We start from the raw sequence: 115,066 nt of genomic DNA on the forward strand, positions 1-115,066 counted from the left end.
CGCGATTTCCGGCATGGACCAGATGCGTGTGACAGTCGATCAGTCCCGGCGTGATCAGGCGGTTTTCGCAGTCAATCTTCTCAAAAGATTCATAGTCAGCAGGGAGAGAATCTTCTGCACCGACATAGGCAATTTTGCCATGCTGGACGGCAATTGCTGCGGCTTCGATCAAGCCAAGGCCTTGCGCCTGCTCGTTGAGCGTTGCAATGCGTGCGTTGGTTAAAACGAAATTCGAATTCTGTGTCATGAGCGTTTTCTCGCTTCCCCTGTTTTTCGATAATGTATATACATATTGGCGAAGCCGCCAAGATAAAAAATGCATCCAATTGCGATCTGTTGAAAAACGGGTGTGCAAAATGGGTGGAAAGAGGAGCGAAAAAGAATGCCAGCCATGGTCGAAAAAACGCACTTTATTCATGCTAAACAAGCACTTTTGCAGACGGGCTGGGCAGAGGATGTGCGGCTTGGTTTAGCGCACGGAAAAATCGCTTCTGTGGAGACTGGGGTTGATGCGCAGCCGGGTGACGAACGCCATAAGGTGATCGTCGCGGGCATGCCGAACCTGCATAGCCATGCGTTTCAATACGGCATGGCAGGACTGGCTGAGCGGCGTGGACCTTCCGCTGACAGCTTCTGGAGCTGGCGCGAGATCATGTATAAGTTCGCGCTGACCATGACGCCGGAACAGGCGGAAGCAGTCGCGTTGCGGCTTTATGTCGATATGCTGGAAGCCGGTTTCACGCGCGTCGGTGAGTTTCATTATCTGCATCATGATCGCGATGGCACGCCTTACAGCAATATCTCGGAAATGGCGGATCGTATTGTCTCGGCAGCGCGAACTGCTGGTATCGGGCTGACATTGTTGCCGGTGCTTTACGCACATTCGACATTCGGCGGTGCCGATCCGAATGAAGGCCAGCGCCGCTTTATCAATGATCAGCAGAGTTTCGCACGTTTGATTGAAGGTTGTCAGAAAGCCCTTTCTGGCTTTGATTGTGCAGTGCTTGGCGTGGCGCCGCACAGTCTTCGTGCCGTCACCCCTGATGAGCTGACATTCGCAGCATCGCTTTTGCCCGAGGCGCCGGTGCATATTCACATTGCCGAGCAGGTCAAAGAGGTTGAGGACTGTATTGCGTGGTCGGGCCAAAGGCCTGTCGAGTGGCTGCTTGACCATCAGGAATTGTCGTCACGCTGGTGTCTCATTCACGCAACGCATATGAGTGATGCGGAAACCACTCGCATGGCTCAGGCTGGCGCGATTGCGGGTCTTTGCCCAGTCACGGAAGCCAATCTCGGTGATGGCACGTTCAATGCCACCGTGTTCGACGCCAATGGTGGCCGGTTCGGTGTTGGGTCTGATTCCAATGTGCTGATCGGTATTGGCGATGAGTTGCGGCAATATGAATATTCGCAGCGTTTGTTGCATCGTGCGCGTAATGTGCTCGCGAAAAACGAAGGCTCGACCGGCCGTGCGGTGTTTGATGGCGCGCTGACAGGCGGCAATATCGCTATAGGTCGCGAAGGCGATGGTTTGAGACAGGGTGTTTCGGCAGATTTTGTGTCGCTTGATGTTGAGCGTCTGCCCCATGCAAAAGGCGATGCAGTGCTTGATGGCTGGATTTTTGCCGGTCGTGCGCGTGCCTCTGATGTGTGGGTGCGCGGCGTGAAACAGGTGGAGGGCGGACATCACCGCTTGCGCGATGCGGCAGAGCGTGCTTTCCAGAAAGTGATTGGCGAATTGCTGGATTAATCAAAGGGAACAAAGTGCAGGACAATTTATCCAGACCAAGTGAAGCGACCATATCGCTGCATCAGCGTATTCTGGATGATATTGAAACGCGCATTATTTCCGGCGAATGGCAGCCCGGTCATCGCATCCCGTTTGAGCACGAACTGACCGCGTATTATAATTGCTCACGCATGACCGTGAACAAGGCGCTGACGCAGCTGGCAAAGGCCGGTCTGATTGAGCGGAAGCGCCGTTCGGGCAGCTTTGTTTCCTTCCCGCAATCGCAAGCCGCGATTCTTGAAATTCATGATATTCGCGATGAGGTTGCAGCCCTTGGGCAACCTTATCGTTTTGAACTGCTGAAACGAAGTGAGCGGCTGAGCGGCCCTGCCGATGCCCGCCATATCGACATACCGCGCCATACGCCATTGATAGAACTCGTCTGCCGTCATTATGCAGGGAAGCGGGTCTTTGCGCTGGAAGAACGCATCATCAGTCTTGATGCCGTGCCGAGTGCAGCCGATACCAATTTTGCAGAGCAATCACCCGGTCCGTGGCTTGTGGCTTGTGTGCCCTGGAGCAGCGCTCAGCACTCTATTCGGGCGGTTGTCGCGACGGATGACAATGCTGTGACGCTTGGCGTGCCTATTGGTTCGCCTTGTCTTGTCGTTGAACGTCAGACATGGAATGCCGATCAGCCAGTGACGCATGTGCGCTTCACTTATCCGGGCGATAGTCATGCACTGGTGGCAAAATTTACCCCTTCGCAAAGTTGAATTTAACGACATTATGTAATTCTATTTGCATAAGGTCTATTTTTCGGCGAATTCTATTTAAAAGTGTAGCTTGCAATAGGCTTACGCCATAAATCAGTCTAAGTTTTCGCTCGCCCCCTCGAAGGGGCATTTGTGGTGGCGATCAACGGGCGATTTGACGCTGCATATTCTTGACACTGTTTCAGAAAATCAAGCCTCGCAATTAGAGCGCATTCCGAAAAGTGTGAAGTGGTTTTCGGACAAAGAGGCGTGTTAAAATAAAGGCTTAGAGTGCTGATCTGATCCAATCAGGTCAAAACGCGCACTAAGCGAGCTCTACAAATACGTGCACGGACGTAAAATGGCCTTCAGGCAACGCCGCCCTCCAAGTGAGGGCTGAATAAGGTCATCGCAAACCGCGGCTTTTTTGGGAATCTGCTTGCTTATTGTTATCAATCAACAGATGTTAAATCTATGCCAATCACAGCCGTTAGTGCTCTATTGCATACTGGAGGAGAACGTAAAGTGTCAAAGCTACTGAATGAGGTAGGGGGAATTCTGAATAAACTTGCTGAATCTTCACCGCGAGATATTCAGTTTGTTGCGGAGCGGCTTCACGACCATGCTGTTGAAGAACGGATGTCTGCGAGCGATTTGAGAGCTCTGCTGAGTGAGCTTGGATATAGCACTATATCCGGGTTTTGTGATGCTGCCGGAATACCAGCGCATGTAGTCAGACGCTGGGAGCGTTTCGGTGTTTCTTCAGAAATGCGCGCAGTGTTGCTGATGATGCAGACGCAGCGGCAGCGGTTTGAACAGGCCACCCACGAATTTGAGGCAATTACCCATGTCGGTCTGGTTGATTTCTTGCGTAGCCGTAAGGTTTAGCATTCCCGCATCAATCAAATGAGCGGGGTCATCATGCGCATGGCCGTTAGTCTTCGAGGAGGGCGGTGGCCGTTTGGCTGTCTGTGATAAGCACACTGGCCGAAACGATTTTAAGCGCAGCCTTCATGGCTGCGACCTTTGAGCTCCCCCCCGCAGCGAGAACGACCCGTTCGATTGCGGCAACCGTACCCAAATCAATCGACATCACCCGTTGATTGATCTCGTGATCGACGAGATGACCATTTTTGTCGACGAAGTAACACAGGATATTAGCGACAGCACCACAGGCGCGCAGCGGCTTTATCAGTTCGGATGCGACGATGCCATGTCGAAAGATTGTCGCGTCTTCCGAGACTTCACCGACGGTTAGAAGCGCGATATCCGCTTTCGCCGCCCGGCGCTGAAGACTTTGAAGTTCTGTCTGTCGCCACAAGAGGTCGCGAAGACCGTGTTCGTCCAAGATTACAGGGGCGGTGATCTGGTAACTGTCGACCTCATACACTTCCGCAACCCTCGCCGCGACGACAGATGGGTTGATCCAGCGCGAATGCGGTAGACTGCCTACCAGGGCCACGACTGAAGCCTCCTTGAGTTTGCGATGTTCAAGGAACTGAACGCTGGCATAGAGCGTTGCGCCGCCGCCGATGGCAAGCGTCATCCCGCTCTGCATTTCCTGGTCGAGATAAGAAGCAACAGCGTTGCCAAGTGCCTTTTCCAGGTTCTCGCCATTCTCCGGCGAGGGGACGACAATGGCCGATGCCAGCCCCCATTTTTCTTCAAGGCGGCGCTCAAGCTCAATTTGCTGTGCTGTCGCTGCATTGATGCGGGTGATAACAATCCCTTCTGCGGAAGCTACGGCAAGCGTGCGCATTACCTTGACGCGACTGATGCCCAGCAACTCGGCAATCTGCTCCTGCGTCATGCTCTCAACATAGTATAGCCAGACTATTTTTACCTTGAGATCGGATGATCTCAGCGGCCAGTTTTTTCCTGCCATCTCTTCTTTCGCTCCCCGGGCTTTTTTAACGCAGATTGATCTATAGCAAAAAGTCGCCACTCGTCGTCAACTGTTCAAAAGTATTTGACAAAGAACAAATGAACAATAATATGCTTGGCAAGGACACGAATAATGTTCCGCTAAAGGGAGGAAATAATGAAGAATTTAAGCAGGAGGATAAGCATCCTCACGGTTGGCTTTGCTGGTCTTATGTTTACCGGAACTGCACTCGCCGGATCGCTGACGCTTTATACGTCACAGCCTGATGCTGACGCGGCGCGGACGGTTGAGGAATTCCGAAAGCTCAACCCTGATGTCGATGTTCAGGTCTATCGTTCGGGAACAAGCGATATCATGAGCAAGCTCGCCGCTGAATTTTCGGCCGGTGCACCACAAGCAGACGTGCTTCTGATTGCCGATGCTGTCAGTATGGAAAGCTTGAAGGCCGACAACCGGCTGATGCAGTTTTCTGAGGCAAGCGTCGATGGCTTCGAGCCGGGCTCTGTTGATCCTGAAAAATACTATTTTGGTAGCAAGCTTATTACCACTGGGATTGCTTATAATTCTGCGGCCGAACAAAAGCCGCAACATTGGGCGGATCTGGAAAAGCCGGAATATAAGGGCATGGTTGTCATGCCGAGCCCTCTTTATTCCGGCGCTGCTGCTTTCCTCTTAAGTGGTTTTGTTGCCAGTGATAGTCTCGGCTGGAAGTTTTTTGACAGTCTTAAGGCAAACGAGGTCGTGAGCGTCCGAGGCAATGGTGCTGTGCTCAAGTCCATCGCGAGTGGTGAGAAACCCTATGGGGTTCTCGTTGATTTCATGGCGCTCAACGCAAAGGCCAAAGGTTCTCCAATAGAATTTGTATTTCCCCAAGAGGGGGTTCCGGCAGTAACCGAACCAGTTGCCATCATGTCAACGACCGCAAATGCTCAGGACGCCAAAAAATTCATTCGGTTTATCTTGTCTGATGCGGGGCAGGAGCTGGCGCTGAAACAGGGGTATCTGCCTGCGAAAACATCTGTTGGGAAGCCCGCATGGTTGCCGGATGGTTTAAATGTAAAAATCATGCCGATCGATACGCAGAAGGTTCTCAAGAACACTGACGCGGACAAGTCGCGTTTCTCAGAAATGTTTGGCGGCTAGGACCGAGAGACACATGCAGAAAAACGCTGAAACCAGCGGTCAGGGCCGGGACACGGTTCTGATCGCAGGGACGATCATTGTCGTTTCGTTGCTTTCGCTTCTCCCGATGGGACGCCTCCTTCTTGAGGTTTTCTTCCCCGCACAGGGCACAGCAATCGAAGCGATGGAGCGAGTCTTTTCCTCCTCAGCCACATGGACCGCAACCTGGCACTCGCTTTATGTTGGTGTTTTCGGAACGCTTTTCGCGGTTATTCTGGGAACAGCTGTCGCTTTGCTGGTCAGCCTGACCGATATTCGCGGACGCCCCGTTTTCATCTTCTTATATGTCACTCCGCTTCTCATCGCGCCGCAGGTGACTGCTCTCGCCTGGCTTCAACTGTTCGGCCCGGCCAGCCCCTTCCTCAAAATGATCGGAATTGCGCCACCACTGGGATCTCGCAATCCGCTTTATTCGTCTACCGGCATTATTATGCTCCTTGGCGTCCAATATGGACCACTGGTTTTTCTCATTGTACGGGCAGGACTGCGTAAGCTGCCGCGTGAACTCATCGAGGCAGCACTGAGCAGCGGCGCAAAAAAGCTGACCGTTCTGCGGACCATCATCATTCCTCTGATGGTGCCGTCAATTATCGGCGCCACTGCGCTTACATTTGTGTCTTGTGTCGGCAATTTTGGCATCCCTGCCTTTCTTGGTATTCCGGCAAACTATCTTGTGCTGCCGACATTGATTTATCAGCGGCTGAGCGGTGGCGGCCCGGCTGTGCTTAGCGATGTTGCAACCTTGTCAACATTGATCGGCCTCATCGCCATCGCTGGGATTGTTGCACAAGAATATGTTTCCCGCTGGCGTGATTACCGCATCGCCTCAACCTCGCTGCCAGCCAGCCCATTTGAACTTGGAAGCTGGCGGATCTGGATTGAAGCTGTAATGCTGCTGATTGTGGTGGCTGTGCTTGGTCTGCCGATCCTCGGTCTCGCTCTGACATCGCTTGTCAGTGCTTATGGCACACCGTTGAGATGGGAAACGGTAACGCTGTCAAACTACAGCTTTATATTGTTTGAACATGCGGCCACCAAACGCGCTTTTATGAACAGCCTAGGGCTTTCTCTTGCGGCGTCTTTCTTTGCGGTGCTGATTGCGGTCCCGCTTGCCTATATTACCACTTGGCGTAAACGGTGGTGGACAAGACTGTTTAATCTGACCGCTGAACTGCCTTATGCTCTGCCAGGTGTTGTAATGGCAATAGCCTCGCTGCTGCTGTTTTTGAAGCCGCTACCGCTGTTTGGCTTTCAGATCTACAATACAATCTGGATCATTCTTTACGCTTATCTGGCGCGCTTTTTCGTCCTTGCTTTACGGCCGACTGTAAGCGGGCTCCACCAGATCGACCGGTCGCTCGAAGAAGCAGCCCAGGTGGCTGGTGCAAGCCTGTTCATGCGCTTACGAACGATCATCTTTCCCCTTGTCGCACCCGCAACACTTGCAGGCGGCGTTCTTATCTTTCTGACGGCGTTCAGTGAACTGACGGTTTCCGCTCTTTTGTGGGCATCAGGCTCTGAAACGATTGGGGTCGTCATCTTTTCCTTCGAACAAGGAGGAGATTCAACATATGCCGCTGCCACATCGATTGTAACGATACTGGTAACAATCTTTCTTATGCTGTCGACGAATTTGTTCGCACGGCGTCTGCCTGATGGAGTGCTACCATGGCGGGATTGAATATTAAAAATCTCACAAAAAACTTTGGAAACTTCGATGCGCTTTCCAATGTGACGCTCGATATCAAAAATGGTGAATTTGTAGCCGTCCTCGGACCGTCTGGCTGCGGAAAAACCACTTTGCTGCGCGCGATTGCTGGTTTTGAGAAGATCACCAGCGGGTCAATTCATGTGGGCGAAAAGGTGATGTCTGCAAGCGACAGGCATGTCGCTCCAGAAAACCGTCGTGTGGGCATCGTCTTTCAGAACTATGCGCTGTGGCCGCATATGACGGTCGCCGAAAATGTCGGTTACAGTCTGCGCGTTGCACGGGTTGCAAAGCCTGAACTTGATCGCCGCGTAAAAGAAGCGCTGGAATTGGTCGATCTCACTGGTCTTGGTGATCGGCGGCCTGCTAATCTTTCGGGTGGTCAGCGGCAGCGTGTGGCGCTTGCGCGATGCTTGGTTGCTGCGCCGTCGCTGGTGCTGTTTGATGAACCCCTGGCAAATCTGGATGTGCACCTTCGTGCCTCGATGGAAGACGAATTTGCATCGTTCCACAAGCGTACAGGAACGACAATTGTCTACATCACCCATGATCAGGCAGAAGCCATGGCACTTGCCGATCGGATAGCTGTTATGGACAAGGGAAAGCTCATACAGTTTGCCAGTCCGCGTGAGCTTTATGAGCGCCCTCAAAGCGAAATGGTCGCCTCATTCATTGCTAATGGAATGGTGCTTCCTGCCAGAGTCGTCAGTGCCGAAAAAGACGGGCAGTGCGAGGTTGAAGTATTCGGACAAAGGGTTGTTCTGCGCTGTGCCTCGGGGCAGATGGTACAAGCTGATGCGAAAATCTGCATACGGTCTGAGAATATAGAGTTATGCAGTGATAACGGTATAGAACTTAAGGTGCGGCGGCGCATCTACCGCGGTGGCGGCGCTCGTATCGAAGCGCATCCGGCGGATCATCCTTTAATAGAATTGACATTTGATCTTCCTGATGGGGCAGGGGGGCAGGAAGGCGAGACCATTTATATTGCCATTAATTCGGGCTGGGTCATTCCTCAAGGAGCGTCGAGATAATGCTGATAGATCTCTACGGTGGTTTTGGAGAAAAGGGGCGAACCAGTGTCGGTATCAGCAGTGACACCCGCCTTCTTTTTGATGCGGGTATTAAGGTGGGGGCGAAGGGGCGCGGCTATTACCCTACCATCGCTGAACAAGATGTTGCGGCGCTGGACGCTGTCTTCATCTCTCACGCCCATGAAGACCATATCGGAGCCTTGTACTGGCTGTGCGCCTGCGGTTTTAAGGGTACGTTTTACATGACCGGTGAAACACTGCTGGATGCAGAAGGCATGCTTAGCCAGTATGCTGATCCATCTCATCAGCAGATGCATCCGCTGGCCACAGCTTCCATCAAAGTGTTCAATCCGGGGGAGAGCATCCGAATTGGAGGGAGCGAGATTTCCTCCGGGCGGTCTGGACATGTGGCGGGTGGTGTCTGGTTTTCTGTTACCACGGCGTCAAAGCGCGTTGTCTATTGTGCAGATGTTGTTCCGAACAGCGAAGTTTTTGTGATGGACCCGCTGCCTCAATGCGATCTGGTTATTCTGGATGCGTCTTATGGTGGCGATCCTGTTTCCGCTAAAGATCGCATTCGACAGATTGGAGACTTTATCAGCGAGCACAGCGGTAAACTGGTGCTGCCGGTGCCGTTATCGGGGAAACCTCTGGAACTGATGGCGATTTTGCCCGGGCCTTTCGCCATTCACCGTGAGATGCGTTCGTCGCTGATCGCGCAAATTGAGGTGCCTGACGCGCTTTCGACTCAAACAGTGCAAATATTACGGTCAAAGCTTGATAAGGCATCGGACTGGCATGAAGGGGTGGCTTTGCCGGATTGTCCGTTAATGACATTTGACGGCATGGGCAGTGCAGGGCCATCTATAGAGGCGTTAAGACAGGCCGCTGTAGAACAGGTACCGGTTCTGCTGACGGGTCATGTCCCGGATTATACGCCCGCACAGATTTTGCTCGAAAAGAGGCTCGCAACGTGGGTCAGGCTTCCCACCCACCCGACCCGGCCTGAGAATCAGGAACTCTGGCAGAAGGCTGGAAAACCCATGGCGCTCGGTCATTCCTGTACATCCGAGAAGCTTGAAGAATTAAAGCCCTATCTACCGACGCTCGATACGACAGCAATGTCCGGCTCGCAGCTTTCGATCTGAATGGAGATGAAATGAGAATTCTTGTCGCAAACGATGACGGTATCGATGCACCCGGGCTTAATCACCTCATCAAGGTCGCAGAGCACCTCAGCGATGATGTGTGGGTTGTGGCGCCCGATGGCAAGCGAACGGCAGCGAGTGCATCCATTACCATCGGGCGGCCGCTCACAATGGTTGAGCGCGCGGAACGTCGATACGCCTGTTCAGGCACGCCAGCGGACTGTGTGGTCACTGCAATGACCTGGCTTTTTGACGGGCAGAAGAAACCGGATCTCGTACTTTCCGGTATCAATGACGGTCGCAATGTCGCTGAAGATCTTGCTTATTCCGGCACACTGGGAATCGCGCGGGAGGCGACGTTTTGGGGCATTCCCGCGATCGGATTTTCGCGCGTTAAACAGGCTTTGGAGGCACCGCATGATATTGATTGGCTTGCGGGTTTCGTTCGCCGGATATTGGAGCAGCGTGAAGCGATTTTTCTGGAAGGGCATTGGCTAAGTGTCAATATCCCCGGAGTTCTGCCCGCTCCTGTGGTGCAGCCACGCATTGGTCGCGACAAAATCGGGACGCGTGCAGAAATCTTATCACAAGACGGGCAGAGGACTGAAATTATCATCCCGCGCGGCCGCGCGCATACGGCGCATGATGGCGATGACAATGATCTGATTGACCGTGGAAATGTTTGCGTCAGCCGTTTGAACTGGTTTGGCGAGACGGTGCTAACGGCTGATTGTTTTGCTGGCATTCAACAAGTGTGAGAGGCGCGAATCTGAGCGAGTTTTGAGCGAGCAGTCTGCGTGTAAAATGACAAAGACTGTCGGAGCGGGTCGATGGAATCCACAATAATCATTGTTAATCTGTGCGGTGCAGTTGCACTTTTGCTGTTCGGTCTTGCGCAGGTTAAGGATGGTGTGCAGCGTGCTTTCGGAGCCAGTCTGCGAACAGGACTGGCGAGCGGGACCAGTACTGGGTTGCGCTCTTTTGTGGCAGGTTTTGTTGCAACGATTGGGCTTCAAAGTTCCACGGCGACTGCGCTGATGGTTGCGTCGTTTGTTGAACGAAAATTTATTCAGCAACGCATGGCACAGATTGTTTTGCTGGGCGCAAATGTCGGCACGGCTGTCACGGCGTGGATCGTCGCCACTGGCATAGAATGGTTGTCGCCTCTGCTCATCCTGGTTGGCATGATCTTGCTCAAGAAGGGAGCAGGCAGTTTGCGTGGCGTTGGATCTGTACTCACGGGTGTAGGACTGATGCTGCTTTCACTGCATCTTCTCAGTATGGCGACGGAGCCGGTTCGTCAATCACTGGCCGTGGCGGGATTCGTTGCTATGTTAGATAACGCCTGGCCGGTCGCACTTCTTTTTTCCGCCGCGATTGCGTTTATTTCATCGTCTAGTCTAGCAGCCGTCGTGCTGATCCTTTCGCTTGCAACAACCGGCGTTTTGCCTTCCGCTCTGATCATTGTACTTGTTCTGGGAGCTAACTTAGGTGGTGCCATTCCTCCCGTCATTGCCTCACTGGGAGGGGAAGCTTCCGCAAAACGGGTAACACTCGGAAATCTGTTCGTTCGGGCGACCGGTTGTTTGCTGGTTCTTCCCTTTGCCCAGTATGGGGCGGATCTTGCCGCAGCCTTATCTCTTTCAGCAGCTAAACTGCCCGTGGATGCGCATTTGGCGTTCAATGTCGCCCTTGCTGTCTTCGCATGGCCGTTATCGCGCGTGCTGTCTGTGCTGATGGTCAGACTTGTTCCTGAGCTGCCACAAGGTGAAACCGGCGCGTGTTTTCTTGATGTTCAGGAACTGTCCACTCCGGTGATGGCGCTGGCGAGTGCCACTCGGGAAGTCCTTAGCATTGGTGATCTGATTGAACGCATGCTGATGCGTCTGTCATCCGCATTTCAGAACAGCGATCCTGTGGCTGCGGAGGCGATTTCAGAGCTCGAACAGCGTGTTGATTTTCTGTATCAGGAAGTAAAGGTCTATCTTTCGCAACTTGGGCGTCAGAAACTGAGTGAAGAAAACGGGCGCAGGTCTATTGAGATCATCGACTACGCGGTCAATCTTGAACATATCGGTGACATTATCGAAAAAAGTCTGGTGCCAACTTTGGCGAAGAAGGCTGCACTGGGCTTGAGCTTCTCAGAGGATGGATTTGGTGAACTTTTATGTTTATTCGATCTGACGGTTGATAATCTGCGCACGGCTCAAACCATTTTTGCAACCAGAGATTTTGATCTCGCGAAGCGTTTGATGGAGATTAAGATTGAGGTGCGTCGAATGGAAAAATTTTCTTCCGAACAGCATTTGGCAAGACTTCGTGACGGAAAGGTCGAAAGTCTTCGGACAAGTTCTATCCATCTGGACTTGTTGCGCGATTTAAAACGCATCAACGCCCATGTTGTTTCTGTCGCGCATCCGATACTGGAGGAAGCCGGGCTATTGAGTGATAGCCGGGTGGCTTCTGCATAGGCTCAGCCCTGTGCATTTTGGCGTCTGAAGGATGTGGACCATCCGCTGGGCTACTTTGTAAGAAAAGTTCCAGAATCCCCGCATTTCCTTCGCCTTTTTTCCTCGTATCCAAACGGATGGTCTCATACCATTTTCATCAAATTAATGGGCCTTGAGCCTAAAGCGCCTGATGCATCATTCGGATCGCAGAAGCTAGTATCGCTTGTTGGATTACCAGAAAATGTTGCGCACGAACGGCTGCCTAAATGGAAAAATGCGTCTTCAATTTTTCTGAAAACAATCGATGAGAGCGCGTTGCGATCAGATTGGATCAGATCAGCGCTCGAATATCATTCAGTATGTTTGTAGACGGACGCTTATAGAAAAGCCGCCGGGTTTCATCCGGCGGCTTTTAATTTTTCAGTCTGGCAAAGGCTTAGAATTTATAAGCTACGCCAATGCGAATATCATTGGTTTTGACCGAATTACGCATGGCAGTATCGCCAAAATCGAAATTATCTTTCCCAAAGTCGGTATAACGATATTCGAGACGTAAAATGACATTGTTGGTAGCCGCGTAATCAACACCTGCACCGATTGTCCAACCGGTTTTTGTCTTGCTGTTGCTGAAGTCGCGTGCTGAATCAGCATAGCTGGTCTTAATATTACCAAATGCAAGACCACCCGCGATATATGGCATGAAGCGATCAATAGCATAACCGGCGCGAGCACGTAGCGCACCCGACCATTCAAGCTGTGACTTGGTTGTATAAGACAGCGTATTCTTGAACGCATAATCGTTCGACTTCTTCAAGTCATTGTAGTCGAAATTGCCTTCTAGGCCCAAAATGACATTGTTTCCCATATCAAAATTGTAGCCAGCATAAACACCGCCGAGAAACCCATTAGAATTGAGATTTTCCGACGAGTCGGCAAAATCCCATGCAGATACTTTTGATTTGGCCCAGCCCCAGCCGATTTCACCGCCCACATAAGCGCCACCCCATGAAAAGACCGAAGCCATTGGCACAGGTTCCTGGGAAGTGATCGCGTCAGCGGCATGTGCAGCAGATGCTGTCATGATTGCAAAAAGAGATGCGCCGGCGAATTTTTTAAAAGACATAATAACTCCATCAATAAATAAGAATCAATAAAAGTATTTATATGTTTCACGAGTGGTTTTGTATGTACCATTATTACAACAGTGAAAGAAATTAACAAATTATAAAGTTTATATAATTTAAGTTTATTATAATATTGTTTTTCACGGATATGCGCTTTTGATATAAGCTTCGTTTAATTGAGAAGATAGGATTCTAAGCTCATCATAGCATGATCAAAGGAAGCGATGATGAGACGGAAGTTGGTGCTGCAGACATTGGCGGCTGAAAAGACGATCAGGGAAATATGCCGCGCGCGCAAACACCCTCGGCTGAACCCGAGAAGCTTGGCTTGTCATGTGACCGGCAGCTTGCGCGCGTGGTCGGTCATTTCTTTCTGCCCAGCAATTCCGTCTTGCTGAGCGCTCCGGCTAAAAAACGTTTTCTAGCGTCAGTGCACCGACCTTGGCATAACGCGTTTTAACGTCGGCGGTTGGAGCCGGAGAATCAGCCTTGGTCTCATCGGCGAAAACGCCAGTCGTCCCCTCAGGGCGATGGTCCTTCCATTGTTTGATATGGCTCGCGTGCAGGTCAAACGGCTTGGATAATTCCAACAAGTGTCTGCTCGCCTCTGATCGCAGCGAACGTAACTTTTGCCTTAAAAGCTGCCTATGGTTAGGGTGGGGGCGCCTTGTCATGCTATCGCATGTTGCCGGCATCCAAGCCGAACTCCGGCGGAAATCCTACTTATCCCAGCTGTGCAGATTTGCCGAGCCAGCTTTCTTTGCCGCCCTCCCACTTAACTTGCATATCCATATGAAGCCGGTAAGGGAGAGCAGCTGTTTTGACCGCAATTTAGTTGGTTAGTCTTTTATTGCGGGAGATCACCAGCTTTAGGCAACTGAGCCCATTCGGCTAGGAATGTGTCGCGGTTTTTTGCAGCATCAGCCTCATCAAGTTCAAATACTTTGACGTCAGCGAGTTCTGGCAGTTCAACGAACTCGGATACTTTGATATCGTTGCGGCTTGGGCGACGGAATGCAACCTTCAAGAGCTCAGTTTGTGCCTCCTTGGAAAGAAGGGCGTCGAGCGCTTTCTTCGCGTCATCTCCACTTGGTGCATTCTTGAACAATCCGGCAAATTCCGGCGTCATGAACGTGCCTTCGGATGGATATACAAGGGACAATTCTTCCTGTCCGCCGTCGATGTAAGGATAGGCTGTTGCCTCAAACGTCAAGCCGATCGTGTATTCACCCATTGCCGTACCTTTTGGTACATTGGAAGCAGCCCCCGATGTTACGATATTGGCTACAACAGCCTTAAACGTGTCTTCATCAAGCAGTTTTGAAAGTCCCCAGGCAATCGTATAGCCGGTTGAACTGTTGACTGGATCAGGCATGATAATCTTGCCTTTCCATTCAGGCTTGGCCAGATCAGCCCATTTTTTAGGCGCTTCATTGTCTTGCAGTTGATCGGAGTTGACCAGCATTGTCACCAGATGAACATTGGCTGGAATAAACAGATCGCCACTGTAATGCAGATTTTGCGGAATGGCCTCCAGTGCAGATGCCTTATAGGGTTCAAATAGCTTTTCAAAAGCGCCGAGGGTATTGGCGGATGAAGACCAGAAAATATCGCTCTGAGGTGCAGATGCTTCTGCTTCCGCGCGTCGCAAAAGAACACCAGAACCTCCAGTGATCACACCGAGATTTTGTCCGGTCTTTTCTTTGACAACAGACTGTACAGCCTCATAGGCTTGAACCGGGTTGGACGTGTAAAGCACCGGATCCTTGGCCAATGCCGGTAGCGTGAGGCCGAGCGACAAAGAGCCAGCTAATAGATAAGACGATAGTTTCATGTTTTCCTCGCATTTGATGAAGTGATTGAGCAGTTGACCTGCTTCGTTGATTTATTTGGAAGCAAAGACATCGATCCGGAACAGTTTCGTGGCAACGATGATGGGCACAAGAATGACAGTCACCAACACCAGGCCATAAGCTGACGCGTAAGCCATGAGACCAGAATCCAGCAGCCGGAAGACTTGAATTGGCAGTGTTTCTCGCCCGCCGGAATAGACCAGAATGGATGCTGATAATTCGGCCACTGTTGTTGTCCACGTCAGGATTGCAGCGGATGCTATGGCTGGAAGCATCATAGGAAGCACGACCTTGAAGAAAGACCGCACGGGTGGAACACCCAGACTGATTGAAGCTTCTTCAATCGAATTCGGTATGTTCTGTAAAATGGCTTGAGAGTTCCGCATGCCAAACGGCATTCGGCGCACCACATAGGCCAGAACAATGATCATCGCTGTACCCGACAGCGGTAACCAGCCACCGTGGAAGGTTGCCAAGAGGCTGACGCCCAAAACCGTACCCGATAAGGCGAGTGGTATAGCTGATATGTAATCGATGACCGGGGTGACCAAATTTGGCTTTTTAACCACCAGATAGCTGACGATGGCACTGAAGATGATCGATATGAATGTAGCTGTTGCTGCATAGGTGAGAGAGTTGACCAGCGGCTGCGGCGCAGTGACAAAAACGCGCGCGATGTTGGAAAATGTCCAGTTACCCCATTGCATCACCGGCCCACGCGATGCTGTAAATGCGCCAACGACGATCACACAAAGCGGCAACAGTGATACGATAACGATAAATCCTGCGCTGATAGCGACGAGAAGTCCTTTTAATCCCTGCAACGGCACTGGCTTTGCGCCGCGTCCCTGAACGATTTCAAAACGCCCGCGCGACACAATGAAACGGTTGCAGAAAAGCACGAGCATAACGATTAACACTGAGACGCTGGCAAGCGTCGACTGCATGGTAATGTCACTTGCACCTTCTGCCACTGCTGCCTGATAAGTGACGACTGAAAGCAAGGGTAGTCGGTGGCTCAAAATCATAGAGATAGCAAAGTTACCCACCACCATCGTGAAAACAAGCAGGGCCGAAGCAAGCACTGTCGGAAGAATTACCGGCAGCATGACGCGCAAACGGGACTTTGCAGGGCTTGTCCCCAAGGATTGAGCGGCCTCCTCAAGTTGCACATCAAACTTACCAATCGCTGCCACAACGCCGATGTAGATGTAGGTGTAATAGATGAAGCTCATGGAGACGATGAGGCCGAACCAGCCATAGAAGCTTGGTAAGATGATGCCGTAGCCCTTAAGAAACCGCGTCACTAAACCATTGTTACCCAACATCATGAGCCAGGTTTGGGCTGCAATGACTTCTGGCAGCACCAAGGTGATCAATGGCAAAAGCGCGATGAGCCACTTTCCGGGAAAAGTATAGCGAGCCGTCACATATGCCAATGGAACGCCAATAAGGGTGCAGAATACAGTGACGACCGAGGCCAGTATAAGGGTATTTTGTATCGCGGCTATATAGCGTGGATTGTCCAGAAGACGCATCCAGCCATTCTGGCCTTCGCCCACGAAACTGGCGCTCAGAATGGTGAGCAGCGGATAAAGTATAAAGATACATAACAGCGCGAGAGCCAGCAGGCTCAACCAGAACCAAGGTGTGTGGAGCGTCTTCTTCATGATGCAATCACCAATGCCTGATCGGGATTGATTGTCACATGAACCTGATCGCCTGGTCCGAACGCATCATGGTTTTGGCCATGTAATTCGGCCAAGAGTTGCAGGCCGTCATGCATATCGAGGCGATAGCTTGTCTTGGTGCCCAAGTATTGACGACTATACACCTTTCCCGGAAGCGTTTGTTTGCCTTCGGAGCTGATAGCGGAGATATGAAGATTTTCAGGGCGAATAATCAAAATTCCTCCCTGTTCCGATTTTTCAATGCGATTATCGGTCGCGCTGATTATCTGTGTGCCTATGCAAACACTGGCGTAATTAGTCTGGGTTGACTGCACTTTGACTGGAATACAGTTGGCGGAGCCGACAAAGTCAGCCACATAACTGGTACGCGGCGTTGTGTAGATTTGTTTGGGTGTACCAATTTGCTCAAGCGCTCCACGATTCATGACACCAATTTGGTCTGACATAGCCAGAGCTTCTTCCTGGTCATGGGTAACAAATACCGTGGTGATTTTGTCCTCGCGCTGCAATTCGCAGATTGTCTCGCGGATCTGGATGCGCAGCTTTGCATCCAGATTAGACAGCGGTTCATCCATCAACAGAACGGCTGGCTTGATCACCAGCGCGCGGGCGAGGGCCACACGCTGGCGCTGGCCACCGGATAGTGCCGCCGGGTGACGTTGGGCAAGGTGGCTCAGGCCAACACGTTCAAGGGCCTGACCAATTTTGGCTTTGGCGCTTTCACCTTTTTCGCCACGAGCGGTTAAGCCATAAGCAACATTCTGCTGCACTGTTTTGTCAGGGAAAAGCGCATAATCCTGAAAAACCATCCCGATATTGCGCTTATACGGTGGCAGGTGCGTGACGTCCTTGTCACCGAAACGAATTGAGCCGTTGGATGCGCCCACAAATCCGGCGATGGTGCGCAACAATGTTGTTTTGCCGCAGCCGGATGGTCCCAAAAGCGTAAAAAAGCACCCCTCAGGAATGTTGAGTGACAATTGAGAGATGACGTTTTCTTCTCCGTAAGTCACATCTAGGCTTTCGATTTTAATGCCCATTTATGCGTTCCCATTTTTATTTTCATTTCGTTATAGCAGGCGGCAATGCGAATGTTTTACGCGGCAGGGATAGCCTCTTTCAGGCTGGAGTTAACCACTTCCAGCGCCTGCGCATGGCAACGCTCATCACCAGCCGCAAGAATGGTGCCGTTGCTGGCTAAAGTCAGCGGTTGACCCTGCCAGTCTGTAATTTTTCCACCCGCGCCTTCGATAATCGGACGATAAGGCGCAAAATCGTAAATCTGTTGCCCTGCATCGATGGCAAGATCCGTACGCCCTTCAGCAAGTCTGCCATAATTGAGGCAAGCGCCACCGTAAACACGATTGGCGGTTTTGCGGCGCAGGGCATTCAGGGCAGGCAACTGGCCCGCTGACATATAATCCTGATTTGAATTGGTCATAAGCGCAGTTGCGAGGCTCTCACAGGGGCGGCATCTTACTGCCTGATCATTGAGGCGTGTGTTTTGCCCAGTCGCACCGATCCAGCGTGTGCCGAGCACAGGATTATCGATCACGCCGACCTGTGGCACGCCATCAATCGCAAGCGCGATCAGTGTTCCCCACACCGGAATACCGACGATGAAGGGGGCGGTGCCGTCGATTGGATCAAGAATCCATACATGCGATGCTTGTGTATCGACGCTGCCTTCTTCTTCACCGATGATGCCATGATGCGGATATTGTTTGCGAATTTCTACGCGCAGACGATGTTCTATGGCGCGATCGTACTTCGTCACTAAACTGCGATCCGGCTTCACCTCGATATCTGAAGCTGAATTTTCGCTGCCGGACAGTTCATTGGCTAGTGTTTCACGCGCTATGTCCGCCAAAGCGGCAGCGAAGCCAACAAAATTGCCCAATTCTGACGACGACATAATAAATTTCCCCAACGCCTCTTATATAAAGCTAGCAACAAATAAAAAATGTGGCAATAGTTGGCATATGTGTTTTTTTGTGTTTTTTGATGTGTCAAGCAAAACGAACGGATTGGATCATGTGGCAGGACGAGCGGCATAAGAAAATTCTGGATTATCTCACGGCTTTCGGTCGCGTCTCAATTGACCAGATCACAGAGGAAATGAGCGTTTCGCGCGAAACCATCCGTCGCGACCTTATGGAGCTTGAACTGGCAGGTAAACTAAAGCGTGTCCGCGGTGGTGCCGTTTCACTGGCCAAGGAAGATACTGATTATTATGTGCGCATCAAACAAAGACTGTTCGAAAAACAAGCCATTGCGCTGGAGGCGCTTAATCTGCTTTCCAATGACATGACTGTATTCATTGATGCGGGTACCACAACAACTGTGATGGCAGAGGTATTGGCCAATCATCATAATCTGACTGGTCTCAATATTCTTACCAATTCGATTGATGTGGCGCGTTTACTATCGGGTAAAGAAAGCGACACCTATCACCGTTATAAGGTGCATCTGCTTTCTGGTGATGTGCGCCAAGATCCTCTCGAAACCTGGGGCGCATCAACCATCAATGATATTTATCGCTATCGTGCGGATGTGGCGTTGTTAGCCCCTTGGGGCATTGATCCAGAGCTTGGCGCGATGAACCATTTTATCCATGGTGCGGAAATAGCAAGAGCCATGGTACGCAACTCAGCAAAGACTATTATCCTTGCTGATCATTCCAAAATCAGCGCGCCAGCCCGTTCCGTCTTTTGTACAATTGACGAAATTTCACATTTGATCGTCGACAGAAAGGCGCGGGAAATGCCTGAATTTTCTGCTTTGGAAAAAGCGATGACGAGTGTCATTGTAAGCAAATAATCGTTATGAGTTGCCTATTAACGATGAAATGGCGCTATCATAATGCCATTTCCAGAATACTGGTTGCAGATAAATGTTCACGCTTAGGCAGTTACGTTATTTTATCGCATGTGCTGAGCAGGGCTCTGTTACGCGTGCTGCGCAATCGCTATTAATTTCCCAATCGTCAATTACAGAGGCAATCAAAGAGCTTGAAGCAGATCTCAACGTCACACTTTTCGAGCGGCATCCACGCGGCTTGATCGTTACCCATAGTGGCCATCAGTTTATGCGTCATGCGACCAAGATATTGGCTGATGTCTCCGATGCGCGGCGTTCGTTTTCAAGTAAACAAGTCGCAGAAAAGAGAACATTGCATCTCGGCGTCACGTCACTGGTTGCGGGCTACGTTCTGTCTGATCTGTTGGCACGCTATCGCAGGGCAAGTCCAATCCGCAGTCATGGGCTTTACGCGCGTACTCGCACAAGAAGTTGGAATCTACGGGATTGCGGCAAACTGCATCTGTTCAGGCATTATTCTCACCGATATGGGCCGTGTTAATCTCGGCGATATTCCGTTCATTGTTTATGCACTCCATGACAAGCGCGGGAAATCGACGGGGATGAAGATGGTGCATATCAAGTTGCATAATGCGCCGGATGGGCATTTCTTCATGCATCCACGTGCGCGGCCAACGCACCATATCGTTCCAGATATGGATGTAGCAAAAAGCCAGAAATAGTATCGTAAAGCTTTTGGGCTCATTCCAATACTATGACGGTCCGTGAAAAAGCATCCCGAAAACTGGAAACTGTTTTCGGGATGCGAATTAATCAAGTTTTTCATTGCCGGATTTTTTTTCCGATAATTCATTGATAGTTATAGCTCTGGCGGTTATTCCTTTCATGAAGGTTTCTGCGAAGCAGAACATTAAAAATCAGCGTCTAAGGGGAGTAAAAAGTGTCTTTTATCTCAACAGTCGTTCCATTTCTTTCGGACGTGTCAACCTATCAGATCCCCCACGATGTATGGTTTGCATGTACGGCTCTTTTGTTCCGCGATGCTGGTGGTGGTGCCTATGCAGGACGTACGATGGAACTGTCGATGGAGCTGCCATACGTGGTCGCCAGTATCCCGAAAGGCCACCAGTTCTCATCAGTGGTTGATGGTCACGATCCTTTGGAGTTTCAGAGCAAATACGGGATTTTTGCGATTGCTGTTCCAAATGGAAGCATCGCTGATCTCAAAATTGTCGAGGGTCTGAATGAAGCCGGTCTGACTTTCAGCGTGCTTGCTTTCGCAGGTGCATCAGGGCCTGCCGATAATGCGGCCAAGACAAAAGCAATGCTTGCGGCAATTGATCTTGGCGCATGGACACTGGCGCAGTTCGCGACAGCCGCTGAAGTAAAAGCAGCATTGACTGAAAACACAGTGATTTTGACGTCACTCGTACCGTTACACGGTGCAAAAACGCCTTTCCATTTTGTGGTGCATGATCGCACTGGCAAATCGATCGTCATTGAGTTTTCGAGTGATCGGCAGAATGTGTATGACAACCCTGTCGGGGTGATGACCAACGGGCCCGAGTTCACATGGCATTTGACCAATCTTAACAATTATACGTTCCTGAATAATCTTGATCAGTCGACAGGCAAGTTTGGGGACTTGCAGGTTTCGCAGCCGGATTCAGGGATTGCAACGGCTGGATTGCCGGCTTCCAATACATCCGTGGGACGTTTTGTGCGCGCTGCTTATTATTCAACCTTTGCAGAAAAAACTGCGCCAGAAAAAGCAATCCGTGCGCTTGGCCATATCATGAATAACTTTGATCGTCCGCGCGGCATCACTATTGATCCTCCGCAGTCGGGTGGACTGGATATTGAAGGTTTCTCAGCGACAGGTGGTCAGGAATACAAAACCGAATATACGTCATGGACGGTGCTTGGCGATCTGACCAACAATGACTTCTATGTGCGCACATATGATGCAATCAATTTTATCAAGTTTGATCTGAATCGCCTTTTTGCGCAGGGGGACCTTAAGGTTGCGCCACTGGATAAAATCTCATCAATAGACACGCTTGATGCAACGGATATGCTGCTCAAGTAGCAGTATCAATCAGATTACCGATTAATCATCGGCATTAATCGGTAGCGCAAACAATAGAGCGCCGTTCCGGCTCAATCCGCTTGGCGCTCTTGGAGCATTTTCTGCTTTGATTGAATCATTGGAAATGCTCTATCTTTTTGTTTTCACGCATTATCCCGCGCAAACCGCTTCGCGCTTTTGCTGGAAATGCTCTCAATCCGCTCTACGACGATAAAAACGAAGTGTTGTAATTCATGGCATATCAACCGGCGCAATGGTTACGCAATCTGGCTCAGATTTCGCCCGCGCCTTATTGGCCGTGGCGACATTCGCTGCGATTGACTTTGCTAACCACTGTGCCGATGAGCATCGGCTTTTTGACTGGGCATGTTGTGCCGGCAATGCTCGTTTGTCTGGGTGGCCTGCTTACGGGCATAAGTGAAAAGAACGATCCTTATCTTGCCCGGTTTCGCCGCATGCTTATCACGACCCCTATGGGGATGAGCGGTTATCTCATGGGTTCGCTGATTGGCGGTCACGGTATTGCGACAATTGCAGGTGTTGTGGTGGTTGCGTTGCTGTCGGGCTTGATCAGTGGCTATGGCGCAGCGGTTTCGGCTGGTGCTCTTCAAATGCTCGTTATGACCATTGTGGCGGCACATGTTCATTCGACAGCGTCAGTCTGGCTGATGCCATCGCTTTTTGCCAGCGGCGCAGCCTTTGCCGCCACTTTGCTTGCAGTCGAAGCACTTGTGAGTCCCAAGAGACCGGAGCGTGAGATCGTATCAGGCCTGCTTGACGCACTGGCTAATCTTGCACGGACCCTCATCCAGGCAAGGCCAGGTGACACCAGTGTTGAAACGGCTATTCGCGATGTCCATAATGCGCAGTCAAAAGCATATGCAGCCCTGATGCATAATCAGCTTCAGGCGGATGGGCGTTCGGTTGCCAGAGACTGGAGCGCGAATATTCTTTCCATAACGGATCGGATAGCCGCTCTTTTAAGTGCATCCTCCGACAACACCACTCTATTGAAATACGTTGCGGATCGATTGGAATTTCTGGCGAAAGCGATCATGTATAAGGCCGCGCCGAACCCGATGCAGATTGATAGTCAGAACAATAATCCGCTGATGTATAATGTCTCGCAGTTATCCGACATTATATGGTCACCTAAGCAATCTGCCCAATCACTTTCTCTGCTGCATTTATTTTCGCTTGATCGCTCTAAGCCGGGTTTCAGTTTTTCCCGATTGAAGGCTCGATTGCTGCTGGGGCCTGAAGTTGTGGGTGCTGCGATCCGGCTTGCAATCTGCATGTTGATCGCGATGGTGGCTGAGTTTACAGCGCCCGGTTATCGTTCTTATTGGATACCGCTTTCCGTGGCCGTTATTCTAAAGCCGGATTTTGGATCGGTTTTTGTGCGGGCGGTGCAGCGAAGTGCAGGGACATTTATTGGCGTATTGATTGCGACGGCGATCTTTATGATCTTGCCGAAGGATTTTTATCTGGTTTTTGTGATCGCAATTCTGAGCGCTGTTATGCCGTGGGCGGCGCTTAAAGGGTATGCTTTGCAATGCACTTTCCTGACACCGCTGATACTTATCCTGATGGATTTGATCGTGGCGGGCCCGACTGTCAATTATGGGGTCCAGCGTCTTACCGATACAGTACTTGGCGCGGGCATAGTTCTGGTTTTTGGTTATCTCATTTGGCCAAAATCGATAGATAAATCAATTAAGTCCAACTTCTCCAAAGCTCTTGTGATGATTGCAGATTATCTGCGCAGTACCGCTTTGAATTCAACGGATACAGCTGATGCCGCGCCTCAAATTTTTGATCAAAGCGCGATAAAACGGCATGCCGCTTACAGCGCATTGTCCAATTTGCGCGTTCAACTTCAGCGTTCAACCTCAGAGCCTCCGCCTGCGAGTACGGAAGCGCTGGCATGGTTGCCGGCAATTGCCACTGCCGACAGAATATGCGAGTGCGTTACCAATTACGCTCTTGTCAGTGACAGTGGCGATAGAACATCAGATTCTGAAATCGCCAGTGAGTTAGCAGATATGCTGGAGGGGATTGCCAATCCAAAGGATGGCGAGGTCAGTCAATGGGATGAGCTTGATAAGCTTCATCAACGTATACATGACGGCGGTGTAGATAAATCTTTGGTAGACCTGTATGAAAATTTACTAAAAATAAAAGGCATATAGGGACGCCAGAAGAGTTTGATCAATCTGTAAGGCTAAAATGCTGGTCTTTATTTTTTGAATTGTTGCTTCCTTCAACGATTTTGACTAAAGACCAGAATTTTAATCACAATTTTATTTGATCAAGAGATGATCAACCTGTTTTTACGCACTACCCAACGCAAAACCCATCCCCGTACCAACAGCCTGTTCCGGCTTACATTCCCTTTCATAATTGGCGTTCACGTTCGGTTGCTTACAGTGCAATCCAGAAGTGCCCTTATGATGAGAGGATTACCGGGATGTTGGCTTGCTCAAGTATACTGGATAAATTCGGGGACGGTCTCTCATTTGTGATGACCGTTGTAATGTCGTAAACTGAACCGAGTTTCACCATGGCGCGTTTGCCAAATTTCGAGCTGTCTACTGCGAGCAGTTTGTGCGCAGCCTGTCGGAGAGCTGCCGAAACGACAGCTACTTCTGTGTGATCGTCGTCGCAAAGGTCGCCGTCATCATCGACGCCACTGACGGAAATGATTGCATAGTCAAACTTGAAGCGCCGGATGAAATCCGGCGTATCTTCCTGAAACATTCCACCATCGATAGGCCTTACGAAACCGCCGGGAACAGCGAGCGTGAAATCCGTTTTCTCACTAATAATGGCGGCTGATCGCAGGCTGTAAGTGACGATGTGTAGCTGTGTTTTGCCGATAAGCGCATTGGCAATGGCTTCGCATGTGGTGCCGGTGTCAAGAAAAATAGTGGCGTTGTCAGGAATGAGCGCCACAACAGCTTCGGCAATGCGCGCCTTCTCATCTGTTCTGTCATGTCTGCGCTGACGATAGGTTATCGGATCAAGCGGAGCGAGTTGCGATACGCCACCATGCAGCCTTCTGACTTTGCCCTGACGCTCCAGATCAGCAATGTCACGCCGCGCCGTCTGTGTGGTGACGCGGAATCGCCCGGCGATCTCTTCAAGAGAAACATAATGGCTGTTCTCAATCCATTGCAGCAGCATCTGCTGCCGTATTTCCTTCTTCGTGCCACCGGATCCAGAAAGTTCGCTCATGCTCGCCGTCGCATCCTTTTGCGGTTGGTTGCTCAGATCCATCTGTCATTCTCGGGTTGAAATAGGCAAGGAAATTGTAGGGTTAGACAGCAAGCATCTAACTGAATTGGTAGCAAATAAAAATGTAATATTAATGACATTTATTGTTCGAAAATATCAAAATCCCAATATCGAAATCCAGATGGCGAGAGAAATGTAATAAAAGTGACATTGAACTCTGTCATTTCAGCATCAGGTGACGTTGAATGATCAATTCAGCTGTCACAGTGATGGATGGGAAGAATTTTCCTAGAAAAGGACTGAGGGATGGCACAGGGAACAACAAAGAGTAGCCGAAAATTTCTGGGTTTGACTGGACGGCTCTTATGTGGTGTCGCAATTGCAGGCATTGCCGCTGCTCCAGCACATGCCGCGGAAAACTATGACATTCGCGTCATGACGCTCAACATCTGGAATAAATTCAAGCAAAATCCGGAGTTGATAGCGGATTTCATGGCTGCCGCTAATTTCGATGTTCTTGGAATGCAGGAAGTCAATAACAGCACCTACGTCACCCGCATACCAGATTTTCTCGAAACTGCCGGTCGCGGTAAGTATGGGAATGTGCAGGTCAGTGATGTAGGTATTATATCCCGTTTGCCGGGGTCCTTCGGTACAATTAATCTGGGAGGGACAACGCAAGGCCGCTACGTTAGCTATACCCAGCTTGATGCTCAAGGTTCCCGCCCGCAGACGATGATCGGTACGGTTCATCTCGATTACGCTGACAGCTCGAACAGTCGCGTTAGCGAAGCGAAAGCGCTCAATGACTGGGCGAAAGGTTCCACGCAGCCAATTATCGTGCTGGGTGATTTTAACGCGGGTGACGTTTCTGAGCGTGGCCTTCATCACGTTGATGCGCAGATCCGGCTGATGCAGCAGTCAGACGGCAATACTTTTTATCGTGACCTGTCGCGGCAGTACGTTCTCAATGCCAACCAGTCGACGATGCGTGCAGTGATTCAGGACGCGTATCCCGGACAAAACATCGACAATCTGTCATGGAAGGAGTGGGGCGATGCTCTTTCTAGCGCCTATAAAGCAGGCAAGGATGTTGGTCTCTTAGAGGAAACCTACCCGGTTGATAACAACACGCCTGTTACGATGAATGTGCTCAAAAAGCAGTATATGCTGCTTCAGACCGATGCGATCCGCGAAGGTTTCAAGCCTCACGAACTTAATGATGGCAGCACCACATGGCCGTCGGCAGGCGAAGACGCGACCAATGTTTGGGCAAGCTGGGACCGCGCCAAAATCGATCATTTCCTTGCTTCGCGACCGTTCGGCAAGTGGTACGCAATCGTCGATGATCCCAATGATCCTTATACAGGTGTGGTCAAGGATATCTTTGTTACCAGGCCGGATGGCACCAAGACACCAATTTCCGATCACGAGCCGGTCGCACATGATTTTCGCTGGGTTGGCCCACAGCTTCAAACCTATACAGAAAACGGCGCCAGCAAAACGCGTCTTGTCTGGGGGGCGGGAGCTTATGGTTTCGAAGACAAGAACAAAGAATTCATTCTTACCCGAAACAATCAGCGCACAGATCTTTATCTCGGTCAGATTTCGGATGACGACGGCAAACCAATCATCGATGGTTTGACACTTGAAGAAAAGAAGACGCTGCTTAACTGCAACAGTACGGATGCACGTTTCCAGGAGGCAATCAAGGACTATTGCATTGATGATCACTCGTTCATCGGGGAAACAGCCGTAACCGACGGAGGGACGATCCTTGTCAATGAAGATGCAGCCTTGGGAAATGCTGATGCTCGTCTGCGCCTGATCAACGGTGGCTTGCGTATCACTGGTAGCGACATGAAAACACTTGATCGCACAGTGTCCCTTGAAGGGCTTGGCTGGATTGATATTGCTGACGCGAATAATCGCGTTACGCTGTTGCAGCAAGCCACGGGCGAAGGCGCTTTGCTCAAGCGCGGAGCCGGTACGCTGGTTCTCGGTGAGGCCAACAGCTATACGGGCGGTACTTTGGTTGAAGCTGGCATGCTTCAGGCTGGCGCTGCAGGCTCGTTTGTCAACAATACTGCCTTTGTTGTGAATGGCGGAAAGCTTGATCTCAACAATTTTGATGTGACCATGTCATCACTCACGGGCGAGGGCGGTGCTTTGAGCCTTGGCTCAGCAGCAGTGGCCATAAACCAGTCAGTCAATACGCGCTTCGACGGCGATATCGATGGTACAGGCAGTCTTAGCAAATCAGGCGCAGGTGTTTTGGTTCTGAACGGCGTCAATACTTATTCGGGTGGAACCACTGTGAAAGAGGGTGGGCTCATCATTGGCGATGCATCCCATTCCAATGCGTTCCTTGGCGGCATGGTCAGCGTGGAAAAAGGGGCTTATCTTGGCGGTGAAGGCATTGTCGGCGGACTTTATGCCGGAGCTGGCAGCGTCATTGCCCCTGGCAATTCCATTGGTACACTGAAGGTTGCTGGCGATCTGACATTTGATGCAGCAGCCACTTATGTCGCTGAAATCGACGCTTCCGGTAAAAGCGATCGTATCGATGTCAGTGGAACTGCAACGCTTGGCGGCGCAAAGGTCTATGTCGAAAAAGCAGCAGGCACCTATATGCCGGGTAAACGCTATATCATTTTGAGTGCTGAAGGCGGCATCATGGGCTCGTTTAGCGATTTCACTCAGAACATGCCATTTGTGGACCTTGGTTTGGCTTACGATGCTAACAAAGTTTACCTCGACATTGCTCGTAACGCTGTCGATTTCACTGCCCCAGCAAAGACAAGCAATCAGAAGTCTGTAGCGGTAACGGTCGAGGCTCTTGGCGCAGGTAATGCTGTTTACGATACGGTGGTCATGCAACAGAGCGCAGACGATGCACGGCGCGCATTCAATGCGCTTTCAGGAGAAATCCACGCATCAACCAGAACTGCACTTATTAACGACAGCTCCATCATTCGCAATGCTGCTATGGATCGTATCGGCGCGGCCTTTGGCAGAGATGAAAATACGTCTGCTATTGCAACGGATGCGGATTCTGCGCAGCGCGCCGCAATTTGGGGGCAAGCGCTCGGTCAATGGAGTGAAACCGGAGCCGATGGAAATGCTGGCAAGTTGAAGCAATCGACCGGCGGCTTTGTCGCTGGTTATGATGCAGAAGTCTTTGAAAACTGGAGACTAGGCGCACTTGCGAGCTATAGTCGTACCAGTTTTGATGTGAATGATCGCAGCTCGTCGGGCCACAGCGACAATTATCATCTTGGTATTTATGGTGGTACGCAATGGGACCAAACCATGCTCAAGGCAGGTCTCGCCCATAGCTGGTACAAGATCGAAACCGACCGCTTCGTTGCATTCCCTGGGTTCTCTGAAAGCCTTGATGCTGATTACAATGCAAATGCATTCCAAGCATTTGGTGAATTATCTCACCGTTTCGATCTGGACGGAACAGCGATAGAGCCATTTGCGAATGTTGCGGTGGTTCGTCTGCAGACCGACCGGTTCAATGAGCATGGCGGCAATGCAGCCCTCCATATTGGAAAAGAAACGACGACGGCCGCGTTCACCACGCTTGGTCTTCGCGCTTCTGCTCCAGTCGTGTTCCACAGCATGAATGCCAAGCTAAACGCTACGGTTGGTTGGCAGCATGCCTATGGCGATACCGTCCCAACGGTGGCAGCCGCCTTTGATGCCGGAACAGTATTTGAAGTGGGAGGTGATCCAATTGCCAAGGATGCTGCAATCATCAAGACAGGGTTTGATATCGATCTCGGCAAACAGACGACGCTGGGGCTCGAATATTCCGGGCAATATGGTTCGAACTTTACTCAGAACTCTGGCAAAGCCAGGCTCAGCGTAAAGTTCTAATCCCCACCCAGAAGAATCTATCGCCAGCAAAAACCTGATTTCGCTGGCGATAGAAACACAAACTGCTTCGCATTTTCGCTGGAAATACGTTAGCCGTTTATTTCCGCCAGTGCCTGCGTTTCGTCGGTGTCGATAGGACATGGCCGGCGATACGACGGTCCATGCCGAAAGCGATTGCGTCTATTCTCAGCTCATCAGATTCTGAAGGAGTGGTGGAATGCGTGGCGCGGATATTTTGGTGCAAATGCTGGTTGGCTACGGAGTTGAGACAATCTTCGGGGTGCCCGGTGATACCAACGTTCCATTCTATGAAGCATTGCAACAACGCGAAGGCGAAATCCGTCATATCATGGCACGCGATGAACGTTCTGCCGGCTACATGGCTGATGCCTATGGACGCTTCTCCAATAAGCCGGGGGTCTTCGAATGTCCGTCGGGCGCAGGTGCCATGTACTCGCTGCCGCCCGTTGCTGAGTCAAACGGCTCGTCTATCCCGGTTATCCTGCTGACGATCGACATCCCGCTGCCGGGCGAAGGGCGTGGTGTTCTGACCGAACTTGACTGCGCCAAACTCTTTGAACCGGTGACAAAGCTCTCGGTGCAAGTAAAATCAGCCGAGAAACTGCCAGAAATCATCCGTCGTGCGTTCCGTGTCGCCTGTTCCGGAAAACCGGGCGCGGTGCATCTCCAAATACCTGAGGATATGCTGCTTGCGGATGTCGATCCGACCCGAATATCCTTGCATGTGGAAGAAGAGTGCAAAACCTTCCCGGCTTTCCCGACGCTGCCGCCAAAAAAGAAGCTCTACGAACTAGTGGAACTGATTGCCAGGGCTGAGCGTCCTTTGATTGTTGCAGGCGGCGGTGTCAACCGTGCCCATGCGGGCGGGTTGATTACCAAGTTTGCCGAACGTTATGGTATTCCCATGTGCACGACGATGACCGGTCAGGGGGCTATTGATGACGATCACCGTCTCGCCATCGGCGTGATTGGGGATAACGGTTATCATCCGCATGCCAACTGGGCTCTGGAACATTCCGACTTCACGCTTTTTGTCGGTTCGCGCATCGGTTCTGTGGTGACAATCGGTTGGACTTTCCCGAAGATCACACTCAATAGACGCCTCGCGCAGATTGATATTTCGCCAGAAATTATGGCTAACAACTATGAAAACCTGCTCTCCATTCAAGGTGATGCGTTGCTGGTTATGGATGAGTTACTGCAAATTGAGCTGACTATTGAGCCTGAAAAACACGATCGCTGGATTGAGGAGCTGAATGCGCATCGCCGCGAGTTCTGGGAACATGCCGAAGAAGCTCTTAGCGATGAACGTGTTCCCTTGCGCCCTGAGCGCGCCGTGCGTTCCTTCAACGAAGCGCTGCGCCAGTCTGGAAAACCGGCACTGATCTATTCGGATGCAGGCACGCCCACACCCTATATGACCCGTTTTCTCAAGATCAACGACAGCGAAACACGTTTTGCCATTCCCCGCGCTTTCGGCGGACTGGGCTCAGCTCTCCCTGCAACGGTGGGTGCATGGCGCGCCGATCCCAACAAACGCCCCATCGGGCTGTTTGGCGATGGTTCTTTTGGGATGACGGTAGGCGAGCTTGAAACGCTGGTGCGTTTACAGGTACCAGCGATCCTTATCCTATTTAACAATGGCACTTTTGGCTGGATCAAAGGTCTGCATCGTCTCAAAGGGCACAATCAATGTTTCGGCGTGGATTTTCTGGCACCGAAGGGGCAGGCAATTGCAGAGGCCTATAGCCTGAAGGCCTGGACTGCCAAGACGGCAGATCAACTCGATAATGCGATGGCGGAAGCGTTTGCTTGGAATGACGGCCCCTGTTTTATAGATGTCCATGTTGAATCGATCGCCGAGCGTGTGCCGCCGGTCTATTCATGGATTCTAAAACGCGGCGAAGACCCGCTCAATTTTAAGCCTGTTGAGCGTTCTTACGCCTGAATTTGCGACGCCGCAGCCAGAGAGTGTCTGTGGCGTTTCGCTTCTGCTATGAAACCGTCGCGAAACAGGTGAACATTTTTGGAACCCTGACGGGCCTGTGCCACACAGAGGAAATAGCTTTCTCCCGATGTTTGCACACGATCAAGCGCAAGCTTGAGTTTTCCTGATCGCAACTCATCCTGCACGAAAATTCTGGGCGCTATGGCAAGGCCCATACCGGCGACAGCACATTCGATAATGATGTCATGCGTTGGCAGACGCGGTCCAAAAATACGCTTATTGTAATGGATGCCGGCACCGCGCAGCCAGTGTAGCCAAAGGCTTGGCCGGTTTGAGTTTTGAATGAGCGGAAAGTCGAGCAGTTCGACATCTCCTGCCAGTCCGTTTTCAGGAACAATATCCGGAGAACCGACGACCACAAGTTCTTCAGGGAAGAGCAGGTGGCTGCGGACATTCACCCAGTTTCCGATACCACGCAGGAGAGCGAGATCAAGGTCGGATTTGCTCCAATCTAGGTCATGGGTGCAGGGAAACACTTCAAACCATATTTGCGGATGCGTTTTGGCGATGGCGCTGATAATGCCCGGCGCCCATTTCCGCATCAGTGTTGGCGGTAGCCCGATCTTGAGCAAGCTTTGCGTTTTGTATCCACGCACCGCGTCCATTGAGACTTCTTCAAGCTTTGCCAGGATGCGTGACACTTCTTCGTAATAGCTCTGCCCTTCTTCCGTCAGAACCAGACGTGGGCCCGCGCGCTCAAAAAGCTTAAGCCCTAGAAACAATTCAAGATTTTGAATCTGGCGGCTAACGCCGCTTTGCGTCATGCCGAGATTTTCGGATGCACGTGTGAAACTTAGATAACGCACGGAAGCATCAAAAGCGTGTAGCGCAGAAAGAGATGGAAGAAAGCGGCGCATCGGATTTCCTCGGAATTTCGTCATGAGTTTAAGTCATGCTTAATCCAATTTTCAATGCTTTTATTTGATGAAAAAGAGCCGCATTCTCTCTAAAAAATAAACATAAGGGAACACGATGGACTACGGTGATAGTATCGACCGAAATCTGGTCAGTATCCTGGAAGAAAACGCGCGTTTGCCTGCAAGCGAGCTAGCCCGGCGCGTGGGTCTTGCTCGGTCGAGCGTTCAGGAGCGGATTGGCCGTCTTGAGCGACGCGGCGTTATCCTTGGCTATCGGGCGATTGTTCGTCGCGCGCGAGATGACAATAGCATTTCGGCTTATATGTTTATCAATGCATCGCAGCGAGTTTTGCAAAGGCTCTTTAAAACCCTGCGAGCTTATCCAGAAATTTTGACGGCTGACGCGGTCAGTGGACCTGCAAATATTTTCTGCCATGTACATGTTGGCTTTCTTGAAGATCTTGAAGCGCTCATAGAAGAACTTGCGCAAATCGAGGGCGTTGAGAACATCAGTTATTCAGTCGTGCTTTCAAATAAAATTAATAGGGAAGGCAGCTTTGCAGTCATACGTGCATAATCAAGCCGATTCCATAATGAGGGAAACAACAATGAACAGACGTGAGTTTATGCGGGCGACGCTTCTGGGTGGTATAGCAATGATGGTTGCACCGGGCCTTTCATGGGCTTCTGATGAGGGTGCGACGCTGAAATCCATCAAGGACCGCGGCGCCCTGCGCATTGGTGTTTTTAACGGCACCGCGCCATACTATCAGAAAGACCTCATCACGGGTGAATGGAACGGCTTCTGCGTTTCCATGGGCAAGGACTTTGCGGAGTATATCGGTGTTCCGCTTGAAATGGTCGAAACCACTTGGGGCAACTCCGTTATGGATCTTCAAGGCGGCAAGATCGACATTATGTTTGCATTGAGCAACAATCCTGAGCGCGCCAAGGCCGTTGATTTCACGGCGGCTATGATGGACAACACGTTCACGGTGATCGCAAATAAAGACCGTGATATTAAAACATGGGAACAGCTGAACAAGCCTGAAATCCGTGTCGCTGTCGATCTTGGTTCAACGCAGGATCTATTTGCCCGCAAGACGCTTCCAAACTGTACACTTGTTGCTCTCAAAGGTGCGGAAGAAACAGTGATTGCGCTCCAGTCGGGCCGAGCGGATGCAATCTTGCAAGTCGCTTTGATGTCAGTGGTGACAGCGCGCAAGCTTGGTCCGAACTACAAAGTTTTTGTACCAGAACCGCAAGATAGCCAGCCAACCACTATCGGCGTGCGCAAGGATCCAAAGGGCGAGTTCCGTGATTACGTTGATGTCTGGCTCAAAAAGCGTCGGGAAGAGGGCAAGGTAAACGAGTGGATTGTCAATAGTTTATCACTTGTTGGTGTACAACCATCTGACCTGCCGCCAACCCTTAAATTCTAAAGCGGCAGCCATCATGCATCATCAGAAAAATTCACTCGGTGTCATCATGCTTGACACCGGTTTCCCGCGGCCGCCTGGAGATGTTGGCAATCCGGCATCTTGGGAAATGCGAGTACGCTTCAAGAAAGTCAGCGGTGCATCGCCCGACAAAATCATCCGCCAAGGTGGGGTGGGGTTGATTGATGACTTCGTTGTTGCAGGCGAAGCATTGATCGCTGAAGGGTGCAGCGCACTGGTAACGTCGTGTGGTTTTATGGCCAGACATCAAAGCACACTGAGTGCTAAATTATCAGTGCCGATTGCCACTTCCAGCTTGCTGCAATTGCCGATGGTTGGTGCATTGATTGGGCAGAAACGCAAAGTTGGCGTCATTACCTATGATGAAACGAGCCTGGATGCGGCGATTTTTGCGGCCTGTGGGGCCGATATCCATACACCCCGGATTGGTATGCCAAATGGGGGGGCGTTTCGCGACTTGATTGAAGGCAGCGGGAATTACGACCGTATGGCATTAGAGGCGGAGATACTGGGCGCCGCACGAGAACTGAAGTCACGCGAGCCAAATCTGGGTGCCGTTGTTCTTGAATGCACGAACATGCCGCCATTTGCACAAGCCGTGGCTAAGGAATGCGGCGTGCCGGTTTTTGATGTGCTGTCACTTGGGCATTGGCTATTCGGCTCAACTTCTCTCCGTGCCTTTGCCGGGGTGTCAGAAAGAGTGAATTAATGGACTATCAATGGGACTTTTCCGGCCTTTGGCAATATCGGGGATTATTCGTTCAGGGGCTAGCTTATACTGTTGGCTTCACGATTATCAGCGTCATTTCCGGTGTTATAGTCGGCACGGTCTTTGCCCTCGGCAGGCTTTCCGGCAATAAGATCATCACCGCACCTATCATGGCAGTGGTTGAGATTTTCCGCTGTACACCTGTACTGGTGCAGCTCATCTGGTGTTATTATGCCCTGCCCATGCTGGTTGGATTTGAAATTTCGCCAGCTATGGCGGCTTTCATCACACTCACCTTTTATGGTGCCGCATTTTACGCGGAAATCATTCGTGGTGGTATTGTTTCGATTGATGCGGGGCAATGGGATGCCGGGCGCGCCATCGGTATGCGCCGCGGCCAGCTTATGGGAAAGATTATTCTGCCACAGGCGCTGCGCCGTATGGTTCCGCCGCTGGTCAATCAGTCAGTCTTGCAGCTTAAGAACACATCGCTTTTGTCGGTTCTTGCTGTTCCCGATCTTCTTTATCAGGGTCAGCTTGTCACCTCTGCAACTTATCGACCGCTCGAAACCTATACCCTGATTGCCGTACTTTATTTTGCAGTTCTGTTTCCTCTGACACGTCTCGCCCATGGATTGGAGGGGAAGCTGAAATGACGAACTGTATCAAGCAGGCAATCCTCGTGGAGATAAACCATGAATGCTGAACCGATGATCGAAGTGCGTGGGCTGAAAAAATCCTTTGGCGACATTGAAGTGCTGCGCAATATAAGCCTTACCGTTGAGCGTGGGCAGGTTGTGGCGCTGATTGGGCCGAGCGGCTCCGGTAAATCGACATTGCTGCGCAGTCTCAATCTGCTCTCGTTGCCCGATGCCGGGTACATCGCAATCGGTGAGCAGAAGATAGATTTTTCGTCAGGGAACGTATTACTCAAGGACAAATATCTCGCGGCATTCCGCGCCAATACCGGAATGGTGTTCCAGAACTTCAATTTATTTCCGCATATGAGCGTTCTCGATAACGTCATGATCGGACCGGTTACGGTTCTTAAACAGGACAAAAAAACAGCACGTCAGCTGGCCATGGAATTATTGGACAAGGTCGGGCTTGCAGCCCGTGCTGACGCCAGACCAGAGCAGCTCTCAGGCGGTCAGAAGCAGCGTGTTGCGATTGCAAGGGCGCTCGCGATGCAGCCCGATGTGATGCTGTTTGACGAGGCAACATCGGCTCTCGATCCGGCGTTGGTTGGTGAAGTTCTGGCGGTTATCAGGCAGCTGGCGGAGCAGGGCATGACGATGATCCTGGTGACCCACGAAATGGCTTTCGCCCGTGATGTCGCTGACAAGGTCATCTTCATGCAGGACGGTTACGTTGTTGAAACCGGCGATGCTCGTCAGGTGATTAATCAGCCCCAGAAAGCAGAAACCCGAGAGTTTCTAAGCCATTTCCACGGTGGTCTCGCATAAATGCACGCGCAGAATGGATAAATGTCATGACAGCCAATGTTATTGTCGTCGGAGCTGGCATTATTGGCTCCACAACCGCATTGCGGCTCGCCGAAGCCGGTCTGAAAGTAACACTCTGCGACGGTTCAGAACCAGGGGGCGAGCAAAGCGCAAGCTATGGCAATGGGGGCTGGATCAGCCCAGCTTCTATTATTCCCATGAGCATTCCGGGACTATGGCGGAAGGTTCCCGGATTTCTGCTCGATCGCAACGGGCCACTGACCCTTGATTGGAAATCGGTTCCAAGGTTGACGCCATGGCTTTTGCGTTTCCTGCTCGCAGGCGCCACAAAATCGCGGGTGACAAAAACTGCGGCCAAGCTCAATTGGCTGCTTCATGATGGGCCGAAACGCCACCTTGAGCTGGCCAGCAAGACGGGGCAGGAACATCTTATCGTGCAGAAGGGTTTGCTTTACGCCTATCCTGATCGTGCTGCCTTTGAAGCTGAAGCGCTTAGCTGGCAGCTGCGGCGCGATAACGGCGTTGTTTTTGACGAATGGCAAGAAGTACAGCTTCGCGAACATGTTCCCGCGCTTGGGGGCAATTTTCGCTTTGCCATTCATGTGAAGGAAGGTGCCCATTGTCTCGATACCGGGACCTATGTCGCAGGTATTGCTACACAGGCGGAAAAAGCGGGCGTCCATCGCGTGCGCATGAATGTTGTCAGGATACTTACCGGTGTTTCGCCACGTGTCGTCTTCGACAACAATGAAAGTATTACCGCCGATTATATTGTGCTTGCCGCCGGTATTCATTCGAGACGCCTTATGAGCGATCTTGGCATGCATGTGCCCATGCAAAGTGAACGGGGCTATCACGTCACACTCCCGATGAAGAAAGTTCCTTTTGATATTCCTATTATGCCGAGTACAGGGCGAATGGGAAATACGCCGACCAATATGGGCTTGCGGCTTTCCGGTCAGGTTGAACTTGCAACGATTGACAAGGCTCCTGACTGGCGACGTTCAGAGGTGCTGTTAAAACATGCTTTGTCAAGCTATCCCAATCTAGCAAAGCAGGATTTAAAACATCTCAAACTGTGGATGGGGCATCGCCCGTCGCCCGCAGACGGGGTTCCGGTGATCGGTAAACTCACACGTCATCCAGGACTTATTGCAGCCTTTGGTCACGGCCATATTGGGATCGCCACCGCCCCTAAAACTGCCGAAATGGTTCTTGATGCGATCAATAATACGTCTTCCGAAAGAGCGCACGCTTTCTCACCAGCACGCTTTGGCCATTAGAGCATCTCTAATGATTCAATTAGAGCAGGAAATGTCGGGGCCAACTATATAGTTATGGCGGCATCCCCCGGCGCGCGCTGGTTTGTGATGTCAGAAGATTTAGGCCTAATAGCTCACAGTGAAGCGCTGCCAGACGTGAGCAGGCGTCTCGATGTCGCCGGCCACAGCGGTGACACCAGAAAGCGCAGCGATCTTGGAGGGGGCGCGGGGAATTGCGGAGACGTCGTGACTGCGGTTGGAGAGCTCGGCCAATATGCGCGAGCCTGCTTGGCCCGAAGCACCGATTAGAGCGATTTTCATGGTTCTACCCATTGCTGGTCGGTTGCACGGAAGCAGTCAAATCTTCGATCGCTGCCAACAAACGGTCGGAGCCTTGATAGAGAACGTCGCCATTGAGCTGGATTGGCCGACCGTCCACGACAACGATTAGTTGCGGGACGCCTTGAATGCCCAAGTCGTGCATTCGGGCCTGCGTCGCCTCCATGCGTTCGAGGGTGCGTTCGCGCAGATCGACATCGTTTTTCAAGCGTTCAGAAACCCCTTCGATAGCCAGCTCAAAGCCGTGTTTGCGGGCGACCGCGACGGCCACTTTGGCAACTTCTTTTTCTTTGGCCGTGTCGTGCCCTTCGACATAGCGGGCGAGCTGGACCGCATGCAGGAAAGCAGGCTCGAGCGGTGCCTCAAGCTCGCCCAGAGCCTGAAGTGCCAGCGTCGCGGGCGCTGAAGTAAAAATACCGGTGGAAGAGAGCAGAACGTTCTGATGGTAGGCCTCTGAGAATGGCTGGCCGGTCAGTGACTGGATACGTTGATCATTGCGCCAGGCATGATCTGATATCGCGGAGATGGGGCGGCTGCCATAGAACAGGCCCGAGGGCATCATGCGCAATGCGCCGGGAAACTTGCCGGCAAGACCTTCCAAGGCCGGTGCGCTGGCGTAGCACCAGCCACAGAATGGATCGAAGAAATACTGGAGTTCAATAGTGTGGGTCATTGCGGTGTCCTTTTGTTTAGGACATATATACTGTTGCATAGAGCGGAGATAAACGGCGCTAAGGTCGACACAGTGTTGCATAAAATGAGCGAATGGCATGGACAGGATCACGGCAGCACGCGTGTTCATCGAGACGGTTGAGCGCGGCAGTGCTACGGCAGCCGCCGAAGCTCTTAGCATGTCGCGAGCCATGGCATCGCGCTATATCGCCTCTATTGAGGGCTGGTCGGGCACGAGGCTGCTGCACCGCACGACCCGGCAGCTCAGCCTGACATCGGCTGGAGAGCGGGTCCTTGAATTATGCAAGGAAATGGTCCGGATCGCCGACACTATCACCGATGTGGCAATGGATGCGGGAACACCAAGGGGCCGACTTCGAGTTACGGCACCGAGCATTCTGGCCGATGCGTTGCTGATCCCGCTGCTGGCAAATTTTTCTGGCGATTATCCGCACATCAAGGTTGACCTTCTAATCTCCGACCGACCGGTTGATCTTGTTCAGGACCGGATTGATGTCGCCATCCGGATTGCAAACACTCTCGACCCCTCACTTATCGCGAGGCGACTGGGCTCATGCCCGTCACAGCTCTATGCAGCGCCTGCCTACCTAAAGGCTCATGGGCAACCCGGCGGTGTGGAAGACTTGAAAGAACATTACTGCTTGACCTATACCAACCTGGGTGGCGCCGAGTGGACGCTGGGGAACGGGCGCGTTCAGATCGCGGTGCCTGTTGCCGGAAGCTTCCAAACCAATGATGCCTTGGCGCTGCGGCGAGCCGCGATCGCCGGAATGGGCATAGCCATGTTGCCGACATTCGCAGCCGATCAGGACGTTCGGGATGGCAAGCTGGAGGTGGTGTTGGCAGAATGGCAGCCGGAAGCATTAGGTATTCATGCGCTTTACGCGTCGCGGCAACATCTTCCCATGGCTGCCCGGGTTCTGATCGACTTTCTCGCCGATACCATGGCCAACTAGGTGTTTGATCCCGAACTTTGATGGTGCACTATTTTTCATTGAATGGCAGGAGGCATGATGGGCCAAGTTCTTCATGGGAAACGAAGTGCAAGATACTGTTGACTGGTTTGGATAGCCGATGCAGATCTTATAAGAAAGTAACAGCCGCCAAGATTGGGTAGGCCGCTGGCGGCTATTGGGAACAGTGATTTCACCATGGGAATCAATCGGTGAAACAGGGAGCAGGTCGTCGGTGTCCTGGATCTCCTGGCGCGGCTGTTACGTCATTTTTCATTATTGCACAGGCTATTTGTCATGGCAGACGTGTCTTCAGGACCCAAATCGTCTGCTCCCGTATTTGGGTGCATGCCAGACCTTTGCTCTGAAGCAACGGTTATGACTTGTAAATTTCGCATTACTAATATTCACGAAAAATCAAAATCATAAAATGATTGCTTTAGTAGAAGAGTGATCCTTTTTATTTTAAATCATTAATGTATAATATTAGTAATATAAAATTATATTACAAGTTATTGTAGGTTATTTACGTTTTATATTTACAAAATATTCTTACTATAACATATTTGTTACCAATATTCTGTTGAATGGCCGGTGGGCGAGATTAAAAGGCACAATCGACCAGCATCTCGTTTTGATGGCGCAGGGCGATGTTTTATGCGGGGTGCGTGTCCTCACGCATGTTGAATGGGGTGATCCAATTTGGGCGTTGAAGCTGTCTGTAGGGGGAATGGTCATTTGCGCAGAAAAGCTGGGGAAGCGTCGCTGCGGCGTGTTCGCCTTGCCGTTTGCAGCCCGGGTCTTCTTCATGCCTGCTGCGGCTTCCGCGATGCGCCGCGTGTGTTGTTCTTGCCATCGCCACCGTGTTTTTCTTTAGGGCGGTTCGCATGTCGGGCGGGTCGCCGAACCCCGATTTTCCAGTTTTAGGTTCAACGCTGCCGGGCACGGCGGCGCTTTCAATGCATGTTGAAGAGGTATTGCGCAATGAGCGTCCCATATATTGCTTATAACCGTCGTTCTGTGGCCGCACCGTTGTTGGCGCAGGCCCCCGCTTCGGGTCAGATCGCCATTATGCCCACCCGATGTCTTTCACAGGCCCGCAGCATCCTCAGCGCATTGTCTCTGACACTGGCGCTCTCTGTCTCAAGCCTTGCGATCACAACATATGAGGCAAAGGCGACTGATTATACGACGCAAGTATCAAATCAGGATCTGAATCCGGGAGATACGGTTAATACAGTTACTACGTCCAGTACGGCTGGTTTTCCTTCTTATTCTGTTACTGCGGGAACATATACTGTAAATAGTGCAACAATAGAGATTACTCTTGGCTTAGTGAATGACGTTGCTTCTGCCGTTCTGGCGCGAGGTACTGGCGCTCATGCGATTATAACCGGTTCCATTATTCGTGCTCATACCGGTACTGGGATACAGGCTCAAGGTCTCCGTGCGGATCAAGGCGGCACAATTACTGTCAGTGGCACAACCGTAGCAGTAGATGGTGAGAGCGCAGTCGGCCTAGCGGTGGATGGTGCTGGCAGTACGATTAATGTGAATAGCAGTACGGTCATAAACGTGGCCTCACCGGGCACCGACAACTGGAGTTATGGCGTTGCTGCGTACGGTGGAGCTAGGATGTTGTTTGATGGCGGAGGCAAGGTTGCCGGCACGGTTCTGCCCACCATCACTTTAGGAGTGGGCTCAACAACAAGCAAGGCAGCGTTCGGTGCGAGTGGAGCTTCTACGCTGGAGTTCCGTGATATTGATTTCACGCGGGAGACCCTTACGCTGAATGGGGGGTGGACCGCAGATTCAGCGGATACTAATTCCATAATATCATTCACGCATGGCACAAATGCTGACAACCAGAGAGTTCGTGCTGAGCGCGGCGGGAAACTGGTGTTCACAGACACATCCAGCGCCACGGGCTCCACGTTTCTTATAAGTGATAGCGGTACGGCACTTGATTTTTCCGAGAGTACGTTGGGTACGTTTTCGGTCGGCTCTCTTTCTGGCAACAATGGGTTTGTGACACTTGGCACCAACACGTTTGAAGTAACGGGCAGCAGTGACGATACCTATAGCGGCGTGATACAGGGCACTGGCGGCTTCACCTATAGCGGCACGGGGACTTTTACGCTTGGTGGCGCGAACACCTATACGGGTGGGACCGTTGTCAATTCGGGTAAATTGATTGTCAGCGCCAATGCCAATCTTGGTGCTGCCACGGGAGCGCTCGGCTTCAATGGCGGCACGCTTCTGCTGACGGACAGTTTTGACAACAGCCGTGCGGTGACGCTTGGGATGAATGGCGGCACCATCCAGACGACGGCAGAGAAGACCAATAGTTTCTCGGGCAAGGTGACGGGCGCTGGTAGTCTGACGAAGACAGGTGACGGCACGCTTGTTCTCTCGAGCACGGCCAGTGACTATACGGGCGGCACGCAGATTGATGGCGGTGTTGTGTCGGTTTCGGCCAATGCCAATCTTGGTGCTGCCACAGGAGCGCTCGGGTTTGATGGCGGCACGCTTCTGCTGACAGACAGTTTTGACAACAGCCGTGCGGTGACGCTTGGCACGAATGGCGGCACCATCCAGACGACGGCAGAGAAGACCAATAGTTTCTCGGGCAAGGTGACAGGCGCTGGTAGTCTGACGAAGACAGGTGACGGCACGCTTGTTCTCTCGAGCACGGCCAGTGACTATACGGGCGGCACGCAGATTGATGGCGGTATTGTGTCGGTGAGTGCAGACCGCAATCTTGGTGCGACGACAGGTGCGCTCGGCTTCAATGGCGGCACGCTTCTGCTCACAGACAGCTTTGACAACAGCCGTGCGGTGACGCTTGGCGCGAATGGCGGCACTATCCAGACGACGGCTGCGAAGACCAATAGTTTCTCGGGCAAGGTGACGGGCGCTGGTAGTCTGACGAAGACCGGTGACGGCACGCTTGTTCTCTCGAGCACGGCCAGTGACTATACGGGCGGCACGCAGATTGATGGCGGTGTTGTGTCGGTGAGTGCAGACCGCAATCTTGGTGCGACGACAGGTGCGCTCGGCTTCAATGGCGGCACGCTTCTGCTCACAGACAGCTTTGACAACAGTCGTGCGGTGACGCTTGGCACGAATGGCGGCACCATCCAGACGACGGCTGCGAAGACCAACAGTTTCTCGGGCAAGGTGACGGGCACGGGCAAACTAACGAAGACCGGCGACGGCACGCTTGTTCTTGCGGGCACGGCCAGCGACTATACGGGCGGGACGCAGATCAATGGCGGTGTTGTGTCGGTGAGTGCAGACCGCAATCTTGGCGCTGCTACAGGAGCGCTCGGCTTCAACGGCGGCACGCTTCTGCTCACAGACAGCTTTGACAACAGTCGTGCGGTGACGCTTGGCACGAATGGCGGCACGATCCAGACGACGGCTGCGAAGACCAACACCTTCTCCGGCACGGTGACGGGCACGGGCAAGCTAACGAAGACCGGCGACGGCACGCTTGTTCTTGCGGGCACGGCCAGTGACTATACGGGCGGCACGCAGATTGATGGCGGCGTTGTGTCAGTGAGTGCAGACCGCAATCTTGGTGCGACGACAGGTGCGCTCGGCTTCAACGGCGGCACGCTTCTGCTGACGGACAGTTTTGACAACAGTCGTGCGGTGACGCTTGGGACGAATGGCGGCACCATCCAGACGACGGCTGCGAAGACCAACACCTTCTCCGGCACGGTGACGGGCACGGGCAAGTTAACGAAGACAGGCGACGGCACGCTTGTTCTTGCGGGCACGGCCAGCGACTATACGGGCGGGACGCAGATCAATGGCGGTGTTGTGTCGGTGAGTGCAGACCGCAATCTTGGTGCTGCCACAGGAGCGCTCGGCTTCAACGGCGGCACGCTTCTGCTCACAGACAGCTTTGACAACAGTCGTGCGGTGACGCTTGGCACGAATGGCGGCACCATCCAGACGACGGCTGCGAAGACCAACACCTTCTCCGGCACGGTGACGGGCACGGGCAAGCTGACGAAGACCGGCGACGGCACGCTTGTTCTCTCGAGCACGGCCAGTGACTATACGGGCGGCACGCAGATTGATGGCGGTGTGCTTTCGGTTTCGGCCAATGCCAATCTTGGTGCTGCCACGGGAGCGCTCGGCTTCAATGGCGGCACGCTTCTGCTCACAGACAGCTTTGACAACAGTCGTGCGGTGACGCTTGGCACGAATGGCGGCACCATCCAGACGACGGCTGCGAAGACCAACAGTTTCTCGGGCACGGTGAACTCACCAAGGCGGGTTCCGGCACATTGGTTCTGACCGGAGCCAACACCTACAATGGCGGCACCGAAGTCTCAGGAGGTATCCTGCAGATTGGCGATGGCCACACAACGGGATCGATCCTCGGCAATGTCACGGTCGACGCGGGCGCGGCGCTTGCCCTCAACCGCTCGGACAATGTGACCTATGCCAGTCTCATCAGTGGTGCAGGCAGTCTCCACCAGGATGGCGCGGGTATGCTCATCCTGACCGGAACCAACACCTATGCCGGCGGTACGGTGATCTCTGCCGGAACACTGCAAGTCGGCGATGGCGGTACGGCCGGTTCTATTCAAGGGGATGTGACCAACAACGCCACGCTTGCCTTCAATCGCAGCAACGGTCTTGATTTTAGCGGCAAAATCTCTGGCTCGGGTGCGCTGAACCAGATTGGCGCGGGCAGTCTCACGCTTTCAGGCGACAGCAGCGCGTTCACCGGCACGACCGATGTCACAGCCGGCAGTCTCATTGTGACCGGAACGCTCGGTGACGCAACCTCTACGCTCCAGGTAGCCTCCGGCGCATTCCTTGCCGGCTCCGGCACGATTGGCGGCGACACCACAATCGCCAACGGCGCAACGCTTACAGGCCTCGCTGACAACACATTGACCTTCAACGGTAACTTGAGCCTGGGCGCGACCTCGGTTGTTTCCGTCACCTACGGCGCCGAGTTCGGACAGCCTTTCTTCGATGTGAAGGGCAATCTTGCGCTTGGCGGCAAGATCAATGTCGCGGATTTCGGCGATAACGGGCCAGGAATCTACCACGTGTTCAACTATGGCGGCACACTCAGTGGCACGATTGCCGTTGGTGACATGCCACAGGGGGTGGATCCAGCCAAGATCACTGTCCAGACCGCCATGACGGGGGAAGTCAATCTTGTGAACGCGGAAGGGGCTGTCCTGAACTTCTGGGATGGAGGCGATGCGGCAAAGCACAACAACGGGACCGTCGAGGGGGGAGACGGGACATGGAATCTGCTGAATAGCAACTGGACTGGGTTGCCTGACTATACTCTCAACGGCCCCTGGGCGAGTGGTGAGTTTGCGGTGTTCCAGGGCACCAAGGGCACGGTAACGATCGACAATACAGGCGGGCAGGTCTCGGCAACAGGTCTCCAGTTCGCCATCGACGGTTATACAATTAAAGGCGGAGATCTGGAACTTGCGCCATCGGCGGACGAACCCGACGAGGTTCCTTCGATCAGGGTTGGGGATGGTGAAGACACCGATGTCGGCAAAACGGCAACGATCGAGGCAAAGCTGACCGGCTCATCCGGTATGGAGAAGCACGGCGTAGGTACCCTTATTCTGACCGCCGACAACAGCTATACCGGCGGGACGGTGGTCGCGGGCGGCACGCTGCAGCTTGGCAATGGCGGTACAACCGGCAGTGTCGCAGGGGACATCAACCTTGGTTCGACGGCCGCTAGCGCCGGCACGCTTGCAATCAGCCGCTCCGGTATGGTGACGGTTGCAAACAACATTTCCGGAACCGGCCATATCGTGATTGACGGTCCGGGCACGATCGAATTGACAGGCACCAATGACGAACTGGCCGGAGCCTTTATTCGCCACGGAACCCTCGTCGTGTCCGGGGATGCGAACATGGGCGCATCGGGCAGCAGCGTCGAGATCGAGAATGGCTCGGTGCTGCGCTTCGGTTCCTCTTTTGACAGCGACCATAACTATGTGCTCGCCAAGGGCGACGACAGCAATGGCGGCATGATCGAGACGACAGGAACCAACATCAACAGGATCACCACGGCGATCACTGGTCCCGGTTCGCTCATCAAGGAAGGTACGGGCACGCTCGTGCTTGCTGCCGACAGCAACTATGCGGGTGGTACGACGGTCTCTGGTGGCACTCTTCAGATCGGTGACGGAGGCACGACGGGCCGCGTCGACAATGCCATCATCAACAACGGTGTTGTGGCCTTCAACCGTTCTGATGCTGTCGCTATGGGGAATGTCATTTCGGGTGCGGGCTCTGTCCAGCAGATCGGTTCTGGCGCGCTGACACTGACAGGGGACAACACCTATTCGGGCGGCACGACAGTATCGGCTGGCACGCTGATAGTGGCGAAAGACGAAAATCTCGGCGACAAGGCAGGTGGCTTGACCATTGACGGTGGCCTCTTTGAGAATAGTGGCGCCATCACGACAAGCCGTAATGTCACGATCGCAGCCAATGGCGGTACGCTCCAGACTGATGCCAGCCTGACGCTTCAAGGGGCCTTTGATGCTTCCGCTTCGACTGCGGGCTGGCACAAGACCGGGACTGGTGAACTGGTCTTCGATACGGGTGCGACCGGCGATGTCGGTAGCGGCGCGGCAATCGATGCAGGCAAGGTTACTGTCAAGGGCAGCATGAGTGGCGACTACATGGTCAATTCTGGCGCGACGCTGGATGTACTGGGCAGCCAAAACGGTAATATCTCTGTCAATGACGGCGGTATGCTGATGGGCGGCGGAACCGTCGAAAAGAACGTGACCGTGGCAGACAATGCCATCTTGCAGGGCAAGGGCGGTCAAACCCTGACAATCGGCGGCGATCTCGTGCTTAATACGGGTAGTCAGATAAATGTTACGCTCGGTATGCCAAGCAACACTGCACTTTATGATGTGAAGGGCGATGTGACGCTTGCCGGCACACTCAATATCTCCGATGGCGGCGGCTTCGGCGCCGGTATCTATCGTCTCATGGACTATAACGGCAATCTGACCGACAATACGCTTGCGATCGGATCGACGCCGGGGGGAACGGACGCAGCCCGCATGTGGATCGATAATGATGCTGCCAACAAGCACGTCAATCTGATGAACTCTTCTGGGGTGCATCTTGATGTATGGGAAGGCGGCAACGGCACCTGGAACCTGGTTTCAGATCACACCAATGACGTGTGGACCGACAATGGTGATCATATCATGGGTGCCTATGATCAGGGCTCGTTTGCAGTGTTCCGCGGCACGACCCAAGGGGCGACGACCACGGTTACGCTGGACAACAGCGCCGGACAGGTCACAGCCTCCGGTATGAACTTCGCCAGCGATGGCTATATCCTCAAGGGTAGCCCGCTCAACCTCGACAATACAGCCCAACCGATTATCCGTGTTGGTGACGGGACCGATGCTGGCAAGGCCATGACGGCCACCATTGAAGCAGAGTTGCAAGGTACCAAGGGCATAAACAAGACCGACTACGGTACGCTGATCCTGACCGGAGCAAACCACTATAGTGGTGGCACCACGGTGACTGGCGGCACTCTGCAGATCGGCAATGGTGGCACAAGCGGCAGCATCGACGGCGACGTCAATCTCGCCAGCGACCTCTACGGCCACGGAACGCTTGCTTTTGATCATTCGGGACCGACACTTTTTGCCGGTAATATTTCTGGCGCGGGCGATGTCATCCAGAAAGGCAGTGGCACCACCACTTTCACCGGCGACAACAGCTATTCGGGTGGTCTGACCGTCGAAAATGGCAAGGCGCAGGCCGGCGTGGCCGGTCATGCTTTCGGCACTGGCGTGTTGAAGGTGAAGGATGGGGCAATTGCTGATCTCGACAGTTTCGACACGACGGTTGGCGGTCTGGCAGCCTTTGACGACACCAATGCGGTCGGTGATGGCAAGATCACGCTCGGCACGGGCAAGCTCACGGTTGTCCAAAACTTCGACAGCCGATTCTCCGGTGTTATCTCTGGCTCGGGCGGCTTCACCAAGGCCGGGTCTGGCGAACTGACGCTGAACGGTATCAACACCTATGGTGATGTTACCAATGTCGATGGCGGTTCGCTGAAGCAGGGGGCAGCAGGTGTCTTCAATACCGCATCGTCGGGTTACATTGTGGGAGCCAACGGCACACTTGATCTGGGTGGCTTCGACACAACGCTTGCTTCGCTCTCCAATGCTGGCCGCATCACCTCCGGCATTGAGACCGCAGGCACGTCGCTCACGGTCAATGGAAACTATGTCGGCAATGGCGGCACAGTTGTTATCAACACAGTACTCGGTGACGACAGCTCGAAGACTGACATGCTGAAAGTCGGCGGCGATACGTCGGGTACAACCAGCCTGAAAGTGATAAACCGGGGTGGGCTTGGTGCACAGACAACCAATGGCATCGAAGTTGTGGACGTTGCGGGTGACTCCAAGGGTATTTTCTCACTCGTCAGCGACTATACCACGAAGGACGGACAGAAAGCGGTTGTTGGGGGCGCCTATGCCTATACGCTGCAGCAGGGCTCCGGCAATAAGGATGGCAACTGGTATCTGACCAGCCAATATACGCCAGGTCCCGGTCCGAACCCTAATCCCGATTGCGTCGGCGACAACTGTCCGAACCCGACCCCCAACCCGCGCTATAATCCCGGCGTGCCTGTCTACCAGGGCTATGCGGAGAACATGCAGGCCTTGAACAAGCTGCCAACGCTTCAGGAACGTGTTGGTGAGCGTTACTGGACAGGCCGGAACGGCGATGGCCAGGCCAATGGCGCCGTGGTTGACAGTCGCGGTATCTGGGCGCGTATTGAGGGAGCACATAGCCGTCTGGAACCGCAGAGCGCTACCGGTGCAAAACAGGACATCAACACCTTTATCATGCAGGCGGGTGTCGATGGCCAGTTCTATGAGGATGAGAATGGTCGGTTGGTTGCCGGGATCACAGGCCAGTATGGTACTGCCCATGCAAGTTCCAGTGCGCTGGCAGGCGATGGAACAGCCCGCACCAATGCCTGGAGCCTTGGTGCGACCGCGACATGGTATGGCAACAACGGCTTCTATGTCGATGCCCAGGGGCAAGTGACATGGTTCGACAATGATCTGAACTCCGATACGGCCAATACCGGCCTTGTGGACGGTGCGAAGGCCTATGGCTATGCAATGAGTGTTGAAGCAGGCCAGCGTGTTGCAATCAACGATCACTGGTCGCTGACGCCGCAGGCGCAGTTGATGTGGTCGTCGCTTGATGCCGATGCCTTCCATGATGTGTGGGGCAGTCGTGTCCATATGCAGGATGGCGACAGCCTGACCGGGCGGTTTGGCGTTGCCGCCAGCTATGACAACAGCTGGAAGGGCAATGGTGGTCTGATGGTCAACACCTCCGTCTATGGCGTCGCCAATCTCTATCAGTCCTTCCTCGGTGGCACGCGCATTAACGTCGCCGGTGTGAATATCGACACCGACAACGACAAGACCTGGGCCGGAATCGGCGCCGGCGGTACCTATGCCTGGGCTGACAGCAAATACGCCGTTTATGGTGAGGGCTCGATCAACACTTCCCTCAACCACTTTGCCGACAGCTATGAGCTGAAGGCAACCGTCGGCTTCAAGGTGAAGTGGTAGAGCGCAAGGGCTAGCCTCCCAGAGACTGAACTCCCGAAGATGGGCCCCTGGATTTAAATCCGGGGGCCAACACCATTCTTCAAAGATCCCGTCTGAGGGCTTCTCCCGATGAAGCATGGTCCGGAATATCACTTCGACCTCGTGGTATAGAACATCCCGGATATGGTTGATCTGGACTGCCGCGCCAGTCGCGCAAAACCTGTCCCCGCAATGCGACTGCAGGCAGAGAAAGCCGTCTGCATCCCCTCACAAACCTTCCCTCAAGCAACCGTTCCAAAGGATTGACAATGAACGACATCGAACACCTCCATCAACTGATCCTCAATCTGGCAGCGCGACTGCAGGCAACCGAAGCTATTGCCAATACCGCGATCAGTATGATCTGCGCCATGGATGACAAGAAGACCGGAGCAAAAGACAGGTTCCTGAAAGAAATTTTCCCGATGCTCCTGAATAATGCCGCAATTGCTCCCGCACAGGCCACGAAGCCGGAGCTCGATCAATGGATGCGCCAGCGGGAGCAGGACTTTCTCAATGCCGACCTCCAAAAGATTACAACCCACATCGAGCAATTGCGCGCTCGGGTAAAATCAACCGTCAACTGAGGTACTTGAAACAAAAAGAATATTACTCCATGAGCGCTCATGCCGCACCGCTTTTCGGCTGCGCTCGCCTATTCGGCCTTCTTGTCACAGGGGGGGGCATCGCTCCCCTGTCGTCTGAGGCAAAAGAAGAGGCGAAGCTGAAAACGGTAGGCAATCTCAACATCACTGCCACCGCGCTTGAGCCTAGCTAGCGGGTCAACTTCAAGGTGTCATTGAAAGGCTTCGGCAGTGCGTTCGACCCAGCGCGACACGATCTGGTGGGCAACTGCATAGACGCAGCCAACTTGTGCTTTTTTGAGCGTGCCGTCGATAACGGCGACGGCCATCACCTCTCGACGCAAAGGTGTCAGTCAGGCATTCTTGTGAATGTTCATTTGGTACGATTCTGGAAAACTGAGGTCTGTTAACTCCAGTCTCCTAAATCTACTCCGAATGGATAACCGCCTGAAAGCTCACATCTAACAGGCAGGGCGAAGCTCTCCGCGTCATCCTGCCCGCCTACATTATTCATGTGGGATCGCAGGCCCTAGGGGCTGGGTTGATTTTTCTCCCTCATGTTCCCCAACATTAAGGAGGCAAAATATTTTCTTGCGCGACCTTATCGAGAATGTCGATCAGTCCGCATCATTTATGTCCGCCTTGGCCAATTCCAGACGTCTGTTGGTCCTGTGCAAGCTTCTGAACTAGGAGATATCCGTTGGCGTTCTGGCGAAGGCCATCGGGCTCAGCCAGACAGCCTTCTCCCAACGCCTTATCATCCTGAGAAGCCTTGATCTCCTCGCGTCATACCGCAATGCCCAGACGATTTTCTACCCGTATCCACCTCGGCTTTCTTGATCCATTCATGGAGCGTGTGCGCCGAACAACTAATGCTGGCTGCTATTGAGGAGACTGCAGCCCAACGAGAAGGGTGTTCAGCCTCATGATCGAAAACAAGTCGTAGAGCTCGGGCGCGGACTTCAGGAGAAAATTTGTTCGTCATTTTGCTTGTCATAGGCCCACTTCTCACGAGTTGGGGGCTCCGGCAAACCCGGGGCGGTTCAATACCGACTGGCCGCTTCATCCTCCGTGGGGCTGAAAACGGTCAGGCCGCTTCCCACCCATTGCAGCCGTTGACCGAGTTCGACAGTTTCCTTGGCCGCCGTTCCGCATATGAACCACACATCGCCGCCGTTAAATTTCCGAAAAGTGGGTCACGTCTCCAACGGAGATGACAGCTCGGTTGCGGAAAAAATCGTCCTGTCTGAGCCGGGTTATGCTTCCCGATTTGACGGGGAAGGACACGAAACCTGCCGCGTCGATAGGGATTCTCATCCACGCCGCGACGACCATGCTAAGCGTAAATCCGTGCGTCACGATGATCTGCGTCTGACAAGGACGCCCCACAACGTCGTCGACAAAAGGAAACACTCGCCTTGCGACATCGCGCCGCGTCTCGGCGCCCTCAATGCCGCAATCGTGATCCAGCCGATTATCATCCGGCGCCGGGATATAACGGGAATCCAGCCAATCTTGAGGTTTGCCACCTGCGACCCCATAGTTGATTTCTCGCAGGGCTGAGGTCTCCTGCACTGTCTGACCAATACGCCTAGCGATTGCAGCGGCAGTCTGAGACGCGCGCCGCAGGTCGGAACTGTAGATTTCGACTTCGCCTGGACCGATCATGACTGCAAGGCGTTCGGCAAGGACATCTGCCTCTCGCGAGCCGAGATGAGTTAAGTCGCTGTCGTACCAACCCCCAACCTTATTCGTCAGGTGATGGGCCGCTTCAGTATGAGTCACCACGAAGATCTCTTTTACCGCAACCAAGCCTTCTCGCCTTTCGTCCTGTCCTAGATCAAAAGCAGAGAGGCAGCTTTGCGCCACATTAGGTCATCGCTATGTCCGCCGCATCCGACCCTGACAGACGCGCATTAGACGCCTCGTTGACACCAATAGTGCTAGTTTGAGATCAGCTTACGATCAAGCGCTGCCAACAGCCGGGTGACAAACCGAAGTTTGCTTTGAACCGGCGGTTCATGTGAGCCTGATCGCTGAACCCGGCGCTTATCGCTACATCGGCTAAAGTTAGGCCTGCTGCGATATAAAAACGCGCCCGGTCGAGACGACGCATCGTGAGATAACGATACGGGCTTGTCCCGTATGCTTTGCGGAATTGGCGGGCGAGTTCGTAACGATTCTGGCCTGTAACGTTTTCAAGTTCGCTTGAAGCCACGGTCCTGCAAATATTTGCCTCAAGGTATTCCCGCGCGAGGCGCACAGCTCTGGTGTCGATTACACTGCGTTGGGAGCTCCTGGTAGAAGCATCATATGCGAGCAAGCCTATTCCCCGAAAGCATTCCCTCGTAGCAACTTTAAGTCGAACCGACAGCATTATCCGTGGGTGGGGAAAGCACTATCGGTTTTGTAACGATGGCGCGCTGTTGGTCCGCATTGATGCAAAAATGGCTGGGCTGATCGGGGCATTCCTTGGCGAGTACCGAGACATTAAGAGACGACGCGATCCCATGGATGCGGCCTCATTACTGGGCATCGATGAACTGGCCCGACAAGAGCGGAAGCCTTTGGTCTGGCCGTCCAAGAACAGTTAGTTTGAGATGGCTCGCTTTACACTTAGGATAATTGATTTTGATTAAGTGACCCCTACAATGTCAACGCAATCGGGAAGTCTTAAAACCGCGCATTTGCGCGGCTTTTGATGACAGCTAGAGGGTAAACATTTGTAGAACAGTTCGCGAACAAAGGTGGTTTTGCACCCAACGCGCACCCAAATCCGCCATAAGGAGCAGCGGTGTCAGAGTCCCCACCAATATATTGATATATAATGGCTATTTTTCAAAAAGATGCATATCGCGTTCTTTGTGAATCAATGGCTTAGCTGCGAAATGCAAGCCAATTTGCAACAATTCATGTATCAGGCTCGCGTCTAGTTGCTAGCTTTACTTGGCGGCCTTTTAAAAATTCGGATAGCTGCTGCGGCGCGTTTAGCTGGACCATTCACATCTCGGGCAATTTATCGATTTGCTGCTTGTGGCAAAAGATTAGCGAGACAGTGTCTTCTTGCGCGTGCCAGAGACATGCAACAAGCACTTTAGCACTGTTAGCAGGGCCATCATCAACAACCTAGTAGAGTGGAGACTCAGGAGTAAGAATGTGGCTACCGTACTAAATTTTCAACCACCTTGACTGCTTCGTGAATAGCGAGTCTAGCGAGGTCATTTTGATTTTTCCAACCGGCCTGTACCATTTTCTGGACCCGCCAGCTTTGTCCGTCTGGCACAATTCTGAAGGAACGCCCTCCGTTCGTTATCTGGAACAAGCCATCAACGATGCGCCAGTCGAGAGTTCGCTTCCGAAGGTTGTTTAGTCGGGTGATAAGATCCGCAACAGTGCTTGGCCGCCGGAGGTAGTCTGTCCGACATGCTGCTCGTATCAGCCGCACTATGTGATCTGGAACTATTGCAGGCAGCGATCGGAAATCGATAACCTTGCCTCTTTCAATGCGCCTTTGAATACAAGTCTGTGCAAAAATTTGACCTTCGATGTCATCCAATTTCCCCCGATGGTTAATCTCGGCGGTAGTTAACCAGTCATCTACTTCGTAACTCAGCTTACCTCCTAGAAGCTGATAGAACACTATGCTTAGCTGATATACGTCACCTTGACGGTAGTAGCGAGTGTTAGCTAAGAAATCCTCCGGTGGACGGTAGATAATGGAGTGCTTCGATTGGGTCGAAGCAAATCCATCGTTATTCATTAGAACGACCGATCCAAAATCGCCGATCACCCAAGAGTCTTCAGCACATAAAATATTGGACGGCTTAAGATCCCTGTGTAGGTATCCCTGTCCATGGAGGTAGCTTACGCCTGACGCAATCTGAAGTAGCGTATCGATCGCTTGGAGCGGGCCGAATGTTCGCGTCCGAAGTTGATCGTCCAAGTCTCCGCCTTCGCAATATCGAGTGATAAAATACGCATCTTCTTCATCGACTGCCTCGGCGCTGTCTACTCTCAAGACGTGCTGCGATTCTAATGTGGCAAGAAGGGCAGGCTCTATGTGCAACCCGCCGCCCCAATAGTAAAATTTCACCACCTGCATCCGGTTAAGCAACCGGTTCAGCCCAATCAGGACGTAGCCGTTAGCTCCTTTGGTGATGTTGTCGCTAAAGGCGATGGTCTCCTGCAGCCTAACCACCGTTGGACGGATGGATAGCGGGAGTAGATTGATGTCAAACGGCATTACTTATCTCGATGATTAATCAGGTAATATGCTCCAGCCCTGAATGGATCATGCAGATAACCCACTAACCCAGCAGGAACGCCGCCATGATTAGTCTTTGAGAAGGACTTGAGCGTGTTTGCGTGGACGAAATGTACCTCTTTTCCGCAAAAGAGCTGGATCAGCGCTTCAATTTTGAAGGATGTACCTCCACCTGCCCTGTGCCCTTTAAGCTCTCGCATTTTGATGCAAAACAAATCCACTTCGTTCTCGTGCGCAAAAGAGGTGATTGAGGCCCCAAAGGCCTTTAAGGACTTAACGGATTTCTCATCGGCGAGGGTAATTTTTCGAGTTTCGGTAGTGTGGTGCTGAACGTCACCGTGTTCATCAAGCGAGACGATTGAAAGATTCGCCTCGCTGCCAGTAATAGTCACTCCGCATATTCTCAACTGGATCCCCCCGTTCATTTAGAGCTGCGCCTGAGTGGATTTAAGATATATCCGAGTCGGCGAGACAGATATTTACTTTGAAATAAGCCATTGCTATTTGCAACTATTCTCCCTACCCAAAAGTCCTATTACAACATTCTGGGCAAAACGTATCATCCTATCAAGAGTTGGGACCTGAAAACACTTGGTAGCCCTATCGTATTAGGTCCCTATTTCTCAGAATGCTGATCTGACATTCTACAGATTAAAGCGGTTGCTGTAGACAATGCCAACTCTAAAAGCTCATCATCTCTTCATGACAAGTTTTGTCGGTTGCCGGGTGTCGGCGTTCAGAACGGTAAAGCCTAAATCTATCAGTTCGCAATCCACCTCTTCATGGCAGTGGCAACATGAAAAGCGGAATGATCGCTTTGGAAAGCTTGAGAATGCTGTGTTGGTGTCTGGTATGAGGCACAGAGCTGTCCGACAGCTAGCGCCCCCTTTGACGTCGTTTGCACTGTTTGTGTCGTCGCCGAAATTTGTCGTTCTTTTTTCGCAAACCGGCGGAATTAGGCCATAAGCGCACCGTAGTTTGAAGTCGCGGAATTAACTTAGATACCACTATGATCGGCGGATATTCAGGTAACGTTGATGGCGTGTCTTCGCCATTTCTCTAATCGAATGCCGATGATATAGGTCGAAGCCTGTGTGCCAACCGATTCGCTGTTGCGGTTGCCCTTTTAATTCTGTCATTCTGATATAGGATGACATCAAGCTGAACAGAATGCAGCTGTTGACTTTGGAAGCTCAAATCGTTGTCAAACGCGAAACAAATACTGGCAATGTTGCGCAGTCGTGCCGAAGGCGACGATGAGCAATTTTATTCGATCGCATTGCAAGTGGCTGCTTCCGAGGCGCGACAGGGGCACCGTTCAAGCGCCGAGGCACTTCGTTCCGCAGTTGAAATTGCACGGAAATCGCGAAGGGAAACGCCCGTTGCTATTCAGTTTGCCAAGCCGCGTGGCGAGTTGGAAGGGTTGATCGAGCATCGGGAACCTCGTTACACTCTGAAGAACGTAATACTGGATCAAACGCTTCGGGCGCGCCTTGATGAGTTGGTGCACGAGCAGCAAAAGCGAAGTTGGCTGCGTGAGCATGGAAAGACGCCGAATCGCCGGGCGCTCTTCGTCGGCCCACCCGGTTCCGGTAAGACGATGACCGCTGAGGCGCTAGCCGGGCAACTTCTCCTCCCTCTTTTTGTCGTTCGGCTGGAAGGTCTGATAACTCGATTCATGGGGGAAACCGCTGCAAAGCTGAGGCTCGTATTTGACGAAACAGTGAGGCGACGCGGCGTATATCTATTCGATGAATTCGATGCAGTCGGCGGACGGCGCAACGCCACAAACGACGTGGCCGAAATGAGACGCGTCCTGAACTCCTTTCTCCAATATATGGAGGAAGAGAACTCCACCGATAGCCTAATCATAGGCGCAACAAACCATCCCGACCTGCTCGACAATGCTTTGTTGCGCCGCTTCGACCTTGTGCTTGCTTTCGACATGCCAACACAGGCTCAGGTGAAACAGATCATCCTTGGTGCTCTACGCCCGTTTAGAGCACCGCGCCTTACGTGGAAGACACTATTCAAGGCCGCTGAAGGACTGAGTCAGGCTGAAATCACGCGCGCGACAGAAGACGCGGTGAAATCGGCTATCCTCAGCGAAACCACTATCGTCACATCAGACCAACTCGTCCGACGACTGGACGAACGGCGCGCCATGCAGGATGCGTTCTCCAACACGAGACCCGGTTAACCCAATATGCCTGATTTCGTCTTGCCTCATCTCGACATTTCTAATCGCCATCAGGCCAGTCTCTTTAAGTCACCACCTCGCAACATGGGGAGTGGGAGCGCTCCACGCGTTCGCGAAGAGCACGGTGCTTTGCTCCTTGCACAGTTGCGCGCTGCCTTTCAGGAGATCGTAGAGGCACCATTGCCGGATGAACGCTTCGAGCGATCCGATGGGGCGTATTACGAAGTCGAGCTGCGTAAAGGCTCCGACGCAGAAAATCTTGACAAAAAGAGATCCGGAATTCTGTCTGGCGCGACCAAGCGGGATGTCGAAACGGAAAAGCTGACTGCCGTTCTATTTGTGCCTGACGAGTCGCTGCCCGTTCTTGAAACAATATTGGAGGACTATCGCGCGGGTCCGCTGACCGCCAAGGACAAGCCCCAACATAATTCCTATGTTGAGCCGATCGAGGCGATCAGGCGCGCTCGCTTAATGACCTTCTGGACCGACAACCCCGATGCGCTTCCAGACGATCCACAAGTACAAATCTGGTGGGAACTCTGGTGTACACGCGGCTTCGAGGGCGAGGTGCTTCGGGTGCTCGAACGGCTCGAATGCCAAATCGCCGATGAAGACTATCGCCTTACCTTTCCTGAAACGATTGTCGTACCGGTCTTTGCTCGCCGCACTGACATCGAAGTGGTGCTGTTCGCCTCCAAAGGCATCACTGAGCTTCGGCGCGGCTCCGACTCGCCTTCCTTTTTCGTGGAGGAGGAGCGCGAGAACCAGCATGATTGGGCAGGTGATCTAGCGGACCGCGTTGTTTGGCCAGGCGCCGACACGCCTCGCGTCTGCCTGCTTGATACCGGCGTCAACCGCGCCCACGTCCTAATTGAGCCCGCCCTAGCCGAAGGCGACTTGCTTTCCGTCAATCCTGATTGGGTGCCAACTGATAATCAGGTGCGCAGCCACGGCACGGAGATGGCCGGACTGGCGCTGCACGGCGATCTTTTCGCTGCGCTTCAGGATCAGGGTGAAAAGTCGCTTCATCACCGGCTGGAATCGGTGCGGATCATGCCCGCAGACGGCTTCCCGCCGAACGAAGCGGCGCGGTTAGGTACGATCACCTCCACCGCCGTTGCCCTCGCCGAAATTAAGAACCCCGATTTCGATCGGGTATTTTGCATGGCGATTACCAATAAGGACGTATCCGGCGAACGCGGGACAAGCTGGAGCGCTTCCATCGATCGCGCCGCAATCGGCAAAATGGAGGGTGATGACGCGAACGCCCCGCATCGCCTGTTCTTGATCTCGGCGGGCAATGTGCCAGCCGTTATGAACTTCGCGGACCTTCAGCCCTTAGAAAACTACCCCATTGAAGATCCGGCTCAGGCTTGGAATGCGATGACTGTTGGCGGATATACGCAAAAGCAGATCATTGATGATGATGGGCTAGATGGCTATCAGCCCATGGCTCCCACGGGTGAGCTAAGCCCGTATTCTCGCAATTCGCTGGCATGGGTGCAGGGCAAGACCCCCGTCAAACCCGAAATCGTCATGGAGGCAGGCAACCGGGCTAGGTCATCCAATGGACAGAGCCTTGTTTCCTGCCCATCGCTTGAGCTGTTGACAACTGGCAGCGAGGTAGACCGTCTTCCTATCGCGAGCTTCGCTGCGACGAGCGCCGCCACGGCGCTCGCCTCTCGCCTTGCTGCGCGAATAAAATCCGAGCATCCCGACTACTGGCCTGAGACCATCCGAGCGCTCATGGTGCATAGTGCGGAATGGACCGATCCTATGTGGCAGCGGCTTCAGGCGACGGACAGCCTCCGTGAAAAACAGCGCCTAGCCCGATGCTTCGGTTACGGCGTACCGTCCTATAAGCGCGCGACGGCATCTGCGAAGGAGCATCTTGCGCTTGTCGCTCAACAGGCCATACAGCCTTACAGGAAGAAGGTCATTATCAAGGACGGCAAGAAGTCATATAGCGTGGGCTTCAATGAATGCCACTATTACCCGCTGCCATGGCCCAAAGCGCTTCTGGAACAGTACGCCGACAACAACTTCATTCTGAAGGTGACGCTTTCCTATTTCATCGAACCAAATCCGGGCCGGGCGGCTGCCATCGACCCGCAAAAGTACCAGTCGTTCGGATTGCGTTTTGACCTCAAACGCTCGCAGGAGACGGAGATTCAGTTTCGTACCGGCATCAATGCCGAGGAAACGCTGCCCGCAGATTTAGCTGCCGTGTCGCGCCCGAATGACTCGGGCTGGCAGTTTGGGCCAAGCAGTATTTCGGCCGGTTCAATCCATTGCGACCAATGGATCGGCAGCGGTGCCAGACTGGCCTCCCGCGACCTTATCTGCGTGAAACCCGTAGGTGGCTGGTGGAAAGAAAGAAACAGAGCGGAAATCTGCGAACAACAGGCGCGCTATGCCTTGATTGTGACACTGGCCTCGCCGGAGGTAGGGATTGATCTTTATACTCCTATTGCGGCCGAGATCATGCCTAAAGTCCCTGTCGAGATCGAATTCACTGAGTAACAGCAAAAACAGTCCCCGGAGACAGTGGTCCTCTGCCTTTCAGGGGTAAAGATGTTAATAGCATGTTCCTCTTATCCTCCTACGGGCTGAGAACGGCTACTCTGAATCTTCGAGGGCGTGATTGTTTATACCTATAATTCTTTGGTGCTAAGTCATCGTTCCGCTACAGAAGGGGCTGGTTAAGACGCACTGGCTGGACAGATATAATTGGAACTCTATCTATCCTGAAAAGGAGTAATTGCATGTTAGGTCCAAAATCATCTGACGATTATCCTGGCCGTAAAGCCGATTGTGAGCAAGCCATTTCTGCTGGGATAAAAGATCTCATAGAACAAGCGACATTAGCCGGTCGGTCGGAAGAAGACGCTGAAGCTGTGGTCGAGGGGACGAGTGTGCCCGGTGTGAGAAATTTGATTACTGAAGCCGTGGATGCAGGGTGGTCAGCGGAAGAAGCTGCCGATGCAATCAAAGTTGTATCAGACAAAATGCAGCGCGGCCCAATTGGCAAGCATTTGGAAAGTTAGACATTAAAAAAGCCGCCCCAAAAGGCGGCTTTCTCAATTCAATCTATTCGGTTACTTGGCCCAACGACCTTCATATTTAAACTCTGGAGCCTTTTCGATTTCTTCCTTGGTCGAGTTCATGACTGCCGACCACTTTTTATCATCATCGAAATAGGTGACATCAATCGCGTCTGGTGCCACAATCACATAGCGCTCGCCTACACCTAGAAATCCTCCAACTGACACAATATAACCAGCCAACTGACCATTGGCGATAATCAGATCTTTAATTTCACCAATGGTTGTATCATCACCATTGACCACATTGAGGCCGATAAGATTATAGCTGAGTACAGCAGTTGGCTCGGCAGTTACGAACACCTCCTTATCAGCAACAGTTGCAGTCTGAGCATGAGAAATCGAGACGAGTGCAACAGTAGTGGCGGCAGCGAGTAGGATACGACGCATCATAATTCTCCAGATTATTCAATTACATATTTTCCATTTGAGAAATGCTTAGAAGGGCAAATCGTTCCATAAATGTTATGGAGATTAATCAATGCCCCATCCTATGCCTCGCTTCATGCGTCTTAAATCGGCCTGTCATTATCGCTAAAACTTTTCTCCAGAATGATGCGATGACAGCGCCGAAAATGGCTGCGAACGCGCTGACAAGCATCACAGCGCCGAAAGCCGCCCCGGTCGGGGCGGCATATTCATACAAATTTTGGATCGAATGTATTGGTGCCGTCAATGATACGACGCGAGCGCCGAAAGCACTGTCTGTTTCGGCACCAGCACAACAGGCGTAGGATTGCTTTCGCCCGAGATTCTCAAGCGTGCTGACTTGGCCCCGGTAAGCTGCATCATTGCAATTTTCCACTCCCCAGCCCATTGCGTCTGCGAGAACACGGAAGCAAGGACCGGATGTTCGCTTGCAATCGCGAGGTAACCTTTGTGGGTGTGAGGATCAGCAAGCATACCGAATTTGGGTAAGAGCCGAGCGGCTATGCTATCATGCAAAGCGAGGCGCAACGTTTCGCCGATCGTTCTGCCGTTTTCCGCCGCCGAACGTAATAAATGCCGAAGACACCCGGTTGGATCATCTGCAGGCGTTCCAGCCAGCGCGGTGACGGACCGATGCGCCACTTTAGGAAGTCCGGTTTCGCTCTCCCACAAGGCGCGCGCGGCCTCCGGCCCATAGATCGCATTGGCAACGGAAATCAGGCGGGCGGCGGCATTCACCTTTGCCACCTTCATGCCGAATACTTTGCCATCCGCGAGGCTTGGCAGGTCACAAAAGCCGCCATCGTGATGACGAGCGACAGCAATGCGAATATGCCTGTAGGGATGGGATAAGCATCGCCGAGAAGCGGCAATGCGACTTCAATGCCGGTCAACAAACCGGCAAGCAGGATCAGGCGGACAGACCACGCCTTTCGCAAGACGTGCCGCCAATCGGGCACAAGCTGCATGACAGCCTCTATTTTTTATATTGAGGTATCTGGTTGATGCTAATCATCGAGCGGATCATCACTCATGTCAGCAAATGTGCTGTCAGAAGTATCCGAAGGGGTGGTGGGCTGGGTGCCCTTCTTGCGGGTGTCTTTTCCGGCATTCTTCCCCGGCTGTTTGATTTCCAGCGATGTGGTGCTGCCCCCGCTTCGGTCGGCTTTATGGCGGACCGTTGAGATTCGATATTCACCATCAACGCCAGCGCGTGCGCCTGAAAGCGTGAAGGTGGCCTCGGCCTGTGCTTCAACGGTCAAATCCATTTCAACCGTGCCTTCGCCGCCCTCGCGTTCAGCTTCCCGTTTTCGGGCTTCACCGACATGCTCAGCCTGGCTTTCATCGCTCACTGTGGTGCGAACAACGTTGGTGGATTCTGGCAAATCACGATCAAGATCAAACTCAATATCTTTGGATTTGAAGTCCGCAGCTTTGCGGTCGAAATATCGAACCTTGGCCTTGGTGAATGATCTGCGCCCCTTGTAGGGGGCAATGTCCCACGAAATGACGTTGACGCCGACAATGCCTTCAATGACTGGCATCTTCGCGCCCGTGGTGGCCTTTCCTTCGCCGCGTTTTGCGAGAACAGCCTGATCACCTCTGATTTTGAAAGAGCCGCCCAATTCACGGGCGAGTTTTTCACCAAGGTGCAAAAAGCTTTCACCATCCGCAGACCAGTAATTACGACGGATATTGGCGAAATCCGCATCAAGCTTGATCGATGATATGCCGGAGCGCTTGGCGGCGTCATCGATGAATTCCTGCAAGGTTGCATCATCCTTGTGAAACAAGAGAGGCTGCTTGACCTTGCCTCTGCTGTCGAAACCCTTGGCTGTGACTTGAAGTGTCCGTCCGCCACCACGGGAGCCGGAGGAGCGGACACTATCGACTGTGCCTTTGAATTTGGACACACCATCAAGGATTGCTTCAACGGCAGCGCCGTCTTGTGGCAGCTTCACCTGTCCATCTGTGTCGTCAAATGTCAGCGAACAGGTGTCGGATGCGCTGCCATCCTTGTCGGTGATGTCGATACTGATGAGATAGGGGCGCATGGCACTGGTCATGTCCCTGCCATCGACAAGAACTTTCCAGTTCACTTTCCAGTTATTTGTCATGATCATTCACTCAAAGAGAGAAACAACGTGACGTGATTGGCCGGGTCCTTGCGCTGGCAAGTCCGGCAAAAGCACGTCTGTGCCTAAAGGGATGATCGCGCCGAGGGCGGCGAGATCGGTGTTGATTGCCAATGCCTCTTCAAGCAGGCTTCGCCCGCGCACCCCATAGGCACGCCAAAGCAGCAGGTCGAGGGTTATCCCTTCGCCCTTCACGGTGATTGTTTGCATCACGGCTCCTAGAATATGCCGAAGAGTGACAGCAGCCCGGTGATAACCTGCTGTCCGGCACCCGCATCCGGTTGCACTTTGGTCATGACGATTGTGTGCTTGACGACAAAGCCAACGCCATCAAGGGTGAGGTCAGTGTGGTTTTCGGTTATTCGGGTGATGGCGAACCATCCCAAACGTGTGCCATCGCCGCGCTGAAGCGGGAATTTTGTCCCGCTGCGGCGCATGCCATGGGCTATTTCGAGTTCGTTGAGACCGCCGATCCTGGTGGGTAAAATCTGCCCGGAGAGGGTGATTTCATCATCGCCTTCGCCGGTGAACTCTTTGGCTGGAAAAGCCCCGATAAGGGCTTTGGAGGCAATGTCTGCCGAGGCGGTTCTTTGCATGCTGTCGATACTAAAAGGACGCGTATCAACGGCCAGCGTATCCTCTGGATATTCAGAAGCTGATGCATCGTTTGAAGTTTCAATGAGCAGTATTTTAGAAAAGTCTGCGCCGAGAACCGGCAACGGTTCGTCATTTGGCCGCGTGAAAGTCATGCCGAAAGTCGGTGTCGACATCGGGTTAGCTCCTTTAATTTTAGGGTATGCCCCGCCACGGGCTGATTTCGGCAACAAAAAACCCGGCGCGATGGCCGGGCTTGTTGAAAACTAATAGGCCGCATTATGCGGGCTAGCTGTTAGTTTGTGAGTGGCAACAATCGTCGCGCCGCGCCCAGGACAAAGCGAATGCATCGCTTTGAAACAGGCTGCCCACCACAAAAGAGACTTGCCACAAGCTAAATTCACCGCATCAAGCTTGACATTCCTTCTTACAAGAGCTGATGAACTCGCGAGTAATTAATTCTTAGGCATATACTGGGGGCAATATGAGCAGACCAACGGTAGTATCACTATCGACGATCCCTTCTCGTTTTCATTTGATTGAACCAACACTGAAGTCGCTTCTGTCACAAAGCCTCAAGTTTCAAGAGATTCGTGTTTATATCCCGATGGAATATCGGCGGTTTACTAACTGGGATGGCGCGTTGCCCCCGGTGCCATCTGGCGTCAGTATCGTGCGATGCGACAAGGATTACGGGCCTGCTACAAAAGTTCTGCCTGCCGCACGTGATCTAAAAGACCAAAACGTCGATATCCTGTTTTGCGATGATGACAAGATTTATGATGCTGGCTGGCATAAGCGTTTCAAAGATGCTTCGGCAGAACATCCTGATGCCTGTATCGTCGAAGTCGGAGAAAGCTTTCCCGATATTTCTGACGATTGCCGCCCCACAGATCGGCTTCCGCGTGGCAGGTGGAAGAAAAAGAATTCTTCATACCGTACCAAGCGGATACTGAGCCTATTTTTATATAAGCCCAATCTTTCGACTGCCGGTTATGTAGACCAGCTCGCAGGCTTTGCCGGGGTGCTTGTACGCCCGGAATGGTTCGATGAAGCATTCTACGATATCCCGGATGTTATGTGGACTGTGGACGATCCCTGGTTGTCCGGCCATTTGGAACGTCGCGGGATCCCGATTTGGATGACCGGAAAGCGCAAGCACTTACCGGAAACCGAAGGTGCCAGTATTGATAGCTTATTGGGCTTCGTAGAAGCAGGGCATAATCGAGTGAATGCCGATTTGCTGGTTATCGATTATTTTCGCGAGAAATATGGAATATGGAAGAAAGGCGGCGAATTGAATCAAGAATCCTCGCTTCGCACCGGCCCGATGAGAGAACTTGCGCGCCGAAGGGAGCGCGAATTGCAATTGGAAAACTCGCAGCCAGCTTAAGCAAGTGCAACAGCAGATTCCCACATTATATCGATGTCTTCATGTGTTTTCGCTATATCTGGCGTACTGCCGATTAATTCAAACAACGAGTCTGTGCGTTGATCCCTTTGACGGCATCGGTGAGACAGCCGGTGCCAAGTGCTTCAACAGCATCGCCATTGCTTGTGGAAGTGCGGACTGGCGTATCCTCTGGATATTCAGAAGCTGATGCATCGTTTGAAGTTTCGGTGAGCAGTATTTTTGAAAAGTCTGCGCCGAGAACCGGCAACGGTTCGTCATTTGGCCGCGTAAAAGTCATGCCGAAAGTCGGTGTCGACATCGGGTTCGTTCCTTTAATTTTAGGGTATGCCCCGCCACAGGCTGATTTCGGCAACAAAAAAACCCGGCACTAAGGCCGGGCTTTTGGTTAGTTTATTTATTGGCTGCTTTTAGCGATGCAGCGAAAAGCTTAAGCGATATCTTTATCGCGCGGTATTGGTCCCCATTGTCCAGCCCGCGTTAAATTCACCCATGTGCCTTTTGAGTTGTGCTTTGTGCGGCGTACGAACCTTGTAGCTTCACGCCAGAGAAGCGGGAAGAATGTTGGACGGCTTTTACGTGGCCTGTTTCCTCCAATGGTGCTTTGTAGCCCAGACTGCCAACAGATAGCTGGCGTAATCTGATATATATTAAACTCGTTAAAGGGACCGTCTTCCGGATCAAAAAGGAAATGGTCAACCGGCGCGGGCGCTTTGTCCATCATCTTGATAAGGCGTTGCGCTGCTATCCGCGAAATAATGTATCCACCTGTTTGCAAATGGCGCGACAATAGGCGTGTAACTGCGTATGGCCCTTCTTTAGTAACTGGGAGTGAGATTAAAACCTCATGTCCATACGCATCAATCTTAACAAGGTCAGCTTCTGCAGGAAGCCAATGGTCGGAGGAAAGAAGACGGGCGGCACCGTTGCTCAAAGTAACATCGTCTTCAAATATAGCCGAAAAAGCTGCTTCGCTTTTAGCTGCCATTTCTATGCACTTTCGATGCGATAGGAAGCATCCAATTTCGGTTGGTCCGAGGGCGATAGGCCAATTCTTGCTAAGCTGGGTATAGGAAGCCAACTTTTCCTCTGAAAGAGCGCGCCCATCAACTGCTTCCACTCGCTCAAATGTCAGTCCATGCTTTTCGAACTGCGAAGCCATAAATTCCAGCCGATCACGACTGCGATCAAGATTGATGAGATAACAATTCATTGAAGCCCCTTTTCGTGGTCCTTGAATTAAGGGGCTTCTAATTGGTAGTCAATCATTCAAGAGCCGCTCCCAACAACCATAACGTGTCGATATGGCAAGCAGTGACGTGGCGAAACGCGCACGCGCGATCATCAGAGCAATTCACAATCGGCGGAAAGCTACGCCAGCCAGAGCGGCGGCGGCTTCGCGCGTGATCTCGATGACGAAATCCCTTTTGCGCCGGAATGGCGCGGATAAATTCCCCCGATTTTTAAACCGCAGCAGAGGAAGCCATGCAACGCATCCGTGACTCCAATACCATCATTGGCATTTTGGAAAATGGCGAGGTTGTTCCCCGCCTTTCCAAAGAATTGCTGGAAACATTTCTCGCCTTGAAAGAGCACACAGGCGACCGCCCCAAGGTGAAAGCCAAAGGGTCGGTCACGCTCAAACTCAATATTGAAGTGGTGGACGGCACAGTCACCATCGAAGCCGATATTGGTTCGAAACGACCAAAGCAGGTTCATGGATCTTCGCATTTCTGGATGCTCGAAGACGGCAGTCTTTCAACGCAACACCCCAAGCAAATCGACATGTTCGGCGGCCCACGTGAGGCAACGCGCAGCCCGTCCGGCGTGATCAACGCATAATTTTTCAACAGCCATAGGATTTAAAATGTCTGAGACTCCGATTGCAACAAACGCAGTTCACAATCTGGCCATTGATATCACTGCCGCAGCCGAACTGGGCGCGCAGGCAAGTGGTGCTGAGCTCGTCACAATTGAAACCACGGAATCAATGATCGGGCTTCCAAAGGAAGTGCCAGCCTTATTGACGCGCGGCAGCACACCGTCAATTTCGGGTGTTGATCATATTCTTGAAAAATATCGCGTCTTTCCAAGCCGCAAGCGCGGTGTCGCGCAAGTGCAGACTTTGGATGCATTGATTGATCTGACCAATCGCCACAAAACGGAAGACTCGGCAATATTTGCCAATCTTGATTGGACCAAGCCAAGCCTCACATCGATAATTGATTATCATCGCAATCTGTCGGGTGGAGATGCTGATAACTGCCAGCATCGTATCCATTATGAGTTTCCTTTGTCAGATGACTGGAAACTCTGGGTTAAGAATGACGGCGAGGTGATGAGCCAGCAGGATTTTGCCATCTTTTTGGAAGATCGCATTCCTGACCTTGCTTCACCGACGGAGGGTGAAATTGCGACCATTGAGCGTGATTTCAACACCACGGTGGCGCTGCCGTCGCAGCTGGTTAACCTGTCACGCAAAATGCAAGTCAATGTGTCTTCGCAGGTGAAGACAGAAACCAAGTTACAGTCTGGGGAAGGGCAGATTCAGTGGGAAGAAACCCACACAGGCGCTGACGGTCAGCCGGTCAAAGTGCCGGGCATATTCATTCTGTCCATCGCCCCATTCTTTATGGGAGAGAAAGTGCGCATTCCGGTGCGCCTGCGCTATCGCATGAGCAATCAGAAGGTTGTCTGGTTCTACAATATCTACCGTCCAGATTTGGTGATCACGCAGCAAGTTGAAGCGGATTTGCTGACGCTGACCAAGCAGACAGAGCTGCCTTCATTCGCTGGCAAGCCGGAGATCAGCTAATGTCGGCCACCAGTTTCACAATCGCGCGGGGAGCATTGCTCCCCGCCTTGAAGGCGGTCAACCGGGCCGTCGAAAAGCGCAACACGATTCCTATTCTTGGCAATGTGCTGATGAGTGCCGAGGATGACCGCCTTTGTGTAACCTGCACCAACCTTGACCTTGAAGTGCGCGCAAGCGCCGAAGCGCCGGGCATTGACGCGATCGCATCTTTCACGATGCCATCCGCATTGCTGCATGATGCTGTCAGCAAGTTTGCAGATGGTGCGAATGTTAAATTTGAGGGCGACGACGCACATGTGAATGTATCGGCTGGCCGATCGCGCTTTCGCCTGCAGGTGCTGCCGGCGTCTGACTTTCCAGAAATGTCAGCGGGAGATTTTACGCACCATTTCAGTTTAACGGGTGCGGATATGGCGGACGCTATTGCCAAAGTCAGCTTCGCAATTTCTACGGAGGAAACCCGTTATTATCTGAATGGAATTTACCTTCACAGAACAGATGATCATCTGGCCTTTGTCGCCACAGACGGCCATCGCCTGGCACTGGTCAAGCTTGCGCCGCCCGAAGGCAGCGAAGGTATGCCAGGCGTTATCATTCCTCGTGCGACAGTCAGCCTGCTCAGGCATCTTGCAAGCGCAGAGGGCGACGTAGCAATCAGCCTGTCGGCGCAAAAAATCCGCTTCGAAATGCCTGGTGGCATCGTGATCACGTCAAAGCTCATCGATGGCAATTATCCAGACTATCCAAGGGTTATTCCCGCGAACAATGACAAATCCTACATGGTTGAGCGCGAGGCTCTCACCGCTGCTCTGGGGCGCGTGATGACGCTTTCATCAGAGCGCGGGCGCGCCGTGAAGTTCTGCTTTAAGGCTGTGGAATTGCAGCTTGAAACAAACAACCCGGACCACGGCCAGGCACAGGATAGCATCAACATTACCGGCAGTGCGCCGGACGACTTCCAAATCGGGTTTAACGGCCGCTACTGCCTCGACATTCTTGAGGCGGTCGATTCCAAGGAACTGACCTTTGAACTCAGTGATCCCGGCTCACCCTGCAAAATCACGCCAACTGAAACCCCAGGCAGCGGCGAAAAGCCTCTTTTCGTGCTGATGCCAATGCGGGTGTGAGGTGAATTATGAAAAGGCCTGTTCCGTTCAAGCAAGCCGATGTGACACGAGCCATTAAGGGTGCCATTGCAGCTGGAATGAAAGTAGCAAGAGCAGAGATAGATCAGACCGGCAAGATCATCGTATTTTCACCGAGTGAAGATGCGTTGAAGCCCACAAATGAACTAGACAAGTGGTTGGCAGAGAATGCGCGTGCGTCTTAAAGGCATCAACAAATCGGTAAAGAAACTGGCGAACGGAGATGTCGTTACTTATTGGTATGCGTGGCGCGGCGGGCCGAAGCTGAAAGGCAAGCCGGGCGACGACGAGTTTATTAATTCGTATAACGAAGCGATTGCCACGAAGGTGAAGCCAAAAGCTGGTTCGCTTCAGTCAATTCTTAATGGCTTTCAGGAAACAACCATTTGGGACGATCTCGCACCACGCACCAAAAAAGACTATGTGAAACTCATTAAAGTCATTGAACAGAAATTCGGAAGTTTTCCGCTATCCGCTCTGGCAGATACACGAACCCGATCAGTTTTCATGCAGTGGCGTGATGAACGCGCAAAACAGTCGCGGCGGCAGGCAGACTATGGTTGGCAGGTCCTAGCACGCATTTTCTCATGGGCGCATGGCAATGGGCTGATCCTTGCTAATCCATGCGAGAAGGGCGGTCGCGTTTATCGCGGCACTCGCGCTGATAAAGTTTGGACGTTTGATGATGAGCAACTATTTTTGGAGAAGGCCCCACCTAATTTACATCTGGCTTTGATTTTAGCTCTGTGGACAGGGCAACGGCAAGGCGACTTACTAAGCCTGACGTGGCAGGCTTATGACGGGCAGCGTATTCGTTTGAGACAATCCAAAACCGGTTCACGTGTAATAATTCCCGTTGGCGCGCCTCTGAAGGCTGCGCTTGATTCAATCGCTGATAAATCAGGTCTAATATTGAAAACAATTGAAGGAGCCGCATGGACTGCCGATGGCTTCAGGTCATCGTGGAGGAAAGCATGCATAAAGGCCGGCATCACCGGAGTGACCTTCAACGACTTGCGCGGAACAGCTGTGACGCGGCTTGCACTGGCAGAATGTACAGAGGCGGAGATCGCAACAATCAGCGGACATAGCCTGCGTGATGTGCGTTCAATTCTTGATGCGCACTATCTGAACCGCGATCCGAAACTGGCCGAATCTGCAATCAGAAAGCTCGAAAGCAGAACTAACTTTGCAAACTGATGTGCAAACCGCTCGAAACTGTTCTAGTTTTATACTGGAGATTATCTAATGAAAACAAATGGCTGGGGAACCTGGATTCGAACCAGGACTAACGGAGTCAGAGTCCGTGGGTCTACCGTTAACCTATTCCCCAGCAGGGTTTGCTTGTCAGTCTTACTGATCTGAACAGCACTTTCGACAGAAGCGTGAAGCTTTGTTTGTCGACGGCCTCCATCTAGCGAACTCAAACGATGAGTGCAAGCCCTTCTTTTAAAAAAATGTGGTAAATTCAGTTATTTCTTTGTTGCTCCGGGGAGGCCTTGGTATTGCATCGGTAGCTGAAACGGATGGTAATAAAAAACGTATGGCCCGCCCCGTTGCAAGAGGATTTTACGGTGTGCTGATCAGTCTGCGTCAACGTATACGGTCTCATGAGCAAGCTCATGGCCAAGATGGACATCCGCACGTTCAGAGCCCCAATAAAGACCTCGGCAACAAGTGCCATTTTTTTAACCGGGCTTTCCAAACGCCGTTCGACTGTCAGGCCATCTTCACGATCCTTCCTGCAAACCTCGTTTGACTACGCGTTGATAGTGCGTAGCCGATCCGATTACACAGCTACAGGGTAACTGCGATCAAAGCCTGTTTCTTTGCGCAAGGCAGCCCACGCTATCCGCGCCAACTTATTTGCTAACGCCACAACCACAGCGTTACGGTGCACACCGCGCTCGATCATGGCTGTCAACCATCGCCCCAGAGGCGTGTCAGTTGTAGAAAGCGACGGTAATGCCGCGCGAGCGCCATGAATAAGCAGAGTGCGCAAATAGGTGTTGCCACGTTTCGATATCCCAAGCAGTCGGGGTTTACCGCCGGTGCTGTACTGTCTGGGGACCAATCCGAGCCAGGCACCCAGGTCGCGCGCTTTGGTGAAGCTGCTCGCATCACCCACCGCAGCGACCAGGGCCGTTGCGTTAAGCACACCAATACCGGGTATCGAGGTCAGTCTGCGCATAGCGGCATCACCGCGTGCCAGCTGGATAAACTCGGTATTCAAGGCTCCGATCTTCGCGTCGAGTTCCTTCCATTCCGCACGCAACTCGCCAACCAGCTGACACAGACGCGGCGACAATATCTCATTGCTCCCGGCAAGCATTCCATCCACGCAAAGCTCGAGTTTCCGTCTCCCAACCGGAAAGATCAGCCCGCGTTCCAGCAGAATTGCACGAAGCTGATTGATGAGGTTCGTTCGTTCGGCCACAAGCCGAGAACGCACCCGATGCAGCGTCTGGATGTCCAGCTGTTCCTGGCTCTTGAGGTTCACGAAACGCATGGTCGGTCGAGATGCAGCTTCGGCAATACCCTCAGCATCCCGATCGTCGTTTTTCTGGGCTTTGATATACGGACGAACGTATTCCGGTGACATCAACCGTATCTCATGACCGCGCGCCGCAAACAAACGGCCCAAATGATGGGCGCCACAGCATGCTTCCATTGCGACAACACAAGCCGGAAGTGTTGACACATAATCGATAAGTGTCTGACGACGCATCGTTCTGCGAGTAACCACCGCGCCAGTTGCATCGACGCCAACTACGCTGCAAGAGGTCTTGCCCAGATCAACTCCAAGGATCACAATAGACATTGGCTCGTTCCTTTCTTCTTTACACACGCCAGCATCCTAACAGACGCTGGGAAAGGGGCGGGCCATTCCATAAAGCCCGGCAGCAAAGATGCAAGCCGGGCAAAGGGGCAGGCTGGCCGAGAGGGGACCCGGCTGTGAAGGTGGCGCCTGCCAGATGTTCATTCAGCAGATATGGCGGGTTGCCTCCACGCGTAAGCGCGCATCTGCAAGCTTGGACAGAACGCGCGTCGGATCTTCTGCGCTGCGCGTATGAATCACTGTATAAATGTCTCCGCTCTGAAGCCCGATATCCTTGAGCAGATAATTATCGAGTTCGTTGAGGCGCATGACATGGCGCCGATTTCGGAAAGGCGTCCAGCGACGCAGAACCGACACAAACACGGATTTTACCATTTGCTTGAGCGCGGAGGCGTTTGCACTCGTTGCCGGTAACTGTGTCATCGTGGTCTTGCTGATCGCTGTCATTGCCGCTCTCCTTTAAGCGCGCGTCTTTAAAATATTGGTATCGTCAGGTCATTCGCTTTCGCGTCTCCATTCTCTGCGACGTCGGCTTTATCCAACAAGCCAATTGATTATTCCAACGAATGTTTTTAATGTAACAGTTCAATAATTATGATGGATGGTTCTGATGAGTGCGCCTTTGGATCTGGACCAATTGCAGACCTTCATTGCCATTGCCGACACAGGCAGTTTTACCAAGGCAGCAGATGCTGTCTTCAAAACGCAATCGGCTGTTTCCATGCAGATGCGCCGTCTTGAGGAGCGCATTGGAAAACCGCTTTTTGAGCGGGATGGCCGCATTAACAGGCTGACTGAAGATGGCGAGCGATTGCTGATCTATGCGCGCCGGATGTTGTTGCTCAATGGCGAAACCATTGCAGCTTTTGACGATACGCAACTCGAAGGCCATGTGCGTATCGGAACGCCGGATGATTATGCTGATCGGTTTTTGCCCGAAATCATGGCGCGCTTTGCGCGTTCAAATCCACGTGTCGAGCTTTCGGTGGTTTGTGAGCCGACCGTTAATCTCGATGAGATGATCCGCCGGGGAACGCTGGATATTGCGCTTGTGACGCAGTGTGATGACAAGCGCCGCTCTGAAGTTGTGCGAACAGAACCGCTTTTATGGGTAGCGTCGGCCAATCATGCCGTTCACGAAGAAGCGATGCTTCCGCTGGCTGTGGGGCGCCCAACATGCATCTGGCGTCATGCGGCAATCAGTCTTCTGGAGCAGGCAGAGCGCGATTATCGGATTATTATCACAAGCTGGTCTGCAACAGTTCTGGCTGCTGCGGTTTTATCAGGCCTGGCGGTTTCGGTTTTGCCGGAATGTGCACTGCGCCCGGGCATGCGTGTTCTGGGTGAAGCGGACGGTTTTGGCGCGCTGCCCGAATTTGGTATTGGCATTATGCGTGGTCATACCAAACAAAATGCGATTGTGGATGCGCTGGCGCAGCATATCATTGAAAGCCTTGATAATATTTCATCGCCTGCGCCGGTTGCGATGGCGTCTGCAGAAATAGCATCCTTTCCTTCTGTCCGGACACGCCGTGTGCGCAGCAATGAATTATTGCCGGGTTGGTGATGGTGCATAAGATGACGGGGTGGCGTCTTGCCCCGTTGACCAATGCACGTCCGCTGTTACCTATTGCAGAATGAGTATGGGTTCAGATTCGATACCGGGTGGCACCGCCTCCAATTTAGCGGAATATAGCGTTTCCGAGATTTCCGGCGCTTTGAAGCGCACGGTCGAGGATACGTTTTCGCATGTGCGTGTGCGCGGCGAAATTTCCGGCTATCGTGGACCGCATTCGTCAGGACACGCATATTTTGCACTTAAAGATGATCGTGCGCGGCTTGAGGCTGTGATCTGGCGCGGGTCCATGGGGCGTTTACGCTTCCGCCCCGAAGAGGGGATGGAAGTCATTGCCACGGGTAAACTGACGACCTATCCTGGTTCTTCTAAATATCAGATTGTCATTGAGCAGATGGAACCGGCGGGTGCAGGCGCGCTGATGGCGCTGCTTGAAGAACGCAAGCGCAGGCTGGCTGCGGAAGGCCTGTTTGATCCCGCAGCAAAGCAGCTTCTTCCATTCATGCCGCGGGTGATTGGTGTTGTCACATCGCCAACAGGTGCGGTTATCCGCGATATTATTCACCGCATTTCGGATCGTTATCCACTGCATGTCATTGTCTGGCCTGTGCGCGTGCAGGGTGAAACCAGTGGCGCGGAAGTGGCCGCAGCGGTGGAAGGTTTCAATGCACTGACCGAAGATGGCGCGATTGTGCGCCCTGATGTTCTGATTGTGGCGCGTGGCGGCGGCAGTCTTGAAGACCTCTGGGGCTTCAATGATGAAATCGTCGTTCGCGCAGTTGCCGCATCGCATATTCCTGTAATTTCGGCCGTTGGCCATGAAACGGACTGGACGCTGATCGATCTGGCTGCTGATGTGCGTGCGCCAACGCCGACAGGCGCTGCTGAAATGGCAGTGCCGGTCAAAGCCGATCTGGTTGCAACAGTTGCAACACAGTCTGCGCGGCTGGCGTCGGCCATGTCGCGTTTCATTGACCTGAAGCGTCAGGCCTATCGTGCGGCCGGTCGCGCGCTGCCATCTGCCGATCAGTTGCTGGCCTTGCCGCGGCGGCGGTTTGATGAGGCGGCGTCACGTCTGACACGCGGGCTTTTTGTGAACACGCAACAGAAACGCGTTCAGTTCGAGGGCCGTGCGCGTCAGTTGTCGCCACGTTTGCTGCAACGCGGGTTTGATGAGCAAAAGCGTCATTTGAAATTGCTTGCCCAGCGCTTGCCGCGTGCGTTGGAAGTCTTCCTGCGCGAAAGACGTGTTGCTTTTGCGCGGCGTGCCGAAAGACTGACGCCGGCGCCGCTGTTGCGCCGCGCAACGCTTGCAAAAAACACTGTCGAGCAGCTTGATCGCCGTCGAGATCAGGCGATCAGCCTGTTGATTGAGCGCACAAAACGCCGTGGGCAGGAACTGGAACGCCTGATGCGGACACTCTCTTATGAAAGCGTTCTGGATCGCGGTTTTGCGGTTGTTTTTGATGCGGATGGCAAGCCGGTCAAACAAGCGGCAAGTATTTCGGAAGGGGATGCTTTGTCGATCCGCTTCCGTGATGGCGATGTCTGTGCAACAGCGGGACATGGCCCTGAGATACCATCACCGAAAGGCGCGGCGCGAAAAACGTCTTCGTCTGGTTCTGGCGGGCAGGGCACGCTCTTTTAGCAACACATAGAGCGCAATTTCGCTGAGGTTGCAGATAAATGAGCACTCTTAAGGCTGACTTAAGTTTGGTTTTCTCTTTCGTTCGTTTAGCGAGCCAAATGGCTTAATTGGATGAAGCGAAAGAGTTTTTGAATGTCGCGTAACTTTCCCCATGGCCGTATAGTGACGAGCCGCCGCGCGTTTCTCATCGGTGCGAGTGCTGTTGCATTATCGGGCTGTGTTTCGACCGCGCAGCAGGCAAGCCAGGTCAAACCTGAACCTGCTCCGATACGCGCTGTGCCGCCCATGTATGAAGCGATGCCCTATGAGCAGTTTCCAATCCCTGCGGTGAATGTTGCCAAAGTCGATCCGAAATTCTGGCGGCAGGAAGTCGATTATCCGACCACTGAAAAGGTTGGCACCGTTATCGTCGATACGCCCAACAAATATCTTTATCATGTGCGCAGCAATGGCCGCGCCATGCGCTATGGCATAGGCGTTGGACGTGATGGGTTTTCATGGGCTGGCCGTGCGATTATCGCTTATAAGCGGCAGTGGCCGCGCTGGACACCACCGGATGAAATGGTAGCGCGCCAGCCTGCGCTGGAACCTTACAGCATCGCCAATGGTGGTATGCCGCCCGGTTTGAAAAATCCGCTCGGCGCACGCGCTCTCTATATTCATAAAGACGGACGTGACACGATCTATCGTATTCATGGATCGCCTGAAGAATGGAGCATTGGTAAGGCAGTGTCGTCTGGCTGTATCCGCTTGCTCAATCAGGATGTCATCGATCTCTATAACAATGTGCGCGATGGCAGCACGATTGTGGTCATTCCTGATCCGAGTAAGGGAACGCAGGTTTCGGCTTAACGAGCAAAAGGCGCGGACTTCCGCGCCTTTTGCTTATTTGAAGTGAGGCTAGCGCATTCCGAAAAGTGCGAAGCGGTTTTCGGAATGCGCTTTAAATACCTGTTTCCTTGCAGACGACCACACGCCAGCCATCGGGATCTTCATAGGTGAAACTGCGGTTGAGCCAGTAAGGATTTTCTGGCTCCACAGGCGCATAGCCTCCGCCCTGCATCCGTTTGTTCAAACGGTCATAAGCCGCCTCGTCGGTTATATAGATCACCAGCAGATTATCTTCCGACGGAGCCCGGCAAGGACTGCCTGCTTCATGTTCTGTGAATTCAAGATGTACACTCTTTCCGGGCAGGCCCAGCATGATACCGTTATATCCGTCGTGGGCTTCAAAGGCACCAAGTTGCGGCAGCCCAAGGCCATCACGATAGAAAGCGATGACTTCATTAAATTTATCCGTTGGCCGGGCAAAGCGAACTTGAACAGGGGTAGCCCCTTCGCCAAGAGTGAGTGATTGTTGGGTGGATTGAGTATTCATTTTGCGTTCCTTTGGTTTTAGTTCTGTCCGGATGCGGTCAGTGCCTGCATTCCGCGCCATAGGGATGGCGCCTGCATGACGATGACACCAATGGCGACGAGTAGGACGCCGATCAGACGGGATGGCGTGATTTCTCTTGATACAAATCCCATGATGCCGAAATAATCGATCAGCACAGAGGCGATGAGTTGTCCGGCGATAACTGCAGTCATGAAACCGGCTGCACCAAGTTTTGGGGCAAATAGAATGGCGGCGGTAATGTAGAGCACACCGGCAATGCCGCCGATCCATATCCACTTCGGTTGTCCTACGAGACCACTGAAAGTGGGGAGTGACACTTTCATCGCCAGTAAGACGGGCAACACACAGATGATGCTGACAATCAATGAAACAATCGTTGCCCAAAGCGGATGACCGAGCGCACGTCCTAAAGCTGCGTTGGCACCTGCCTGAAACGGTACAACCGCACCTGCGATAAGGGCGGCGATTAAAAATGTGAGTGATCCCTGAGCCTGCATGAAGATAGCCTTTTCTGTATTCATCTGGCTCAAATCTAGATATAAACGAACTGAATTTGAAATTCAGATTGCAGAGTTTATTATGCACAAGATGAATAATCTGCGCGGTGTCGATTTGAACCTGCTTGTGGTTCTGGATGCACTTCTGACAGAGCGCCATGTCTCGCGCGCAGCGGTACGGTTGAATATGAGTCAGCCAGCCGTCAGCCATGCGCTGGCCCGTTTGCGAGAGCTGTTCGATGATCCGCTTCTCATTCGCCAGGGGGCAGGTTTTTCTCCGACCATCAAGGCAATGGAGATAACGAAGCCGCTTGCGCAGGTTCTGTCAGGGATACGCAGTGTTCTTGGTCCGCAGGGTTTTGATCCTATAACCACGCAGCATCGTTTTCATCTAGCCATGTCCGATTATGGCGGTAGCATTTTGCTGCCTGAACTGGTGAGGGATTTACGCCGGACAGCATCGGGGGTTGATCTGGTGGTCAGCCAGTTTAGCCGTGAAAGCATGGTCGCGCGCATTCTGGATGGTGAGATTGATCTGGGGTTTGGTGTGTTCCCACATTTGCCGGCTCAGATTGCGGCAGATGTCATCATGCAGGACGAATATGTCTGTTTGCTTGACCGCCGAAGCATCGAGGGGCGGGTATTGGATGTTGAAACATATTTGGAGCGACCGCATGCGCTTGTTGCGGTGCGCGGTGATGCGCCGACGGAAATTGAGGAAAGCTTGAAAAGTGCCGGATATACGCGGCATGTCGCAGTGGTTGTTCCGCATTGGGGCGTTGCGCCACAGCTGATTTCCGGTACAGACCTCATTTTGACCATTGCGCGTGGCGGGTTGAAGAATCTTCCGAAGGATAGCAATCTGGCCGTCCTGCCTGTGCCCGTGGCGTTGCCACCGATACCGTTTGTGCAGATATGGCATAAGCGCCGGGAAAGTGACCCGGCGCACCGCTGGCTACGGTCGAAGATAAGCGCGAGCGTCTTTAGCGTTTAATAAGCGTATTCGAGGAAGATCGGCTCGACCGATCCTGCCCAGACACTGTTATAGGCTTTGAGCATCCGCTCCGCATCGGTGATGCCTGCGGCAACGATTTCTTCGAGTGGTGCGAGGAAATGCGTCTCATCAAAGCCATCGCCATTAAGCTGCTTGCGGTTGAGCAGGCCAAGGCGCGATATTTCCAGCGTCTTGCGTGCAATCTGCGCAACAGGCTTGCCGCGGAACGAAGCATTGAGTGCCCTTGCAGGTACATCATTGCGCAGCGCCAGCACCTCTTCATAGGTCCAGTCTTTGGTCAGATCTTCTGCGGCACTGAGCGCTTCCTCATCATAAAGCAGACCAACCCAATAAGCGGGCAGGGCGCAGATACGGCGCCATGGGCCACCATCGGCTCCGCGCATTTCGAGGAAGCGTTTCAGACGCACTTCCGGGAACAGGGTCGAGAGATGGTTGGTCCAGTCGCCCATATTCGGCACCGGATCGCTGACTTCACCCTTTAATGCACCATTCATGAACTGGCGGAAGGTGACGTGCGTGCAGTCGTGATAATGGCCATCACGCAGGATAAAATACATCGGGATATCGAGCGCCCATTCGACATAGTCGATGAAACCGAAGTTTTGGGAGAAGACAAACGGCAACACGCCCGAGCGCTGATTGTCGGTATCGCGCCAGATGTTGGAGCGCCACGACAGAAGGCCATTTGGCTTGCCTTCCGTGAAGGGCGAGCTTGCAAACAGGGCCGTTGCAATCGATTGGAGCTTCATCGAAACCTGCATCTTGCGACGCATGTCGGACTCGGAACTGAAATCGAGATTCACCTGAATGGTCGACGTGCGATACATCATGTCCAGCCCTTCATGGCCGACCTTCGGCATGTAGTTGGTCATGATGTTATAACGTGACTTTGGCATGACAGGCGTTTCGGCCAATGTCCATTTTGGGCTGCCGCCGAGGCCAAGGAATCGAATGCCAAGTGGTTCCGCAATCTCGCGCACCTGCGAAAGATGAGCATTCACTTCACGGCACGTCTGGTGGATAGAGGAAAGCGGCGCGCCAGACAGTTCAAATTGGCCACCCGGTTCGAGCGAAATAGCACCCTGTCCCGTTGGCTCAACGAGACCGATAATATTGCCTTCGTCGATAATCGGCTCCCAGCCAAGCTTGGCTTTCATGCCTTCGAGAATGGCTTTAATGCCACTTGGCCCTTCATAAGGAACGGGGCTGTTGTTCGCGACGTAGAAAGGAAATTTCTCGTGCTCGGTGCCGATGCGCCATGCATCCTTGGGCTTGGCTCCCTCAGCAAGATAGGCTGCGAGTTCTTCAACACCGGTTAGTGCTGTTTCATCGGTCGTGTCGCGCGCCATTCATATTATCCCTAGACGAATTTTTCTTTGTCAGCGTGATTGGACAAATTTGTCAAATCGCGCAAGTCAATTTCATTGATGATTGGATTTTCTTGCATTCATATTCATGTTTTCCAGTCACCCAGCACTGCCTGCACAAGGGTAAGCGCTGCGACAGCCGCTGTATCGGCACGCAAAATGCGCGGTCCCAATGGTATCGCTGTCACAAAAGGCAGGCTGCGCAATTGCTGACGTTCACTTTCCGAAAATCCCCCTTCAGGCCCGATCAGCACCGCATAGGCGGCTGGCTCAAGACTGCTTAGAATGGTCAGAGGGTCGTCCGTTTCATAGCCTTCATCGCAAAAGATAAGGCGGCGCGATGCATCCCACTGCTCAAGCAAGCGGTCAAAGCGGATCGCATCGCGGCATTCGGGTATCGCGAGAACGCCGCACTGTTCGGCAGCCTCAATGGCATTGGCCCTGATGCGGTCCGTGCCCAGCTTAGGCACCTGCGTATGCTGTGTAATCACAGGCTGCAAAACGCCTGCTCCCATCTCCACGGCCTTCTGCACCATATAGTCGAGCCGCCCTTGTTTCAGCGGTGCGAAACAATAAACGAGGTCACAAGGCGCGGGCTGTGGGCGAGTCTGCTCGACCGCTTCAAGAAACAACCGCTTCTTGCCTTCTGGGCGCAGGCGCATTTTCCACTCGCCGTCCTGCCCGTTAAAGGCGAGAATTTCGTCGCCGTCCTTTAATCGCAAAACATGAGTCAGATAATGGGCGGCCTGCGTTGGAGCTTCCACGTGAGCACCATCGCCAAGGCTGGCTTCGAGATAAAGTCTTTGCATTTTATAATTCGCGCGCATGATCGCATCGATGACAGAGGGCAGGGGCAATGGTCAAGCGATTTGGTTGCCGCACAGCACGGGCAACAGTTGCGTACACAATGAGTTGATCCTAACAAAAAACCATTGGAATTGAATAAGATTGCATCCATATAGATATGAACCTATCGATTTGAATGGAATGTAAGTTATGAAACAGGCCTGGGTCGAATTCGCACCGTTGCTGTCAGCAAATGCGCGCGCATGGCGAAAAGCTTTTGACGGGGCGATGTCAGAGCACGGTCTGTCGGATGCAAAAGCCATCCCGCTTATGACGCTCCTGCGCCATGGCGATTGCGTTCCGCAAGGCGTGCTTGCCGAGCGTGTCGGCATTGAAGGCGCCACAATCGTTCGTGTTGTCGATGAGTTGGAAAAAGAAAATCTTATCCGTCGTATTGCCGATGAGAATGACCGCCGCGTCAAGCTCATTGAGTTGACGGATGAAGGCCGAGCACTTGCTGCAAAGGTTGAAAAAGCGGCAACGAGATTGCGCACGGCATTTCTTGGTGATCTCGACCCCGATGCCGTGGATGTTGCGTTGGATGTGCTGCGCAAGCTTCACGATAAATTCCAGAGCCAGCCATCCTGAGCAAACTTAATGAACAAGCATTTGTAAAACTGATGATCAAGCCCGCTGAAACATTGCCACGATTTTGGGACGTTGTCTTCTCGCTGAAGACCTTTGCTGCGGCCATGCTCGCGCTGTGGATTGCGCTGCTGGCCGATTTGCCAAATCCTTATTGGTCGGTGGCTGCTGTCTATATTGTTGCGCATCCGCTTTCAGGTGCAACGACATCCAAGGGCTTTTATCGCCTGATCGGCACGATCATCGGTGGTGCGGTTACCATCCTGTTTGTCCCGCATCTGGTCAATTCTCCAGAACTCCTCACTTTAGCCATCGGTCTTTGGATGGGGCTTTGTCTGGCAATCAGCCTGCTTGACGGCACGCCGCGCAGCTATCTGTTTATGCTGGCGGGGTATACCGTCGCCATTGCAAGCTTTGCCGTCGTATCGGCCCCTGAAACCACTTTCAATTATGCGGTGGGCCGTGTTGAAGAAATTGCCATCGGCATCATATGCGCTGCGGTGGTCAATCGTCTGGTGTTTCCACGTCATAGCGGCCCGGTTCTTGTTGCGCGTATTGATAACTGGCTGCGCGATGGTTCAAAGCTTGCCGTTGCAGCGTTGCGGGGCAATGGCGATAGTCCCGAATTTCTGCGTGACCGTCAGCGGTTGGCGGCAGATGCTTTGGAGCTGCGCAATCTGACCACGCATGTGGCTTATGACACATCGTCTATCCGCGATGTTGCAAGGCTTCTGCATGTGCTGCAGCAGCGTATGGTCGCCGTTCTGCCGATCATTTCGAGCTTGCACGATGTGCTGCTTTTCAAGCCTGGTGAAGGACAAAAGCCTTGGCATCCGGCAGTGCAGAAATTGCTCGATGAAACCTGCAGCTGGATTGAAAGCGGAGAGAATTTAACCGAGCAGCGCCGTGCGGTTTTGTTGGGCTATATCGATGAAATTGAACGCTTTGGTAAGGACGCCTGCACATGGAATGAGCTCTTGCCATTTAATGTTGCAGCACGCGTGAGAGATCTGGTTCAGATATGGAGCGACTGTATTACACTGCGTCAGGATATTTTTTCCGGTTCCCGACATGCGCTTCGGTGGCGTCGTTATGATGCACATCTGAAAACCCGCCCGCAGCACAGAGATTATGGGATAGCCTTTCTTTCGGGCTTTGGTGCTTTCGTCTCGACCTGTGTTGCAACCGCATTTTGGATTGCAACGGGTTGGTCGCAGGGCAGTGCGGCTGCGATGATGGCGGGTATCTTCTGCTGTATTTTTGCAGCGATGGATGATCCCGTCCCGGTTATGCGCAAGTTTGGCCAATTGTTGATGATCGTAATTGTTGCGGCCTTTGTTTTTGAGTTCGCACTGCTGCCATTGGTCGACAGTTTCTTGCCGCTTATGCTCGTGCTGGGCCTATTTCTGATCCCTGCCGGATTGCTTCTGGCAATACCGTCGCAATTCATGCTCGGCATGGTGCTGTGCATAAATCTGCCGATGCTGCTGATGCTGCAAGGCCGTCTCACGCATGATTTCGTAAGCTTTGCCAACGCAAACCTGGCAACGGTCGTTGGTATTGTCATTGCAGCGGTCGTTACCTCAATTGTTCGTTCGGTAGGGGCTGAATGGACAGTGCAGCGCCTCGTCAAGGCAGGCTGGAATGATCTTGTTCTTGCAACTGAACGTAAGCCGGGTCGCCATCGCCGTCAGCGTATGAACGGCTTGCTGCTCAGAATGATTGATCGCATCGGCATGATGACGCCAAGGCTTGCACTGATCCCGTCAGCCGACATTGCCAAGGTCGATCTGCTGCGCGATCTGCGTAACGGCATGAATACGATCGATCTTCAGCAATATCGGGCGAAGATGCCTGAAGCTTGCCGTGAAGCGGTCGACAGGGTGCTCGACGGCGTCGGTGCTCACTATCGCGCGCTTCTGCGCAACAGGAAAGCTGAAACGCGTCTCGATATTGACGAGCGGCTTCTTGCGGCTATCGACGACGCTATCGCCGTGATCATCGATCATGGATCGCCTGCAATCGCCAAACGGCCACGTCTGGCGCTGGTCGCCCTGCGCTTCAACCTCTTTCCCAAGGCACCGCCTTTCCAGTTGCCACCACAGCCGCAACTGGAACTGCCGGATGCTGCATGAGACATGTTCAGAGAATGGAAATTTTAGAGTCATGAGACCGGAATTCGACATCTATGGCATCTATCTGCCGAGCCTCGCGGTTCTGGCACTGGGCGCCTATTTTGCCAATTCGCTGATGCAGCGCTTGCTGGCGCGCGTCCGCTTCTATCGTTTTGTGTGGCACAGGCCCCTGTTTGATGCCGCCATGTACTTCTGCATTCTCGGCGTGAGCGCCGTTGTTCTGAATGGAATACCGCTATGAAACAGCTTTTTGCACATTCCGGTCGGGTCTTTCTTACCCTCGTCATGGTCACAGTAGCAGGGCTGCTTGGCTGGCATCTTTGGGATTATTACATGAATGCACCATGGACCCGCGACGGTAAAATTCGCGCTGATGTTGTGCGCATTGCGCCCGATGTTGCGGGTCTTGTGAGCGAAGTTCTGGTGCATGACAATCAGAACGTCAAAAAGGGTGATGTGATTTTCCGTATTGATCAGGCTCGCTACAAGCTGGCGCTGCAATTGGCAGACGCAAAGCTTGCCAGCAGCAAGGCAGCGCTTGATATGGCCAATCGGGATCTCTCCCGGTATAGCAAGCTTAACGACACCACCGTCACGCAGCAAAAGATGGAGCAGATCGAGACGGCGACACAGCAGGCCGAAGCCGCTTATCGTCAGGCCGAGCTTGATCGGGATCTTGCTTCTCTCAATCTGGAACGGTCGTCTGTCCGGGCACCGGTGAATGGCGTGATCACCAATTTTTCGCTCCAGCCGGGTGATTACGTCACCACCGGTTCCGCCGTCACAGCACTGGTCGACACGGACTCATATTATGTGTCGGGTTATTTTGAAGAAAACAAGCTTGAGCGTATCAAGGTTGGGGACCCGGTTGTGATCGATGTGATGGGTAGCCAAGTGCAGCTTAAGGGCAGGGTTGAAGGCATTGCTGGCGGTATCGAAGATCGTGAGCGTACCGATTCTACAAGTTTGCTTGCCAATGTTTCGCCGACATTCAACTGGGTTCGTCTAGCGCAGCGCGTGCCCGTGCGGGTGAAGATTGAGGATGTGCCGCAGAACGTTCATCTGGTTGCGGGCCGCACGGTCAGCGTTTCGGTAATTAACTGAAAACGCCTATTGCGAGAAAGAAAGCCCGGCTGTTGTCCGGGCTTTTTTCATGTTAGCAACTGACTTATAAGATTGGCAGCGGAGCTTGGCAATGAGCGTATTGGTCATTCAGAATTATCTTGATTCAGGTCTTGGCCAGATTGAGCCTCTATTGATCGAGGCGGGGTTCTCGATTGATCTGCGCCACGCCTATCAGGGGGAGGCCCTGCCACGCGATGACAGCGATTATCAGGCGATGATCGTGCTCGGCGGCGAGCAGAACGCACTTGCTGACGGCGCATGTCCGTATTTCCCTGATTTGCTCAATCTCATTCGTGCCTTTGGCGATAGAGATAAGGCTGTGCTTGGTATCTGCCTTGGCAGCCAGCTTGTCGCACGCGCCTATGGTGGCGAGAACATTCTGGATCGCCCTATGGAATTTGGTTGGCATGAGGTCCGGCTTACTGACGATGGCAAAAGCGATCCAGTGCTTGCGGAAGCTGGATTATCCTTTCCCATTTTTCACTGGCACCGCGATACATTCTCGCTGCCCGAAGGCGCCATTCATTTGGCGGTTAGCGATATGACAGTGCATCAGGCCTATCGGATTGGGCGTGCTGTCTATGGCACACAGTTTCATTTTGAAGCGAATAGTGAACTCGTCGTTGAATGGAGTGAATCGCTGGGCGATTCAATAACTGCCTTCGCGCCCGAGTGGCCGGCGCAATTGCCTGCAAATTTACAGCGCTCCGGCATTGCTGCGGATAAAGCCGGCGCTGCTCTGGCAAAGGCTTGGATCGATTTGATCTAAACCGCGACCGCTTTAGCTTTAGCTTTTACGTCTGTTTTAACGACGGGTTTCCGCTTTTGTGAGACATACGTGATCAATGCGTTGCGACTTTGCCACAGCGGCCATTCATTTGGACTTTTCCATTGGAAAGAGACAATTGTAGTTCCGGTGTTCAGTTGCGGGTAACTTTTTTCAGGTGTAACTGGTGCCTCGTTCCGGGTGGCAAATGGTCGGTCAAGGTGCAAGCTTTGGCCCTGTCGAAACTCGGTTTCCAGATCCCCCGGTAACCCTCGAAAGAGTTTTCGATCATGACCGCTAAGCATGCCGCCCTTCTGACCGTTCTGATGGTTTCTGCGATCGTGTTCATGGCAGTTGGCATTTTTACCGTCGATGCCGGTAATAGCATGACCTCCACGGACGGTTACGGCATTTCCAGCGCGCGCTAGAGCGCGTTTCGATCTGATTGGATTAGCGCGGCGCTCTAATCATTACCCGTTGTTTCCAGAAAACGCTTTTCCACGCCGTCAATGACGATGGCCGAAAGCTTTCCATTTTTCCAGGCATAGGTATCGAGATTGACCCGGTTGGGCTGAACGTCGATAGCGTTCTGCGGCGTGTGCCCGTGGATGATGACTTTTTCCAGTGGATCGGTCCACTTCAGAAACGCCGTTCTGATCCACATCAGATCGTCTCGGTCCTGAGCATCGAGCGAAACCACCGGGTTCACACCCGCATGACAGAAAAAGAAATCACCAAAACTCACCGATGATGGCATTGAGCGGATATAGTCGATATGGGCTTGGGGAACTTTGTCCCTAAGCTGCATATAGCCTGCCGCAGCCGACGCAGAGTCCGTGTAGTCGACGTCCACGCCGTAGGATCGAGCGGTGTCGCTGCCGCCATGAAGCGCAAAAATCCCGTTCGTGTCGCCAGTTGCAAGATAATGCAGGAAACCATCATCATGATTTCCGATCAGAGAGAGAATGCGCGGATCATGCGTTGAAGCATGGATGAGAAAATCCAGCACGCCTTTGGAGTCTGGCCCCCTGTCGATGTAGTCGCCCAGATGAACGATGCGCCAGTCATGGGTTGGACGGTGGTCGAGATCGGCGCGGATAAGGCCATGCATGTCCTGCAAAAGATCAAGCCGACCATGTATGTCGCCGATTGCATAAAGCCGGACACCCTCCGGCCCTTTTGCATCTTGGAGTGTCACGCCGCTCATAAATCGCTGCTTTCTTTCGCGTCTTTTCCAGCCCGCTGACGATAGCGCAATCGCGACACGCGCTCACGCTCGTCATTGAGTTCGCGATCATTGGTTGCCTGTTCGACGAAGCGGATATGTTTTTGAACCGCATCGCGCGCGGCTTTCGGGTTGCTTGCGATCACGGCGTCGTAAATGGCGCGATGCTGTGACAGCAGCATGTCGGCCACGCCAGGATAGCTGTAAATCAGACCGCGATTGTAAAAAACGCCATCTTTCAGAAGCTGATAGCAAGAGCGCAATGTGTGAAGAAGCACGATATTGTGCGCCGCTTCGCCGATTGCATTGTGAAACTCGACATCAAGCTGCGCGCTCTGTTCGAGATCTTTTGCAGTGTTTGCGGCTTCCATTGCGCTCAGAATTTCGGTGAGAAGGGCCTTGTCCGCCGATGTTGCGCGCAGGGCTGCATATTCGGCTGCAATGCTTTCGATCTCGCGGCGATATTCGAGATAGTCGGTTGTCGCTTTACGGTGCTCAGCGAAAAGTTTCGCAACGGGGGCGCTGAACACCACCCCGATAACGTCGGCCACAAATGTGCCGCCACCGTGCCGTGATGTCAGAAGCCCCGCATTTTCAAGGCGCTTGAGCGCATCGCGCAGAATAGGGCGCGAAATGTCGAGCTGGCGCGCAAGCTCACGCTCGCCCGGAAGCCGGTCGCCACCGCGAAGTACGCCTTCAAGAATCAAGCTTTCGATTTGATGCACAACATCATCTGCCGTGCGGCTTGCCTGAATGCGGGAAAAAACTGTCTCGGCCATGCCATTTTCTGCTTCTGTCATGGCTACAAATTATCCTTAAGCCATCGAGCGGGCAACGGGTTATAGAATTTATAAAAAAAGCCCCGGAAATGATGCCTCCGGGGTCCTTAAACGGTTGGATTGTTATCAGGTCTTCTTGCGCTTACGGCCAGAGACAAAAACAACAAGACCGGCAACGAGGCCATACATTGCCCATTTGAATGGCAGCACGTCGGCCGTTTCGCTGCGGATTGGAAGAACGGTTACGGTACCCGGACGGCTTTCGAAACCGGCTTTACCTTCGGCCTTCGCCTGTTCGATCTGCTGGGGGGAGACGACCCATTCTGCGCCGCGGGACTTGTCGTAAAACATGAAGCCACAACCGACGATAACGGCCACGACGAGTGCAAGAATAAGGCGGGGAGCTGTCTTCATTTTCATTCCTTAATATTTTCAGGCGAATGGCATCAACTTTTTGGCCGATGCGGCTATAAGCCGACGGCGTTCATAAGCAATCACGCCTGTCCCGTCTATTATTTAGAGAGGCCTTGTGGAGAACTGCCGCTTTCCCAATAGGGAACGGGCCCATAAAGGTCAGCCAGATAATCGATGAAAAGTCTCACTTTTGCCGGCAGGAATTGCTTGGAGGGGTACACAGCATGAACAGCGACATTGCGCGATGCGGCATATTCCGGCAGCACTTGCACCAGCTTACCCATGGCAAGGTCGGGACCGATGTCCCATGTTGAACGCTGTGCGATGCCAAGGCCAGCAAGCACGGCCTCGCGCACCAATTCGCTCGAATTGGTTTGTAACGGGCCTTGCGGGCGAATGGTGATCGGTCCTTTTGGTCCTTCCAGCCGCCACGGATCATTATTATGCGGAGCGAGGCAGATATGCGCGTGTAGATCTTCAATTTTTTCGGGCATGCCACGTTCGGCAATATAGTGCGGCGAAGCCACCAATATACGCCGCACGGGTGCCAGACGACGCGCAACGAGGGTCGAATCTGACAATTCGCCAATACGAATCGCAAGATCATAGCCATCGCCGACAATATCCGCCATTTCATCAGAGAGCTGCATATTGACGGTGAGGTCTGCATTGGCACGCATGAACGGCACCAGATAGGGGGCAATATGCATGCGTCCGAATGTGGTGGGGGCCGAGATTTTCAAGGTGCCGCGCGCATTGGCCGAGCGCCGCGCCACAAAAGCTTCCGCTTCTTCAATGTTGGACAGAATGGCCAGCACACGCTCATGATAACCGTGCCCTGCTTCAGTCAATGCAATCTGGCGGGTCGTTCTTTGTAAAAGGCGCGTGCCAAGGCGCTCTTCAAGACGGCCCAGCCGTTTGGAAACAACCGCTGGTGACAGCCCGAGATCGCGTGCGGCTGCCGACATGCTTCCGGTTGCGACAACGCGTGCGAAAATCTCCATATCGGCCAGACTGCTCATCATGATAGTTTCCAATTCCTCCCGGCAGATATTCTTGTGACTCATCTAGCCGAGGCGCGTGAGAGATCGCAAGGCGATTATGCCGCAGCGTAAAAACTGTTTCGCTATTTTCTGATTGGTAAAATATTATTACCACTTCATCAAGGCATAGTATAAAAAGACTGGGGAGGCGGAGTATCACATGAGCGGATTGATTATGCCAAAGCCGAGCGCTGCAGTTCTTGGCCGGCGGGAGCAGATTGTTGCCGATCTCCGGAGAATCGTGCCGGGCGAGGGTGTTGTCGATGCAACGAATGCTATGCGGGTGTTTGAGACCGATGGTCTGACCGCGCATCGTACCTTGCCGCTTGTGGTGGTTCTGCCTGAGACGGTCGAACAGGTATCGCAGATTCTGCGCTATTGCTATGAGAATGAAATTCGCGTCGTGCCGCGCGGTGCTGGCACATCGCTGTCGGGTGGTTCGATGCCGCTGGCCGATGCGGTTCTTCTGGTCATGTCGCGTTTTAACCGTATTCTGGAAATCGATTATCCCAATCGTGTGGCCGTGGTGCAGCCGGGCGTGACCAATCTTGGTATTACAAAGGCCGTTGAACATGAGGGGTATTATTATGCGCCTGATCCGTCGTCGCAGATTGCCTGTTCTATCGGCGGCAATGTCGCGGAAAATGCGGGTGGTGTGCATTGCCTGAAATATGGGCTTACGGCCAATAATCTGCTCGGCATTGAAATGGTGCTGATCACAGGCGAAGTTTTGCGACTTGGCGGCAAGCACCTCGATAGTGAGGGCTATGATCTACTGGGCCTTATGACGGGGTCGGAAGGCCTGCTGGGTGTTGTAACGGAAATCAGCGTTCGCATTCTGAAAAAGCCCGAAACGGCACGGGCCGTGATGATTGGCTTTCCCTCAAGCGAGCAGGCGGGTCAATGTGTGGCCGATATTATTGGCGCTGGCATCATCCCCGGCGGCATGGAAATGATGGATCGTCCTGCCATTCAGGCTGCGGAAGATTTTGTCCGTGTTGGCTATCCGCTGGATGTTGAGGCGTTGCTGATTGTCGAACTGGATGGTCCACCAGTCGAGGTTAATCATCTGATTGGCGCAGTCGAAAGCATTGCACTTAAAAATGGTTCGACCACGTGCACGCTTTCGCAATCAGAGGAGCAACGGCTGGCTTTCTGGGCCGGGCGCAAGGCAGCGTTCCCGGCGGTCGGGCGCATCTCGCCGGATTATCTGTGCATGGATGGGACGATCCCGCGCAAGGAATTGCCGCGTGTGCTGTCCGGTATGCGCGATCTGTCGGAAAAATATGGGCTTCGGGTCGCCAATGTTTTTCATGCGGGGGACGGTAATCTGCATCCGCTGATCCTTTATGATGCCAATGTTCCCGGTGAATTGCAGGCTGCTGAAGATTTTGGTGCGGATATTTTGCGGCTTTGCGTGAAGGTTGGTGGAGTGTTGACCGGCGAGCATGGTGTGGGCATTGAAAAGCGAGACCTGATGCCGGTTATGTTCAATGAGATTGATCTTGATCAGCAGATGCGGGTCAAATGTGCGTTTGATGCTAAGCACTTGCTCAATCCGGGCAAGGTCTTCCCGCAATTGCGCCGTTGCGCTGAACTTGGCCGTATGCATGTGCATCGCGGCGAGCTGGCTTTCCCTGATGTTCCCCGTTTCTGAACTGTGGTTTTGATGATGAATGACATGAATATACTCAAACCACAGGATGAAAAAGGTGTCGTTGAAGCCGTGCAATGGGCTTTGACAGGGGCCAGTTCGCTTGAAATTATTGGTCGTGGCAGCAAGCGCGCTATCGGTCGGCCAATGGCAACAGCTGCGGTGCTGGATGTTTCCGGGTTAACCGGTGTCACGCTTTATGAACCCAACGAACTGGTGCTTAGCGCCAAAGCCGGAACGTCCATAGCCGAGATTGAGACGCTTTTGGCCGATAACAAGCAGTGCTTTCACTTTGAGCCGATGGATTATGGCCCCCTGCTTGGTGGCCAAGCGGGGCAGGGCACCATTGGCGGTGTGTTGGCCGCAAATCTGTCGGGGCCACGTCGGTTGAAGGCGGGAGCCGCACGCGATCATATCTTGGGCGTGCGGGTTGTTTCAGGGCGCGGAGAGTTGTTTAAATCCGGCGGACGCGTGGTCAAGAATGTCACCGGTTATGATTTGTCAAAGGGCATGGCCAATTCGTGGGGAACGCTCGGCGTTGCGACCGAAGTCACCTTCAAAGTGCTGCCAGCGCCTGAAACTGTGGCAACGCTTGCCGTGCGCGGGCTGGATGATGAAGCTGCAACCCGTGTGATGGCTCTGGCAATGGGATCACGCGAGGAGGTGGCATCTGCGGCCCATTTGCCGCCCACTGTCGCCAATCGGTTTCTTGATGGCAAGCTCGGCTGGGAAGCTGCAACAATCTTGCGCCTTGAAGGCTTTGCACCATCGGTAAAACACCGTTGCAGCCAATTGCAGGCATTGCTGGGGCGTGGCATTACCATCGATTTGCTGGATGATAGTCCGTCGCGTCAGCTTTGGCGCGAGGTACGCGATGTGTTGCCTTTTGTGAAAGATGGCGATCAACGCGCAGTCTGGCGTGTGTCGATGGCACCGATGCAAGGCTGGAAAATGGTGGATGCGTTCCGCCGTTATGCGGGTGCGGATGCTTATTATGACTGGCAGGGTGGGCTGATCTGGTTGCGGATGGAAGCGGAAGCGGAGGCTCAGATTTTGCGGGCGCTGATTGCCAGACATGGCGGAGGGCATGCAACGCTGGTACGTGCGCCGGAACGTCTGCGAACCAATATCGATGTATTCGAGCCGCAACCTGCTGCACTTGCAGCACTTTCACAGCGGCTGAAACATCAGTTTGACCCGGAGAATATTCTTAATCCGGGACGTATTTACCCAGAGCAGGCGGGAGTGTGAACCATGCAGACCCAATTCACGCCAGAGCAATTGCTTGATCCCGGTGTCAATGAGGCAGAAAAAATCCTGCGTAAATGCGTCCATTGCGGGTTCTGTACAGCGACGTGTCCGACTTATGTGACGTTAGGCAATGAACTCGATAGTCCGCGCGGACGCATCTATCTGATCAAGGATATGCTGGAGAATAATCGTCCGGCTGACGAAGAAGTCGTGCGCCATGTTGACCGCTGCCTTTCCTGCTTGTCCTGCATGACAACCTGTCCCTCAGGCGTCAATTATATGCATCTGATTGATCACGCGCGTGCGCATATCGAAAAGACCTATCAGCGGCCATTTATGAATCGCTTTCTGCGTGGCATTCTTGCGCAGATTTTGCCTTATCCGGCGCGTTTTCGTGCGGCTTTGCTGCTTGCAAGGCTGGGGCGTCCCTTTGCCTCGCTGTTTGGCAAAAGCGATACGTTAAAGCCCATCGCTGCCATGCTGGAACTCGCCCCCAGAAGTTTGCCTGCAAAGCGCAAAATTGAAACGATGAGTGCTGCAAAGGGGGAAAAGCGGGGCCGGGTTGCAATCCTCAATGGCTGCGCGCAGCCAGTCCTCAACCCCGGCATTCATGCGGCGACCCTGCGTTTGCTTAACCGGCTTGGTATTGAAGTCATCACACCAAAAGGTGAAGGATGCTGTGGTTCGCTTGTGCATCATATGGGACGTGAGGAACAGGCCCTTAATCAGGCACGGCACAATGTCGATGTCTGGACGCGTGAAATTGATGCCGGTGGCCTTGATGCCATCATTGTCACCACATCAGGTTGCGGCACAACCATCAAGGATTATGGCTATATGCTGCGGCTTGATCCTGCCTACAAGGACAGGGCGGCAAAGGTTTCTGCACTGGCAAAAGACGTAACCGAATATCTGGCTTCAATCGAAATGCCAGTACCGTCAAAACTTGCGAATTTGAACGTTGCCTATCATTCGGCCTGCTCAATGCAGCACGGTCAAAAGGTGGTGCGTCAGCCAAAAGATCTGCTGTTAAAGGCAGGGTTCACCGTGCGCGAGCCTTTGGAGGGACATCTTTGCTGTGGTTCGGCAGGCACTTACAATATCATGCAGCCGGAAATTGCGACAAAGCTTCGCGACCGCAAGGTCAAAAATATCGAGGCCACTGGTGCCGATTTGATTGCCACAGGAAATATTGGCTGCATGACGCAGATCGCCACCGGCAGCCAGTTGCCGATTGTGCATACAATAGAGTTGCTTGATTGGGCCTATGGTGGACCAAAGCCCGCCGCACTTTCAGGTGCTGGATTTCACTGAGCTGATATAATGCAGCGGGAAGCCTTTAAACCCCTTGGTTTCTTTCAGAACGAAGGTCGTCTGCATTTCCTTGATGCGGGGCAGGCGGCGTAGCGTTGACATGGCAAAATCGGCATAGGTGTCGAGATCATGGGACACAACCTGTAGCAGAAAATCGGCGTCGCCGGCGATACTGTAACAGGCGATAACTTCATTAATCCCCATCAGCTCAGCAGCAAACTGTTCAGCTTCCGCTTCGCTGTGGCTGTCTATCTTGATGCGTACAAAAGCCATCACGCCAAGGCCGATGGACTTGCGGTCAAGCGTTGCACGATAACCAGCAATCACACCATCCTCTTCCAGCTTGCGCACTTTTCGCCAGCTCGGAGAGGTGGACATGCCAATCTTATCGGCCAGAGCCTGATTGGTCAGGCGTCCATCCTCCTGCAATGCATCCAGAATCCTGACATCGGAAGGGTCGAGCACGGCCATAATAATCTACCTGAATTTTACGTTTTTCTGACAGCATCTACCATATTCTTTAATTCATGAGCATAGATAGACAGGATTGCCCTGTGGATGCGGTGTATTTCTCGTTGAGAAATATCTGCCACAGGGGGTTCTCATGCAAGAAGATTTACGCATCGCAATCATTATCAACCCGGAACTGCCATTGGGCTTGCTGGCCAATACGGTTGGCGCTGTCTCTATTGGTCTTGGTGCCAGGTTACCGTTTATCGCAGCCCGGCAACTGATTGATAAGACAGGCATCGTTATTGATATCAGTTCAGATCGGCCTGTTCCGATTCTTCAGGCTGATACAGACACAATTCAAGCCATTTTGTTGAAGGCGGCAACTAATGAACAACGGCAGGCTGTGGTTGCTTTTCCAGCCTTTGCCCGTCCGCTGCATATCTATGCTGAATATGAAGCGGCTTTGCCGCAAAAGGAGCTTGCGACAGAAATCATTGACGGCCTGGGGCTTGCAGGTCCGGCAAAGTGGGTGCGCTCACTTACCGGCAGTCTGAAGCTTCTGCGCTAAGAAAAAGCCGGGCTTGCTGCCCGGCTTTCAATGTCGCGATTAACCCGCTGAAAACGTATTCGGGTTTGGTCCGATACGGCCATCTGTTTTATCCAGCTTGGTGATGGCATCATGGTCTGTACCGTTGAGGCTAAAATCGAAAATATCGAAATTTTCCTTGATCCGCGCAGGTGTTACCGACTTCGGAATAACGATGTTGCCGGTCTCAATATGCCAGCGCAGGATGATCTGCGCTACGGATTTACCGTGTGCTTTAGCGATTGCTGTGAGGACAGGGTTTTCCAGGATCTTGCCCTGTCCAAGCGGGCTCCAGGCTTCCGTTGCAATGTCGTGCTTGCTGTGGAACAGACGCAACTCGTCCTGCTGAAACTGCGGATGCAGCTCAATCTGGTTGAGAACTGGCGTGACATCGCTTTCCTTGAGAATGCGCTCAAGATCGGCCGTGCGAAAGTTCGAAACACCAATGGATTTTACACGGCCTTCTTCCTTCAACTTGATGAAAGCGCGCCATGTTTCCATGAACAAATCCTTCGCCGGGATCGGCCAATGGATAAGATACAGATCAACATAATCGGTGCCAAGCTTTTTCAAGCTGGTATCAAAAGCCTTGAGCGTCGATTCATAACCCTGATCGCTGTTCCAGAGTTTGGTTGTCAGATAAATGTCGCCGCGTGCGATACCCGACTCTCTGATTGCTTTGCCGGTGCCTTCTTCATTGCCGTAGATTGCAGCGGTGTCGATATGGCGATAGCCGACTTTCAACGCTTCACTCACAGCGGCAATGGCTTCATCATTGCCAACTTGCCAGACACCGTAACCCAGCTGTGGAATGTGATTGCCGTCGTTGAGCTTTATCGCCGTTACGGTCATGTTATGGTCCTTCCCTCTTACGTACATACATTTTGATTTCGCTGTTTTCAGCATATGGGTGTTCGTTTGAAAAGTGAAAGCCATTTCCGACGGGTTTCTTGGCGATCAGCGCGGTTTCCTTACTAAAGATGCCAAAGGTTTCAACTAAATGACAAAGAAGGCCGCTGTTATAAGGATAACAGCGGCCTGATTGCGGCGTTTTAAACGAAAATTGATCAGCGTACGACCACGCGGGTTCCCACCGGAACACGTCCGTAAAGGTCGCTCACATCTTCGTTACGCATACGGAAACAGCCTGATGACATGGCTTTTCCAATGGTCCATGGCTGGTTTGTGCCGTGAATACGGTAGAGTGTAGAACCCAGATACAGTGCGCGTGCGCCAAGCGGATTGTTGATGCCACCCTTCATCTGTGCGGGCAGAATGCGTCCCTTTTTGCGCTCACGGGCGATCATTTCCTTTGGCGGTGTCCAGGTTGGCCATTCGGCTTTACGGCTTACACGTTGCGTGCCTTTCCAGCCAAAGCCCTGCTTTCCCACACCAATGCCATAGCGCCGCGCCTGACCGTTGCTCTGCACCAGATAAAGAAAGCGCTTACCGGTATCGATCACAATGGTTCCCGGCTTTTCGCCGCCGGAATAAGAGACGGTTTGTGGAAGATACATCGGGTCAAGCTGTGACTTCTTACGCACAACCTTTACCGGATTGGCCGCCGGGCGCTGCTGGCTCGCGTTCTGATAATGTGCCTTTGGCGGCTGCTTTTGCCGGATTATTGTGCGCTTTTGCGGCTGTGCAACAACAGGCTGCGTCATGACGCGGACATCTGGTCCGTTGAGCTGGGCGACCCAGCGCTGCGATGTTTCATTGTCAACGCGAACCGGTGGTTGCGTGCTGTAACGATCACTGGCAAAAGCCATGCCGGTGGTTACGATTGAAACGGCAATAGCCGCAAATGATCCTATCAAAAGCAGATGACGTGGTTTCATGAGCCAAATCCGTCTGTTTTGCGTCCTGCATTCTCGCCGACGCGGTTGCCCGTCGCGCTCCTGACATTTGCTGTCAGGAGAACAGCCCCGAATTTCATGGGCTCATTGTGCCGTGCAAAGGAATCATAAAAGTAAATTTTGCCGCTTTTGGAGCGGGCGTTTTCTTGAAATTAAAGTCGTGGTTAGCGCGAAGTTGCGCGACATGGTAAAGAATTGATGAAGGTTGAGGGGGCAGAAATGGGTGATAGCGTGCAGCAAAAGACCGGGTTGATCGTCAATGCGGATGGCAAGATGCGCTGTTTCTGGCCCGGTGAGCTGCCCGATTATATCGCTTATCACGATCACGAATGGGGCGTGCCGGTCACGGATGACAAGCGCCTGTTTGAGAAAATCTGCCTTGAGGGATTTCAATCCGGCCTGTCATGGCTGACGATTTTGCGCAAGCGGGAGAGTTTCCGTGCGGCCTTCGATGGCTTTGATTTTTATTGTGTTGCTCTTTATGGCGATGCCGAGATTGAGCGATTGGTGAATGATAAGGGCATAGTGCGCCATCGCGGTAAAATTGTTTCGACAATCAACAACGCAAAGCGAGCAATCGAGCTTGTTAAAGAAAAGGGGTCGCTTGCGGCTTATTTCTGGTCGTTTGAACCGGGTGTTGCGGACCGTCCGCTGGTGGTGGATTATCCGACCTTGACTGCCAATCCCACCACAGCCGTTTCAACCCGTATTTCAAAAGACCTCAAGAAGCGGGGCTGGTCTTTTGTCGGGCCAACAACCGTTTATGCTTTCATGCAAGCCATGGGGCTGGTCAATGATCACATTGAGGGCTGCCATTGCCGCCAGAATATTGAAAGACTCCGGCAGGAATTGAAACGGCCTCAATAACAAGAGGGGCTGATTGCGCCGGGTTCGGTTTTCTGGCAGAACGACATCACAGGAGATAAAAATGGATCTGACATCACTTGTGGCTTTCGCTGGTATTCTGGTTGTTGCGGCGGGTACGCCGGGGCCAAATGTCGGCGCGCTTGTTGCGCGCGTTATCAGCCGCGGTCATAAGGGCGTGTTTCCATTCATGTTCGGTCTGTGGCTTGGTGATGCCATCTGGCTGTCGCTTGCTGTGTGGGGCTTGTCGGCGCTCGCAAACAGCTTTCACACCGTATTCCTTGTGCTTAAATATCTCGGGGTCGCTTATCTGATCTATCTGGCTTGGAAAATGTGGATTGCCCCTGTCGAGACAACAGCAGATGAAAACGCCATCCCGCAGGATGGTGAGGCGAAGAAGCTGTTCTTCAGTGCTTTGGCAGTCACGCTTGGCAATCCAAAAATCATGGTTTTCTATATTGCGATCCTGCCAACTGTCATCGATATTACCCATGTTTCCATGGTTGGATGGGCTGAATTGCTGTTTGTTATGTTTGCCGTGCTGGCCGCCGTTGATAGCGCATGGGTGGTGCTTGCGGCACAGGCGCGTCGGTTTTTGCGCAGCCCGCGCGCAATGCGAATTGCAAATCGCACAAGTGCCGGAATGATGGCCGGTGCAGCCGTTGCGATTGCCACACGGTAATCTGCGTTTTTAAACACTCTCCTGCACTTGCCGCACCCGTTTTGATGCGTTAGGAAACCGGCAATGAATTGTCGGTTTTTGCCGATACAACGTGAACAAAATCAATGAGCAGGCGGAAAAATGGCCGATAAAGCGGACAAGATGAAGGCGCGGTTGCCGCGCGGGTTTGTCGATCGGGTGCCGGATGATCTGCGCGCCACCGAAAAGATGATCGCAACCATCCGGGAGGTTTATGACCTTTATGGCTTTGAGCCGGTGGAAACGCCGCTCATTGAATATACCGACGCGCTTGGAAAGTTTCTGCCTGATCAGGATCGCCCGAATGAAGGCGTTTTCTCGTTTCAGGATGATGATGAGCAGTGGCTGTCGCTGCGTTATGATCTGACTGCACCGCTTGCACGCTTTGTGGCTGAAAACTATGAAAGCCTGCCAAAGCCTTATCGCAGCTATCGCAATGGCTGGGTTTTCCGCAATGAAAAGCCGGGGCCGGGTCGTTTCCGCCAGTTTATGCAGTTTGATGCCGACACGGTTGGCGCGCCGAATGTTTCGGCTGATGCTGAAATGTGCATGATGATGGCCGATACGGTTGAGCGGCTTGGCATTTCGCGCGGCGATTATGTGATCCGCGTCAACAACCGCAAGGTTCTTGACGGCGTGCTCGAAGCCATTGGCCTTGAAGGTGATGCGAATGCGGGCAAGCGACTTAACGTGTTGCGCGCCATCGATAAGCTCGACAAATTCGGCCCTGACGGCGTGCGTCTTCTACTGGGCAAGGGGCGTCTCGACGAAAGCGGCGACTTCACCAAGGGGGCTGAACTGTCTGATGCGGCCGTGGAAAAGGTTTTGGCCTTTACCGCTGCGGGTGGCGCAACCGGTGCTGAAACGATTGCCAATCTGCAAGCCGTTGTTGCCGGTAATGCGAAGGGCGAAGAAGGCGTGAAAGAGCTGGCCGATATGGAAGCTCTGTTTGACGCTGGAGGCTATGAAGGGCGCGTGAAGATCGATCCATCGGTTGTACGTGGTCTTGAATATTATACCGGTCCGGTGTTCGAAGCTGAGCTTCTGTTTGATGTCACCAACGAAGATGGCCAGAAGGTTGTGTTCGGTTCGGTTGGCGGCGGCGGTCGTTATGATGGCCTGGTTTCGCGCTTCCGCGGCGAGCCAGTTCCGGCAACGGGCTTCTCCATCGGCGTTTCGCGCCTGATGACGGCGCTCAAAAACCTCGGCAAGCTGGATGTCACCAATGTGGTCGGCCCGGTCGTTGTGCTGGTGATGGACAAGGATGCGCAAAGCCTTGGCCGCTATCAGAAGATGGTTTCTGATCTGCGTCAGGCTGGCATCCGCGCTGAAATGTATGTCGGCGGCTCCGGCATGAAGGCGCAGATGAAATATGCAGACCGCCGCGATGCGCCATGCGTCATCATTCAGGGTTCGCAGGAACGTGAAGCGGGCGAAGTTCAGATCAAGGATCTGATTGAGGGCAAGCGTATTTCCGCCGAGATTGAGGACAACGCAACCTGGCGCGAAAGCCGCCCGGCGCAGGTCACGGTTAAGGAAGACGGCATCGTTGACGCCGTTCGCGAGATACTCGACGCGCAGGCACGTGATCGCGCACAGCAGGCAAAGTGATAGGGCAATGACTGGATCACGTACTTCACCGATTTTCACGACGCTTCGCGATCAACTTAACGCAAGCGAAGCGGAACTGGTTGATATTCCGCTGATCCAGCCTGCTGATCCGTTTCTGGATATGGCAGGTGAGGATCTGCGCCGTCGTATTTTTCTGACTGAAAACGAAAATGGCGACAGTCTTTGCCTGCGTCCTGAATTCACCATTCCGGTCTGCCGCAACCATATTGCACTCAATGCGGCAACACCGAAGCGTTATGCTTATCTCGGTGAAGTTTTTCGGCAGCGTCGCGATGGTGCAGCGGAGTTTCTTCAGGCCGGCATTGAAGATCTTGGTGCAACCGATGAGGCCCTATCGGATGCACGCTCAATTGCCGATGCGATAGCCTGCGTTAAATCAGCAGCGCGTGTGCAGCTTGAAATTGTTCTCGGTGATCAGGCCGTCTTTGCAGGTATGCTGAAAGCTCTGGGTCTTCCGCAGGGCTGGCGCAAAAAGCTGCTGCGTGCGTTTGGCGACGAACGGACGATGGAAGCAGCCTTCGCTGAATTGACAGGCGAACAGCGCACCGATCCACTGCCTGAACAGCTGGCCGGTTTGGTTGCTGAAGGTGACGAGGCAGGATTGGCGCGTGTGATTGAGGTAGAAATGCTCGAAGCCGGCATTTCACCCGGCTCAGGCCGCACGCCTGTGGAAATCGCCCGTCGCCTGATCGAAAAAGAAGATCTGGCTGCAACGCGGTTTCCAGCTTCGGCTCTGGATGTGTTGAAGCGGTTTCTTGCAATCCGTGTTTCGCTGGAAGCGGCAGGCATCACACTGCGCGCCTTTGCAGCCGATAATGCGCTTGATCTAAGTGCTGTGCTGCAAAAATTTGAAGCGCGTACCGATGCGATCATCGCTGCGGGCATTGCTGCCGAAGACATTGTTTATGACGCTTCGTTTGGCCGTCCGCTCGATTATTACACGGGCCTTGTCTATGAAATTCGCCGTGCCGGTAGCGATAAGGATATGGTTCTGGCGGGTGGCGGTCGCTATGATCGCCTGTTGACCATGCTTGGCGCATCCGAAAACATTCCGGGGGTTGGTTTTTCCATATGGCTTGACCGGTTAGAGATGCTGGCAGGAGAACAATCATGAGTGTAACGCTCGCATTGCCATCCAAGGGACGGTTGAAAGAGCAGACGCTCGCCGTTCTCCAACAGGCTGGATACAAGGTCATTCTGCCGGAAGATTCCCGCAATTATCGCGCACGCGTCGAAGGTGACAACAATCTCGATATTCTGTTCCTCTCCGCCTCTGAAATTGCGCGTGAACTGGGTTATGGAAGCGTCGATCTTGGCGTGACGGGCGAGGATCTCGTTCGGGAAACGCTGGCGCATGCCGATGAGCGCGTGGCCATTGAAGCAGAGCTTGGCTTTGGTCATGCCGATGTCGTGGTTGCCGTACCAGAGGTCTGGCGCGATGTGACCACCATGGCTGATCTTGATGATGTGGCGGCCGATTTCCGTCAGCGTCATGGCCGCCGCCTGCGCATTGCAACCAAATACTGGCGTCTGACGCAGCAGTTCTTTTCGCAGAAGCACGGTATTCAGGTTTATCGTATTGTTGAAAGTCTGGGTGCCACCGAAGGTGCGCCAGCCGCAGGCTCTGCCGATATGATTGTTGACATTACATCAACAGGTTCGACACTAACGGCAAACAAGCTCAAAGTGCTTGAGGATGGGGTCATCCTGCGCTCGCAGGCCTGTCTTGTTTCAGCGCGGCGGAGCGAAGAAAACCCGCATGTCGCGGATGTCGTTTCGCGTATCCGAAAGGGTCTGGCTGGATAAAAAGATAATATAGAATTTTAAAAGCCGGTCTGAAGTTCAGACCGGCTTTTTAGTTTTTAGTTTTTAGGCTTGCTGCCAATCAGGCCATAATAGGCGATATAGATGTAGCAGATAATTGGCATCAGGAATGCCAAATGAATCCCAACCGTATCGGCCAGTGCGCCCTGAATAAGCGGAATAATCGCACCGCCAACAATTGCCAGACACAGAATGCCGGACCCCTGGCTGGTGTGCTTGCCAAGACCATGCAGTGCAAGACTGAAAATCGTCGGGAACATGATCGAGTTGAAGAGGCCAATCGCCAGAACCGACCACATGGCAACATGGCCAGTCGTTGCGACTGTGATGAGCAGTAGAACAATCGCCATGGCCGCATTGAAAGCCAGCGCCTTGCCATCATCGACATAACGCATTGCTGCCGCACCGATGAAACGGCCAATCATGGCACCGCCCCAGAAATAGGAAACGTAGTGCGCAGCTTCGGCTTCTGCGAGACCAGCCACATTCGGATCATTGAGGAAGTTCACAAGGAAACTGCCAACACTGACTTCAGCGCCAACATACACAAACAGACCGATAGAGCCCAATACCAGATGGCGATACTGCCATGCTGAACCATCTTCCTTTGTGAGGACCGCTGTTTCTTCTTCCTGAACATCAGGCAGTTTCAGGATTGCAAAAACGATTGCAAGGACAGCGAAGGCCAATGCGAGCAAAAGGTAAGGAAACTGAACAGCATCTGCCTGCGCAGAGCTTGCAGCATCGCTCGTCGCTGCGGATAGGATCAGGAGTGCGCCAAAGGATGGCGCGACAGTTGTGCCAAGCGAGTTAAAAGCCTGTGTCAGCGTAAGGCGGCTGGCTGCTGTTTCAGGTTTTCCGAGGATCGTGACATATGGATTGGCTGCCACTTGAAGGATAGTGACGCCCGATGCCAGCACAAACAGCGCTCCGAGAAACAGAGCATAAACCTGGTAGGATGCTGCCGGAATGAACAGCGCACAACCGACGGCGGCGACAACAAGCCCGGTGACGATGCCCCATTTATAGGAAATGCGTTTCACCAGCGCGCCAGCAGGCAGCGAGACGATGAAATAAGCGCCAAAAAAGCAAAACTGAATCAGCATCGACTGGAAGTAGTTAAGCTGGAAGACGCTTTTGAGATGCGGGATCAGAATGTCATTGAGACAAGTGATGAAGCCCCACATGAAGAAAAGCATCGTGAGGCTGGCAAGTGCGAAGCTGTAATTATTGCCCGAATGGGCACCAGCGCGCGGCTGATTGTTCGTTGTGGGGGAAACGGCCATTTTTTCTCTACAAGCTAAGTTATGAGACATGCCTTGGGAGGGCGATATGTCTTTCCAAAATCAAAATACGAGGTTGCAATATCTTACAAGACTGTCCCATGCAATCAGCGTGGATTTTAAGTAACAGTTCTGTGTCTTGATGCAGAAAATGCTAAAAAGCCGCGCTGTGAGGCACGGCTTTTTACATCAGGGTGTTGATGGCTGATCAGCTGCGCTTGGCATCGATCGAAATCGAACCGGCACCGTGCAGTGCGAGAAGGATCAGGCCGCCAGCAATGGCGAGGTTCTTCTGTGCCATCAGAGCGTTCATGCCTTCAGCGAAGTTCATGTGCGCTACAAGCGTTGCGCCAATGGTGAACAGAGCCACGATTGCAGCAGCAATGCGGGTCTGAAAGCCAACGAGAATGGCGAGGCCGCCGAGGAACTCAACCAGACCAACCACAACGGCAGTCACCGTTGGAACCGGAAGGCCGAGACCTGCAAAATAACCGGCTGTTCCGGAAATTGCAGTCAGCTTGCTAAAGCCAGCAAGGATGAACAGGATCGAAAGAAAGACGCGTGCGATGAGCGTGGCCAAGCCATTGCTCTGGGGAGTGATTGAGGACATAGGGGATCTCCATTTAAGCTAGGCAATCAATAACCACAACGGACTGTCAAGGAAAGATAGATATTCCTCGACAGTTTGTTCGCTTTTCGTAGACAGTTATTCCGGCGCAATCATGCGTTCTGCACGAACCAGCTTTTGATAATCTTCTTCGGAGACATGGCCGCTTTTCAATGCTTCTTCGCGCAGGGTAGTGCCATTCTTATGTGCGGTTTTCGCAATTTTTGCCGCATTGTCATAGCCAATCGCCGGTGCAAGTGCCGTCACCAGCATCAGGGAGCGTTCCAGCAGGTCTTTGATGCGATCTTTATTGGCTTGAATACCGTCCACACAATGGTCGGCAAAGGAGACCATGGCATCGCTTAAGATACGGATCGACTGCAAGACGTTATAAGCAATGACCGGCTTGAAGACGTTAAGTTCAAAATGTCCCTGGCTGGCAGCAACAGTTACAGTGGTCTGATTGCCGAAGACTTGTGTTGCGACCATGGTTAGCGCTTCTGCCTGTGTCGGATTGACCTTGCCGGGCATGATTGATGAGCCGGGCTCATTTTCTGGCAACGACAGCTCGCCGAGACCAGAGCGCGGACCAGAGCCGAGGAAGCGGATGTCATTTGCAATCTTGAAAAGATCTGCGGCCAATGCGTTCAAGCTGCCGTGGAAATTTGCAAGAGCACCGTGGCTTGCAAGCGCCTCAAATTTGTTCGGCGCCGTTTTGAAGCTCAGGCCGGTAATTTCGCTCACTGCATCGGCAAAGCCCGTGTCGAAACCCTTCGGTGCATTCAGGCCCGTACCGACGGCGGTTCCCCCCTGTGCCAGCAGGAAGACATCGGCAAGCGACTGTTCAATGCGATGGCGGGCATATTCAAGAGCGGCACGATAGCCCGAAAACTCCTGCCCCAATGTGACGGGGGTAGCGTCCTGCGTGTGCGTGCGACCGATCTTGATGATGTCTTTGAAGGCTTCTTCCTTGGCTTTGAGAGCCTTGGTGAGATGTTCGAGTGACGGGTAAAGCCGATTTACGGCTTCAACAGCGGTCGCGATATGGATAGCGGTCGGGAAACTGTCGTTTGACGACTGGCTCATATTAACATGATCGTTGGGATGAACAGGCTTTTTCGAGCCAAGTTCACCGCCCAGCATTTCGATCGCGCGGTTTGAGATGACTTCATTGGCATTCATGTTGGACTGCGTGCCAGACCCCGTTTGCCAGACGACGAGCGGGAAATGATCATCAAGCTTACCTTCAATCACTTCAGATGCTGCAACTGCGATGACCTGTCCCAGAACCGGATCAAGTTTGCCAAGCGCGATATTGGTTTCAGCTGCCGCACGCTTGACCACACCCAGTGCATGAACCAACGGCAGGGGCATACGTTCTCCGCCGATCTTGAAGTTTTGTAGGGAGCGTTGCGTTTGCGCACCCCAATAACGGTCCGCGGCAACATCAATCGGTCCGAACGTATCTGTTTCGGTGCGCGTGGCAGTCATTTTCAGTCTCCGGCTTGTTTCAGGCGGCAAAATGCCCGCCTGTAGAATCGAGAATAACAGCATTGCGAGATTATTGGCTACGGAATGCTTTTATGGCAAAGCCCTAGCTCTCAATCATTTGATAAAATATGAATAAAAAAGTCAAATTTTATCAAATGAAATTCTTGCACGGATTTTAGTTATTCTCGTTGTCATCATCGCCGTCGTCGGTTTCCGAAATCCACGCGGTCGGCTCAATCTTTTGCTGGGTTTTGCTGTCTGTGAAGATCCACCATCCGGTGTCGGTCTCGTCCCAGTCGCCGCCGCTCGCTTTCAGCCTATCGAGCGAACGGTATTGGCCTACGGATTCATTGCGTTGATCGCCATCATCAATCCAGACCACAGTGACTTTGCGGCCATCTTTTGGCGCGGTGCCTATCGGCAGTTCCTTGCGCATGCACATCTCCTTTTTATGCATAAGGATAGCGCGCTAATATCGAAGGGCAAGTTAATGCTGGATGTGTGTGGGGAGCGAACTTAAGTGGAAAGGCAGGCTTGCGCCTGCCTTTCCTGTTGCCTGAGACAGGACTTCCAAAGTGCGGGGGCAAACAGGAAGTCCATCTCGGATCCGAAGGGATTGATCATGAAAACCGGGGAATGTAAATCAGAAAATACTAAAATAACTATCGCTTTGGGATTAAAGCTTGGGATAGTTAATTTTTCTATAAATCACAAAGTTTTACATGATGTGGCAAAGTCGCATTAATATTACTTTTCTTCTAATTTCGACGTCTTCGTGCTCGTCAAATTTTATGCGTGAAGCACAATCGCCGCTTTAAATACGCATAAAAAACCTCCGGTCGAAACCGGAGGCTTTCTATTTTTGATCTGTTGCCCACGCCACTCTGCGGCGCAGGCTTTAAACCAAGGGCGTGCTTTATGGATTTCCTAGAAACCCATGCCGCTCCCCGCACCGCTTTGCGGTGCAGGCTTTTCTACTCATGGGCGTGCTTTATGGATTTCTTAGAAATCCATGCCGCCCATGCCGCCCATACCGCCAGGCATGCCAGCAGGAGCTGCATCCTTCTTAGGCAGTTCAGCAATCATGGCTTCGGTGGTGATCAGGAGGCCAGCAACCGATGCTGCGTTTTGCAGAGCGGTGCGAACAACCTTAACCGGATCAACAACGCCAGCCTTGATCAGGTCACCGAATTCACCATTGGCAGTGTTGTAGCCATAGGTGTCGGAGCCGTTTTCAAGAATCTTGCCAACGATCACGGAAGCTTCTTCACCAGCATTGGTCGTGATCTGACGAGCAGGAGCCTGCAGAGCGCGACGAACGATGTTGATACCAGCTTCCTGGTCAGGGTTTGCACCCTTGGCAGAAATCTGAGTCGAAGCGCGGAGCAGAGCAGTACCACCACCAGCAACGATACCTTCTTCAACCGCAGCGCGGGTTGCATTCAGGGCGTCGTCAACGCGGTCCTTCTTTTCCTTAACTTCGATTTCAGTTGCACCGCCAACGCGGATAACTGCAACGCCGCCAGCAAGCTTAGCAAGACGTTCCTGAAGCTTTTCACGGTCGTAGTCAGAAGTGGTTTCTTCAACCTGCTGCTTGATCTGCGAAACGCGCGCGTCGATTTCAGCCTTCTGGCCTGCACCGTCGACGATCGTGGTGTTTTCCTTCGAGATCGAAACTTTCTTCGCACGGCCGAGCATGTCGAGCGTAACGGTTTCGAGCTTGATGCCGAGGTCTTCGGAGATAACCTGACCGCCGGTGAGGATCGCGATGTCTTCGAGCATTGCCTTGCGGCGATCGCCGAAGCCAGGAGCCTTAACAGCAGCAATCTTCAGGCCGCCACGCAGCTTGTTGACAACGAGCGTTGCAAGAGCTTCGCCTTCAACGTCTTCAGCGATGATGACGAGTGGCTTCGAGGTCTGAACAACAGCTTCGAGAACTGGCAGAAGAGCCTGCAGGTTCGAGAGCTTCTTTTCGTGCAGAAGGATATATGCGTCTTCGAGGTCAGCAACCATCTTATCTGGGTTGGTGACGAAGTATGGCGACAGGTAGCCGCGGTCGAACTGCATGCCTTCAACGACTTCGAGTTCGGTTTCAGCGGTCTTGGCCTCTTCAACCGTGATCACGCCTTCGTTGCCGACTTTCTGCATCGCTTCAGCGATCATCTTGCCGATTTCGGCTTCGCCGTTTGCGGAGATCGTGCCAACCTGAGCAACTTCTTCCGAAGTGTTGATCTTCTTGGCCTTGCCGAGAAGGTTTGCAACAACTTCAGTGACTGCGAGGTCGATGCCGCGCTTCAGGTCCATTGGGTTCATGCCGGCAGCAACAGCTTTTGCGCCTTCCTGAACGATAGCCTGACCGAGAACGGTCGCCGTGGTTGTACCGTCACCAGCAGTGTCGTTGGTCTTCGAAGCCACTTCGCGCAGCATCTGTGCGCCCATGTTTTCGAACTTGTCTTCGAGTTCGATTTCCTTGGCAACCGATACACCGTCCTTGGTGATGCGTGGAGCGCCGAAGGACTTGTCGATAACGACGTTACGACCCTTAGGGCCGAGCGTAACCTTAACAGCGTCAGCGAGGATATCGACGCCGCGCAGCATCTTTTCGCGCGCAGTGCGACCGAATTTTACGTCTTTTGCAGCCATTTTACTCTCCTGGGAATTGTCCCGGTCAGATTATGGTGAATTGATTTCTGGTAAGAACGAAACCGTTCTGGGCTGAATTAGCCAACGATATCGAGCCTGAGGCGTTAGCCAACAATACCGAGAATGTCGGATTCTTTCATGATCAGCAGGTCTTCGCCACCGATCTTGACTTCGGTGCCTGACCACTTGCCAAACAGAACCTTGTCGCCAGCCTTAACTTCGAGAGCGATCAGCTTGCCTGCTTCGTCACGAGCGCCAGCGCCAACAGCGACGATTTCGCCTTCCTGTGGCTTTTCTTTAGCGGTGTCCGGGATGATGATCCCGCCAGCGGTCTTAGCTTCCGATTCAACGCGACGAACGACGACGCGGTCATGAAGCGGGCGGAACTTGATATCAGCCATGGTATAACCCTTGGTGTTATAGACGTTGAACCCTGTTAACGGATCAGCTGATCCGCGCTTGTTAGCACTCTACTTGTGTGAGTGCTAACGTGCTACTGAGATAGAAGCGCCCCTATTGTTTGTCAAGGATCGTTGCCGTTTTTTGACAATGCAAAAAATAAATTTTTGCTTCTTACGCGCTGACAGCATGAACGCGATTTGTACGACAGGTGGGGACTATACAGGTGTTTGACAAGGTAGGTCGAAAAATAACGCCATTTATGGGGTTGTCTTCAACAAACGGCTCGGTTGGTTAACGCAATTGATTTATTTGTCAGTTCATTTGGACGCAGAGAGCTTCAAGCCGGGTGACAGATCAGGCTGTGTCTTGTAGAGGGAGCCCACTGTGGATTTTTTTGACGACATTTGGTTTCTGAGCCTACCGGACAATAGGAAGATTGAGGAAAAAGATGAAACTGCCTGAACGCCTTGATGATCTGACGGATGGATATGACGCGATCTTCTGTGATGTCTGGGGTGTGCTGCATAATGGCGAAGTCGCTTTCCCTCAGGCGGTTGCAGCCTTACAGCGTGCACGTGCAAAGGGACTGACCGTTATTCTGGTGACCAATGCACCGCGCCCGTTTCCAAGTGTGATTGCGCAAATGACGCTGCTCGGTGTTCCGGAAGATGCCTATGATCGCGTGGTCACATCTGGCGATGTCACGCGGGATCTCATTACCGAGGGACCACGCAAGATTTTCCATATCGGCAGTGAGCGCGAGCTGGTTATTTATGATGGACTTGATGTCGAGCTGGTAGAAGAGTTTGAAGCATCGGGTGTTGTCTGTACGGGTCTATATGATGATGAGACGGAAACGCCGGACAATTATGCCGAGCTTTTACAGCGTCTGCGTTCGCGTAATCTGCCATTTATCTGTGCCAATCCCGATATTATGGTCGAGCGCGGATCGCGCCTGATCTGGTGTGCTGGCGCCTTGGCGAGAGATTACGGCCAGCTTGGCGGGCGCACACTGATTGCAGGCAAGCCACATCGCCCGATTTATGAAGCGGCTGCGAAGGCGGTTGAAGAAATTCGCGGACAGGCAGTCGACAGGAAGCGCATTCTCGGAATCGGCGATGGTGTGCTGACCGATGTGAAGGGTGCTGCAAATTTCGGCCTTGATGTTCTTTATATTTCCGGTGGGGTACATGCCGCGGATTATGCTGCGGATGGCATTGTCGACTTCGACAAGATGGACGCTTTTCTGAAGAAGCATGGTCACGCGCCCATTGCGTCACTTTACGCTCTTGTTTGATATCAGTTTCGAGAATCTGCTTCGACCATGACAAACCCTGCTTTTCAGCGTCTTTCAGGAACAGATATCCTGCCGCACCATCTGCGTGATTGTGTGGTGGCGATTGGCAATTTTGACGGTGTTCATCGCGGCCACCAGGCCGTGCTTGAGCGTGCGCTGGAACTTGCAAAGCAAAATGCTCTGCCCGCACTGGTGCTCACATTCGAGCCGCATCCGCGCAGCTTCTTCAAGCCAGATGAGCCTGTGGAACGCCTGACCGATGCGGTGGAAAAGGCGGAAATTTTGCGGCTTATGGGTTTTGATGCTGTGGTCGAGCACCCCTTTACCGCAGATTTTGCATCGCTTTCTGCAGAAGATTTCGTGCGCAATATCCTTGTCGAGCGTTTATACGCCAATTGTGTTGTCACTGGATATGACTTCCATTTCGGCAAAGGTCGGCGCGGCACGCCGGAATTTCTGCAACAGGCGGGAGAATCGTCAGGCTTCAGCGTGTCGCTTGTTGATGCCTTCAGCGACGAAGGCGGCTGTCTTGTTTCTTCAACACGCGTTCGTTCGCTTCTCTGTGCAGGAGAAGTCGCGGAGGCTGCTGGTTTGCTTGGCTATCGCTACCGGGTCAGCGGCGAAGTCATTCACGGTCAAAAACTCGGGCGCACACTTGGCTTTCCAACCGCCAATATGACAATTGATGACCATGTCAGCCTCAAACACGGCATCTATGCAGTTCGTTTCCGCAGAGCGGATGGAACATTGCATGATGGTGTCGCAAGTTTTGGCCGTCGCCCGACCGTTGCCAGCGACGGCAAGCCATTGCTGGAGACCTTTGTCTTTGATTTTTCCGGCGATCTGTATGGCGAAGTGGCTGAAGTGTCTTTCTTTGCCTATCTGCGCGGCGAAGTGAAATTTGACGGCCTTGATCCGCTGATCAAGCAGATGAAACATGATGAAGAAGAAGCACGGGCCGTGCTTGCAGGCGCGCAGCCATTGTCTCAACTTGATCGTCTTCTGTCATTCTTGCAGTAAACTTGTTACTATATTAGAAATAGCTACTATATATTCTGTTTTAGATTTAATTTAAATTTTACATATTCCGTTCAAACAGTCTCAAATACCCCTAATTTTTTGGGAACTGTTTATCGGAGTTTCAAGTGACGCGTATTGTTTCCCTTGCCTTTGTTACGGGCGCTGCATTGTTCATAGGTTCTCTGTCGGCCATGGCTGCAGATATGCAGCAGACCGATGTTTATGTGAGTGAGGACGTAAAGCCAGCTCGCAAGTATTTCTGGTCCGGTGACTGGTATCTTAAGGTCGGGGCTGCGGGTTTGATTGCGCCGAAGTTTGAAGGCTCCAACAAATATCGTTTTTCCGCACAGCCACTGGTCTCGCTTGGGCGCCAGGGTGAGGCCGAGCGTTTTTCTTCGCGCAATGACAATGTGTCCTTTGCGCTGATCGACACGGATCGCTTCCGCGCGGGAGGCGTGGGCAAGCTTCTGTTCAAGCGTGATACCGATATTGACGGCATCAAGGAAACCAAGTTTGGCGGTGAAGTCGGTGGTTTCGTTGACGTTTACCCGACCGACTGGCTGCGTTTGCGTGGTGAAGTGCGTCAGGGGATCCGTGCGCATAAGGGCGTTGTTGCCGAGGTTGCCGCAGATGCTTTCTACGATGTGACGCCTGTTGTCCGCGTTTCGGCTGGTCCGCGTGCAACTTTTGCATCCAAGGACTACTTCAAGACCTATTATGGTGTAAGTGCTGAAGAAGCTGTTGCATCAGGTGTTAAGGAATATCGTCCAGGTGGCGGTTGGGAATCTGTTGGCGTTGGTGGTGCCATAACGTGGCGTGCAACTGACAAGATAGATACGAGCCTGTTTGGTGAGTATAGTCGCCTTCAGGGGCCTGCGAAAGATTCGAGCATCGTAAAGCAGCACGGCTCAGCAAACCAGTTTATGGTCGGGATTGCAGCGACTTACCGCTTCGATTTCTCGCTCGACTGAGCAAACAACGCCAATCTGTAAAGTTTTTCAGGGGCAGGGTTGCAAGTTTATTGCGCCCTGCCTCTTTATTCCTGTGAAGGTCATTGCTAAAAGCATGCCCATGATGACGGATTTTCGGCATATTATTGTGGCCATACGAATTATTGGCCCGGCCTTCCTCTAAGCCTTGATGGCGTTGCGCAAAGCGCAGTGCATGGCAGGAAGGTCCGGGAATGACTGGCTATGCCTCGCAGCTTTCAGAGTTTTCAAGCATTTTCACCCGCCATATTGCCGTGCGGGATTACAGGCAAACGATAAAATGACCGACAAGATCGATTATTCCAAAACCCTCAACCTTCCGCAGACCGCGTTTCCGATGCGCGCGGGCCTGCCAGCGCGCGAGCCGCTTCTGGTGCAGCGCTGGGAGGAAATGAACCTTTATAAAAAGTTGCGTGAAGACGCAAAAGACCGGCCGCTTTATGTGCTGCATGATGGTCCTCCATACGCGAACGGCAACATCCATATCGGCCACTCACTCAACAAGATCCTCAAGGATGTGATCACACGCTCGTTCCAGATGCGCGGTTTCAACTCGAATTATGTGCCGGGCTGGGATTGCCATGGCCTGCCGATCGAGTGGAAGATCGAAGAAAAATACCGCGCGCAGGGCAAGAATAAAGACGAGGTTGAGATCAACGAATTCCGCAAGGAATGCCGTGAGTTTGCAAGCCACTGGATCAAGGTTCAGTCGGAAGAGTTTAAGCGCCTTGCAATTTGCGGTGATTTTGAAAACCCATACACGACCATGAACTTCCATGCAGAAGCACGGATTGCAGGCGAACTTTTGAAGTTTGCAGCGTCCGGCCAGCTTTATCGTGGTTCCAAGCCGGTTATGTGGTCGGTTGTCGAACGCACAGCATTGGCTGAGGCTGAAGTCGAATATCACGATATCGAGTCGGATATGATCTGGGTGAAATTCCCGGTTGCCGGTGATGGCGAACTGGCAGGTACTTCCGTTGTTATCTGGACGACAACCCCTTGGACCATTCCGGGAAACCGTGCGGTGGCTTACTCCTCGCGCGTTGCTTACGGTCTGTATGAAGTCATTGCCGCTGAGAATGATTTTGGCCCTCAGCCGGGAGAAAAGCTCATCTTTGCCGATAAGCTTTCTGAAGAATGCGCCAAAAAAGCCAAGCTCGAGTTCAAGCGTCTGCGCGACATCTCGGCTGACGAGCTTGCAAAGAGCGTGCTTTCCCATCCTCTCAAAGGCTTTGGTGGCGGATATGAATTCGTCGTTCCGCTGGTTTCCGGTGATCACGTCACCGACGATGCCGGTACGGGCTTCGTTCACACGGCACCAAGCCATGGTCGCGAAGACTTTGAAGCCTGGATGGACAATGCGCGTGAACTTGAAGCACGCGGCATTGATCCGAGTATCCCGTTCCCGGTCGGCGATGATGGTTATTACACCAAGGATGCGCCGGGCTTTGGCCCGGATCGTGAAGGTGGGGCTGCACGCGTTATCGATGATAACGGCAAGAAGGGTGACGCAAATGAATCCGTCATCAAGCAGCTCATTGCGCGTGACAAGCTGTTTGCACGTGGCCGTCTGAAGCATTCTTATCCGCATTCATGGCGCTCGAAAAAGCCGGTTATCTTCCGCAACACGCCGCAATGGTTCGTCTATATGGACAAGAACCTTGGTGATGGAACCACGCTGCGCTCGCGCTCGCTCAAAGCCATTGAAGAAACGCGCTTTGTGCCTGCTGCCGGTCAGACCCGTTTGCGTGCCATGATCGAAGGCCGCCCGGATTGGGTGCTTTCGCGTCAGCGCGCCTGGGGCGTGCCGATCTGCGTTTTTGCGGATGAAGAAGGCAATATTCTGCAGGATGATGCCGTCAATAAGCGCATTCTTGAGGCTTTTGAAGAAGAAGGCGCTGACGCATGGTTTGCCGAAGGTGCGCGTGAACGCTTCCTGGGTAGTCGCGCACATGAAGGCTGGACGCAGGTTCATGACATTCTCGACGTCTGGTTCGATTCGGGCTCGACGCACACGTTCACGCTGGAAGATCGCCCGGATATGAAGTGGCCGGCCGATGTTTATCTTGAAGGATCGGATCAGCATCGTGGCTGGTTCCACTCGTCGCTGCTGGAAAGCTGCGGAACGCGTGGCCGTGCGCCTTACAATGCGGTTGTCACTCATGGTTTCACCATGGATGAGAACGGCAAGAAGATGTCGAAGTCGCTCGGCAACACCGTGATACCACAGGACGTGATCAAGGATTCGGGCGCGGATATTCTGCGTCTCTGGGTCATGACTACGGACTACTGGGAAGATCAGCGTCTGGGCAAAAACATCATCCAGACCAATATCGACGCTTATCGCAAGCTGCGTAACACCATCCGCTGGATGCTCGGCACCCTTGCCCATGATGAAGGCGAAACGCTGCCGCATGCTGAACTGCCGGAGCTGGAACGTTTGATGCTGCATCGTCTGGCCGAACTCGATGAAGTCGTTCGTTCGGGCTATGATGCGTTTGATTTCAAGCGTATTGCTCGCGCGCTGATCGATTTCATGAATGTCGAACTTTCGGCCTTCTATTTCGATATCCGCAAGGATGCGCTTTATTGCGATGCGCCATCGAGCGCCCGCCGCAAGGCGGCGCTCCAGACGGTGCGCGCGATCTTTGATCGTGTAACCACATGGCTTGCACCCATGCTGCCTTTCACGACCGAAGAAGCATGGCTGGATCGCTATCCGCAGGCGGCTTCAGTGCATCTTGAACAGTTCCGCGCAATTCCGTCTGAATGGCGCGACGATGTGCTGGCAGAAAAGTGGCGCAAGGTTCGCAATGTCCGCCGTGTTGTAACGGGTGCTCTGGAGCTTGAACGCGCCGACAAGCGCATCGGTTCTTCGCTGGAAGCAGCCCCTGTTGTCTATATCGCAGATAAGAGCCTTGCCGATTCGCTTGAAGGTCTGGATTTTGCTGAGATTTGCATCACCAGTGGTATCGAGGTTAGCGATGCTGTAGCCCCTGCTGAAGCCTTCGTGCTTGATGACGTTAAGGGGGTTGCTGTTGTTCCGGTTCGTGCGCAAGGCGAGAAATGTGCCCGGTCATGGCGTTACACCACCGATGTCGGCTCCGACCCGGAATTCCCGGACGTCTCGGCACGCGATGCGGCTGCACTGCATGAATTGAAGGCTTTGGGTAAGCTTTCCGTATAACAACCAATGAAAGCCCGGTTGCGGTTGCATCCGGGCTTTTTTCGCCCAAGGGGTTGCTTTATAAATTGAGCGTATGGTGAAATAGCGGTTAATATCGCGATTGCCCGTAGAGACGCTCTCATGTACAAGGCTCTCCTTGAGATAAACTTGCAATCTGCCTTGGAGTTGCCGGTTTCTTGCGGCAAGGGTATTAAAGAAGCCTTTGGCAACAGAAAATCGACAGGCGTAAAAGAAGTGGCGCTAATGAAGATTGAAGGACGAGTTCTGGTATTGATGACGGCAGTTGCGGGGCTCGCGCTGTCCGGTTGTGTGTCGTCGCCGACCTACGGAACCGACAAGACCGCTGGTGCGCAGCTGCTTGACGATATGTCGAACATGGCAAGCTTCGGTCAGGGCAAGAATAAAGAGCGTATCAATTATAAGCCGCGCCCTGATCTTGTACGTCCTGCACAGGGCGATAAGGGCATTTTGCCTGCACCGCAGGAAAGTGTCGCAAGCGCAAGCGATCCTGCCTGGCCGGAATCGCCGGAAGAGCGCCGCAAGCGTTTGCGTGATGAGATTACTGCAAATCGCGACAGCCCGAACTTTGTTTCTCCAATTGATCAGGATGTTGCAGTTGCGGACAATGCGAGAATGCTTCCGCGCGGCAACAGCCGCCGCGAAGAATACGAAACGCGCACGCCAACAGCAGATCCGGCACGTATTGCCGAGCTGAAAAAAGCGCGTGAGCAGCAGTCACAAGGGTCTTCTACAACGCGTAAATATTTGAGTGAACCGCCTTTGGGTTATCGCCAGCCTGCGGCAACAGCTGCCGCCGGTGAGTTGGGGCAGGATGAGGCCCAGAAAGAGCGTGAACGCAAAAAAGCCGCCAGTGGCGGCGGCAAGAGTTGGCGCGATATTCTGCCTTGGAATTGATTATCTGATACATGTTTAAATGGTTCATCAGCTGAAAGATTATTCTTTCAGCTGATTTTTTTAGGCGCGCATGACTTTAGCATATGTCGAGCAGAAGTGCGAAGCGGATTTGCGTGAGATAATGTGTGAAAACAAATAGATAGAGCATTCTCGATGATTTGATTAAAACAGAAAGTGCTCTAAGATTATGCTTCAAAGCAAAGACCTCAGAGGCCGGTCTGACTTAAGCAGATATAAATACCGTTTGATGGGCGCTGCAAAATATTAAATATTTTTAATTTTGGTTATTTTGAACAATGTGTGATTTCAATCAAAGTGAAGTTATTGGCTATTCGTTATTATATTATTTTTTAAATTAAGGTATCTATTGTGAACAAAAACAATCCTTTTTTAGACGGCTCCGATGGTTATGGGGCGGTCAGCCGATCTTTGCACTGGTTGATGGTTGTACTGTTTGTTTGGCAATTCATCACAACAATCCTTCGCTTTTTTGCTAAAGACACAGCAATTTATAATTTGATATGGCCAACACATTTTCAGGTTGGCTTTGCGTTGTTTTTGCTGGTTTTGATCAGAGGCGTGTGGGGATTGCTGAATTTATCAAGGCGCCCGCATAAGTCTGGTGTTTTGGGCAAGCTGGCGGGTCTTGGTCATCTGGTTATTTATGGGCTGATGTTTGTCGTGCCTGCGGTTGCAGTCCTGCGCAGCTATGGTAATGGCCGTGGCTTCTCGTTTCTTGGGATTCAGATTTTTGAACGCACGGGAGTGCCGAATACTCTGCTGACCGCGCCTGCCATTGCAGTTCATGGCCTTCTTGGCTGGTTACTCCTGGCGGCCATTGTTGGCCATGTGCTGATGGTGTTTGTGCATCATTTTGCAATGCGGGATAACACATTGGAGCTTATGACCGGGCGCCGTGTGGCCCGAGAGGCCAAATGATTACCGCTTCTCGCGGAAAAAATCCCTGAGTATCTTCTGCGCTTTCTCTTCGGAAAAGCCTGTGTAAATTTCTGGAACATGATGGCATGTGGGCTGCGTGTAAAAGCGCGGCCCAGATTCCACGCCGCCGCCCTTAGGGTCGGCTGCGCCATAATAAAGGCGGCGGATACGGGCAAATGAGATTGCAGCCGCGCACATTGCGCAAGGCTCAAGCGTTACATAAAGATCGCAATCGATCAGCCTCTCAGATTTGAGCGCCTCGCCCGCAATGCGTATTGCAAGGACCTCTGCATGCGCTGTCACATCATTTAATTCCCGTGTCCGGTTGCCCGTGCGCGCGATGATTTTTCCTTCATATACAACAACTGCGCCAATCGGCACCTCGCCGCGAAGGGCCGCAGATTTCGCTTCCTCAAGCGCAATATCCATCGGTGTTGCTAGTTTGGGTGGTGAAATATCTGCAACCTTTTTCAAGCCAACCTCATTTCGTGGCAAAGAGCGGGAAATTTTGCTCGCAAGCCATTGAGCGATTTGTTACTGCATAAGTCACGAAATCAAAACCGATTTGCAAACGGATTTATACAGCGTTTTTGACCGTATGGTTCTGGATGGCCCTAAAAAGGCGACAGAGGACAAGGCAACGCTGCTGAGAGGCCAATACCAGATGAGCACTGAAGACGACAATAAGGGCGGTCGACGTCCTCCATTCGGACGCGGCGAAGGTCGCGGAGAGCGTCCGCGTAACGACCGGCCTCGCGAAGGTAAGCCGCGCGAAGACAGGCCGCGTCGCGAAGACGATCGTGGTGCGCCGCGCACGTTTGGATCGCGCGCCCCGCAGGAAGGCGAAGATACCAGCGAGCGTATCGCCAAGCGTCTGGCACGTGCGGGCATTGCGTCGCGCCGCGAAGCCGAGACGATGATTGCGGCAGGCCGCATTTCTGTGAATGGTAAGGTGCTAGACAGCCCGGCTGTGAACGTGAAGCGCAGCGATGTCATCACCGTTGACGGCAAACAGCTTAAGCAGGCCGAGCGCACTCGTCTCTGGCTGTACCATAAACCAGCAGGTCTTGTGACGACCAATCGCGATCCTGAAGGTCGCCCGACCGTGTTTGAAGCGCTGCCTGCGGAAATGCCGCGTGTGCTCTCGGTCGGACGTCTGGACATCAATACGGAAGGTCTGCTGCTGCTTACCAATGATGGTGGGCTGTCGCGCGTTCTTGAACTGCCTTCCACCGGCTGGCTGCGCCGTTATCGCGTGCGCGCCCATGGCAAGGTAACACAGGCGCAGCTTGATGAGCTGAAAAACGGTATTGCCGTTGATGGCGTCTTTTATGGCAGCATTGAAGCGACGCTTGAGCGCGAACAGGGTTCGAATGTCTGGATTTCGATCGGTTTGCGCGAGGGCAAGAACCGCGAAGTTAAGAACATTCTTGGTGCACTTGGTCTGACCGTTGGTCGTCTGATCCGCGTCTCATTTGGTCCATTCCAGCTGGGCGATCTGGAAGAAGGCGGCGTGCGCGAAATTCGCGGTCGCATTCTGCGTGACCAGCTTGGTGAAAAGCTGGTCGAGGAATCGGGGGCTGATTTCGATGCCCCCATTCTCAACGAGTTCTCCAACACGGTTGTTCAGGGACGAACCGCGCGTGAAATGGAACAGCGTGAGCCGGAAGAAGAGCGTCGGCGCGCGCCACGGGAGCGCGAATGGATTTCGAGCCAGCCGGAACGTCGCAAGCAGAAAGAAACGAAAGAAGACAGGGTTGAGCCGCGCCGTCGTGGCAATTCCAATGTCTGGATGGCGTCAGGCGCGCGCCCACAGGGTGAAAAGGCTGCTGCAATCAAGGCCGCTCGTGCCGAGAGCCGTGGTGCGCGCGCAAGCCGCTCCGATGGTGATCCGCGCCGTTCTGAAGGGCGCTTTGACAAGCAGGGCTCTCGCCCTGAAGGTCGTTCGGAAGGACGTCCTGCGCATCGCGGTCCGCGCCCGGAGGGAGATTTCCCGTCCCGTCCACGACGCTTTGGTGATGGTGAACAACGCCGTGATGAGGGGCGTGAAGAGCGTCCTCGGCGCGCCGAGGGCCGTTTTGAACCGCGTGCACCACGGCCCGAAGGACGCGACGATCGCAAGCAAGAGCGTCGTCCCGGCAAGCGTGAGCGCGCTGAACTAAAGGGTGAGGGCGGCGAAAGATCATCGGG

Annotated in this window: 102 protein-coding genes, 1 tRNA gene and 7 pseudogenes (1 of these 110 cut by a window edge); 63 read left to right on the forward strand and 47 right to left on the reverse strand. The window is 52.9% G+C overall.

The window, feature by feature from the left end; all coding sequences use genetic code 11:
- A pseudogene (locus tag OPR82_RS16280) lies at nt 1-247 on the reverse strand (imidazolonepropionase); the annotation flags it as partial.
- Nucleotides 248-382: 135 nt separating this feature from the next.
- On the opposite strand from OPR82_RS16280, the gene OPR82_RS16285 reads away from it, so the two are divergent.
- The 3 genes from OPR82_RS16285 (at nt 383) to OPR82_RS16295 (ending at nt 3,372) form a co-directional block, all read left to right on the forward strand.
- On the forward strand, nt 383-1,750 hold the full coding sequence (locus OPR82_RS16285; protein WP_407673269.1) for a formimidoylglutamate deiminase: 1,368 nt from the start codon (nt 383-385) through the stop codon (nt 1,748-1,750).
- Nucleotides 1,751-1,764: 14 nt separating this feature from the next.
- Entirely contained in the window at nt 1,765-2,505 is a 741-nt protein-coding gene (gene hutC, locus OPR82_RS16290) for a histidine utilization repressor (RefSeq protein WP_265986015.1), read from the forward strand.
- Between the two features lie 504 nt (nt 2,506-3,009).
- On the forward strand, nt 3,010-3,372 hold the full coding sequence (locus OPR82_RS16295; protein WP_265986016.1) for a hypothetical protein: 363 nt from the start codon (nt 3,010-3,012) through the stop codon (nt 3,370-3,372).
- A gap of 46 nt (nt 3,373-3,418) precedes the next feature.
- Here OPR82_RS16295 and OPR82_RS16300 read toward each other — a convergent pair whose 3' ends face one another.
- Nucleotides 3,419-4,369, reverse strand: coding sequence for a sugar-binding transcriptional regulator (locus tag OPR82_RS16300; protein ID WP_265986018.1), 951 nt, complete (start codon nt 4,367-4,369; stop codon nt 3,419-3,421).
- A gap of 156 nt (nt 4,370-4,525) precedes the next feature.
- Between OPR82_RS16300 and OPR82_RS16305 the strand changes: the two genes are divergently transcribed.
- The 6 genes from OPR82_RS16305 (at nt 4,526) to OPR82_RS16330 (ending at nt 11,912) form a co-directional block, all read left to right on the forward strand.
- Complete coding sequence (locus OPR82_RS16305) at nt 4,526-5,512, forward strand: ABC transporter substrate-binding protein (RefSeq protein WP_396997368.1); 987 nt, start codon at nt 4,526-4,528, stop codon at nt 5,510-5,512.
- 13 nt (nt 5,513-5,525) lie between these two features.
- Nucleotides 5,526-7,232, forward strand: a complete 1,707-nt coding sequence (locus OPR82_RS16310) for an ABC transporter permease (protein ID WP_265986020.1) — start codon at nt 5,526-5,528, stop codon at nt 7,230-7,232.
- The gene (locus tag OPR82_RS16315) at nt 7,220-8,293 is read left to right on the forward strand and encodes an ABC transporter ATP-binding protein (protein ID WP_265986022.1); all 1,074 of its coding nucleotides are present in this window, start codon (nt 7,220-7,222) and stop codon (nt 8,291-8,293) included. The genes OPR82_RS16310 and OPR82_RS16315 overlap by 13 nt, the downstream gene beginning before the upstream one ends.
- Nucleotides 8,293-9,441: an MBL fold metallo-hydrolase gene (locus OPR82_RS16320; protein ID WP_265986024.1), complete on the forward strand. Its 1,149-nt coding sequence runs from the start codon at nt 8,293-8,295 to the stop codon at nt 9,439-9,441. The genes OPR82_RS16315 and OPR82_RS16320 overlap by 1 nt, the downstream gene beginning before the upstream one ends.
- An 11-nt stretch (nt 9,442-9,452) precedes the next feature.
- The gene (surE, locus tag OPR82_RS16325; RefSeq protein WP_265986026.1) at nt 9,453-10,199 is read left to right on the forward strand and encodes a 5'/3'-nucleotidase SurE; all 747 of its coding nucleotides are present in this window, start codon (nt 9,453-9,455) and stop codon (nt 10,197-10,199) included.
- Nucleotides 10,200-10,271: 72 nt separating this feature from the next.
- Nucleotides 10,272-11,912, forward strand: coding sequence for a Na/Pi cotransporter family protein (locus OPR82_RS16330; protein ID WP_265986028.1), 1,641 nt, complete (start codon nt 10,272-10,274; stop codon nt 11,910-11,912).
- A gap of 415 nt (nt 11,913-12,327) precedes the next feature.
- Here the strand turns inward: OPR82_RS16330 and OPR82_RS16335 are convergent, their stop codons facing one another.
- The 6 genes and pseudogenes from OPR82_RS16335 to OPR82_RS16360 all read right to left on the reverse strand — a co-directional run bounded on the left by OPR82_RS16335 (nt 12,328) and on the right by OPR82_RS16360 (nt 18,474).
- Nucleotides 12,328-13,014: an outer membrane protein gene (locus OPR82_RS16335; protein WP_265986030.1), complete on the reverse strand. Its 687-nt coding sequence runs from the start codon at nt 13,012-13,014 to the stop codon at nt 12,328-12,330.
- A gap of 335 nt (nt 13,015-13,349) precedes the next feature.
- Nucleotides 13,350-13,710 (reverse strand): annotated as a pseudogene (locus OPR82_RS16340) (transposase); the annotation flags it as partial.
- Between the two features lie 152 nt (nt 13,711-13,862).
- Nucleotides 13,863-14,849 carry an extracellular solute-binding protein gene (locus OPR82_RS16345; RefSeq protein ID WP_265986032.1) on the reverse strand — a complete coding sequence of 329 codons (987 nt, stop codon included), beginning with the start codon at nt 14,847-14,849 and terminating at the stop codon, nt 13,863-13,865.
- Between the two features lie 51 nt (nt 14,850-14,900).
- Nucleotides 14,901-16,538 (reverse strand): ABC transporter permease, encoded by a 1,638-nt coding sequence (locus tag OPR82_RS16350; RefSeq protein ID WP_265986034.1) that lies wholly within the window; start codon nt 16,536-16,538, stop codon nt 14,901-14,903.
- Entirely contained in the window at nt 16,535-17,599 is a 1,065-nt protein-coding gene (locus tag OPR82_RS16355; RefSeq protein WP_265986036.1) for an ABC transporter ATP-binding protein, read from the reverse strand. The genes OPR82_RS16350 and OPR82_RS16355 overlap by 4 nt, the downstream gene beginning before the upstream one ends.
- Nucleotides 17,600-17,655: 56 nt before the next feature.
- Entirely contained in the window at nt 17,656-18,474 is an 819-nt protein-coding gene (locus tag OPR82_RS16360; RefSeq protein ID WP_265986038.1) for an inositol monophosphatase family protein, read from the reverse strand.
- A 119-nt stretch (nt 18,475-18,593) separates the two neighbouring features.
- On the opposite strand from OPR82_RS16360, the gene OPR82_RS16365 reads away from it, so the two are divergent.
- The 5 genes and pseudogenes from OPR82_RS16365 to OPR82_RS16385 all read left to right on the forward strand — a co-directional run bounded on the left by OPR82_RS16365 (nt 18,594) and on the right by OPR82_RS16385 (nt 23,660).
- Entirely contained in the window at nt 18,594-19,379 is a 786-nt protein-coding gene (locus tag OPR82_RS16365; RefSeq protein ID WP_265986039.1) for a DeoR/GlpR family DNA-binding transcription regulator, read from the forward strand.
- Between the two features lie 73 nt (nt 19,380-19,452).
- Nucleotides 19,453-19,809, forward strand: a pseudogene (locus OPR82_RS16370) (LysR family transcriptional regulator); the annotation flags it as partial.
- Between the two features lie 97 nt (nt 19,810-19,906).
- Complete coding sequence (locus OPR82_RS16375; RefSeq protein WP_265986041.1) at nt 19,907-20,101, forward strand: hypothetical protein; 195 nt, start codon at nt 19,907-19,909, stop codon at nt 20,099-20,101.
- A gap of 218 nt (nt 20,102-20,319) precedes the next feature.
- On the forward strand, nt 20,320-21,468 hold the full coding sequence (locus OPR82_RS16380; RefSeq protein ID WP_265986043.1) for a linear amide C-N hydrolase: 1,149 nt from the start codon (nt 20,320-20,322) through the stop codon (nt 21,466-21,468).
- Nucleotides 21,469-22,136: 668 nt separating this feature from the next.
- Nucleotides 22,137-23,660, forward strand: a complete 1,524-nt coding sequence (locus tag OPR82_RS16385) for an FUSC family protein (protein WP_407673270.1) — start codon at nt 22,137-22,139, stop codon at nt 23,658-23,660.
- Nucleotides 23,661-23,916: 256 nt separating this feature from the next.
- On the opposite strand, the gene OPR82_RS16390 is transcribed toward OPR82_RS16385, so the two are convergent.
- Complete coding sequence (locus OPR82_RS16390; protein ID WP_265986044.1) at nt 23,917-24,747, reverse strand: DeoR/GlpR family DNA-binding transcription regulator; 831 nt, start codon at nt 24,745-24,747, stop codon at nt 23,917-23,919.
- 264 nt (nt 24,748-25,011) lie between these two features.
- Here OPR82_RS16390 and OPR82_RS16395 point away from each other — a divergent pair, with 264 nt between their 5' ends.
- Nucleotides 25,012-28,590 (forward strand): autotransporter domain-containing protein, encoded by a 3,579-nt coding sequence (locus tag OPR82_RS16395; RefSeq protein ID WP_265986046.1) that lies wholly within the window; start codon nt 25,012-25,014, stop codon nt 28,588-28,590.
- 217 nt (nt 28,591-28,807) lie between these two features.
- Nucleotides 28,808-30,559: a thiamine pyrophosphate-binding protein gene (locus OPR82_RS16400; RefSeq protein ID WP_265986048.1), complete on the forward strand. Its 1,752-nt coding sequence runs from the start codon at nt 28,808-28,810 to the stop codon at nt 30,557-30,559.
- Here OPR82_RS16400 and OPR82_RS16405 read toward each other — a convergent pair.
- Nucleotides 30,550-31,476: a LysR substrate-binding domain-containing protein gene (locus OPR82_RS16405; protein WP_265986049.1), complete on the reverse strand. Its 927-nt coding sequence runs from the start codon at nt 31,474-31,476 to the stop codon at nt 30,550-30,552. The two genes, OPR82_RS16400 and OPR82_RS16405, sit on opposite strands and share 10 nt — an antisense overlap.
- A 115-nt stretch (nt 31,477-31,591) precedes the next feature.
- Here OPR82_RS16405 and OPR82_RS16410 point away from each other — a divergent pair, with 115 nt between their 5' ends.
- The 6 genes from OPR82_RS16410 to OPR82_RS16435 are packed head-to-tail and all read left to right on the forward strand — an operon-like array spanning nt 31,592 to nt 36,394.
- Nucleotides 31,592-32,053, forward strand: a complete 462-nt coding sequence (locus OPR82_RS16410; RefSeq protein WP_265986050.1) for an Lrp/AsnC family transcriptional regulator — start codon at nt 31,592-31,594, stop codon at nt 32,051-32,053.
- Nucleotides 32,054-32,084: 31 nt separating this feature from the next.
- Entirely contained in the window at nt 32,085-32,918 is an 834-nt protein-coding gene (locus OPR82_RS16415; protein ID WP_265986051.1) for a transporter substrate-binding domain-containing protein, read from the forward strand.
- A gap of 13 nt (nt 32,919-32,931) precedes the next feature.
- Nucleotides 32,932-33,645, forward strand: a complete 714-nt coding sequence (locus tag OPR82_RS16420; RefSeq protein WP_265986052.1) for an aspartate/glutamate racemase family protein — start codon at nt 32,932-32,934, stop codon at nt 33,643-33,645.
- Complete coding sequence (locus tag OPR82_RS16425) at nt 33,645-34,301, forward strand: amino acid ABC transporter permease (protein WP_265986054.1); 657 nt, start codon at nt 33,645-33,647, stop codon at nt 34,299-34,301. Before OPR82_RS16420 ends, OPR82_RS16425 begins: the two co-directional genes overlap by 1 nt.
- Nucleotides 34,302-34,340: 39 nt before the next feature.
- Nucleotides 34,341-35,111 carry an amino acid ABC transporter ATP-binding protein gene (locus OPR82_RS16430; RefSeq protein ID WP_323054562.1) on the forward strand — a complete coding sequence of 257 codons (771 nt, stop codon included), beginning with the start codon at nt 34,341-34,343 and terminating at the stop codon, nt 35,109-35,111.
- A gap of 26 nt (nt 35,112-35,137) precedes the next feature.
- The gene (locus OPR82_RS16435) at nt 35,138-36,394 is read left to right on the forward strand and encodes an NAD(P)/FAD-dependent oxidoreductase (RefSeq protein ID WP_265986056.1); all 1,257 of its coding nucleotides are present in this window, start codon (nt 35,138-35,140) and stop codon (nt 36,392-36,394) included.
- 141 nt (nt 36,395-36,535) lie between these two features.
- Here OPR82_RS16435 and OPR82_RS16440 read toward each other — a convergent pair.
- Nucleotides 36,536-36,694: pseudogene (locus tag OPR82_RS16440) on the reverse strand (NAD(P)H-binding protein); the annotation flags it as partial.
- 4 nt (nt 36,695-36,698) lie between these two features.
- A complete protein-coding gene (locus tag OPR82_RS16445; protein WP_265986058.1) occupies nt 36,699-37,385 on the reverse strand; it encodes a DsbA family protein in 687 nt (228 codons plus the stop codon).
- 97 nt (nt 37,386-37,482) lie between these two features.
- Between OPR82_RS16445 and OPR82_RS16450 the strand changes: the two genes are divergently transcribed.
- From OPR82_RS16450 to OPR82_RS16470, 5 genes are all read left to right on the forward strand, one after another.
- Nucleotides 37,483-38,361 carry a LysR family transcriptional regulator gene (locus tag OPR82_RS16450; RefSeq protein WP_265986059.1) on the forward strand — a complete coding sequence of 293 codons (879 nt, stop codon included), beginning with the start codon at nt 37,483-37,485 and terminating at the stop codon, nt 38,359-38,361.
- Between the two features lie 981 nt (nt 38,362-39,342).
- Nucleotides 39,343-42,669, forward strand: a complete 3,327-nt coding sequence (locus tag OPR82_RS16455; protein WP_265986060.1) for a beta strand repeat-containing protein — start codon at nt 39,343-39,345, stop codon at nt 42,667-42,669.
- Complete coding sequence (locus OPR82_RS16460; RefSeq protein ID WP_265986061.1) at nt 42,660-48,011, forward strand: autotransporter outer membrane beta-barrel domain-containing protein; 5,352 nt, start codon at nt 42,660-42,662, stop codon at nt 48,009-48,011. Before OPR82_RS16455 ends, OPR82_RS16460 begins: the two co-directional genes overlap by 10 nt.
- A 287-nt stretch (nt 48,012-48,298) precedes the next feature.
- The gene (locus OPR82_RS16465; protein WP_265986155.1) at nt 48,299-48,616 is read left to right on the forward strand and encodes a hypothetical protein; all 318 of its coding nucleotides are present in this window, start codon (nt 48,299-48,301) and stop codon (nt 48,614-48,616) included.
- A gap of 29 nt (nt 48,617-48,645) precedes the next feature.
- A complete protein-coding gene (locus OPR82_RS16470) occupies nt 48,646-48,807 on the forward strand; it encodes a hypothetical protein (RefSeq protein WP_265986062.1) in 162 nt (53 codons plus the stop codon).
- A gap of 39 nt (nt 48,808-48,846) precedes the next feature.
- Here the strand turns inward: OPR82_RS16470 and OPR82_RS22805 are convergent.
- Nucleotides 48,847-48,942: pseudogene (locus tag OPR82_RS22805) on the reverse strand (IS481 family transposase); the annotation flags it as partial.
- A gap of 304 nt (nt 48,943-49,246) precedes the next feature.
- On the opposite strand from OPR82_RS22805, the pseudogene OPR82_RS22810 reads away from it, so the two are divergent.
- Nucleotides 49,247-49,429 (forward strand): annotated as a pseudogene (locus OPR82_RS22810) (ArsR family transcriptional regulator); the annotation flags it as partial.
- Here OPR82_RS22810 and OPR82_RS16475 read toward each other — a convergent pair.
- The 5 genes and pseudogenes from OPR82_RS16475 to OPR82_RS16490 form a co-directional block, all read right to left on the reverse strand.
- A pseudogene (locus tag OPR82_RS16475) lies at nt 49,419-49,610 on the reverse strand (IS3 family transposase); the annotation flags it as partial. The pseudogenes OPR82_RS22810 and OPR82_RS16475 sit on opposite strands and share 11 nt — an antisense overlap.
- 179 nt (nt 49,611-49,789) lie before the next feature.
- Entirely contained in the window at nt 49,790-50,425 is a 636-nt protein-coding gene (locus tag OPR82_RS16480; protein WP_265986064.1) for a histidine phosphatase family protein, read from the reverse strand.
- Nucleotides 50,426-50,567: 142 nt separating this feature from the next.
- On the reverse strand, nt 50,568-50,990 hold the full coding sequence (locus OPR82_RS22815) for a helix-turn-helix domain-containing protein (protein ID WP_407673271.1): 423 nt from the start codon (nt 50,988-50,990) through the stop codon (nt 50,568-50,570).
- 783 nt (nt 50,991-51,773) lie between these two features.
- Nucleotides 51,774-52,856 (reverse strand): serine/threonine protein kinase, encoded by a 1,083-nt coding sequence (locus OPR82_RS16485; RefSeq protein ID WP_265986066.1) that lies wholly within the window; start codon nt 52,854-52,856, stop codon nt 51,774-51,776.
- Nucleotides 52,856-53,269, reverse strand: coding sequence for a DUF3010 family protein (locus tag OPR82_RS16490; protein WP_265986067.1), 414 nt, complete (start codon nt 53,267-53,269; stop codon nt 52,856-52,858). The genes OPR82_RS16485 and OPR82_RS16490 overlap by 1 nt, the downstream gene beginning before the upstream one ends.
- A gap of 809 nt (nt 53,270-54,078) precedes the next feature.
- On the opposite strand from OPR82_RS16490, the gene OPR82_RS16495 reads away from it, so the two are divergent.
- The 3 genes from OPR82_RS16495 to OPR82_RS16505 all read left to right on the forward strand — a co-directional run bounded on the left by OPR82_RS16495 (nt 54,079) and on the right by OPR82_RS16505 (nt 58,124).
- Nucleotides 54,079-55,077 carry an AAA family ATPase gene (locus OPR82_RS16495; protein WP_265986068.1) on the forward strand — a complete coding sequence of 333 codons (999 nt, stop codon included), beginning with the start codon at nt 54,079-54,081 and terminating at the stop codon, nt 55,075-55,077.
- Nucleotides 55,078-55,083: 6 nt separating this feature from the next.
- Nucleotides 55,084-57,600 (forward strand): S8 family peptidase, encoded by a 2,517-nt coding sequence (locus OPR82_RS16500; protein ID WP_265986069.1) that lies wholly within the window; start codon nt 55,084-55,086, stop codon nt 57,598-57,600.
- Between the two features lie 242 nt (nt 57,601-57,842).
- Nucleotides 57,843-58,124 carry a hypothetical protein gene (locus OPR82_RS16505; RefSeq protein WP_265986070.1) on the forward strand — a complete coding sequence of 94 codons (282 nt, stop codon included), beginning with the start codon at nt 57,843-57,845 and terminating at the stop codon, nt 58,122-58,124.
- Between the two features lie 51 nt (nt 58,125-58,175).
- Here OPR82_RS16505 and OPR82_RS16510 read toward each other — a convergent pair whose 3' ends face one another.
- The 6 genes from OPR82_RS16510 to OPR82_RS16535 all read right to left on the reverse strand — a co-directional run bounded on the left by OPR82_RS16510 (nt 58,176) and on the right by OPR82_RS16535 (nt 61,515).
- The gene (locus OPR82_RS16510) at nt 58,176-58,571 is read right to left on the reverse strand and encodes a PRC-barrel domain-containing protein (RefSeq protein ID WP_265986145.1); all 396 of its coding nucleotides are present in this window, start codon (nt 58,569-58,571) and stop codon (nt 58,176-58,178) included.
- Nucleotides 58,572-58,853: 282 nt separating this feature from the next.
- Nucleotides 58,854-59,363 (reverse strand): hypothetical protein, encoded by a 510-nt coding sequence (locus tag OPR82_RS16515; protein WP_265986071.1) that lies wholly within the window; start codon nt 59,361-59,363, stop codon nt 58,854-58,856.
- A complete protein-coding gene (locus OPR82_RS16520; RefSeq protein ID WP_265986072.1) occupies nt 59,360-59,578 on the reverse strand; it encodes a DUF7940 domain-containing protein in 219 nt (72 codons plus the stop codon). The genes OPR82_RS16515 and OPR82_RS16520 overlap by 4 nt, the downstream gene beginning before the upstream one ends.
- 39 nt (nt 59,579-59,617) lie before the next feature.
- A complete protein-coding gene (locus OPR82_RS16525) occupies nt 59,618-60,727 on the reverse strand; it encodes a phage late control D family protein (RefSeq protein WP_265986073.1) in 1,110 nt (369 codons plus the stop codon).
- A gap of 6 nt (nt 60,728-60,733) precedes the next feature.
- On the reverse strand, nt 60,734-60,955 hold the full coding sequence (locus tag OPR82_RS16530) for a tail protein X (protein ID WP_265986074.1): 222 nt from the start codon (nt 60,953-60,955) through the stop codon (nt 60,734-60,736).
- An 8-nt stretch (nt 60,956-60,963) separates the two neighbouring features.
- The gene (locus tag OPR82_RS16535) at nt 60,964-61,515 is read right to left on the reverse strand and encodes a phage tail protein (protein WP_265986075.1); all 552 of its coding nucleotides are present in this window, start codon (nt 61,513-61,515) and stop codon (nt 60,964-60,966) included.
- Between the two features lie 308 nt (nt 61,516-61,823).
- Here OPR82_RS16535 and OPR82_RS16540 point away from each other — a divergent pair, with 308 nt between their 5' ends.
- Entirely contained in the window at nt 61,824-62,732 is a 909-nt protein-coding gene (locus OPR82_RS16540) for a glycosyltransferase family 2 protein (protein WP_265986076.1), read from the forward strand.
- A 73-nt stretch (nt 62,733-62,805) separates the two neighbouring features.
- Here the strand turns inward: OPR82_RS16540 and OPR82_RS16545 are convergent, their stop codons facing one another.
- Nucleotides 62,806-63,051: a hypothetical protein gene (locus tag OPR82_RS16545; protein ID WP_265986077.1), complete on the reverse strand. Its 246-nt coding sequence runs from the start codon at nt 63,049-63,051 to the stop codon at nt 62,806-62,808.
- Nucleotides 63,052-63,180: 129 nt separating this feature from the next.
- Nucleotides 63,181-63,963, reverse strand: a complete 783-nt coding sequence (locus tag OPR82_RS16550; protein ID WP_265986078.1) for a glycosyltransferase family 25 protein — start codon at nt 63,961-63,963, stop codon at nt 63,181-63,183.
- A 272-nt stretch (nt 63,964-64,235) separates the two neighbouring features.
- Here OPR82_RS16550 and OPR82_RS16555 point away from each other — a divergent pair, with 272 nt between their 5' ends.
- The 5 genes from OPR82_RS16555 to OPR82_RS16575 are packed head-to-tail and all read left to right on the forward strand — an operon-like array spanning nt 64,236 to nt 67,910.
- On the forward strand, nt 64,236-64,592 hold the full coding sequence (locus tag OPR82_RS16555) for a hypothetical protein (RefSeq protein ID WP_265986079.1): 357 nt from the start codon (nt 64,236-64,238) through the stop codon (nt 64,590-64,592).
- A 25-nt stretch (nt 64,593-64,617) separates the two neighbouring features.
- On the forward strand, nt 64,618-65,565 hold the full coding sequence (locus OPR82_RS16560; RefSeq protein ID WP_265986080.1) for a DUF2303 family protein: 948 nt from the start codon (nt 64,618-64,620) through the stop codon (nt 65,563-65,565).
- Complete coding sequence (gene dnaN / locus OPR82_RS16565; protein ID WP_265986081.1) at nt 65,565-66,692, forward strand: DNA polymerase III subunit beta; 1,128 nt, start codon at nt 65,565-65,567, stop codon at nt 66,690-66,692. The genes OPR82_RS16560 and dnaN overlap by 1 nt, the downstream gene beginning before the upstream one ends.
- Nucleotides 66,693-66,700: 8 nt before the next feature.
- Nucleotides 66,701-66,895, forward strand: coding sequence for a hypothetical protein (locus OPR82_RS16570; RefSeq protein WP_265986082.1), 195 nt, complete (start codon nt 66,701-66,703; stop codon nt 66,893-66,895).
- Complete coding sequence (locus OPR82_RS16575) at nt 66,879-67,910, forward strand: tyrosine-type recombinase/integrase (protein WP_265986083.1); 1,032 nt, start codon at nt 66,879-66,881, stop codon at nt 67,908-67,910. Before OPR82_RS16570 ends, OPR82_RS16575 begins: the two co-directional genes overlap by 17 nt.
- A gap of 59 nt (nt 67,911-67,969) precedes the next feature.
- On the opposite strand, the gene OPR82_RS16580 is transcribed toward OPR82_RS16575, so the two are convergent.
- From OPR82_RS16580 to OPR82_RS16590, 3 genes are all read right to left on the reverse strand, one after another.
- Nucleotides 67,970-68,043: transfer RNA gene (locus OPR82_RS16580), tRNA-Gln, on the reverse strand.
- Between the two features lie 456 nt (nt 68,044-68,499).
- The gene (locus OPR82_RS16585) at nt 68,500-69,531 is read right to left on the reverse strand and encodes an IS110 family RNA-guided transposase (protein WP_265986084.1); all 1,032 of its coding nucleotides are present in this window, start codon (nt 69,529-69,531) and stop codon (nt 68,500-68,502) included.
- Nucleotides 69,532-69,693: 162 nt separating this feature from the next.
- Nucleotides 69,694-69,996, reverse strand: coding sequence for a DUF1127 domain-containing protein (locus OPR82_RS16590; RefSeq protein ID WP_265986085.1), 303 nt, complete (start codon nt 69,994-69,996; stop codon nt 69,694-69,696).
- 163 nt (nt 69,997-70,159) lie between these two features.
- Here OPR82_RS16590 and OPR82_RS16595 point away from each other — a divergent pair, with 163 nt between their 5' ends.
- The 3 genes from OPR82_RS16595 to OPR82_RS16605 all read left to right on the forward strand — a co-directional run bounded on the left by OPR82_RS16595 (nt 70,160) and on the right by OPR82_RS16605 (nt 73,625).
- Nucleotides 70,160-71,116, forward strand: coding sequence for a LysR substrate-binding domain-containing protein (locus OPR82_RS16595; RefSeq protein WP_265986086.1), 957 nt, complete (start codon nt 70,160-70,162; stop codon nt 71,114-71,116).
- Nucleotides 71,117-71,192: 76 nt separating this feature from the next.
- Nucleotides 71,193-72,773: an exodeoxyribonuclease VII large subunit gene (xseA, locus tag OPR82_RS16600; protein WP_265986087.1), complete on the forward strand. Its 1,581-nt coding sequence runs from the start codon at nt 71,193-71,195 to the stop codon at nt 72,771-72,773.
- Between the two features lie 132 nt (nt 72,774-72,905).
- Nucleotides 72,906-73,625, forward strand: a complete 720-nt coding sequence (locus OPR82_RS16605) for a L,D-transpeptidase (RefSeq protein WP_265986088.1) — start codon at nt 72,906-72,908, stop codon at nt 73,623-73,625.
- Nucleotides 73,626-73,716: 91 nt separating this feature from the next.
- Here the strand turns inward: OPR82_RS16605 and OPR82_RS16610 are convergent, their stop codons facing one another.
- Entirely contained in the window at nt 73,717-74,151 is a 435-nt protein-coding gene (locus OPR82_RS16610) for a VOC family protein (protein ID WP_265986089.1), read from the reverse strand.
- A 17-nt stretch (nt 74,152-74,168) separates the two neighbouring features.
- Nucleotides 74,169-74,693: a DMT family transporter gene (locus OPR82_RS16615; protein ID WP_265986090.1), complete on the reverse strand. Its 525-nt coding sequence runs from the start codon at nt 74,691-74,693 to the stop codon at nt 74,169-74,171.
- 58 nt (nt 74,694-74,751) lie between these two features.
- Between OPR82_RS16615 and OPR82_RS16620 the strand changes: the two genes are divergently transcribed.
- On the forward strand, nt 74,752-75,663 hold the full coding sequence (locus tag OPR82_RS16620; protein ID WP_265986091.1) for a LysR family transcriptional regulator: 912 nt from the start codon (nt 74,752-74,754) through the stop codon (nt 75,661-75,663).
- Here the strand turns inward: OPR82_RS16620 and OPR82_RS16625 are convergent.
- Complete coding sequence (locus OPR82_RS16625; RefSeq protein WP_265986092.1) at nt 75,660-77,033, reverse strand: glutamate--cysteine ligase; 1,374 nt, start codon at nt 77,031-77,033, stop codon at nt 75,660-75,662. The two genes, OPR82_RS16620 and OPR82_RS16625, sit on opposite strands and share 4 nt — an antisense overlap.
- Before the next feature lie 104 nt (nt 77,034-77,137).
- Complete coding sequence (locus OPR82_RS16630; RefSeq protein ID WP_323054563.1) at nt 77,138-77,878, reverse strand: 16S rRNA (uracil(1498)-N(3))-methyltransferase; 741 nt, start codon at nt 77,876-77,878, stop codon at nt 77,138-77,140.
- 169 nt (nt 77,879-78,047) lie between these two features.
- Between OPR82_RS16630 and OPR82_RS16635 the strand changes: the two genes are divergently transcribed.
- The 6 genes from OPR82_RS16635 (at nt 78,048) to OPR82_RS16660 (ending at nt 82,936) form a co-directional block, all read left to right on the forward strand.
- Nucleotides 78,048-78,485, forward strand: coding sequence for a MarR family winged helix-turn-helix transcriptional regulator (locus OPR82_RS16635; RefSeq protein WP_265986094.1), 438 nt, complete (start codon nt 78,048-78,050; stop codon nt 78,483-78,485).
- Nucleotides 78,486-78,517: 32 nt separating this feature from the next.
- Nucleotides 78,518-80,617, forward strand: coding sequence for an FUSC family protein (locus OPR82_RS16640; RefSeq protein ID WP_265986095.1), 2,100 nt, complete (start codon nt 78,518-78,520; stop codon nt 80,615-80,617).
- A gap of 31 nt (nt 80,618-80,648) precedes the next feature.
- Complete coding sequence (locus OPR82_RS16645) at nt 80,649-80,858, forward strand: DUF1656 domain-containing protein (RefSeq protein WP_265986096.1); 210 nt, start codon at nt 80,649-80,651, stop codon at nt 80,856-80,858.
- Nucleotides 80,855-81,721: an efflux RND transporter periplasmic adaptor subunit gene (locus OPR82_RS16650; RefSeq protein WP_265986097.1), complete on the forward strand. Its 867-nt coding sequence runs from the start codon at nt 80,855-80,857 to the stop codon at nt 81,719-81,721. Before OPR82_RS16645 ends, OPR82_RS16650 begins: the two co-directional genes overlap by 4 nt.
- 91 nt (nt 81,722-81,812) lie before the next feature.
- A complete protein-coding gene (locus tag OPR82_RS16655; RefSeq protein WP_265986098.1) occupies nt 81,813-82,511 on the forward strand; it encodes a type 1 glutamine amidotransferase in 699 nt (232 codons plus the stop codon).
- 287 nt (nt 82,512-82,798) lie between these two features.
- Complete coding sequence (locus OPR82_RS16660; protein WP_250043203.1) at nt 82,799-82,936, forward strand: hypothetical protein; 138 nt, start codon at nt 82,799-82,801, stop codon at nt 82,934-82,936.
- Between the two features lie 35 nt (nt 82,937-82,971).
- Here OPR82_RS16660 and OPR82_RS16665 read toward each other — a convergent pair whose 3' ends face one another.
- The 4 genes from OPR82_RS16665 to OPR82_RS16680 all read right to left on the reverse strand — a co-directional run bounded on the left by OPR82_RS16665 (nt 82,972) and on the right by OPR82_RS16680 (nt 85,951).
- Nucleotides 82,972-83,715, reverse strand: a complete 744-nt coding sequence (locus tag OPR82_RS16665) for a metallophosphoesterase (protein ID WP_265986099.1) — start codon at nt 83,713-83,715, stop codon at nt 82,972-82,974.
- Nucleotides 83,712-84,512 (reverse strand): FCD domain-containing protein, encoded by an 801-nt coding sequence (locus OPR82_RS16670; RefSeq protein ID WP_265986146.1) that lies wholly within the window; start codon nt 84,510-84,512, stop codon nt 83,712-83,714. Before OPR82_RS16670 ends, OPR82_RS16665 begins: the two co-directional genes overlap by 4 nt.
- A gap of 126 nt (nt 84,513-84,638) precedes the next feature.
- Nucleotides 84,639-84,926 carry a hypothetical protein gene (locus OPR82_RS16675; protein ID WP_265986100.1) on the reverse strand — a complete coding sequence of 96 codons (288 nt, stop codon included), beginning with the start codon at nt 84,924-84,926 and terminating at the stop codon, nt 84,639-84,641.
- A gap of 98 nt (nt 84,927-85,024) precedes the next feature.
- Nucleotides 85,025-85,951, reverse strand: a complete 927-nt coding sequence (locus tag OPR82_RS16680; protein WP_265986101.1) for a LysR family transcriptional regulator — start codon at nt 85,949-85,951, stop codon at nt 85,025-85,027.
- A 178-nt stretch (nt 85,952-86,129) separates the two neighbouring features.
- Here OPR82_RS16680 and OPR82_RS16685 point away from each other — a divergent pair, with 178 nt between their 5' ends.
- The 3 genes from OPR82_RS16685 to glcF are packed head-to-tail and all read left to right on the forward strand — an operon-like array spanning nt 86,130 to nt 90,188.
- Nucleotides 86,130-87,626 (forward strand): FAD-linked oxidase C-terminal domain-containing protein, encoded by a 1,497-nt coding sequence (locus OPR82_RS16685; RefSeq protein ID WP_265986102.1) that lies wholly within the window; start codon nt 86,130-86,132, stop codon nt 87,624-87,626.
- 15 nt (nt 87,627-87,641) lie between these two features.
- The gene (glcE, locus tag OPR82_RS16690; RefSeq protein ID WP_265986147.1) at nt 87,642-88,874 is read left to right on the forward strand and encodes a glycolate oxidase subunit GlcE; all 1,233 of its coding nucleotides are present in this window, start codon (nt 87,642-87,644) and stop codon (nt 88,872-88,874) included.
- A gap of 3 nt (nt 88,875-88,877) precedes the next feature.
- The gene (glcF, locus tag OPR82_RS16695; protein WP_265986103.1) at nt 88,878-90,188 is read left to right on the forward strand and encodes a glycolate oxidase subunit GlcF; all 1,311 of its coding nucleotides are present in this window, start codon (nt 88,878-88,880) and stop codon (nt 90,186-90,188) included.
- Here the strand turns inward: glcF and OPR82_RS16700 are convergent.
- Nucleotides 90,168-90,659 carry an Lrp/AsnC family transcriptional regulator gene (locus OPR82_RS16700; protein ID WP_265986105.1) on the reverse strand — a complete coding sequence of 164 codons (492 nt, stop codon included), beginning with the start codon at nt 90,657-90,659 and terminating at the stop codon, nt 90,168-90,170. The two genes, glcF and OPR82_RS16700, sit on opposite strands and share 21 nt — an antisense overlap.
- A 133-nt stretch (nt 90,660-90,792) precedes the next feature.
- Between OPR82_RS16700 and OPR82_RS16705 the strand changes: the two genes are divergently transcribed.
- Nucleotides 90,793-91,209, forward strand: coding sequence for a DUF2000 domain-containing protein (locus OPR82_RS16705; protein ID WP_265986106.1), 417 nt, complete (start codon nt 90,793-90,795; stop codon nt 91,207-91,209).
- 39 nt (nt 91,210-91,248) lie between these two features.
- Here OPR82_RS16705 and OPR82_RS16710 read toward each other — a convergent pair whose 3' ends face one another.
- Nucleotides 91,249-92,079: an aldo/keto reductase gene (locus OPR82_RS16710; protein WP_265986107.1), complete on the reverse strand. Its 831-nt coding sequence runs from the start codon at nt 92,077-92,079 to the stop codon at nt 91,249-91,251.
- 215 nt (nt 92,080-92,294) lie between these two features.
- The gene (locus tag OPR82_RS16715) at nt 92,295-93,065 is read right to left on the reverse strand and encodes a L,D-transpeptidase (protein WP_265986108.1); all 771 of its coding nucleotides are present in this window, start codon (nt 93,063-93,065) and stop codon (nt 92,295-92,297) included.
- Between the two features lie 237 nt (nt 93,066-93,302).
- Between OPR82_RS16715 and OPR82_RS16720 the strand changes: the two genes are divergently transcribed.
- The 5 genes from OPR82_RS16720 to hisG all read left to right on the forward strand — a co-directional run bounded on the left by OPR82_RS16720 (nt 93,303) and on the right by hisG (nt 98,085).
- Entirely contained in the window at nt 93,303-93,950 is a 648-nt protein-coding gene (locus tag OPR82_RS16720) for a DNA-3-methyladenine glycosylase I (RefSeq protein WP_265986109.1), read from the forward strand.
- A gap of 61 nt (nt 93,951-94,011) precedes the next feature.
- Complete coding sequence (locus tag OPR82_RS16725; protein ID WP_265986110.1) at nt 94,012-94,629, forward strand: LysE family translocator; 618 nt, start codon at nt 94,012-94,014, stop codon at nt 94,627-94,629.
- 120 nt (nt 94,630-94,749) lie between these two features.
- The gene (gene hisS, locus OPR82_RS16730; RefSeq protein ID WP_265986111.1) at nt 94,750-96,258 is read left to right on the forward strand and encodes a histidine--tRNA ligase; all 1,509 of its coding nucleotides are present in this window, start codon (nt 94,750-94,752) and stop codon (nt 96,256-96,258) included.
- A 7-nt stretch (nt 96,259-96,265) separates the two neighbouring features.
- A complete protein-coding gene (locus tag OPR82_RS16735) occupies nt 96,266-97,393 on the forward strand; it encodes an ATP phosphoribosyltransferase regulatory subunit (protein WP_265986112.1) in 1,128 nt (375 codons plus the stop codon).
- A complete protein-coding gene (gene hisG, locus OPR82_RS16740; protein WP_265986113.1) occupies nt 97,390-98,085 on the forward strand; it encodes an ATP phosphoribosyltransferase in 696 nt (231 codons plus the stop codon). Before OPR82_RS16735 ends, hisG begins: the two co-directional genes overlap by 4 nt.
- A 56-nt stretch (nt 98,086-98,141) precedes the next feature.
- On the opposite strand, the gene OPR82_RS16745 is transcribed toward hisG, so the two are convergent.
- From OPR82_RS16745 to groES, 6 genes are all read right to left on the reverse strand, one after another.
- A complete protein-coding gene (locus tag OPR82_RS16745; RefSeq protein WP_265986114.1) occupies nt 98,142-99,389 on the reverse strand; it encodes a sugar MFS transporter in 1,248 nt (415 codons plus the stop codon).
- 205 nt (nt 99,390-99,594) lie between these two features.
- A complete protein-coding gene (locus tag OPR82_RS16750) occupies nt 99,595-99,996 on the reverse strand; it encodes a DoxX family protein (protein ID WP_265986115.1) in 402 nt (133 codons plus the stop codon).
- A gap of 96 nt (nt 99,997-100,092) precedes the next feature.
- Nucleotides 100,093-101,484 (reverse strand): class II fumarate hydratase, encoded by a 1,392-nt coding sequence (gene fumC, locus OPR82_RS16755; protein ID WP_265986116.1) that lies wholly within the window; start codon nt 101,482-101,484, stop codon nt 100,093-100,095.
- Between the two features lie 175 nt (nt 101,485-101,659).
- Nucleotides 101,660-101,920, reverse strand: a complete 261-nt coding sequence (locus OPR82_RS16760) for a hypothetical protein (protein ID WP_265986117.1) — start codon at nt 101,918-101,920, stop codon at nt 101,660-101,662.
- A gap of 566 nt (nt 101,921-102,486) precedes the next feature.
- The gene (groL, locus tag OPR82_RS16765; RefSeq protein ID WP_265986118.1) at nt 102,487-104,127 is read right to left on the reverse strand and encodes a chaperonin GroEL; all 1,641 of its coding nucleotides are present in this window, start codon (nt 104,125-104,127) and stop codon (nt 102,487-102,489) included.
- A gap of 104 nt (nt 104,128-104,231) precedes the next feature.
- A complete protein-coding gene (groES, locus tag OPR82_RS16770; protein ID WP_006472506.1) occupies nt 104,232-104,528 on the reverse strand; it encodes a co-chaperone GroES in 297 nt (98 codons plus the stop codon).
- A gap of 449 nt (nt 104,529-104,977) precedes the next feature.
- Here groES and OPR82_RS16775 point away from each other — a divergent pair, with 449 nt between their 5' ends.
- From OPR82_RS16775 to OPR82_RS16800, 6 genes are all read left to right on the forward strand, one after another.
- Nucleotides 104,978-105,826, forward strand: a complete 849-nt coding sequence (locus tag OPR82_RS16775; protein ID WP_265986119.1) for a TIGR01459 family HAD-type hydrolase — start codon at nt 104,978-104,980, stop codon at nt 105,824-105,826.
- 27 nt (nt 105,827-105,853) lie between these two features.
- Entirely contained in the window at nt 105,854-106,846 is a 993-nt protein-coding gene (locus tag OPR82_RS16780; protein WP_265986120.1) for a bifunctional riboflavin kinase/FAD synthetase, read from the forward strand.
- Nucleotides 106,847-107,049: 203 nt separating this feature from the next.
- Nucleotides 107,050-107,817, forward strand: a complete 768-nt coding sequence (locus OPR82_RS16785) for a MipA/OmpV family protein (protein ID WP_396997312.1) — start codon at nt 107,050-107,052, stop codon at nt 107,815-107,817.
- A gap of 298 nt (nt 107,818-108,115) precedes the next feature.
- Nucleotides 108,116-111,022 carry an isoleucine--tRNA ligase gene (ileS, locus tag OPR82_RS16790; RefSeq protein WP_265986122.1) on the forward strand — a complete coding sequence of 969 codons (2,907 nt, stop codon included), beginning with the start codon at nt 108,116-108,118 and terminating at the stop codon, nt 111,020-111,022.
- Nucleotides 111,023-111,265: 243 nt separating this feature from the next.
- The gene (locus OPR82_RS16795; protein ID WP_265986148.1) at nt 111,266-111,937 is read left to right on the forward strand and encodes a hypothetical protein; all 672 of its coding nucleotides are present in this window, start codon (nt 111,266-111,268) and stop codon (nt 111,935-111,937) included.
- Between the two features lie 369 nt (nt 111,938-112,306).
- On the forward strand, nt 112,307-112,876 hold the full coding sequence (locus OPR82_RS16800; protein ID WP_265986123.1) for a cytochrome b: 570 nt from the start codon (nt 112,307-112,309) through the stop codon (nt 112,874-112,876).
- Here OPR82_RS16800 and OPR82_RS16805 read toward each other — a convergent pair whose 3' ends face one another.
- The gene (locus OPR82_RS16805) at nt 112,877-113,305 is read right to left on the reverse strand and encodes a nucleoside deaminase (protein ID WP_396997310.1); all 429 of its coding nucleotides are present in this window, start codon (nt 113,303-113,305) and stop codon (nt 112,877-112,879) included.
- 235 nt (nt 113,306-113,540) lie between these two features.
- Between OPR82_RS16805 and OPR82_RS16810 the strand changes: the two genes are divergently transcribed.
- Nucleotides 113,541-115,066, forward strand: partial view of a pseudouridine synthase gene (locus OPR82_RS16810; RefSeq protein ID WP_265986125.1) — the 5' portion only. 214 nt of this gene lie beyond the right edge of the window; 1,526 of the gene's 1,740 nt are visible here — the first part of the coding sequence; it begins with the start codon at nt 113,541-113,543; its stop codon lies beyond the right edge, outside the window.

Source organism: Ochrobactrum chromiisoli, from assembly GCF_026241335.1.
Classification (GTDB): domain Bacteria; phylum Pseudomonadota; class Alphaproteobacteria; order Rhizobiales; family Rhizobiaceae; genus Brucella; species Brucella chromiisoli.

What these genes read in the sequence shown, in the direction of transcription:
- OPR82_RS16285 (WP_407673269.1), top strand. Translation starts at nt 383, where the DNA reads ATGCCAGCCATGGTCGAAAAAACGCACTTTATTCATGCTAAACAAGCA.
- OPR82_RS16300 (WP_265986018.1), bottom strand. Translation starts at nt 4,369, where the DNA reads ATGGCAGGAAAAAACTGGCCGCTGAGATCATCCGATCTCAAGGTAAAA.
- OPR82_RS16305 (WP_396997368.1), top strand. Translation starts at nt 4,526, where the DNA reads ATGAAGAATTTAAGCAGGAGGATAAGCATCCTCACGGTTGGCTTTGCT.
- OPR82_RS16310 (WP_265986020.1), top strand. Translation starts at nt 5,526, where the DNA reads ATGCAGAAAAACGCTGAAACCAGCGGTCAGGGCCGGGACACGGTTCTG.
- OPR82_RS16315 (WP_265986022.1), top strand. Translation starts at nt 7,220, where the DNA reads ATGGCGGGATTGAATATTAAAAATCTCACAAAAAACTTTGGAAACTTC.
- OPR82_RS16320 (WP_265986024.1), top strand. Translation starts at nt 8,293, where the DNA reads ATGCTGATAGATCTCTACGGTGGTTTTGGAGAAAAGGGGCGAACCAGT.
- surE (WP_265986026.1), top strand. Translation starts at nt 9,453, where the DNA reads ATGAGAATTCTTGTCGCAAACGATGACGGTATCGATGCACCCGGGCTT.
- OPR82_RS16330 (WP_265986028.1), top strand. Translation starts at nt 10,272, where the DNA reads ATGGAATCCACAATAATCATTGTTAATCTGTGCGGTGCAGTTGCACTT.
- OPR82_RS16335 (WP_265986030.1), bottom strand. Translation starts at nt 13,014, where the DNA reads ATGTCTTTTAAAAAATTCGCCGGCGCATCTCTTTTTGCAATCATGACA.
- OPR82_RS16345 (WP_265986032.1), bottom strand. Translation starts at nt 14,849, where the DNA reads ATGAAACTATCGTCTTATCTATTAGCTGGCTCTTTGTCGCTCGGCCTC.
- OPR82_RS16350 (WP_265986034.1), bottom strand. Translation starts at nt 16,538, where the DNA reads ATGAAGAAGACGCTCCACACACCTTGGTTCTGGTTGAGCCTGCTGGCT.
- OPR82_RS16355 (WP_265986036.1), bottom strand. Translation starts at nt 17,599, where the DNA reads ATGGGCATTAAAATCGAAAGCCTAGATGTGACTTACGGAGAAGAAAAC.
- OPR82_RS16360 (WP_265986038.1), bottom strand. Translation starts at nt 18,474, where the DNA reads ATGTCGTCGTCAGAATTGGGCAATTTTGTTGGCTTCGCTGCCGCTTTG.
- OPR82_RS16365 (WP_265986039.1), top strand. Translation starts at nt 18,594, where the DNA reads ATGTGGCAGGACGAGCGGCATAAGAAAATTCTGGATTATCTCACGGCT.
- OPR82_RS16375 (WP_265986041.1), top strand. Translation starts at nt 19,907, where the DNA reads ATGGGCCGTGTTAATCTCGGCGATATTCCGTTCATTGTTTATGCACTC.
- OPR82_RS16385 (WP_407673270.1), top strand. Translation starts at nt 22,137, where the DNA reads ATGCCATCGCTTTTTGCCAGCGGCGCAGCCTTTGCCGCCACTTTGCTT.
- OPR82_RS16390 (WP_265986044.1), bottom strand. Translation starts at nt 24,747, where the DNA reads ATGGATCTGAGCAACCAACCGCAAAAGGATGCGACGGCGAGCATGAGC.
- OPR82_RS16395 (WP_265986046.1), top strand. Translation starts at nt 25,012, where the DNA reads ATGGCACAGGGAACAACAAAGAGTAGCCGAAAATTTCTGGGTTTGACT.
- OPR82_RS16400 (WP_265986048.1), top strand. Translation starts at nt 28,808, where the DNA reads ATGCGTGGCGCGGATATTTTGGTGCAAATGCTGGTTGGCTACGGAGTT.
- OPR82_RS16405 (WP_265986049.1), bottom strand. Translation starts at nt 31,476, where the DNA reads ATGCGCCGCTTTCTTCCATCTCTTTCTGCGCTACACGCTTTTGATGCT.
- OPR82_RS16410 (WP_265986050.1), top strand. Translation starts at nt 31,592, where the DNA reads ATGGACTACGGTGATAGTATCGACCGAAATCTGGTCAGTATCCTGGAA.
- OPR82_RS16415 (WP_265986051.1), top strand. Translation starts at nt 32,085, where the DNA reads ATGAACAGACGTGAGTTTATGCGGGCGACGCTTCTGGGTGGTATAGCA.
- OPR82_RS16420 (WP_265986052.1), top strand. Translation starts at nt 32,932, where the DNA reads ATGCATCATCAGAAAAATTCACTCGGTGTCATCATGCTTGACACCGGT.
- OPR82_RS16425 (WP_265986054.1), top strand. Translation starts at nt 33,645, where the DNA reads ATGGACTATCAATGGGACTTTTCCGGCCTTTGGCAATATCGGGGATTA.
- OPR82_RS16430 (WP_323054562.1), top strand. Translation starts at nt 34,341, where the DNA reads ATGAATGCTGAACCGATGATCGAAGTGCGTGGGCTGAAAAAATCCTTT.
- OPR82_RS16435 (WP_265986056.1), top strand. Translation starts at nt 35,138, where the DNA reads ATGACAGCCAATGTTATTGTCGTCGGAGCTGGCATTATTGGCTCCACA.
- OPR82_RS16445 (WP_265986058.1), bottom strand. Translation starts at nt 37,385, where the DNA reads ATGACCCACACTATTGAACTCCAGTATTTCTTCGATCCATTCTGTGGC.
- OPR82_RS16450 (WP_265986059.1), top strand. Translation starts at nt 37,483, where the DNA reads ATGGACAGGATCACGGCAGCACGCGTGTTCATCGAGACGGTTGAGCGC.
- OPR82_RS16455 (WP_265986060.1), top strand. Translation starts at nt 39,343, where the DNA reads ATGAGCGTCCCATATATTGCTTATAACCGTCGTTCTGTGGCCGCACCG.
- OPR82_RS16465 (WP_265986155.1), top strand. Translation starts at nt 48,299, where the DNA reads ATGAACGACATCGAACACCTCCATCAACTGATCCTCAATCTGGCAGCG.
- OPR82_RS16470 (WP_265986062.1), top strand. Translation starts at nt 48,646, where the DNA reads ATGAGCGCTCATGCCGCACCGCTTTTCGGCTGCGCTCGCCTATTCGGC.
- OPR82_RS22815 (WP_407673271.1), bottom strand. Translation starts at nt 50,990, where the DNA reads ATGCTGTCGGTTCGACTTAAAGTTGCTACGAGGGAATGCTTTCGGGGA.
- OPR82_RS16485 (WP_265986066.1), bottom strand. Translation starts at nt 52,856, where the DNA reads ATGCCGTTTGACATCAATCTACTCCCGCTATCCATCCGTCCAACGGTG.
- OPR82_RS16500 (WP_265986069.1), top strand. Translation starts at nt 55,084, where the DNA reads ATGCCTGATTTCGTCTTGCCTCATCTCGACATTTCTAATCGCCATCAG.
- OPR82_RS16505 (WP_265986070.1), top strand. Translation starts at nt 57,843, where the DNA reads ATGTTAGGTCCAAAATCATCTGACGATTATCCTGGCCGTAAAGCCGAT.
- OPR82_RS16510 (WP_265986145.1), bottom strand. Translation starts at nt 58,571, where the DNA reads ATGCGTCGTATCCTACTCGCTGCCGCCACTACTGTTGCACTCGTCTCG.
- OPR82_RS16515 (WP_265986071.1), bottom strand. Translation starts at nt 59,363, where the DNA reads ATGAAGGTGGCAAAGGTGAATGCCGCCGCCCGCCTGATTTCCGTTGCC.
- OPR82_RS16520 (WP_265986072.1), bottom strand. Translation starts at nt 59,578, where the DNA reads ATGCAGCTTGTGCCCGATTGGCGGCACGTCTTGCGAAAGGCGTGGTCT.
- OPR82_RS16525 (WP_265986073.1), bottom strand. Translation starts at nt 60,727, where the DNA reads ATGACAAATAACTGGAAAGTGAACTGGAAAGTTCTTGTCGATGGCAGG.
- OPR82_RS16530 (WP_265986074.1), bottom strand. Translation starts at nt 60,955, where the DNA reads ATGCAAACAATCACCGTGAAGGGCGAAGGGATAACCCTCGACCTGCTG.
- OPR82_RS16535 (WP_265986075.1), bottom strand. Translation starts at nt 61,515, where the DNA reads ATGTCGACACCGACTTTCGGCATGACTTTCACGCGGCCAAATGACGAA.
- OPR82_RS16540 (WP_265986076.1), top strand. Translation starts at nt 61,824, where the DNA reads ATGAGCAGACCAACGGTAGTATCACTATCGACGATCCCTTCTCGTTTT.
- OPR82_RS16545 (WP_265986077.1), bottom strand. Translation starts at nt 63,051, where the DNA reads ATGTCGACACCGACTTTCGGCATGACTTTTACGCGGCCAAATGACGAA.
- OPR82_RS16550 (WP_265986078.1), bottom strand. Translation starts at nt 63,963, where the DNA reads ATGAATTGTTATCTCATCAATCTTGATCGCAGTCGTGATCGGCTGGAA.
- OPR82_RS16555 (WP_265986079.1), top strand. Translation starts at nt 64,236, where the DNA reads ATGCAACGCATCCGTGACTCCAATACCATCATTGGCATTTTGGAAAAT.
- OPR82_RS16560 (WP_265986080.1), top strand. Translation starts at nt 64,618, where the DNA reads ATGTCTGAGACTCCGATTGCAACAAACGCAGTTCACAATCTGGCCATT.
- dnaN (WP_265986081.1), top strand. Translation starts at nt 65,565, where the DNA reads ATGTCGGCCACCAGTTTCACAATCGCGCGGGGAGCATTGCTCCCCGCC.
- OPR82_RS16570 (WP_265986082.1), top strand. Translation starts at nt 66,701, where the DNA reads ATGAAAAGGCCTGTTCCGTTCAAGCAAGCCGATGTGACACGAGCCATT.
- OPR82_RS16575 (WP_265986083.1), top strand. Translation starts at nt 66,879, where the DNA reads ATGCGCGTGCGTCTTAAAGGCATCAACAAATCGGTAAAGAAACTGGCG.
- OPR82_RS16585 (WP_265986084.1), bottom strand. Translation starts at nt 69,531, where the DNA reads ATGTCTATTGTGATCCTTGGAGTTGATCTGGGCAAGACCTCTTGCAGC.
- OPR82_RS16590 (WP_265986085.1), bottom strand. Translation starts at nt 69,996, where the DNA reads ATGACAGCGATCAGCAAGACCACGATGACACAGTTACCGGCAACGAGT.
- OPR82_RS16595 (WP_265986086.1), top strand. Translation starts at nt 70,160, where the DNA reads ATGAGTGCGCCTTTGGATCTGGACCAATTGCAGACCTTCATTGCCATT.
- xseA (WP_265986087.1), top strand. Translation starts at nt 71,193, where the DNA reads ATGGGTTCAGATTCGATACCGGGTGGCACCGCCTCCAATTTAGCGGAA.
- OPR82_RS16605 (WP_265986088.1), top strand. Translation starts at nt 72,906, where the DNA reads ATGTCGCGTAACTTTCCCCATGGCCGTATAGTGACGAGCCGCCGCGCG.
- OPR82_RS16610 (WP_265986089.1), bottom strand. Translation starts at nt 74,151, where the DNA reads ATGAATACTCAATCCACCCAACAATCACTCACTCTTGGCGAAGGGGCT.
- OPR82_RS16615 (WP_265986090.1), bottom strand. Translation starts at nt 74,693, where the DNA reads ATGAATACAGAAAAGGCTATCTTCATGCAGGCTCAGGGATCACTCACA.
- OPR82_RS16620 (WP_265986091.1), top strand. Translation starts at nt 74,752, where the DNA reads ATGCACAAGATGAATAATCTGCGCGGTGTCGATTTGAACCTGCTTGTG.
- OPR82_RS16625 (WP_265986092.1), bottom strand. Translation starts at nt 77,033, where the DNA reads ATGGCGCGCGACACGACCGATGAAACAGCACTAACCGGTGTTGAAGAA.
- OPR82_RS16630 (WP_323054563.1), bottom strand. Translation starts at nt 77,878, where the DNA reads ATGCGCGCGAATTATAAAATGCAAAGACTTTATCTCGAAGCCAGCCTT.
- OPR82_RS16635 (WP_265986094.1), top strand. Translation starts at nt 78,048, where the DNA reads ATGAAACAGGCCTGGGTCGAATTCGCACCGTTGCTGTCAGCAAATGCG.
- OPR82_RS16640 (WP_265986095.1), top strand. Translation starts at nt 78,518, where the DNA reads ATGATCAAGCCCGCTGAAACATTGCCACGATTTTGGGACGTTGTCTTC.
- OPR82_RS16645 (WP_265986096.1), top strand. Translation starts at nt 80,649, where the DNA reads ATGAGACCGGAATTCGACATCTATGGCATCTATCTGCCGAGCCTCGCG.
- OPR82_RS16650 (WP_265986097.1), top strand. Translation starts at nt 80,855, where the DNA reads ATGAAACAGCTTTTTGCACATTCCGGTCGGGTCTTTCTTACCCTCGTC.
- OPR82_RS16655 (WP_265986098.1), top strand. Translation starts at nt 81,813, where the DNA reads ATGAGCGTATTGGTCATTCAGAATTATCTTGATTCAGGTCTTGGCCAG.
- OPR82_RS16660 (WP_250043203.1), top strand. Translation starts at nt 82,799, where the DNA reads ATGACCGCTAAGCATGCCGCCCTTCTGACCGTTCTGATGGTTTCTGCG.
- OPR82_RS16665 (WP_265986099.1), bottom strand. Translation starts at nt 83,715, where the DNA reads ATGAGCGGCGTGACACTCCAAGATGCAAAAGGGCCGGAGGGTGTCCGG.
- OPR82_RS16670 (WP_265986146.1), bottom strand. Translation starts at nt 84,512, where the DNA reads ATGGCCGAGACAGTTTTTTCCCGCATTCAGGCAAGCCGCACGGCAGAT.
- OPR82_RS16675 (WP_265986100.1), bottom strand. Translation starts at nt 84,926, where the DNA reads ATGAAGACAGCTCCCCGCCTTATTCTTGCACTCGTCGTGGCCGTTATC.
- OPR82_RS16680 (WP_265986101.1), bottom strand. Translation starts at nt 85,951, where the DNA reads ATGATGAGCAGTCTGGCCGATATGGAGATTTTCGCACGCGTTGTCGCA.
- OPR82_RS16685 (WP_265986102.1), top strand. Translation starts at nt 86,130, where the DNA reads ATGAGCGGATTGATTATGCCAAAGCCGAGCGCTGCAGTTCTTGGCCGG.
- glcE (WP_265986147.1), top strand. Translation starts at nt 87,642, where the DNA reads ATGAATGACATGAATATACTCAAACCACAGGATGAAAAAGGTGTCGTT.
- glcF (WP_265986103.1), top strand. Translation starts at nt 88,878, where the DNA reads ATGCAGACCCAATTCACGCCAGAGCAATTGCTTGATCCCGGTGTCAAT.
- OPR82_RS16700 (WP_265986105.1), bottom strand. Translation starts at nt 90,659, where the DNA reads ATGGCCGTGCTCGACCCTTCCGATGTCAGGATTCTGGATGCATTGCAG.
- OPR82_RS16705 (WP_265986106.1), top strand. Translation starts at nt 90,793, where the DNA reads ATGCAAGAAGATTTACGCATCGCAATCATTATCAACCCGGAACTGCCA.
- OPR82_RS16710 (WP_265986107.1), bottom strand. Translation starts at nt 92,079, where the DNA reads ATGACCGTAACGGCGATAAAGCTCAACGACGGCAATCACATTCCACAG.
- OPR82_RS16715 (WP_265986108.1), bottom strand. Translation starts at nt 93,065, where the DNA reads ATGAAACCACGTCATCTGCTTTTGATAGGATCATTTGCGGCTATTGCC.
- OPR82_RS16720 (WP_265986109.1), top strand. Translation starts at nt 93,303, where the DNA reads ATGGGTGATAGCGTGCAGCAAAAGACCGGGTTGATCGTCAATGCGGAT.
- OPR82_RS16725 (WP_265986110.1), top strand. Translation starts at nt 94,012, where the DNA reads ATGGATCTGACATCACTTGTGGCTTTCGCTGGTATTCTGGTTGTTGCG.
- hisS (WP_265986111.1), top strand. Translation starts at nt 94,750, where the DNA reads ATGGCCGATAAAGCGGACAAGATGAAGGCGCGGTTGCCGCGCGGGTTT.
- OPR82_RS16735 (WP_265986112.1), top strand. Translation starts at nt 96,266, where the DNA reads ATGACTGGATCACGTACTTCACCGATTTTCACGACGCTTCGCGATCAA.
- hisG (WP_265986113.1), top strand. Translation starts at nt 97,390, where the DNA reads ATGAGTGTAACGCTCGCATTGCCATCCAAGGGACGGTTGAAAGAGCAG.
- OPR82_RS16745 (WP_265986114.1), bottom strand. Translation starts at nt 99,389, where the DNA reads ATGGCCGTTTCCCCCACAACGAACAATCAGCCGCGCGCTGGTGCCCAT.
- OPR82_RS16750 (WP_265986115.1), bottom strand. Translation starts at nt 99,996, where the DNA reads ATGTCCTCAATCACTCCCCAGAGCAATGGCTTGGCCACGCTCATCGCA.
- fumC (WP_265986116.1), bottom strand. Translation starts at nt 101,484, where the DNA reads ATGACTGCCACGCGCACCGAAACAGATACGTTCGGACCGATTGATGTT.
- OPR82_RS16760 (WP_265986117.1), bottom strand. Translation starts at nt 101,920, where the DNA reads ATGCGCAAGGAACTGCCGATAGGCACCGCGCCAAAAGATGGCCGCAAA.
- groL (WP_265986118.1), bottom strand. Translation starts at nt 104,127, where the DNA reads ATGGCTGCAAAAGACGTAAAATTCGGTCGCACTGCGCGCGAAAAGATG.
- groES (WP_006472506.1), bottom strand. Translation starts at nt 104,528, where the DNA reads ATGGCTGATATCAAGTTCCGCCCGCTTCATGACCGCGTCGTCGTTCGT.
- OPR82_RS16775 (WP_265986119.1), top strand. Translation starts at nt 104,978, where the DNA reads ATGAAACTGCCTGAACGCCTTGATGATCTGACGGATGGATATGACGCG.
- OPR82_RS16780 (WP_265986120.1), top strand. Translation starts at nt 105,854, where the DNA reads ATGACAAACCCTGCTTTTCAGCGTCTTTCAGGAACAGATATCCTGCCG.
- OPR82_RS16785 (WP_396997312.1), top strand. Translation starts at nt 107,050, where the DNA reads ATGCAGCAGACCGATGTTTATGTGAGTGAGGACGTAAAGCCAGCTCGC.
- ileS (WP_265986122.1), top strand. Translation starts at nt 108,116, where the DNA reads ATGACCGACAAGATCGATTATTCCAAAACCCTCAACCTTCCGCAGACC.
- OPR82_RS16795 (WP_265986148.1), top strand. Translation starts at nt 111,266, where the DNA reads ATGAAGATTGAAGGACGAGTTCTGGTATTGATGACGGCAGTTGCGGGG.
- OPR82_RS16805 (WP_396997310.1), bottom strand. Translation starts at nt 113,305, where the DNA reads ATGGATATTGCGCTTGAGGAAGCGAAATCTGCGGCCCTTCGCGGCGAG.